Below are 115,343 nucleotides of genomic sequence, written 5' to 3'. Positions count from 1 at the left end.
ATTTGTATGGCAGGGTCTGGTATTTTCGTCAAATCTATGGTATAGTTTCTGTACATGCTACTATGGCTCTCTTTCCTTCTCCGAGAAAAGAGCATTGCCAGTGCGGGAGCAGCGTTGCTCAATGGCGATGATGCGAGTGATTGTGATTCCGTATCGCCGTGGCTGTTCCACGAAAGCCCGCCCGGATACGAGAATCCCCCTGAGTGCTGTCAATTTCACCTGTGTTTGAACAGTTCCGCTGGTCAGCACAAAAAAGGAGGATACCTCATGCAGTTTAACGAGTTTCGCCGTCCAGTCTCTGTTGATTTTGCCCCAAGCGGCAGCCGTTGCGAGTGGTGCGGGAAGCCCGCGGAGAGGCAGCTGACGGCTATCGGAGGAACCTACCATAACGAGAGCGGAACCTTTTGTCGCTCGTGTGGGGAGCAATTCGCTCAGGCTGTAATCAATTCAATTGCGATGACAACCATCACACCCGGACTGGAAAACTTCTAATTTTATTCTTTCCCTTCCTGAACCCTGTCTAGCGAACAGGGGAATGGTCTCTGTTGAGCCGCTGCGCCTCGAAAAGCCAGATACTCAATGCTGAAAAACAAAAGGCCAGCACTCACCCGAATGAGGCTGGCCTTTCTTGTTCTGCGTCTTGTATTTCTTTAGCTGCTATGCAAAACGCTGGATATATTGCTCAACGTCGAACTCTTTCGCTTTCTCAACCAGCTGTTGCGCTGCCTGGTCCATCGTCGGACGCTCTTCACGGTAGAGGAGACCAATAAATGGCTTTTCTGTTTCCATTGCCAGGGCCATTGCCTTTGCACGGTCGCTCGGGTCATGGTCTTCTGGTACAGGGGTAACAGCGGCATCCCAGGCATCAAAGGTATGGTAGAACGTCGGGCAGGGGCTAAGCGCATGGATGAAGGAGAAGCCCTTGTGCTGAATACCCTGCTCGATCAATGCTGCCAGCTCTTTGGGCTTGGCGGAATAGCCGCGAGCCACAAAGCTCACGTTGAGCGAGAGTGCGGTGAGCAGCGGATTGAACTGCGAGGCCATCAGGCCGTATGGCGTCGATTTGGTCACATGGCCATGCGGCGACGTCGGAGAGGTTTGCCCTTTGGTCAGGCCGTAGATCTCGTTATCCATCACGACGACTGTGATGTCAATGTTGCGGAGGGCGGCGTGAACCAGATGACCAGCGCCAATGCTGAAGAAGTCTCCATCACCGCCAACGGCAACAACCGTGAGATCCGGGCGCGCCATTTTCAATCCCTGAGCGACAGGCAGGGCACGACCGTGGACGCTGTGAAAGCCGAAGGTCTTCATGAAGTGCGGGAAGCGACTTGAGCAGCCGATACCGGAAACCACTACGGTCTGATCTGGAGCAAGTTTCATGCCAGAAATACCGCGCAGGGTTGCGTTCAGCACACCAAAGTCTCCACATCCCGGACACCATGTCGGTTTAACCGTGCTTTTATAGTCCTTCGGGGTGGGATTTATGATCGTTTGCGTCATTGTTTAACAAACCTCCTCAATGGCCCGGAGAATTTCGCCAGCGGTGAAGGGGATACCACCGAACTTATTCACGCGGGTCGCCTGAAGACCGTACTTTGCACCGAGCAGATTCGCCAATTGACCGGAGTAGTTACACTCGGGCACAATCACCTTCTGAACCGAATGGATGAACTCTTTGATCGTGCGGTCAGGCAATGGTGACAGAATCTTGAGATGCAGAGATGCCACTTTATATCCCTTAGCACGTGCGCGATCCACTGCCTCCTGAATGGTGCCCTCGGTTGAGCCCCACCCGATCAGTCCAATGGTTGCATCTGCATCGCCATAGCGTACGGGTTTGGGCAGCTCCTCGGCGGCAGTCAGCAGCTTGCGGAAGCGCTTTTCCATCATGGCTGTATGGTCTTCTGGTTCGTAGTCAGGGTGCCCATACTCATCGTGCTCCAGACCGGTCGCGACATAGGGGGCGGCTCCGGCTCCGGGCGCGGTCATCGGTGAAACACCGCTGGCAGTATAGGCAAAGCGGGCAAAGCCAGGGGCGCCAACAGGGGTCTTTTCCTCTGTCTCCTCGGTGGCTTCAGGTTTGAGGCGCTCCCAGATCTCTCCGGGTTTAAAGATATGTCTATCAACGCTCTCAACGCGGGCCGTTAGAGACTGGTCAGTCAGGAAAATGACGGGCATCTGATAGCGCTCTGCCATATTAAAGGCCAGGATCATCAGTTCATAGCAGTCGGCAACATCGGCCGGTGCCACGATCATGCGCGGGGTATCGCCGTGGCCTGCATGCAGGGCAAAGCTCAGGTCTGATTGCTCCATTTTTGTGGGCATGCCGGTACTTGGACCAGCCCGCTGGGCGTCGACGATGACGGCGGGAAGCTCGGCCATTGAGGAAAGGCCGATCAACTCGGTCATCAGCGAGAAACCAGGGCCGGAGGTCGCTGTCATGGCGCGTGCGCCACCGAATGAGGCTCCAAGCACCGCGGCCAGCGCGGCCATCTCGTCTTCTGCCTGAAGGAAGGTCCCTCCGACAAGGGGAAGCTCTTTTGCCATCGCTTCCATGATATCGCTGGCGGGTGTGATTGGATAACCTGCGAAGAAGCGGCATCTGGCGGCAAGTGCGCCCGCGACAACTGCCTGATTTCCGTTGAGCACGACTCGATCTGCCTTCTCGACTGCGCCTAGCAGATAAGGGTCATGTTTGGAAATGTTTTCCCGCACGTATTTCTGCGCAATGTCCAGTGCCAGCATGTTCTTTTCCATCAGAACCGGGTTGGCTTTGCGCGACTTAGACAGCTTGGATTGTACCACCTGGGTAATCGCTTCAATCGGAGGCCCGAACAGCGTCGCGATCGCTCCAAGCATGACGACGTTCTTGGTCTGGAAGAGCTGTACTTCCTTACGCGCAATCTGGTTGAACGGGATTGCGTAGGTGATGAAGTCGCCTGTCTCGGGAGTAAAATCTGCTGGATCATAGACCAGCACGCCACCGTGGCGCAGATCGCTCACATTGCGTTCATAGGCCTCTTTGTTCAAGCAGATGAGCACGTCGGCATAATCACCCATAGATTTTACCGGGTGATCGCTGATGCGCACCTGGAACATACAGGGGCCGCCGAGAATCTCGGCCGGGAACGTTCTGAAGGTATAGACATGGTATCCCCAGCGGGCGGCAGCCAATGCCAGGATGTCGCCTCCGGATATAACACCTTCACCCGATTCGCCTCCGATTCGGATTGTAACTTCGTTCTCCACTGAAAATCTCCCTCAGAAAAACGTTAGACCGCGCCCTATCCCGTGTAGCGCGGCTGAAAAAAGTGCTAGCGGGTTTCGCCTGTTTGGGGAGTTGACCTCAAGAGGCGGTTGTGTATAGTGCTTCACAACCAAAGAGGAAATTTGGCAGTGAGTCTTATGTTTGTTGCTACTTCCGGCTGAGCAGCAGTGAAACATGATGATGAGCCCGCTATCCTCCTCTGTTTCCGTTTCCTGTCTGCTTTTGTTTATAAACAAACATAATGCCTGATACAAAGAACATAAGGCTCTAAAAGTAGAACCTCACTTATGACTGTTTGTAATTATAGCATACTTGAGCAGAAGTGTCAGAGAATAGGGAAAAAACTCATCCTCCGGGAATGGTCTGGTTCTTTTGAGGTTCGTGGCCCTGCCCTACGCTCTCAGGTCGCGTGTGGAGCGTGATCAGCGGCTTGAGCACTGACGAAAGAGACAACCGGGCCCCGCTTGTCATAGCTCCATCTTTTTCCCCCTTTCCGACAAAAAATCTCTGCAATATCCTGGCTTCTGATCGGGTTGCACTGCTTCCTTGCTTTGATTGATTTCTTTTGCTTTTCTCTGTTTCAAGATATTCCATCAAATAGCATATTTTTGGGCGGCTGGTCACCTCTCCTTCCGGAGTTACGCCTGTTGCCTATAGGGCAGATGACCCATGTCAGAGCGCGTATGATCGAGTACACTGAGAGCGGTGCATATCGATGTCTATGAAAGGAGGGGCGGAATGATTCGGAATTTGTATCGTGTCTACCTCTATGCGGTCTATATTGCTTTATTGGATTATATCGTTTTTGCGACGTCGCGGTTTCTTGAAGCCCTTTTTCGCTTTGTGTTGCCTCATGAGGGGAATGTCTCCACGCAGTTCACACAGGCTACCATTTTCGCTGTTGTCTCCTGGGTGCTGGCTGGTGCGCTCATTGTGCTGCATGTCTGGCTGATTCGGCGAGATATCCAGAATCACCCGGAGGCACGAGGGAGCGCCATTCGACACTTCTTCTTGAATCTTGCTCAGGGAGCAAACGCGCTGACAGCCTTCTATACACTCCTCTTCGCGTTCCAGATCCTGACCTTGACGAACGGTGCAGGTGTACAGTGGTCGCTGGCGGCTGGAATCTCAACCCTGGCGCTCTGGGGCTGGCTGCAATGGGAGCGACAGCACTCGCTTCCTGCCACAAATGGCGCTCGTTTCTGGGAGCGTCTGCACCTCTTTGGGGTACAAGCAGTGCTTCTGCTCACGGTGGGCTGGCCGTGGGATAACGGAGTCCGTACCCTGATGGAGATGGGGATGCAGGGCAGTACTCGTCTCTGTTCTTATTATGGCAGTTACTCGTACTGTGAGACCTACCAGCTCTTCTGGGTCATTGTCAGTATGTTCTGGCCGCTTGCCTGCTGGTTCTTTTATGCCTGGCTGACCCGAAACGAGACGGGGAAAGTGGCACGTTTTCTGCTGCATGGTCTGGGCTTTGCCTGGGGGATAGTGCTGTTGCTCAACGGAGTGAATATGCTCGGGAATGTGCTGTTCTCGGCGCTATACGGGCACCCCTTGCCACTTAAGGAGATCTTTGGCAGAGAGGCAAATCATAACTTTCTGGTGTACCTTGTACTGGCGCTGATCGTGATGGGCGTTTATGTCTGGCTCTATGCGCGTGGAATGCGGCAAGGGCTGCTTGAGCGTCCTGTTGGGCGTCTGATCCTGGTGGCGATCGTGACAATTGTCAGTGCCGGGTCCTTCTGGGTTGGCTGTGGCCTGACTCTCTACAACGCGCTTCAGCTTGCCGATGTCAAAGCCTGGATCAATTGCCTTTCCATAATACTGGCGGGTCTGGCATTTGTGCCATTGGATCTCTACCTGCTGTGGCGAGTGCGACGCGATCCCCAGAACGCGCAGGGGCCACGGCGTGGTGTGGTGCTGTTCCTGCTTGGGGCGGGTATCCTGGCGGGCGTGATTGGCGCGGCTTCGGCGCTCTATGCCTTTGGCTCAAGTGTGCTTGGTTCCGCGTTGGAGAACGGAACGCAGGTCATGCATGCGGGCCTTTCCGCGTTTCTCATTGGCTTGATCCTTTTCTGCATCTACTTCCTGGCAGGATACCGCGAGCACTTATTGGTCTTCCACAAGGAGCCCGCGCCATCTGCACCGCAACTGACAACGCTTGAGGCGATCCTTGATGCGTTTCGGGCAGACCAGATCACGCGCGAGCAGGCGTTAACCGCTTTGAGAACCTATATGGAGATCCATCATCAGCAGGAGCCTGAAGTGCGGCCTCCGTCGGTGTCAGAAGAAGAGGCACGACCATCGAAGCCTGACGAAGAGCAATGACGAAGGGGAAACGGGCTGTTCAAATGAGCGGCCTGTTTCGGTATCTCGGGCAAATTCGCTTCCGTACCCTCTTCCCAAGTTGGGCTGAGTATGGTACAATGGCGAGGCAGAAGAGAGTGCGGGCCTATAGCTCAGCGGTTAGAGCAGTCGGCTCATAACCGATTGGTCGCAGGTTCGAATCCTGCTGGGCCCACCCGCAGCCGCGTTTCCTTCCTGAAAGAAAAGGAGACGCGGTTTTTTATTGCCCGCTTTCGCCTGAAATCCCCGAGATCACTTCCGGTACGCTGTCATCAGCAAGGCGCAATCATGCGTGACAGGTAGCAGCGGGGGTATATTTCCCCTGGCAGTAGTCGTAGACAATTCGTAGAGGTTCATGATGAAAGCGTTGCAAAGGAAAAGACCTCATGTCGTCATCGTCGGGGCTGGTTTTGGCGGTTTGCAGGCGGCTCGTGCGCTTGGTAAGGCACCAGTTGATGTGACGGTGATCGACCGCAATAATCATCATCTCTTCCAGCCTCTCCTGTATCAGGTGGCAACTGCGGTGCTTTCTCCGGCGGATATCTCGGCCCCGATCCGCGCGGTGGTCAGGCGTCAGCGAAACACCGAGGTGTTGATGGCGGAAGTTACGGGTGTTGATCTTGAACGTCAGGAAGTGATTACCCATGAGCGCCGCATTTCGTATGACTACCTGATTATCGCGACCGGGGCGGCGCATAGCTACTTTGGCCACGACGAATGGGGCGCGTACTCGTCCGGCCTGAAGACGATTGTGAATGCGACCTCCATTCGGCGCAGGCTGCTGCTGGCTTTTGAGGCGGCGGAGTTGGAACCCGACCCGGAGAAACGGCGGGCGCTGCTGACCTTTGTGCTGGTTGGCGGTGGACCGACCGGGGTCGAGATGGCGGGCGCGATTGCTGAGCTGGCGCACAAAGTCCTGGCAGGCGATTTCAGACATTTCGATCCCCGTGAGTCACGTATTCTCCTGCTTGAGGCGCTGCCGCGTATCCTGCCAGCTTTCCCCGAGCATCTGGCGCAGCGGGCCCAGGAGGCACTGACCCATCTGGGGGTAGAGGTCAGAACCAGCTCACCGGTCGAGAAGATCGACGAGGAAGGGGTGATTGCAGGCGGCGGGCGCATTCCTTCGCACAATGTGATCTGGACGGCTGGTGTCTCAGCCTCGCCTGCTGGCAAGTGGCTGAACGCTGAGGTAGACCGTGCCGGACGCGTCAAAGTGCTGGCGAACCTGACGCTCCCCGATTATCCGAATGTCTTTGTGATCGGCGATACGGCCTGTGCCTTGCAGAAGGGAAAACCGCTGCCGGGTGTCGCGCCAGTAGCGATGCAGCAGGGGCGCTATGTGGCCGACGTGATTCGGCGGAGAGTAACCGGACAGCGCTTTCCGGGCCCCTTCCGCTATCGGAACAAGGGAAGTCTGGCAACGGTCGGGCGCTCGTTTGGCATCGCGGATCTGGGGAAACTCCAGTTCGCGGGCTTTTCGGGCTGGCTGCTGTGGCTGATTGTGCATATCATTTATCTGATCGGATTTCGTAATCGGGTGCTGGTGCTCTTCCAGTGGGCCTGGGCTTTCCTGACCTTTGAGCGTGGGGCCCGACTGATTACCTTTGAATCAACGGCAAAATCTCCGGTTGATGAGCCAATCGAAGAACTCCTCTGAGGATCTGAATGGGGTGCGGAGCGAAACTTCCCGTAGCTGTGATTCGTGTTATTGATAGATGCGAGAGCAAGCAATGGGTGTTCGCTCCCGCGCTACCCTGTTACATCAACAACACTCCCACAGTTGCAATAAAGAGAAATACACAAAAAAGCGAAGAGTGAATTTTCTACATCTCATCACGACATGATGATGACTGTCAGGGATAGAAGGAGAGCAATTTATGGTTACTCGGACAAGGAATGTTGAAGCACAGCCCAAACTTCACCAGCGTTCATATGAGATCCAGCAGTTCGGACAGCTCCACGCGGTGCCGCTCGGTCTGCCAGAAAATGCGATCAAGGAGAACGTTGAACTGCTGAACAAGCTCGTGCTCGACTCGATCATGCTCTATAATATGTATAAGAAACATCACTGGCATATGGCCGGGCCGACCTTCTATCAGCTTCACCTCTTGCTGGATAAGCATGCCGAGCAGATCTTAGAGACCATCGACCTGATGGCCGAGCGCGTGCAGATGCTGGGTGGCGTTGCAGCGGGCATGCCGCATGATGTGGTGGAAAACACCCGGATCGAGCGTCCGCCGAAGGGCGAAGAGGCGGTACCTGCAATGATTGCGCGTCTGGTTGATGCCCATGCGACGATTATCAAGGCCCTGCGTGAGGCCATTGAGACGACCGAGAAGAACAAGGATTATGGCACAAACGATCTGCTTGTCTCGGATGTGCTGCGTATGCATGAGATGCAGGTTTGGTTCCTGTCTCAGCATCTGGTTGATACACCGCTGATTGGTGAAGAGACGAATAAATAAACCTCTGGTTTTCAGGCGTAGGGTCAATCTCCGAGACGGAAGAGTGTTTTGTCCGACACTCCTTCCGTCTTTTTTTTGTTGTTGCTTGATTGATAGATGAAAATGTACTGCTTTTTTCGCCTGCTATGGTGAAAGCAGAAAGCAATGCTGCTTGCGTAAGGTCTATTTTCAGTATCAAGCAGGAGTGGAAAAGAGAGTGAAACCGTCACAAACAACGACGACAATAACGGCTACGCCGAAATATGATCAGCGCTCTGTGATTATTCAGCGTGCCGATCAAGTGCATTCCATGCCTATCGGGCTCTCCGAGCAGGCCTGTAGTGAGAGCTGTAAGCAACTCAATCTCATTCTGGCCGACTCGATTATGCTCTACAACATGTATAAGAAACATCACTGGCAGATGTCGGGTCCGACCTTCTATCAACTGCACCTGTTGATGGACAAGCACGCCAATGAGATTCTCAAAACCATCGACCTGGTGGCAGAGCGTATTCAGACGCTTGGCGGTGTCTCCATTGGCATGCCGCATGATATTGTTGAGATCACGAATATCGAGCGCCCGCCAAAAGACGAGGAAGATGTCCCTGCTATGCTTTCCCGGCTGATCCGGGCACAGTCGACCGTCATTGATGACGTGCGCAAGGGCATCGAGATTACCGAGCGCAACAAGGATTATGGCACCAATGATATGTTAATGTCTGAGGTGCTGCGAACACATGAAATGCACATCTGGTTCGTCTCCGAACATCTGGTCGATACGCCACTGATCGGCGAAGAGAGCAACGGACAGCGAAAGTAAAGCGAGATTGCCTGTGAGGCCGACAGCATTTCTCCCCCTGGACTGTCGGTCTCTTTTTTCGTGTTGTCTTGACTTCGGGCCACCTATCCATTTTCTCTCTCCTGTGGTATACTCCCAATTGCGCTGCGGTATCATTTTTCTTTTTTTCAGAATAACTGGAACAACTGGGGATAGAACATGTTCTTCGACCATACAAAGATTTTTGTGAAAGCCGGTGATGGTGGAAATGGCTCTTCTCACTTCCGTCGTGAAAAGTTTGCTCCCTTCGGGGGCCCCGACGGTGGTGACGGTGGCAGAGGTGGCAGTGTCTACCTGGTTGCGACCGAGAGCATGAACACGCTGGTTGATTATCGTTACCGGCATCATTTCAAGGCCACTCCGGGCGAAGCCGGTATGCGCCAGAAAATGCATGGGGCAAAGGGGGAAGATGTCTACTTAAAGGTTCCCTGCGGCACTATTGTTCGCGACGCGGAGACCGGGGAGCTGATCGCTGATCTGGTGGAGCCCGGTCAGGAGGTCATGGTTGCGCGTGGTGGGCGTGGCGGCCTGGGGAACGTGCACTTTGCCACTGCGACCAATCAGGCACCGACAGAGGCCCAGAAGGGAGAGCCGGGCGAGGAACGCTGGATCACGCTAGAGCTGCGTCTGATTGCTGATGTGGGGCTGGTCGGGTACCCGAACGCCGGAAAGTCGACCCTGCTTTCTGTGGTCTCGGCGGCTCGTCCCAAGATTGCCGACTATCCCTTTACGACGCTCACGCCGAATCTGGGCGTAGTCGAGGTCGGGCAAATCAGCCGGGGCAGCGGGTTTAGCTTTGTGATCGCTGATATCCCTGGCCTGATTGAGGGAGCCTCTCAGGGCGTCGGCCTCGGTCATGAGTTCCTGCGGCACGTGCGGCGCACTCGCCTGCTGATCCATATGCTGGATGGGGCGGCCTTCGATCGGGAGCCCTGGGACGATTTTCAGACGATTAACGCCGAGCTTCGCGAGTATGATGAGCAACTGGCACAGCGCCCACAGGTTGTGGTGCTGAATAAGATTGATCTTCCCGAGGCTCGCGAGCACTGGGAGACGCTGAAGGCAAAAGCGGAGGAGGCTGGCTATCCGGTCTTCGCAATCTCGGCGGCGGCACGGCAGGGCGTCGATGATCTGATGCAGTATGTGGCGCAACGCCTGCAAGAGATTCAGCGCGAAGAGGCAGAGCGTGCGGCGCTGGCGGCTGCCGAGGTTGGTGGTACGGTGCTGCGCCCGCAACCTGAGGACTCCTTTACGGTGACGCAGGAGAGCAAGGGTGTGTTCGTGGTGCGTGGACGGCGCGTTGAGCGTATGGTTGGTATGACCGACATCGAGAATGACGAGGCAATGGCTCGCCTGGAGGCCTCGCTTGAGAAGATGGGCGTGACAAAGGCGCTGGAAGAGGCTGGCGTGCGTGTCGGTGATCTTGTCCGCTTTGGCAAGGTTGAGCTCTTGTGGGGTGAATAGCGCCTGGCTTCAGGCAGGTGTACAACTGATTTTTGCGCTTCTCGACCAATAGTGTCTTCACTGCAAGAGACTATTGGTCAGACGTTTTTTTGCGCAAAGCGCTCAGGAGAAGTGAATCTGTGCTATACTAGCGAGAGATGGGCCGAAATTGGTATCCTCCTGCTCTGTTTTTCTTATATCATGAGAGTTCTCCGTTAACAGTTTACAGTATGTAGAATGTGAGTGAAGTCGGGCACTAATGGGTGAAACACTGAATCTTCTGTTTCGGGCGCGTGGGGCGAACGCTATCGAGCTGGAGGTGCGGGATAGCTGGTCAGGGCGCGTTGTCCGTGGCAATTTTGTTCCTCCTTTTACGCCGAGACAATTAAGCAATGTACAGAAGAGACTGAATAAGCTTGAATGCAGTGATCAGGAGCTCCGCGACATTGGTCAGCGTCTCTATCGCGCTCTGTGTGGGGATGGAGCCGCCGAGGCAGCGGACCGAGCGGTAGGCGAGATGTTGCGCAGCGTGATTGTGCGAACGCTGAGGCGGCGCGGTACGGTCGCGATGACGCTCTGTTTCGATCAGGGGTGTGAAGCGTTTGCTCGCTATCCCTGGGAGCTGTTGCACAATGGCGACCATTTCCTGCTTGGGTCGGGAATCTTTACCCTGACGAGGGCACTGCTACAGCCTGATATGCCGTCGGGAATGGAGTTTCCGGTGCATCCACCGATGCGCGTCCTCTATATCGGCGCTTCCCCGCTGGACTGCGAGGTGCTGGAAACCGAGCTGAGCTTTCAGGCACTTGAACGGGGTCTGGCCCCCCTGATTGAGACGGGCCAGGTCTTTCTGGATCGGTTGGAGCCCCCAACATTTGACCAGCTTGTTCGCTATCTGACCTCCTATGGCGGCGTGGGCATCTTTAACGATAATGATACGACGATCCCCTGCTATATCGTGCATTTCGACGGGCATGGTACCTATGGACGGCTCTGTCCAAATGAGGAATGTGGCACGATCAATGAGGCAGATGCACGCAAGTGTGAGGCTTGCCAGCGCTCGTTGAACAGGGTGAAACCGCAGACATATCTCTGCTTCAGTGATAATGATGGATATAACCGCTTTATCGACACCCAGACGCTGCGAGATCTCTTTGTGAGCAGTGATGTGCGGCTGGCGGTCTTCTCGGCCTGTGAGACTGCGACCATGCATTCGGGCTCGCAACAACAGGAGGTTCAGCAACAGAGCGCCGTTGATTCCTCGCTGGCGGCTGCGCTGGTCACGGCTCAGGTTCCGGCTGTGGTCGCAATGCCATTCTCCTTGCAGGACGATCTGAGCCCGACCTTTACCTATCATTTCTATGAGGCGCTTGCCGAGGGGAAAACCCTGGAAGAGGGGTTAACGCGAGCCCGGCAGGCGCTCTTGCCGATGCAACAGCGCAGTTGGTTTATTCCTGTGCTCTATCGGCAGGTACAGGAGGGGAATGAGAGCCCGGCCCCGTTCCTGGTGAGCCGCGATGCCTCCCGGGAATCGGCTCATCCGCTGGCCCATCTCGGCGCCCCCTCCATTTTCGTTGGCCGGACGCGGGAGCTTGGCGACCTTGATGATCTGCTCTCGCACGCAAGCAGTGAGACAACCAATGAGCTGAGCCGCGCTCGTCCCCTGCAAGTGCAGCATATCGCCCTGACCGGAGCAGCCGGGATTGGAAAGAGCGCGCTGGCTTTTGAGGTGGTGCGCCGGAATCAACGCAAATTCCCGGGAGGGATTATCGGGATCTCACTACAAAGTGGCAAGTCTTTTGGGGATGCTCTGCTCGATATCATGCTACAACTGCGTATTCCGGCGAAGAGTGCGCCGAATGCTGATATTGTGCGGCGTGAGCGGCTGGTGCTGGGGGCGCTGCGTTCCAGAGCGAGCCGTGAGCTGCCCTGTCTGTTGATGCTGGATGGTTTCGAGGAGATCAAGGAGCGTGGGGAGGCTGAAGTCTGGCTTCGTTTTCTCTGTTCGTTGCCGCAAGAAGTGGCCGTGCTGGTCACATCGCGCTCGAATCCTGAGACGATGATGGCGCTTGGTGGGCCATATTGTCGCTGGTATGAGTATCGGGTGGGCAAGATGACGGAAGCCGACCTGCATCAGCTTTTTGTGGAACTGGCGGCAGCAAGCGGGCTTGACCAGCGTATTCACCTGGACGACCCGCGTCAGCAGCAGATTCTGCACGAGATCTGTACCTTGCTCGATGGCTATCCGCTCGGTGCGGAACTGATTTTCGGCACAGCGCGTACGATTGGCGGGCGAGTCTATACCCCGGAAGCAACCACGCGTTCGCTTGAAGAGGTGCGCGACGACCTCCGCTACAACCCGCTGGATGGCATTCTTGCCGTGCTGGAGGTTTCCTATCGGCGGTTAACTCCTCGGGCGCGGCTGCTGCTGTCGTATCTCTCGGTCTTCAAGCTCCCGTTTAACCGCGAACAGATCATTCTGCTGCTCACGCAGGAGACTTCCGGGGCGCAACCCGTTCGCCTGCTGCGTGAACAGGTGCGGGCGCAGGAGCGGATTGAGGCACACGAAGAGGTTTCATTTGCTGACCTGGCGACACACTGGCGGCAGGCGCGTGATGAGCTGGTGCAGGCGTCCTTTATTCAGTTTGATGGACACGTCTACACGATTCATCCGCAGATTCGCCACTTCGCGATCTCTCATCTTCCGCTGGACGAGCGGCGGCGCATTCATCGACTGGTTGCGGATTACTATGTGCAGCTTTCGCGTCCGGAGCCCGAGGAATGGTTTGCGGCATTTGAGCATCTGGAATATGCAGAGGATCTTCAGAGTGCGGTCGATGTCGCGGTCCGGACGGCGCAGGCGCTTGAGGGGCGTGGCTATGCCCGTGAGCTGCTCGGGATGTTGCAGCGTGCGGGAACGCATGCCTCCCGGCTTGGTGATCGTGCCTGTGAGAGCCGGGTACAATGTGCACTCGGCGCGGTGCTGCGGCTCCTCGGACGCTATACAGAAGCTGAGGCCTGCCTGCGGAGCAGCCTGGAATTCTTCCGGCAGCAGCATGCACCTGAAGAGTCTGGTTGGGCGCTCTATCAGCTTGCCCTGCTCTTCCGCGAAGAGGGAAACTTTGCACTGGCGGGCGGCTACGCAGAAGAGGCGCTGACGCTGTTTCAGGAGGCCAGGAACCCGCAAGGTGAGTGCTGGATGCGCGTTATTCTGGGCGAAGTGAAGCGGGGTTATGGGCTATATCAGGAGGCGCTGGAGCTGTTTGAGCGTTGCCTGCTCGATTTCCGACGTCTCAACGACCGTGAAGGGTATGCCTGGACCCTTCATGATCGAGCGCTGGTCTGTGAGGCGCTTGGCGAGTACACGCGAGCGTTGAACGATGGTGAGGAGGCGCGGCGCATCTTCGACGAGCTGCAATTGCTGTCCGGTAAGGCCTGGGCTCTGACCGATATTGCTCTGATCCATGTGCGGCGGGCGAAGTTCGAGCTGGCGGAACAGATAGCAAAGGAGGCGTTGACTACCTTCCAGGATCAGGAGATGCAGCGCGGCAAAGGATGGGCGCTCTGGCTGCTTGGTGAGACGGCTCGCAGGCGGCGCGAGTTCTCGCAGGCGCATAGCTGTTATGATGAGGCGCGTTCGATCTTTGCGTTGCTTGGCGATCGCGTGAATCTGGCACGAACGCTGAACTCGCTTGGCACGCTGGCCTTCTATGAGGAGGACTATCTGACGGCGCAAGATCTCTATGAGCAGGCGCAGGCGATTGCTCAGGAACAGGGAGCCAGACAGGTCTATGGGCGGGCGCTCTGTGGTCTGGGAGACGTGGCGCGTATTCTGCATCGCTTTACCGAGGCGAAACGCCTGTATCAGGAGGCGCAGGATGTGGTCACGGAGCGCTGGACCGTCCTGCTCCGGCTTGGGCTGCTTGCCATCGCGCAACAGCAGTACGAGGCGGCGCTTGAGTGCTGGGTTGAGGCGCTGGTACTTGATCGGCGTGTGGGGCACCCCGAGCGTGCGGACCTGCAGCACCAAATTGAGCGCATTGTTGCAGAGCATGAGTTACAGGACACCTATACCAGCCTGTGTCGCAAGTATGAGCTGAGCGGCTAAAAGCTACCAGACAAACAAAGAGGCCCGGGATAAGAGAAGATCCCGGGCCTCTTTCTTCTATGCAAGTTCTTACTCTTTGTTGCGCTGAGGGCGCAGACGCGAGATCCAGCCTGTGCGAGCGCCATTGTTGTTCGCAGAGTCCGATTGCGGAGATTGCTCGGTCGCTTTGCCATTGTGCCCGTTTGAGCGGGCTATGGTTGCCATCTCGTTGCGCAGCGGTGCCGTTCTGGTGTTCTCCTCGCCGTCGCCATTCTCGTTATTGATCGGGTACAGCTTGGACGATTTGATTGCCATCCAGGGGCCGGTATGGCCGTCCGTGGTCTCCTCGCTACGAATGGGCTCGTGCGGGTTCGGCAGATCTGCCGGGGCAAGGTTGCCGGTCAGGATCGGCTCGGCGGTCTGAAGGATCTGGTCGCGGCGCATGGGCTGCGTCTCCTGCTGCTCCAGCGACATGCGCTCGTCCAGCTCAACCAGCAGGCGGGCAATTTCTGGACGCAGCACGCGGTTGCGCTCGGGAATGCGGGTCCACTGTGCCAGCGCGGCGGGATAGTAGCCCGCGCGATAACAGTAGAGGCCAAGCATTGAACGGGCGTCGAAGATTGTCATGCGCTGGTAGAGTGCCAGTTCTTCGGCGGGCGTCTCAATCACATCTTCGCTTGCTTCAATGACTTCAACCAGATGGTAGAGGTTGATGCCGAAGAAGCGGTAGGGATAGCCGTAGAACAGCGCCAGACGGCTCCGGCGTGATGAGCGGTCGGGATAGGTGCCGACAAAGTAGCATTTTGTCCAGGTTCCGCTTGACCAGATAATGACGGCCAGAATCAGAATCAGAATACGAATGATATAACGCTGGAAAGATGAAGGAATCAGAGTCGATGCTACGCCGAGCAGGGCGAAACAGGCTCCAAGCGCCCAGGCACTGTAGACCAGCTTGCGGCGATCCCATCCGAGCAGGTCGAAATGGTGATGCAACGGAGTCGCGAGGAAGGGCAATGGGAACTCGGTATGCGGGATGAACTCCTTTGTGCCGCTGAAGCGCAGCATAGTCAGCTTGCGGCGGAAGAGACGCGTGAGCACGCGGGCCGAGATCACGACGGAAAGTCCTTCCATCACGAACGCGCCACCGATCATTAACAGGGTCCATTCGTTCCGCGAAAAGATAGCGATGATCGCGAGCATGCCGCCCAGACCAAGCGCTCCGCTATCGCCCATATAGACCTTCGCGCGACGTTTGGCGGTTCGGTGACGGGCGGCCCATGAGGAAGGCCAGTTCCACGGCAGGAAGCCAAGCACACCACCGGCACACAACAGAGCCAGCACCTCCAGGACGATACCACCGGAGTTCTCAGGGTTGACCAGACCCACAACGACGATTCCCAGGCCCAGGGAGGCGCTGAAGACCAGGCCGCCCGCCAGACCGTCGAGACCATCGCTGAAGTCAACTGACAACGAGGTCAGGCTTCCCACGACGGCGGTAATGCCAACGAAGAAGATAAACCAGGCGTAATAGGCGATCTCTCCCGGATGCACCTGACAGACGCTGACCTCCGGTTTGGCCGCCTTTGGATCGTTACAAAGGAGCTGATTGAGAATCGGTAGATCCTTGTAGAAGCTGTACGATTCCTGCCCGTTCGCAAGCAGGAAGAAGTACAGGACCGCAACCGTGACCGAGACCAGAAAGACCCCGGCGAATTTGGCGATCTCCGAGAGGCCCTCGTTACTGTAGACCTTTTTCCAGTCATCGACAAAGCCGACACAGGTATAGCCGAAGAGGGCTCCCAGGCCGATCAGCAACAACGTCCACTGATCGCGGGAAAACTGGAAGAGAAAACCGGCCCAGATACCTGTACCAATAATTGCCAGGGTCAGGGCAGGACCGCCTACGAGCGGTAATTCGATTGTTTTGATCTCTCGACCGCCTGCGGGCATATCCGGGCGGTGGGTGCCCGGTTTATGCTCACCGCTGCGAAATGTCGGAAACAGATTTTTGGCTATGCCACATAAGAGAAGGCTGGCAGCCGAGCATACCACAAAAATGACCAATAACCAGATAAGATTCATAGATACTCCCACGGCAAAATGACGGCCTGATACATAACTCTCAGTGAAACGTGTACGTGAACAGGGCACATTTCAGGAGATGGGTGTACAGGATGCTTTTTTGTCATTGAACTGTTGCAGTTGCTCTCTAGCTACACGTCTGTCATCCCAGGGAAGTTTTTCTCTTCCGATGATGATACTCTGCTCGTGTCCTTTCCCTGCCAGAAGGACCGTGTCGCCTGGTTCCGCGTGAGCAAATGCTGTGGCTATAGCCTCGGTGCGATCCGCGATACAGAGAAAGTCCGTGCCGCGCTTCTTGCCTGTTGACTCCGCGCCCGCGGCGATCTCTTCCAGAATCTTTTCTCGATCTTCTTCGCGTGGATCTTCATCTGTAATCACGAAAAAGTCGGTCATCTGGGCTGCAATCTTCCCCATAAGAGGCCGTTTTTGCAGGTCGCGTTCTCCGGCAGAACCGAAGACGACCATCAGCTTACCGCTGGTGAGAGGCCGCAGGATGGAGAGCACTTTTCCCAGGCTATCGGGGGTGTGTGCATAGTCAACGATGACGGTGAATGGCTGCCCCTCGTCGATATGTTCCATGCGTCCGGAGACCCCTTTGACCGTTTTCAAGGCCCGGGCGATCACTTCGGGTGCGATACCCTGACTGTAGGCGACCGCGATGGCTGCCAGGCAGTTGCTGACGTTAAAGCGCCCGATCAGCGGGGTCTCGATCATGATCTCACCATCAGGGAGCAGCACGCGGAAGGATGTGCCATTCGCTCGCAGGTCCAGATCAACGGCGCGGATGGCGGCGGGGGTGTCGATACCATAATCCAGAATAGGCACGCGACAGTAGGGCTTCAGGATCTCATAGCTGACATCGTCACGGTTGAGGACCGCAACGCTGCGGCAGCCAAGCCCCTTATCGCGCTCGGGGTCCAGCATCTCAAAGAGACGCGCTTTTGCCCGGCGATAGTTCTCAATTGTCTTATGAAAGTCCAGATGCTCGTGTGTGATATTGGTAACAACGCCGACATCAAACTGACAGCCGTGGACCCGTTTGAGCTCCAGGCCATGCGAGGTCGATTCGATCACAGCATGCGTGACCTGTGCCTCAAGCATGCGCTTCAGGAATTGTTGAATCTCCGGGGCTTCCAGCGTGCTCTGGCGTGTTGCGTTGTCCCATTCCTGCCCGGAGATTTTGAAGTTTGCTGTCGTCATCAGGCCGGAGCGCAGACCTGCTGTATCAAGGATGGCACTGATGAGATTGGAGACCGTCGTTTTGCCGTCGGTTCCCGTCACTCCGATGGTACAGAGTTTGCTTGCAGGGTAGTCATAGAAGGAGCAGGAGACATTCGCCAGCGCAGTCAGGACGTCGGCGACCTCGATATAGGGGAGCGGAAGGTCCTGCTTCTGCTCTTCGGTCAGGGGTGCTCCCAGGGCTGCGACGGCGCCTTTACGGGCAGCATCCTTCAAATAGAGACGGCCATCAGTGTGTGTTCCGGGAACGGCAATAAATAAACCGCCGCTGGTCAGCTTCCGGCTATCATATGCAATGGCGGTAATATCTGCATGTGTATTGAGCTGATCTGCTTTGTAAATATGTATCGGAGGCTGCTCAAGCGCAGCCAGTACATTTTCTAGTTGCATAGGTACCCTTTTTCATGCGTATTTTGCATTGGATTAGACGAGTGGCTTTTCCCTGGCCGAGAGAGAGACTGCCCCCTGAGCAGGGAGAATCAGCAGTCTCTTGAGAAACATCGGGGCTCAGTAGTATATGGTACGAGTACGATGATAGGGTTGCATACCTTCTGATTGTTGCCCCAGGAACCAGAGCCGTTGATCTATCTCTGCTGCTGTAATTATAAACCCACGCTGTAACAGAAATCTGCGGATTAATTCACATGCCCAGATGGTGGCGGCACGAATTTCAATCTCTTCAGGGCTTCCTGCCTCCAATAGAATGTGATGATCAACGCGCTCTGCCAGCTCAGGCGTATACTCCAGCACATGGTAGTAGCGGAGCACCTGCGGCAGCTTGTAATCCGCGAATGCAGTCAACTGATCCAGGTCGTGGAAGGCACCCCATTGTTTTCCACCGAAGGCGTGGTGCAGGTCTGCAACGCAGATTTGAGCGCGTTTCAGGAAGCGAACTTCCCGCTGGCGAAACGTCGCGATATCGCGAAATGATGGGAAGTGTTCCGCTAAGAGCAACGCGAGCTGAACCGCACTTCCCTGTGCTTGCTCGATGACACGCGAGAATTGCCCGTCGAAGCGCTCCAGAAGAACGCGCCCGACCTCTCGTGCATTGTGAAGTCGTTGCTCGATTAATGGGATTGTATGCGAACCGCGAAAAATATGGGATATCGTATCCAAATCTATAGTACTAAGGTACCTGGCATCCCAGAGCGGCAGCCCTTCTTCAACCGCACGCGTGAGCGCGGCAGCCTCTGCCCAGTAGCCATTGAGCGTTTCGCCTTGATAGGTGATCGTCCAGCGTGGTTGGCCTTTTTCGGCCCAGAAGCAGAAGTTCAGGGCATCGAGCAGGAGCATCCAGTTGACCGTGCGTTCGGTGCCATCAAAGAAGTGATACTGAAGGTACCACTGTGAATCATCCTCTGCCGTCTGCTTGCCCATTGCCTGTATCCACTGCTCACAGAGCGCTTCCAGTGGTTTCTGATTGATCCGAACATACGTGCTTTGCGCAACGACTGGCTCGGTACTGCTCAGCACGCCAAGCGGGTCGCGAGTTGAATTCTGACTCATCTCTTTGTACTCTGCTCCTGGTTCACAAGATTGTTCATGGCACGAGATCGGGCCCGACGCATTTGGGCCAGGTATGGTTATTAATGGGTAAGGAGCATCGGGCCGTGCTCTCAATGTTCTTAGATTCTACTAAGGGAAGGAAGCTCCCGTCAAATGAGCAAAACTTTAAGGTAGGGGGAACAGGGAGAAGTGGGGGGAAAAGAGAAAAGCTGCTGAGGTTGGGCTGATAGCAGCAGCTTTCAAACAATCGGGTATTAGTGGGCCTTTACATAGCCTCGCTCTTGCGCATATTGCCAGAGAGATTTCTGCAACTGGCGCCGTGCGCGTGAAATGCGGCTCATTACTGTACCGATAGGAATTTGAAGCGCCTCCGCGATTTCTTTATAGGAAAGCCCCTCAATATCGGCCAGAATGACCGGCATACGGAAGTTATAGGGAAGATCCATTAACGCCCGGTATACGTCTTCATCCAGATATTTCTCAAGTACTTCCTCTTCTGCCCCTTGTGTGAGATCCTGTCCGCTTAAATCCCGAATGTGGTTATAGAGGTAAAAGTCCTCGCCCTCCGGGAGCGAAGCGGGCGTTGGATGCGTTGCCAGCTTACGATAACGGTTAATTGCCGATGTATTCAGAATGCGGAAGAGCCATGCGCGTAGATTGGTGCCGGGCCGATAGGTGTTCGAGAAACGAAATGCTTTCAGCATAGTTTCCTGAACGAGGTCTTCGGCTTCCTGCTGATTATTAGTCATGCGCAAGGCTGTCCGATACAGGCTGTCGAGTTGCGCGAGCACGCCTGCAACGAAATCCTCCGATGGCTCCTGATTCGGTTCTTCCTGATTGACTGAAGTCTCTTTGGATGGCTGTTCGGTTTCTGTTGTTGGCGACGGCACTGGCGCATCTTCAAATGATGAAAAATCCGGCATCAAGCTCTCCTCTAGCGAGATACCCACGGGTATCTGTCAAAGTACTCATAGTATATCACATGGGGGTTTTTAAGGAAATTCGTGAGTCCGCTTCCTCATTGATTCCACGCCTCAGGTCGGGTCCGCGTTGCAGTCGGGTGCACTGCGTTGCGTACCGGAGTTGTGGTTCTCTATCCAATCATACAGGGAGAGAAAGCCCCTGATCCTCCTCCACACTCTGCACTTCCCTGCTGACGCAACCGGAACGGTGTACCTTTTATCCCCTATGTCCACTATCAAGACGCGCTACATCTGGTGAAATAAAAGCTGCAACGAGGTACAGCCTCCTTCTATTATAATCGCATATTTCTTTCCATTTCTGAAGGCTTGTCCCTCGCTGCTTTTTGGTTTCAGACGCTTCTGTTATCTATTGCCGGGCTGAGGTGGATAATTGCCCGGAGGCGGGTAATTGCCCGGCTGTTGTATATAGTTGCCCGGAGGCGGATAAGGCATATTCGCTTGCGGGTAGTTGCCCGGAGGCGGCGGGTAGTTGCCCGGAGGTGGATAATTGCCCGGCTGCTGTGTATAGTTGCCCGGAGGCGGATAGGGCATATTCGCTTGCGGGTAATTGCCAGGATATACATAGCCTGTAGGTGCGGCCTTGCGCTTCCGGGCCGCGATAACAAGGAAGGAAATATAGCCAATGGTGGCTGGCCAGAGCACGATTGCTGCAATGGTTGTCAGGGTCCTGGTCGTCTGCTGACTCTGGCGTTCCTCATCAAAGTCCTTTTCTTCAGTGTTGCCGTATTTGTCCTTGTGGACGCAGACATCGTGTTTCCCCATCTTTTCGCCACCACAGGTCAGGTTATCTGGATTGGTTGCGATAGCGGTGATGGTTGTTCCGATGCAGAGGATAATGAGGACGAGAAGCAATCTGATCTGTAAGCTGGCAGCTCTGCATCCTGTTCGCATAGAGTTGTTATTCTCCCTCTGAAAAGCGTAGCTAGAATATAGAGAAAAATACCTATACGTAGAACGGAATTGAAGGGAAGCGGTAACATGTTTGGCTTCTCAAGCACGAAGAGAGGATCTCAGCAACACGATGGTTGCAACAGGTTACCTGGGAGTGAGAATACTGCATGTACGAATGTCCCGGGAGTGAGATATTTTCTTTGTATGAAGCGTATTGAAAAGTGATTGATGCAGCTATCCACGTTTTTGCCGCTACCGCCCTGCGGGATGGACGCCTGTTGTCTGCCTGAGGTTATGGTATACACTATCTTTTCTGCGGAAAGAGGTAATCAACTGCTGCTGAGACTATTATAATAGTCTCTATGGAACGCATAGCCATATGCTTTGTCAAAAGATATGGGTCTCTTTTCATCTTATAGTACGACCTGTTGAGGGCGAGCGCTTCCTGTATGGAGAGGTTGCATCAAGGGAACAGACAGGCAGGCTTTTTGAGCAAGACTGAGAGGCAGGAAAGCCCGATATATCGCCGTTTTTGTGGGCTTGTGGAGCGCTCTTTCCGGCGGCTTATCCTGACAATGGGAATGAAAAGCCCGGCGGATTATGTTAGAATGAACAGATATAACGGCGAGCTAAAGCAGGAGATTGTTCAATGGATTGTTTGAATTGTTATGAGATTTCCGCTCGTCTCCATCTATATATAGATCGGGAGCTAAGTGCAGAAGAAATCGAAATCGTGCAGCAGCATCTCGAAGATTGCCCGAGCTGCCAGTGCCGCTTTCACTTTGATATGCGGCTCAAACGTTTAGTCCATGATTGTTGTAAGATACAGGGAGCGCCCGAGCATTTGCGTGAAGCCGTTTTGCGTATCGCTCGTACGCCTCGTGGCAAAACCGTCGAGATGGCTCCAGAGCTGCTCTCGGAGATACAGGCAGACATGGAGGGGTGTTAGAGCGGAAGTCCAAGTGTCTGTAGAAGCCAGAAGCGCCCCTGAGCCAGAAGAAGCATTTCTCCTATACTGAGCAGGCAGGCAATGCCCGCATAAGGGAGAAGTTCTTTATATCTGACAAAAGTTTCGCTGCGTTTTCTCACCAGCACAAGGAGCAGCAGATTCAGGCTGCCAAGCGCGGTAAGCAGGCCAGCGGTGCTGAGGAGCGCCAGCGGGTAGAGTGTCAGCGGATGCTGCGAAGCGGCGGCAAAGAAGGCAAGTATCAACAGTGGCAGCAGGCCAAAGAGAAAGCGCCACGATGGAATACTTGCACTACGATGATATGTAGACCAGAGCATCTGGTTCAGCACAGGAAGCAGAAACGATCCTATTGCCAGCCCCGCCAGCAGTCCCGTTGCAAGGCGCAACAGATTGTGCGGCGGGTAAAGATGAGGAAGCCTCAAATCAACTGCCAGTGAATTCAAGCCATCGGTTGCCATCAGGCAAAAGCCCCCTGCCAGCACAAGCGCAAGGGGAAGCGGTGGAATCTGTTGCGCCTTTCCTCGACCCGTGACCAGCAACGCGCACACAGTCAGCAACAGACCAAGATAGATCCCGGTATCACGAGCGCACAGCGGAAGTGCGATCCCGCCGGGATGCAGGGTGTGGCCCGGTTGTTGGGCACAGATTCCGCTATCCAACCAGCGTAGACGCTCAAGCAGTGGCTGTTCTGGTAGAAAGAGAAGTGCGGCCAGCAGGCCCAGATAGAGCATGGCCAGCAATAACATGAGCGTCGGTGAATCTGTCGGCGCTTTTTGTATGGGCTCGCGTTTGTGCGTCATTCTACTCAGGAAAGCCCGATATTGAAGAACGAGTTGAACAAGGTCAGCAGGTTGAAGAAGATCACAATTCCGGCCACGATCATCAGCACGCCTGTCGCGATCTCAATTTTTCCCAGATAAGGCTTCAGCCGCGTTAACAGCTTGCTCAGTTGATTGACTCCCAGCCCGAGGAGCAGGAACGGAATGCCCAGGCCGAGCGAGTAGAGCAGCAACAGAAAGATCCCCTGTCGTAATGTCTCCGCGTCGGCTGCCAGAACCAGAATAGCCCCAAGAATTGGCCCGATACAGGGAGACCAGCCTAACGCGAAAATAACGCCGATCAGGAAGGAGGCTGGATAGCTTGGACGTGAGGGCCGATAGGAGAACCGTTTCTGTGTATAGAGAAAGGGCAGACGCAGAAGGCCGGTCAGGTGCAGTCCGATCAGGCAGAGAATCACGCCGCCGATCTGCCGTAACAGAACCTGATGCTCTCGTAAGAAGCTTCCGAGCACGCTCGCTGTTGCCCCTAGCGCAATAAACATCAAGGTAAAGCCACCCACAAAGGAGGCTGCATGGAGAAAAGTGGTGAAGCGCTGTGACGCCTCTTGTTTCGCCTGATAAATACTCTGGCCGACCAACTGCCCCAGATAGATCGGGACAAGTGGAAGGACACAGGGAGAGAGAAAAGATGCCAGGCCTGCTACAAAAGCAAGACCAAAATGAAGCTGTGTCGGATTCATGCTGTACTGTTCTACGCTCCTCGTTTTCCTGTACTCTATTCCTGGTCATAGTATAGGAGCTTACACGAATCTATGCAACGTCAGGGGCGCTTTCTGGCGCGTTGCGTCTGCTTGAGATGTTCCTGTGCAGCCACCATCAGGGAATGGGGTTCGCCGCTTTCGCTCGGGCCCAGATAGGAAAGCTCATGTACGACCGCGTTGAAAAGCGGGTCATCGGTCGAGGTGAGCTGACAGAGCGAGTGGAATGCTGTTTGTGCCACATGCTCATCATGATCAAGGAGCGCCTGAATCAGCGCTGGAATGGCCCATCTTGCCCCGATATGGCCGCAAACAAAGGCCGCACAGGCTCGTACCCCGCTATCGGGATCATTGAGGAGCAGGCGCAAAATCTGGGCATGTGGCGTGATAAACATGGCATGCGGGTTCCAGAGCATCCCGAGCAGTTCGAGGGTGCGCTGACGAACCCAGGCGCTCGGGTCGTTGAGCAGTTCCAGGATGACCGGGTCCTGTGTGATAAGCTGGCTGATATCTTGCAGCGCCTTCTTCTTGCCTTGATTGCGAGCCAGATAGAGCAGGTAGGCCAGCGAGTCCAGAGCCGTGACCTGAATGTGCTCATCGTGTTGTTGCAATGGACCAAGCAGCCAGCGCACAATATGGCGGCGATTGGAGGCCCGTAACGCGCCATGCAGCAGCCGCATTCCCTCGATAGCCTCGACGTAGGCCGGGTGCTCGGGATGAAGCATAATCGTGCCAAAGACGGCCTTCACGTACTCTCCGCCACAGGCAGCCAGCGTATAGGCTGCTTGCCTTCGCACCTCGTCGACAGGTGATTTCAGCAGGCGTTGAATCTCCGTCGGGAGCGAGTAAGAGCGGATCATTCGCCGCATAGTGTCTTTTCTGGTGATCTCTTCCAGCGCTGTCAGGGCAACCAATTGCAGGCGGGGCCGGGGCGAGCGCAGCATCTCGCTCAACGGTGGGAGTACAGAGGGCGGCGAAATAATGCTGAGGGCGTGCGCGGCCTGAAGGGCGAGCTCCATATCTGTGTCATAGAGCGACTGCATCAGGCTGGTTGCCAGTTGTTCCCGCTGGTTGATCGAAAGATTGAGTGGCATTTCAGTTGCCAGAAGAAAGAGCGCGGCTTTGCGAACCTCGGGGGGCGTGTGGGGATGGAGCAACTGAAGCAGGGTCCCCAGGCCGGCATACTCGCGGCTGTTGAGCAGCGCATAGGCGGTAGTCAGGCGGACGGGAAAGGCCTCTTCCGGATGTTGATGGGTATAAAGCGCCTGAATCGTGGCGCGGTCCAGAGTGACATTGCGGGCGCGCGTGACCAGGGCCAGAGCCGCAGCATAGCGTACCGTTGTCCACGGCGTATTCAGCCCCTCACGAAAGAGCGACTCATAGCGCGGCTCTCCTTGAAGCTCAGCAGCCTCAATGACGCTGATCCAGAGTACAGGCCCGGGGGGGTGCTCGATGGCGGGATGCTGAAGCAGCGCTTCGAGTGGTAGAGCCGCTTTCTGGCTGAGATGCAGTAACAGACGGCTGCAATGCTCATATTGGGGTGGCCACCAGGGCCATTCGGGCTCGGTAATCTCTTCGTGAGCGCTGAGCGTCTGGAGGATAAGTGGCAGGGCATCGGGCCCATAGCGTGCCAGACGTCGGGAGGCGAGCAGACGGGTATGATAGTCCGTGTCTGGCGCGAGAAGCTGGACCAACGCCACACGAATTTGTTTTGCTTTCAAACCACTGCTATGTGTCTTGAGTGTTGTTTGTTGCTGATTGAATTGTGAATACTGACCAGACATACAGAGCAACTCTTTTCAGTTTGGATACTCTGTCTTAGTTATAGCCCTGGAGACCAAATTTTCGGCAGCGCTTATTCGGTTCGCTCGGTCGGATTAAAAATCCGCTGAAGCTGACTCCAGATTTTGCGGCGACCACGGGTTTTCTGGTCCAGATCATCCTCACCGGGATCAATCGGAGGCGGGGTAATCGGCATTTGTGTATTTATGCCTGATTGCGAGCCGCTCAGGTTGTGGAGCGAGGAGAGCGACTGAAACGACGATGACGGCTGCTCCCGAAATGTGGGGGCAGGCGGCAGGGCCAGATGATTGTTCAGCAAGCGCGACGACTCAGGGGTTCTCTGTGGAAGCTGCACGGTAATGCGATCCAGCGAGAGCGGCGGGAGCGGGCGCGTGATGGATGTGTTGGGAGCCTGAAGGCCCCGGAGCTCTTCGGCCATATCGGCGGCGCTGGCATAGCGTCTCTCCCGGTCGCGGGCCAGCGCGGTCAGGATGATGCGCTCAAGGGCCGGGGGAATCTCGGGATTATAGACGCGGGGCGGCTGGAAGATGCCCTGTACAATCGTCTGGGTCAGTTCGGGCATCGAGCGACCGGTAAACGGACGGCGTCCCGTGACCATTTCATAGAGTACCACGCCGAGCGCATAGATATCGCTGCGGTTATCCAGTTGATGACCCCAGATCTGTTCGGGTGATGAGTAGTAGATGCTGCCCACCAGCGTGCGCGCGACGGTGATCTGTTGGAGACCGGGAGCGCGTGCGAGGCCAAAGTCCATCACCTTCATCTTGCCCCATCGATTGAGCATCAGGTTTTCGGGCTTGATATCGCGATGGATCACATGGCGTTCTTTATAGGCGGCGTCGAGCGCCTCGGCGATCTGGGCGGCGTATTCGATAGCGAGGCGTTCGGGAATAATACCATCCATATGAATCAGGCTGGCGAGCGTTGGGCCCTGAACATATTCCATCGCAAAGTACAGCACCTGCTGATGCTGCCCTGCGTCATAGATATGCACAATATTTGGATGGTTGAGTCCGGCGACAATCTGGGCTTCACGAATAAAACGCGCAACGTAGGTTGAGTCGGTGGCAAGCGATGGGGGGAGAACCTTGATCGCCACTTCACGGTTCAGCGCGATTTGCTTTCCGCGATAGACAACGCCCATAGAGCCGCGCCCTATCTCCTCTTCCAGCAAATACCCTTTCAGGCTCCGGCCTGCCAGTTCGTTCATGTCAAACATCCCACCTCTTGGTGCGTCTCTGCCGGGAAAGCGGAAGGATGCGAGCGACAAAATGTATGCCTATCCGCGGATATATTCGTGCGGTCTGAAGGCGCTGTCCCGATGCAGAACGCTTGAGTATCACCCATAATGGAAATAGAAGCAGAGAACAGAGAAGATATGCATACATACCTCGATATTCTCTGCTTGTGCCCGTTTTCTAGTCCAGGTAATCTTTCAGAATGCGGCTGGCCTGCGGATGGCGCAACTTGCGAATCGCGCGTTCCTCGATCTGGCGCACGCGCTCACGGGTCACCTTTAGCTTTTTGCCAACCTCTTCCAGAGTATGATCATGGTCGTCAATCAGGCCGAAGCGCAATTCAATTACCTGTCGTTCGCGCAGAGTTAACTGTCCGAGCACTTTGCGAATCTCTTCGCGCAAAAGCTGTTGATCTGTGATTTCTGTTGGGCTGCGTTCGCGGCTATCTTCGATGATATCGCCGAGTGTGTTTTCTTCTTCATCGGAAAGTGGAGCGTCCAGCGAGAAGATCTTTTCGGCCCAGATGAGCAGTTCGCTGACACGATCGGCGGACATTCCCAGACGATCGCCAATGATCTCAGGAGTTGGTTCGCGTCCAAGTTCCTGATACAACTGGCGTGTGATGCGTTTGACCCGCATGACCTCTTCCATGATGTAGACAGGAAGACGGACAACGCGAGTGCCTTCCAGGATGGCACGAGTGATGGCCTGCTTGATCCACCATGTGGCGTAGGTAGAGAAGCGGAAGCCTTTGCGATAGTCAAACTTCGTGACAGCACGAATCAGGCCGATGTTGCCTTCACACACGAGATCTTCAAGTGAAAGCCCCTGACCGACGTACTTCTTGGCAATGCTTACTACCAGTCGCAGGTTCGCCTCAATCAGATGATTTCGAGCCTCCTTATCGCCTTTCTCGGCTAGTTCCGCAAGGCGAGCTTCGCTGGCGGCTGACAGCAACGGGATACGCGAGATCTCGCGAAGGTAGAGTCGTAAACTGTCACTTTGTGCCAGGTTACTGAACTCTGCTTCTTGCAGGTGTTCGCGTTCTGTCTCTACCGGCTTTTCGCGGTCATGTTCAGTGTCAAACATCACTTTTCGTTCCAAGTGCTTGCTCTTTTCTTCCTGCAAACTGTACATCACATTAGTTCAGTCTTGGTTATTGTATCATACATGTGGGTTATTGCAAGCGAAAGGCCTTCAGCCTTGCGTGAAAGTTCTTTTTTTCGCTTGTTCCGGCCCCTGTTTTTTCGCTGCACCATCTTCTGCGGATGCTGCAATTGGCTTTTGTTTTCGGTATAATGGATGTACATTACGCTGGAATCTCTCTCCCAAAACTGAATTTCTGGCTATCCTTTGTAACTCAGACTCCGTTGTAACGTACATAGTTTTGCACGTTCTATAATATAGAAGCTATCAAGATATGGGCTGTCATCGAAGCGATCTGTTGCCATGCTCTTGACGGCACTATTGATAACAATTATGTATACGTTTTTTCTTCTCGGTTTTTCTCTCTCTTTGAAGAGGCGCACATGAATATGAGCTTACCACTCGCCCTTGATCCCGGTACGGTGGTGGGCGGGCATTATATCATAGGGCCACTGATTAATAATGGTGGGTTTGGGGCGGTCTATCGTGGTTGTGATACGACCGAGGGAAATCGCCAGTGTGCGATTAAGGAGACATATGATGTGACTCCTGCCGCTCGGCGTCAGGCTCTCATGGAAGCGAGTGTCCTCTTTACCGTCAGAAGTAAACATCTTCCGGAGGTGTATGACGCTTTCGAGGACAAGGGACGCTTCTACCTTGTCATGCAATTGATCGAGGGGCGTAACCTGCTTGAGGTGCTCAAGAGCCGCGTCCCTGCCGGGACGGTCGGAACCGCCGAGCCGGGGCGTCAGCAGCATGGGCCTTGTACCGAACAGGAAGTGCTGTCCTGGCTGCTGCCTATTATCGAGGTGTTACAGCAGCTCCATAGCCGCCAGCCTGCGATTATTCACCGTGATATCAAGCCCGGCAATATTCTGCTGACCCCTGACGGCACGACCGTGCTGGTTGATTTTGGTCTGACCAAGATTGAAGATCCCAAACGGGCAACCCAGACGTTGATCAAGGCAGTAACCGAGGGATTTAGCCCCCTGGAACAATATACCGGCACCACGGGGCCGCGCTCGGATATCTATTCGATGGCCGCAACGATGTACCTGTTGCTGACCAATCGTCTGCCACCGCCGGCCTTGCAGCGCAGCTACCAGGATGATCTGGTCGCGCCGCGTCTGCTCAACCCGCAGATTTCGCCACAGGTAGAGATGGCGCTGCTGCGTGGGCTGGCGCTCTATGCCGACCAGCGCTTCAGCAGCATGAGCGAGTTCGCTGAGGCTTTGACGGGCTCCGACTATCACGAGCACGACGAACCGACCATCGCGGTGGCGCCACCCTCGCAGCATGGCTATAGCGGCACGCAGCAGCCGTTGAAGCTGCCCGCACCACCCGAACCGGATCCGCTGCCCTATCCCTACGTCCCCTATGGGCCGCAAATGCAGCAGATGCGCCCGCCTGTGCAGGTGCCCAAAGGCCGGGGCCAGCCAGCGCCCGGACCGGCGATCAAGCCGGGTTATGGCTATGTGCCGATGCGCCCGCTACCGAGCGCATCCAATCAGGGGTGTCTCTGGGGGATGTTACAGGGTGTGCTCGGGGCTTTGCTGCTGATCTCGCAGACAACGGCCACGAACTTTTATCTGGGAATCGGGCTCGGTTGTGTCTTCTATCTCCTCTCGGGGCTGGTGACGACCTGGCGCGGTGGTTCCTCCTTACGTGGTGGTCTGGCCGGGATCTGGGCCGGGGTGGTCAGTACTGTGACCTTCTGGATCATCTTTCTGGTCGCACTGGTGGTGCGTCTCTTTAACGTGCTTGCGGACTACGGCGGGATCACATCGCCCGAAGAGGTCGCCGCGGCCTGGGCGAAGGTCTATCCGCCCTTCCTGACGTTGCCCACGCAGGTGACAGGACAGGCACACCCACTGTTGGTCTTTCTGGGGGCCGGGCTGGTGGTGGCTTTTCTTTTTGGCTGGATCGGGGGGGTGCTCGGGAACGCGCGGTATAAGGCGAAGCGACAACAGAAATACCTACCCTGAAGTGCTATCGACAGATAGGAGCTTTTTCCTGAGAAGTATGGGAGGGCGGGCATCGTGTGATACGATCAGCTTGCAATTCCTATTTCTGAAAAAAGGGAAGGTAGTACAAATCTTTGGCTACGCAAGAAGGAACGAATCAAGCAACTCTTGAAGAAGCGCTTTCCGTTCACGATATAGCGGAGATGCTGAGTGTTGAATTGAGCGCTGAATGGAAGCTCAAAGCCGATCAGGTCGCTCGCACTATCACGCTGCTCGATGAAGGGAACACGATTCCGTTTATTGCTCGTTATCGGAAAGAAGTGACCGAAAGTCTGGATGAGGTCCAGATTCAACGGATTGCCGATAGAGCGGCTTCGCTGCGTGCGCTGCACGAGCGAAAGCTGGATGTCCGCCGCCTGATCGATACGCAAGGGAAATTGACGCCCGAACTCGAAGCCGCTATTCAGGCGGCAAGAACCTTGCAGGAGGTGGAGGATATCTACCTCCCTTATCGTCCCAAGCGCAAAACGCGGGCCAGTGTGGCGCGTGAAAAGGGTCTGGCCCCGCTTGCAGAGCTGATTTTGCAGCAGCCCGAGCTAGTCGGCGATCCCGAGGCCTTGCGTGAGGAGCACGCTCAACCCTTCCTTGATCCCGAAAAAGGGGTCGAGACCAGCATGGAAGCCTACGCAGGCGCGAGTGATATCGTGGCCGAAATCATCGCCGAGGATGCAACCGTCCGTGGCAATGTGCGTACGCAGTTCTTCCAGCGCTCGCAACTCAGCGCCCGGGTGGCCGACGAAGAGACGCTGAAAGAGAAAGATCCCAACGGCGTGTATCAGTTGTATTATGAGTTCAATCAGCGGATCACGCGGCTGGTGCCTCACCAGATTCTGGCGTTGAATCGGGCGGAGCGTGAGGGCGTCCTGCGTGTCAGCGTCGATCTCCCGTATGAACAAGCGCAGAACTCCATTACTGCCGTCTACCCTTCCAAATCAACCTCACCGTTTGCTTCGCTGCTTGAGGAGGCGATAGGGGACAGCTATAAACGCTTGTTGGCTCCCTCAATGGAGCGCGAGGTGCGCGTTGAGCTGACCAAAAAAGCCGAAGAGCACGCGATCAACATCTTTGCCGTCAACCTGCGTAATCTGCTGTTACAGCCACCGCTCCGCGGAAAGAAGGTCCTCGGCATTGACCCGGGTATTCGAACTGGCTGTAAGGTGGCGGTCGTCAACGAGTTTGGCAGCTTTATCACCTCCGATGTCATCTATCTGCACAGAGAGCAGCAGGCCAGAGAGACGCTGCGCTCTCTCATTCAAAAGTACGAGATCACGGTGATCGCCATTGGGAACGGCACCGCTTCCCGTGAGACAGAACAACTGGTTGCCTCCCTGATTCACGACCTTGAGCAGGAGAACGGGAAAGCCGAGCAGATCGGCTATGTGATCGTGAATGAGGCGGGCGCATCGGTCTACTCGGCCTCGGAGGCGGCACGCGAGGAGTTCCCCAACCTCGATGCCACACAGCGCGGCACGATCTCGATTGCTCGACGCCTGCAAGATCCGCTGGCCGAACTGGTCAAGATCGATCCGAAGGCTGTCGGTGTCGGGCTCTATCAGCATGATGTGGATCAGAAGGAGCTTGCCGCGATGCTTGACCGCGTGGTGGTCTCCTGTGTGAACTTTGCGGGTGTGGACGTGAATTCGGCCTCGGCGGCGCTGCTCAAGCGCGTTTCTGGGATCAATACCCGGGTGGCCAACGCCATTGTGAAGTATCGCGAGGCAAACGGTCCCTTCACTTCGCGCAATGACCTGCTGAAGGTTCCCGGTCTGGGTCCGGCCACGTTTGTGCAGGCGGCTGGCTTCCTCAAGATCGCGAACGGTACGGAGCCGCTGGACAATACCTTTATCCACCCTGAGAGCTATGATGCGGCCCGCGCCTTGCTCAAGATGCTCCCCGGCGATGAGACGCAAAAACCTTCTGAGCGTATCGCCCAGTTCAAGCAGTTACTCACGCTTCAGACGAAGTTCGGGCGCAGCATGCGCAATCGAGGCGGCGACAGCGAGCAGGAGGTATGGAGCGATATCGCGAAGAAGATCGGGGTCGGTCTGCCAACACTGCAAGATATCCTGGAAAACCTGGAGAAGCCGGGCCTTGACCCACGCGATGCGCTGCCCAGGCCAATTCTGCGCCATGATGTGCTGAAAATGGAGGATCTTCAGCCCGGGATGGTCTTACAGGGCACTGTGCGCAATGTCGTCGATTTCGGCGCCTTTGTGGATATCGGCGTGAAGCAGGATGGCCTTGTGCATATTTCCGAGATGTTTGAGCGCTTTGATCGTTCCGCTCCACGTGATCCTCTTAGCGTGGTGTCGGTCGGGCAGGTGATTCAGGTGCGCGTGCTGAAGGTGGATATGCAGCGCGGGCGCATTCAACTAAGCATGAAGGGAATCCATTGATCTCAGTTCGTCAATCACTCGAAATGGCTCTCTGCTTCCGGGCAGGGGGCCATTTTCGTGTGCTGTCTTTTCTGGCCAGGACTGGAAATCCTGACCTATAATATCAATATATTCCCTCTTATCGACATCCACAACTTTTTGAGAGGCTTTGCGCATGGTGAAAAGAACCTACGAGTTTGAGCGATATATGAATGTCCGCTCGGCGATGTTGCCGAGTTTTTCACCCGATGGAAGCCAGATGGCCTTCTTGACGGATATCACAGGCGTGCATGAGGTCTGGAGTGTCGCTGTTGAGAAGCAGGCGAAGCGCCCCGCCTGGCCAGAACAATTGACGTTCCGCAATGAACGTATGATGGAAGCTGTTTTCTCTCCTGTTGCCAATACCCTGATAGCGGTCGGCGATATGGGCGGCAATGAGCGGACGCAGCTCTATCTTCTCCATGCGGACGGCTCGGTCCTCAAAGGGCTGACCGAGAAGCCCGAGGTCATGCATCATTTTGGTGCCTGGTCTCCTGATGGTCGCCGGATCGTATATAGCAGCAATGAACGCGATCAGCGTTATTTCGATATCTATGAAATGGGGATTGAGAGTGGCGCGGCTCGCTTGCTGTATCAGCAGGACGGCTCGAATTATGCACGCCAGTACTCCCCGGATGGGCGCTCTGTCCTGATTTCCCGCTCGCTGACCACCACCCAGAATCAACTGCTCTTGCTGGATACGGTGACCAATGAGGTGCGCGAGCTGACCCCGGCCGTTCAGGAAGGGCCTGCCTGGCATGGGGCTGCGAGCTGGACCGCCGATCGCAAGGGGCTCTATCTGCTCTCCGATCGGGGGCGGGAGTTTATGTCGCTGGCCTATCTTGATCTGGAAACGACGGAGATGACCTTTCTCTATGAGCTGTCGTGGGATATCGAGCAACTGGCCCTGACAGAGGATGGCTCGGTGCTTGCGCTCAGTATAAACGAGGATGGCTGTTCGCGGCTGGAACTCTATGATGTGACGCAGGGGTGGGATGAACGCAAGCAGTTGATCGCTCCGACGCTTCCGAAGGGTGTGGTGCTCAGCCTGGGCTGGTCGAAGGAAGGAAACGAGCTGGCGATTACCCTGAGCGCCGCCGATGATACTACGGATATCTGGGTCTGGCATCTGGACGGTGGAACTGTGCAGCGCATGACCTACAGCTCGACCGGAGGTATTCCACGTGACACCTTTGTCTCTCCTCAGTTGTTGCGCTATCCCTCGTTTGACGAGCGTCAGATACCGGCTTTCCTGTACCTGCCTGAAGGGAAGCACGAAAACCTGCCCGTGATTATCAGCGTGCATGGCGGCCCCGAGAGTCAGGAGCGGCCTCGTTTTAACTGGCTCTATCAATATCTGGTCGCCTGCGGTTACGCGGTGCTGGCGCCAAATGTGCGCGGCAGTACCGGCTACGGCTATGAGTATCAGAGTCTCGATGACGTACGCAAGCGCATGGACTCGGTTGCTGACCTGAAATACGCGGTCAACTGGCTCTGTGAGCAGGGCATTGCTGACCCGAAACGGATCGCGGTCATGGGTGGCAGCTACGGCGGCTTTATGGTGCTTGCGGCGCTGACAACCTATCCCGAGCTCTGGGCGGCAGGCGTCGACATTGTGGGCATCGCCAATCTGGTAACCTTCCTGGAGAATACCGGCCCCTGGCGGCGTAAGCTGCGCGAGTCGGAGTATGGGAGTCTGGAACATGATCGCGAGTTTCTGGAACAGATCTCACCGATCAACCATGTTGAAAAGATCGTGGCGCCACTGTTCGTGATCCACGGTGCGAATGATCCCCGCGTGCCGGTCGGAGAGACGGAGCAGATTGTGAAGGCGCTTCAGGAGCGCAATGTTCCCGTCGAGTGTTTGATCTTTGCGGATGAAGGACACGGGATTGTGAAGCGTGCGAACCGCCTGCAAGCATATCCGGCGGTCGTCCGTTTTCTGGATCAGCATCTGCGCGGGGAGCACCGGTGAGAAGATGGTTGGCCCGGCGACAGCTTGCCGGGCCTTTTCTGGCTTAACGGGGAATAATGGGCAGAATGATCGCGGATGGATGCTCTGCATCGTGATAGATTCGCTGTTCTGCCACGGCCATCCCGGTTGTTTGTCCGAGGGGCGCCCCGGTGTTCAGGTTCCGGTCGTATTTGGGGAACGCGCTTGATGAGAGCATCAGGCAGATACGATGTCCCTGCTTGAAGACCTGACTGGTGTTCCAACAATCGATAGTGTACTGATAGACGCGGCCCGGTTCGATCAGCGATGGCTGCTCCATGCCCTCGCGGAAGCGGGCGCGAACCATGCCATCACAGAGGCGCTGCCGAAAGCCGTTCGGCCAGACGTCGATCAGCATGGCGTTGAAATCGGTGTCGGGCGCTGACGAGGCGGCGTAGAGCTCAACACGAATCGGGCCCACAACCTCGACGTCTTCGGTCAGCGGCTCGGTGGTATAGACAAGCACGTCATCACGGCGAAGAATGGCCGAGTAGTCATCCGGGCCGCCGATCTGCGAAGAGGTTGGCTCGGTCATAAAAGGGACCGGGCGAGCCGGATCATAGGTGTAGGTATCTTGCGGCTGGTTGTCGGCGGGCTTTTCTGGCGCGAGGACGCCATCACCGAAGCGGCTGTTTGCTTTGCCCTGACTGTGCAGATAGTAGGGGGTCCACCGGGTACGAGCGAGCGGCCATTCCTGCTCGTCGCGCCACACATTGTCTCCCATAATGAAGATGCGTACCGGAGCATCGTTATGCTCGATGCCCTTGAGCCAGCGATCAAACCAGCGCACCTGTTCCGCACGAAGATCGATAATCGCCTGACTGCCAAAATCGACCTCACCCAATTTTGACGCTCCATTGACGTTATGTCCCCAGGGTCCCATCAGGAGACGCTGTTTGTCGCGGGCTGCGGGCGCGCCCGTGGTGGTCATGCCAATGTAGTTCAGAGGTGTGCCAATCTGTTCATCATCATACCAACCTGAAATATGCAGTACAGGCAGATTGACCCTGTCGAACTTTTTCTGATAGCACAGCGGCTGCCAGTAGTCATCAAGCTGCGGGTGCGCGATCTCTGCCCGCCAGGCCTCAATAACGCGTCCTGTCTGCTCATCCATCGTAAGGAGCGGGAGGTGCTGATAGACCTCTTCCCAGTTGATGGTTTCCATTGGCTGATTGACGCGTCCGCTGACCAGGTGGAGCCAGCAAAGGTGCATCGGACTGGGCAGGCCTGTGGGCGTCTCGACGAAGGGATCAGAGGGTGCCACGGAGACGATCATTGTTTTGAGGTGTGGAGGCTGTTCCAGCGCCGCAAGCCACTGAATGCGTCCCGGATAGGAGCCGCCAATAGTGCCAACCTTGCCATCACTCCACGGCTGTGCGGCGCACCACTCAATCGTATCATAGCCGTCGGGGCCCTCGTTGCGATAGGGGGTGAATGTACCATCAGAATCGCCGCGGCCGCGTACGTCAACCGCCACAAAGACATAGCCATGGCGGTTAAAATCCATAGCCATGGCTGCTGTGGCATTGGAAGCTTTCTGATAGGGCGTGCGCATCAGAATAACGGGCCATTTCCCCTTTGCGGGCTCGGAGGGCAAATAGACATCTGCTGAAAGGGTAACGCCGTCTCTCAGTGGAACACGCTGGTTAAAGAGGATACGAGTCTCGCGAGATGCGAATAGTGACATGAAGCACGATCCTTTCCAAATTACGACATCAGATAGCAATCTGCCTGCTAGTAGTGTACCCCTTGTGTGGGGTGGGAAGCAAGCAAAAGGTGATTGTCCGCTTCCCTGTGCAGCGGTTTCATGCAGGGGCCCCAGAAGCAGTGGCAACAGTTCGTGTATGTATACATAGAGATAGCCAATAACGCCTGGAACTGACCTATGAAAGATCGCCGCTCGTTTGTTCTTGTTGAGAAAGATGAGCAGGCCTGCTGTGTTGTCTTGTGCCCGTTGGGGACCGTAAGAGCGCATCAGGGAAATCACAGATGTTTCATCGTTTTTATCTATATACCATTATGTGTTATTATAAAGAGAGATAGGGCACGACGGGACGAAGGGGTATCGCGTGGTGAAGAGGTGTGTTGAAGGAAGGGCTAGAGGCGCATCTAAGTTGTGAGGTCTTAACGTGATAGAAGTGGTGATATGGGAATTGGGGAAGGAAGGGCCTTCAATCTGCTGGTTGTGGTCAGTGAGGCTGCCTTCTGAGGGGAGGCGAAATGTGGATGAAAGCATATATAGATCTATTTCTATATATACGAATGGTTAAGAAGAAAGTACTGCATATAGTGATATTCCATTTATTTAGCTGTACACTGTCTGGTGCAACCTGAAACAAATTGCCTGAAGAAGCTGCATTCATTCAGCTTGATTATCGGACTTTTTCCTGTAGTTATTGCAGGACAAGGTTATTGTGACAGGTGTTTACTAAGAAATGGGGGCGTAACATCCCCGCATCTTTGCATCGTGTTTCAGGCAAAGAGTTCATTGTGTGGCAGGACGTAAGAAAGGAAATGGTGATCTGGCGACAGGCTATATCACCCGGTATGACGAGAAGGTTGCAGATCGACGGCGTGCAAATCGTCTGTTTGATCTTTGGCTTGGTGAGGTGAATTCAATGGATGATAAGGCAGGTCGTCGCAAGCGCTTGCTGATTGAGTCAGGGCGACGACTGAAGACAGCAAGAGATTATGGGCGGAGGGCCTGGAAGCAGGTACACACTCTGAGCAGCGGTGTGTGGACGTTTCTGTTATTGTCGGTACTGCTTGTACTGCTGTATGCGCTTTTCACTCAATTGCCTCCTCTGCCAGTCGGGAAGGGGGGCCCGAACGGTGAAGCTGTTGTTGCATATAGTGACTTTACCAATATGGTAACACAGGGGAAGATAGACGAGGTTGCGATCAGAGGAAATGAGATCAGCGCACACCTGAAAGAGCCATTGAAGCTTCAGGACGCGTCTTCCCCTGATGAAACATCGCCGTCTACGATGCCTCGCTATGCCTTTTCGACCAATCCAGCACAGCCGCAGCGGAACGTCGCTACAGAGGTCTTCACCCGCATGCCTCCCAGTGGCGATGATCAATTGCAGCCCCTGCTGAACAGGCACCAGGTCTCGGTTCGGGTCTATCCGGCGAACCAGGGTGCTGGCTGGTTCAGCTCTCTCTGGCACTTTATTCCGGTCATGCTGGCGCTGGCGGGTATCTGGTTCTTTCTGGCAATGCGCAATAATGGCAAAAGCATGCGCTCCATCGATGAGCGGATTTCTGAGATCGGGAAGAGTCGGGTGCGACGTTTTCAGCGCGAGAAAGAGGGAGGCGGCACGGCGGCAAGAAAAGGAAATGAGAAGCTGACCGAGGGCGTCGAGAGCGGTGTGGGCGCAAAGGCGAAATCGATACAGGTTGTTGAGCACACAGGCGTAACGTTCGCTGATGTGGCCGGAATCGACGAGGTGAGGCACGAGGTTGAGGAGATTGTGCAGTTCCTGCGGCATCCCGAGGCCTATAAGCGTCTGGGCGCGCGGATCCCACGAGGGGCGCTGCTGGTTGGCCCTCCGGGGACCGGTAAGACGCTGCTGGCGAAAGCCGTCGCGGGTGAGGCCGGGGTTCCTTTTTTCAGTATGAGTGCATCTGAGTTTGTCGAGATGTACGTTGGTGTTGGGGCCAGCCGGGTGCGAGATCTGTTTAATCAGGCGCGGAGGTCCGCACCATGCATCATCTTTATTGACGAACTGGACGCGGTCGGACGCAAACGCTCGATGCGCATTACGAATAATGATGAGCGCGATCAGACGTTGAACCAGTTGCTGGTAGAGCTGGACGGCTTTGATGGGCGTGAGTCGGTGATTGTGCTGGCGGCAACCAATCGTGTCGATATTCTGGACAAGGCGCTGCTACGTCCCGGGCGCTTCGATCGTCATATTACCGTTGCCGCGCCGACACGTTCCGGGCGTGAGGCGATTCTACGGGTCCACACGCGCAAGACGCCGCTTCATGACAATGTTGACCTCGATAAACTGGCCCGTCTGACCGTGGGCATGACGGGGGCTGATCTGGCGAATCTGGTGAATGAGGCGGCCTTAATTGCGGCCCGTCGCGACCTCGATTGCCTCGATGAGCAGTGTTTCGCGGAGGCGTTAGCGCGCGTCCAACTGGGGGCGCTGCGACCACTCTTGCTGGATGAGAAGGAACGGAAGATCATCGCGGTGCATGAGAGCGGGCATGCTCTGGTAGCACATTACCTGCCCGAGGCTGATCCGGTGAACTGTGTGACGATCCTGCCGCGTGGGCAGAGTCTTGGTGTCACGCAATTTGTGCCCGATGATGACCGTTACAATTATAGCCGTCAGATGTTGATGGCCCGGATCGCGGTCGGTCTGGGGGGACGTGTGGCGGAAGAACTCACCTTTGGCTCTGAGCAGGTGACTACGGGGGCCGAGAACGATTTTCAGGTTGTGACAGACCTTGCGCGCCGCATGGTGACACGCTGGGGCATGAGCCGGGAGCTTGGGCCTGTATTCGCGGAGCAGCAGGCGGAAGAGGCGTATGCAATGGCATTCAAGCGGTTTGAGCCAGAGAGCCGCACACTGGCACTGGATCAGCAGGGGCGACCGGTGCTCAATGGTGGGCTTCCTCGCGCGTATCAGAGTGCGGAGCCGACACCGGCACCAGTCTCCGGCGTTGCGCTAAAATCCGCGATTGATGCCGAAGTCCTGCGGATTCTCGACGACGGGCGGGCGCTGGCTCGCACCATTTTGAGTGAGCATGCTGCACAGCTTGAGAAGCTATCGGACGCCCTGCTCGAACATGAAATGCTGAGTCGTGAACAATTTCTGACTCTTCTGCAAGATTGACGGGCTGAACTGGCACGGGTCTTTCTGGCCCGTGTCAGGGAAGGGTGAGCGTTTGCCCTTCGCCCCACGCGGCAGACCACTCCCAGTGTTGCGATACCCGTTGTGGATCCAGTCCCAGTTCGGGGTGTACTGCCTCGTCTCGCGACGCTTCCAGACGGCAGGTGTAGCGCTCCTTCTCCTGCACATGCAACTCAAGCGAGAGCGTGTGCTTTCCCCACTGAATCGTGTGTACTCGATACTTTGCCCCGATCGTACGGAGATCCTGGGGGAGCATGGGCGCGACATGAAGCTGTCCGGCGCGGCGCTCCTGTAAGCCAAGCAGCACGTGCATGAACAGATAGATGCTGAGCGCTCCCCAGCCGTAGCCCTCAATACCGGCGTTCACGTAGTCGATTTCGCCCCATTTGCCCACCTCAATTGTGCGAAGGTACTCGCGGGTGATGCCGGGCAGCCCTTTATGCTCGTCGAGCGTGCGACGGTCAGTGCTACGCCACGAGGCGTCAATAAACGTCGAGGCGAAGCGGGTGGCCTCCTCTGGCATATGAGCGGCAAGGGCAGCCCCGACGAGGGTCAGCGTCACGGGCGGCCATGAGAGCGTATGCCAGCCGCTATGATAGGGAGGCTTCTGGATGGCCGGGCGAAGCTGCTCAAGCTGTTCTGGCGTGGCGACACCGCAGAAGACCGGCGCGAGGTGCATCGTGTCCTGCTGATTGGAGTGCTCGCCTGTGCCCGAGTCATAGTCTCTGAACCAGCCGTCATGCCACATCTGGAGCGTCTTCTTGCGGAACTCATCGGCAACCTGCTGCCATACTTTTGTCTCGGTCTGATAATCGATAGGGGGCAGATCGGGAAGCGGCGGCAGGTTCTCGGCCCGGGCGAGTTGAGCGGCCCAATCAGCCAGAATCGCGGCTCCCTGTGCCATGCTGGCTTGAAGATCCGAGGGGCGCACATGCTCGATAATGGTGCCGCCAGTCTGCTGAGTGCCGAAGCGACTCGAAACATCCTGCCCGCTTTCCCAGGAACAGGCATAGACCAGCCAGCCATCACGGTCTCGCCGATGCTCAAGCCACCAGCGTAGATAGGCTGCAACTCGCGGGTACAGGCGATGCAGCCAGAACAGGTCGCCACTGCGGCGGAACTGCTGATCAATACACCAGAGCGGGAAGCCCCATTCGGGAGCCGTGCCGCATATCTGCCCATCGTCGGCAACCATGTTATAGCTGCCATCCTCGCGCATACAGGGGAGGTTAGGCCGGGGCGCCTCCTCAAAGTGGCAGAGGAGCACTTCAGCGGCCAGTTCGGGATCAGCGTAACTGAGCAGGAGCGTATCTATCCCGGCCTCAGCCAGCACCGCGCGCGGAGCCTGTATCTGCATGCCATCGAAGAAGTGGGTCAGGACGCCGACTGATGGCCGAATCACCATGCGCAGTGTTTCCAGATCGTAGACCAGCCCGCGCCGCCAGTGGTCGGGCCAATCGCCCTCAAGCCGGGGGGCACGGTTCCAGAAGCGCTCATCATCTTCGCGATGCTCTGCCTCGGCGCGGGCGATCTCTTCAATACTGTCGTTCCAGCGCTCTATGACCTGGTCCTGGGAGATGCCGCGTGTCAGCACAGCGTTGATCGTGCGAGGAGCGCCATCAAGGATCAGGTGGCAGGGTTGAACCACGGTGCGGGCCTGCCAGCCGGTGCTTTCCTCATATTCGGTGACGCTCGGCTCGGCGACCGGGATCGAGTGGGCCAGCATCGCAGCATCTTCGGGGGCGATAACGGTGTGCATGGTGTCGAAGGTCAGCGGACCTCCATCCGCCGAGCGTGCGCCATGCAGAAACGCGTCTCCCTCGCTGGCAATGCCGAGCAGACAGGTGCCGGGATGTGGTCCAGTCATGGTGTAGATGCCATGCTCCCAGAGACGGCTGGTGTGTGGGTTATGAATGTGCTGATGCATCAGGTAGAGTGTGACGGGAAGCTGCTGTGCGGATGGCGCAGCCAGCGTGATGATGCAGCCAAGCGCATGTTCATTGATAAGGAAGTAGCGGGCCGTCAGTGTCAGGTGGATGGTAGGAACGATACAGGTATACTCAAAGCGGTTTTTGGTGTGGAGACGGCTGAAGATCTGGCACTTGTGGCGCTTGAAGTCTCCCGGGGTAATCAGCACCATTTTGCCGATTTTCAGCCCAGGAGCCAGATGTGCGCTGTATTGAAACTGGTTGCGGGCGTAGCTGCCAAAATTCGGCATATGCCAGCCCATTGCCAGCGGTTCCTTTGAGCGCAAGACACCACTTGGATTGAGCTTCCAGCTATGATACGGGTTATCCAGATAGCCGAAGGGCGTAAACTCGTCTTGCGGGATCATGGCGCGAACCTCCGTCCTGCCTCGCTTGCTATTCTCAATAGTTGCTTCTATTGTATGATACGAGCGCAACCGCAAGGCGTGGGAGAGCAACGCGGCCCTCCCGGGCTGCTTAACTTACCATGTCTTCGGTAAACCAGACCCACCCGCTCGGGTCAACATACACGCCGATGCCGATTTTATGCAGCGTGGTGCTGAACAGGTGGATAAAGTGCCAGCCGCTCGGACCCTCATCGACCATCGATTGCTGCACGGCTGCAACATTTGTCCACGGGGGCGTAGAGGGGCCTGCGCTGCCGATGTTCTCACCACAATCGGTGGCATTGGGGAAGCCTGCGGCCTTGATGCGCGTGCATTGGTCGCTGCCATCGGGGCAGGTATGACTGAAACCACAGTGATACATGTTCCAGCTATGAAGCCGGGCGATTCCTGCGAGCGTGTCGTCCCATTCAAAGGGGGGCAGGCCACGGGCGGCGCGGTCGCTGTTGATCTTCGCGAAAAGCTGTTGTGTCAGTTCAATCTCGACCGAAGTCAGTGCGGGTGGCGGACCATAGGGGGCCGCTCCTGAGCCAGTCTGTGGAATATCTGTCGGTGGGTTATTGGTCGGTGGTGGCGTCTGCGTGGGCGTAGGTGTGGGACTGGGGGTCAGGGTCGGGGTAGGGGTTGGCGTGGCCGTCTGTGTCGCGGTCGGCTTGGGTTTTGGCGTTGATGCCGGGGTCGGGTCCTGATGCCCGACAAACGTCACCTCATACGTTTTCCAGCTCTGTGATGTGTTCGGGCTTGTTTGTGTGGTCTCTGACTTGAATCCGCAGGCGCTTAAGAAAACGAGGCAAACAAGCGCCAGCAGAAGGCTCCTTTTCCTACCCAAAAGTGTTACCCTCCTCTCACGACGTTCAACATCCGGGCATGAAGGTGGTATGTGCGTCGTACTGTCTAGATCAGTGTAAGCTATATATAAGTCCCTGTGGAACGCAATAGATGCGTACACAAGAATTTCCTGTACGATCTGATGAGAACCAGACACGGGCCTCTAATAAGTAACGCATGGCGGAGGGAAAAAGGAGAAAAAGCACCGGTTGCATAGTGCTTTCTGGCTAGTGCTTTTTGCGTAGGGCCTATGCAACCGGCATGGACGGGTAGAAATGCTAGAAACGGCAGGTAATCACAATGGCGCTCATATCATCGGGCTTGGCGCGAATATTGATATTGCGTGGCTCATGCGAGCGTTCGATGGATTGTTCGACAAGGATACGGGCGGCAGCGTTGCGTGACGAGTTGCGCAGGACCGCTTCAATTTCCTTGTCGGTGAGGTTGTCGTGAATACCGTCAGTACAGAGCAGGAGGCGATCGCCGGGATAGATGGTGCACTCGCCCAGATGGACTGTCGGGGCAATAGGACCGCCAAGCGCCTGTGTGATCCCGCCCCGCAAGCGGAAGTAGCTGAATTCAACATCGCTGAGTTGTTCGGTGCTGCATGCCTGATCGATGTGCAGGGCGTCTTCGTTGTCAATCAATTGGTTCTCGACCAGCTTTCCAAGCAGGCCGTCATCGGTGGTCAGGCGTTTCAGGGATTCGTCGCTGCGGAGCAGGTAGATGCGACTGTCTCCAACGTGGGAAAAGAGTAGTTTATAGTGGCGTTGTCCCGGGATACGGCAAATGGCGGCAAGGGCGACGGTGGTGGCGAGATTGTCGGTTCCGGCTCGGCGGGCTCCCTCGGTGCGTACCTGTTCATCGGCGTTCAGAATCAGTCGTTCAAGGAGGGTGGGCAGGTGTGACCGCTCAGTATATTCGAGGAAGGTGTGCTTTTTACGCCCCTGCTGAAACTGCCTGACAATGCGCTTCCATTCCTGACGCGTGGCTTGTACCGCTGTTTGCGAGGCAACTTCTCCTGCTGCACTGCCGCCGACTCCATCGAAAACAGCAGCAAGGCCGGTTTCCTCCTCTAAAAGGATGCTATCCTCGTTGCGTGTCGGGTGGCGTTCACATGCAGTAGTTTTAAAAGCAAATGTGAAAGGTGGCAGGGCAATAGGTCCATAGTCGTTTGTCAGAATGGTGCTTTGAATATTGTTGTACTGCGGCATCTTGCTTGAATGCAGCCTTTCAAGGAATTCTATATTCATATCTTGCTCCGCACCTCTAGCGAGGGAAGCTACGGCATTGTACATACTATTCACCAATAATCTATAGTATTCTTCCTGTCAACCAGGAAATAGGAAGATAAATAGTAGCGGTCTCCGATGTGCCACCTCTTGAGCTAAGTATGTCCGTGCCTGAAAATGTATTGTATTATCTGCGAAAGCCTGTCAGGTATGCTGGTGTATGCTCGCCAGTCTTCCGACAATGTGTTATGAGTGCAAGTATAGCAGATAGAGGGAACAAATGAAAAGGGTCTACCGTTCATCCCAATTATTCCTGTAACAGATTACTGCTTTTCAGAAAGTTCTTAAATAGTATACGCGAATGCCTATGGAAAATAGGAAACCTCTCTCTCTGTTCCCTCTGCAATCGCTCCAATAGCGCGATCTCCTGCGCACTCCGAGGCCGTTGAACTGGTGCCTGAAGCCAGAGCTGAAGCATCTCAGGTGTTATCTCGATATGAAATTGTAGCCCATATGCACGTTTCCCAATACGAAACGCTTGATTACGGGCTGCCGGGCTGGTTGCCAGCAGGACCGCACCGGCTGGCAGCTCGAAAACATCTTCATGCCAGTGAAACACTGTGCAGGCATCAGTGAAACCGGCGAAGAGCGGGTCTACGCGTCCCTCTGGCGTTAGCTCGACATCATAGAAGCCTATTTCTGCCGTGTGGTGCCGACGCACGTGCCCGCCGAGGGCATCCGCTAACAACTGGCTCCCCAGACAAATGCCCAGATAGGGAATATCTTGCTCGACCAGGTGCCGTAAAAAAGGCGCCTCGGTGGCGAAATATGGGTGACGCTCCCTGTCATAGACGTGTTGCGTGCCTCCCAGGGCTATGACCGCTGCATAGGCTGTCGGGGCGGGGAGGGTCTCGGTTTCGACAAGAACAGGCTCAAATGAGACGCCATATTCTTCCAGGATCTCCCCTAGAAAGCCAATCGGATCTTCTTGTGCATGCTGAAGTACCAGTATTTGTTTCGCCATCGTCATCCTTCCCTTTGCGAAATCATGAGAGCCTGAATCCTTCTGGCTGGCTGCCTGTGCAATCAAGGCGAACGCGCCATACTCCCCCTGAATCTAGTACGACGGGCCAGAGGAATACGATGCACGTTCCCTGGTGGGTTCGCTCAAAGCCCGCCTCCGAACCAGTTACGGCATCAAGAGAGAAGCGCCAGAGCAGCGCTTTTTGACTGATGAGAAACCCGATATCCTGCTTGAGCCAGGTATTGCCGACGTGTAACGCCTGTACGTCTGCTACCTCTTCATTCTGATCCAGCAGCGCGGGCGCCTGGCCTTCAATCAAGCAATATGCCTGTTCGTTCTTGCCTCCGGCGAGTAGATGCAGGTTCCATTCGCAGGCGAAGCACGTTTGCAGGCGAGCCCGGCCCCGATTTTCCAGTGTATAGCTGATGCTCAGGCGCTCGGCCTCGCGAGCGATCACAAGCTGCTTGGTGAGCAAGACCGGCAGCGGTCCGAGGGCGCCAGCGCGTTTCACCTTGCCCTGGCGCGTCAGCGTGACAAGCAGACCCTGCTCGTCCTGCTCCACCTCGGTATGGTAGGGCTGCTCGATAAAGTCGCCCAGTTCCTCATAGCGATTCTGTAGAAAGGACGGGAAGGGGAGTCCGGCGGGCAGGAAGTGATCTTTCAGGCTGGTGCGGCGATGTCTATCGATGACAAGCAGGCGGTCAAGGTCTGGCTCTTTCGTGCGTACGGTGGTGTGGGGCGATTCCGGCTCAAGGGCTTGTGGCTCTGTGGCAGCCTGACGTGCCTTCTGCCGCCGCTCCTGTTCGTGCTCGCGCAAGACCTGATGGTAGCTTTCGGGGTGGCGGGCCATCACGCTGAGGATATTATGCGCGCTCTGGCGAAGATCCCATTCAAAGAGTGTGCCGCCTCGCTCTGGCGCGAGATAGAGATTCTGGGCGCTTCCCTCAATAATCAGCTCATTATGGGTATCGCGATCAAAGTCGGTGAACTCGTAGGATTGCCAGGGCTGATTCTGGTGCAAAACACGGTCGGCGAGATGCTCAGCGCGAATCAGGTGATGGTAGATGGCCGACCGCACGTGGCCCATATACGCCCCACCGAAGAGGCCGTGCCAGTAGGTGTCATTCGCCTGCGCCTTCCACAGGTGCCGGAGCGCCTCTGTCTCGCCGACCGCGTGAACCCGCTCATGCACGCGCAGCATCTTCTTATGCTGGTTGTTGACCTCGGGATAGCGAGCGAGGAAGTTGCGCCAGAAGCCGCCCCGGAAGAATTGCAGTATCTCGTTCTCCCGGTTCTCTTCCAGCTTATGTAGCAGGCGGCCAAACTGGTAGGCTTTGCGTGGCGGTAGCGACCACTCGGACATCTCGATGTAGGAGGTTGTTGGAATATAGATCCGACCGAGCGCGGGCGCGCTCCGTGCGTATTCGCCGAGTGGAATCGTGTGCAGCCAATCGCGTTCCTGTTCCAGTGCGCTCAGAAACGCGTCGACCCACCCGTCTTCTCCCCAACAATATGGGCCGGTCTCAGGCCAGCTCCCGAACTTCTCGCCATCATCGCCCATGACGGCGATCCGTTGCTGTCCGGGCTTTGCCAGCGAGCGCAGCCACTGGATCGTTTCGGCGACCGGTCGCCAGGGGACGGTGTAGCGGAGCTTCTTGCTGGTCGCGTAGACTTTGAGCACGCCGCTTTGATCCTCGGTCGCATAGTAGCCGTACAGGTCGTCATCGTCCAGGCCGGTTGCTTTCAGGTGCGTGTCATCAAGGATGGTCCATTGTATCCCGGCCTCTTCGAGATAGCGGGGAAGCGAGGGCTCCCAGACGCGTTCTGCCAGCCACATGCCGTCAGGGGTTGTGCCAAAGAGGGCGTGCAGTCGTTCGGAGAAGGCACGAATCTGGCCGATTTTGTCCCGATCTGGAATAGCGGGCAGGATCGGTTCGTAGTAGCCGCCGCCGACGATCTCAACCTGTCCACGCTGGATAAGAGCGGCGATGCGCTCCAGAAACTCGGGGTGCGTCGCTTCCAGCCAATCAAGCAAGGAGCCCGTGTAGTGTAGCGAGACCCTGACCCCGGGGTGACGCTCCAGCGCTTCGAGCATGGGCAGGTATGATTGCTCATAGACCTGCTGAATGACCGAGGGGAAATTCCCGACGGGCTGGTGATTGTGCAACAAGAGCCCGAGATAGATATGGCCTGTATCCATTGCAACTACCTGTTCACGCATTGCATCCTTTTCTTGATCTTTCGATCTTCTCTTTCTTAACGGGAAAAAGAGTGTTCTTAAAGCACTATCCTCTTCCACTATACCATATTCCTCCGGCGAATCGAAATCATTTTCGCTTATGAGTTTGTCGGGATGCGCATCGGTACGGTCCCGAGTGCGGCTCTGGTGGGTCTCGAAGACTGGGTATCTCACCGAAAAACTGCTATACTTTCAGGTTAGAGATATGCGTTGCAAGAGAGTTGTTTTGAGGCTAACGGATGGCTGCGAAAATAAAAGTATTCCTGGTAGATGATCACGGGCCGTTACGGAAGGCGCTTCACGAGGGCCTGGAAGCGACCGACGAGGTGCAGGTTGTGGGCGAGGCCGCGACCGGACGCGAGGCGGTGGCAAAGGCGCTTGAGCTGGACATGGATGTGATTCTCATGGATGTGCAGTTACAAGATCCGCAGATGGGGAGAAGTGCCATGAGCGGTGTCGGTGCGGCTGTGGCGATCCGCCGCGAGCGCCCACGTATGCCCGTTGTCTTCTATTCAATTCAGGATGATGACGAGTACTATCGGGAGTTCCGCGCTTCCGGTATTCTGACGCACTACGCCTATGTACGCAAGAGTAACTATCTCCTGCCCAGTATGCTGGTGCCGTTACTGCGTGACGCCGTCAACGGGCGCAGTCTGGTCGATCCCGAGATTGAGGACCGGGTGCAGGAGGTACGCGATCTGGACGAGCAATCACCGCGCGCTCTTCTGGAGCCGAACGAGCTGCGGGTAGCCGAACTGATGGCGAGAGGTATGACAAATGAGCAGATTGCGGCTCGTCTGAAATTGCATGATAAGCGAGCAGTCAGCCGCACCAATGGTCGGATTTATGCCGCCTGGGGGTTGAGCGACAACGCGGTTGATGACAAGGTTGCTCGTGTGCGGGCAACGCTGATTTATATGCACAATCGCCTGATGATCTGGGATGAGAACGGGGCTGCGCTGGTGCAGGATCGTCGGGGCGAGTGGGTTCCTTTTTTTGAAGATGAGTAGTTCATGAGTATGACCGTATTCTCCGAGCAAAGCGTGCTTCTGGTTGCCCACACGCTGGCTGTTGCTTTATCAATTTTCAACGTGGTGGCGTTTCTCTGGCTGGCCTGTACTGTCTGGTTGAATGGTGATCGTCGTAGTATGATTGCCAGGGTGGGGGTGGTAGGGCTCGGGCTCTCCGCGCTTTTCTTCTTTGTGCATGCCTTACTGACTGCCAGTCCATTCGCGCATAATAGTGGGCTGGTGACGGCAGATTTTCTCTGGCGTTTAAGCTGGCTGCCCGGATTGGGTGCTCCCTATATCTGGTTTGTGATCGGGCTGCATTATGCCTCTTTGATGAACGAAAAATGGCGGCGCCGGCGCCCCTGGTTGCTGCTCGGGAGTGGCCTGCTTGGCTGTATCGTGCTGCTGATTCTGATCCTGAACCGCAACGTCTTTACCTTTATGGGGACGATTCGCCTGCTGGCATATAGCGCGTTGCCCACCCGGGCGCAGACTGACTTCCTGCCTGTGGTGATTTCGCTCCCGATTCTCTTCCTCTGCTACCTGACCTTCTGCGCTATTGGCCCCTGGTTTACGCCGAATCGCGTCCGGCGGGCGTTGCTGGTGCTCTGTCGAGCGCTCGTGAAGCGGCGTTCGTTTGCCTCATTGCGGCAGGCGCTGATTGATGCCTTCTCCGACGATCATGCGCGGGCCGCGCTGCTTGAGGAGCCGGTCTTTTCCTGGCATCTGGCCCGGCCGATTCTGCTGGTTGCGGCGCTGGTGATGGTTGGGCTGACCACGACGCTTGGCGTGATCGGGGTCTGGTCCACGCTGAACTGGTTCGATACCGCGATTGTGCCGCCGCCCGAGCTACCCGCGCATGCGCTCGGGGCGATACCCTTACATCTGATGCTGATTGATATTGTGGGCACAGGGGCGGTTGCGGTCATCCTGCTGCTGATTGGCTATTCGATTGTGCAGCATGGTATCCTGATCGAGCGTCCGCTAGCCCGGCGCGGCTTTTTTGAGCAATGGCGCGGGATTGTGATTGTGGCGACCGTGATTGCTATCTTCATCGCGGTCTTTGTGGCTGTAACGCACAGCAATCTCAGCGGCCTGCTGCTGATTACCTGCGTCACGACCGGCATCTATGCGCTTTTTACCTGGAGCAACTACACGGCCCATGATCGCTATATTGCGATGCTTGGCCCCTTTTTGCGCAGCTCGAACGTGCATCACTGGCTCAAAACCGACCTGCAAAAGACAGAACAGAACATGGAGGCGCTCTTTTTTCACCTCTGCCGGGATGTGCTTGATATTCAGTATGCGCGACTCGATGTGCTGGCCGGGCCGATCAAGCCGAGCTTTACCTATCTCTGGTCGATGAAGGCACAGGTTGAGGAGCATACGCAGCAGGTGCTGCGCCGGCGTGTGCATGCCTATCGTATCCGCGTGACCATGCATGGCATGCGCTCTATTTGTTGGGTCCTACCGATTTACGATGAGCTTGGACTTGTGGCAAAATTATATCTGGGACCGCGAGCGGGCGGCGCCGGTCTGACTGATGAAGATATGGAGATCGCTCAGGCCTGTGGTCAGCGGATTCTGGATACCTTACGCGATCATGAGGCCATGCAGGCGGTTGCGGGCCTGTTGCGGCGGCGTATTGTTGATGTCAAGTTACTTGGCGGACAGCAGCGGCGTATCCTGCATGATGAGATTTTGCCGCAGATGCATCTTGCCCTGTTGCGGCTGGAAACGCTGCGCCTCTTTGTGCGCGGGAAACAGGACCCGGCACAGGCCAGCAGCGCCCTCGGAGACGCGATTGAAATGATCAGCGACTCGCATCGGCGCCTGGCCTCGATGATGCGTGAGATGGCAACGGGCGCACCCTATCGCCTTGAGCGAGAGGGACTGATGCAGGCGATTCAGACCATGATCGAGCACGATTTTCATCAGGCGTTTGATGCGGTCCACTGGGAAGTTTCGGAGGAGACGGCGCTGCGGATAGATGAACTGGTGCCTCCCGCGATTGCCGAGTTGCTCTTTGCGGCGGTACAGGAGGCGCTGCGGAATGCTGCTCGCCACGGACGCGGCACCGACGTGCATCGGCGGCTCTGCCTGACACTTTCTGCATCGTGTAATCCAGATCTCGAAATAGTGGTGCATGATGACGGCGTGGGCATGAAGCCTGCCGGTCCGACTTCTGGAACCGGTGGCGGTCTGATGACGCATAGCGCCCTGTTGACGATTGCGGGCGGGAATTTGGTGATCAAAAGCGCCCCGGACGAAGGGGTGACGGTGCATATTCAGCTTCCCGAAAAGGCGCTGCGTTGATCCCTACCAGGGGCGTGCTCCATTCGCTATACTATGAGAAGAGAGCTCCCTGTTGTGGAGCGCGAGCTGATAGTCTGGAAAGCGAGAACAGAAGCTATGATACTCGTGACCGGTGCTACGGGATTTATCGGGAGTCATCTTGTCAGACGACTTGTAGAGCAGGGCGAGCGTCCACGCTGTTTAGTGCGTGATGTCGAGCGCGCGCGGAGTCTTCTCCCCGGGACTGAACTGGTACAGGGGGATACGACACGGCCCGAAACGCTACCGGAGGCCGTTCAGGGCGTGGATACGATTGTGCATTGTGCGTTTGTAACCGCAGATCGCAAGCAGACGGCTGCCACACGCTATTACGCCACAAACGTCGAGGGAACAGATAATCTGATTAAGGCGGCGAAGGAGGCGGGCGTGCGGCGCATGATTGAACTGAGCGGCCTGGGGACAAAGCCGGATAAGCCCGGGAGCTATATGCAGGGGCGCTATCTGGCCGAACAGGCGCTGACAACGAGCGGGCTGGACTGGACCATTGTGCGTCCCTCGGTGGTGTTTGGCAAGGGCGCACCCTTTATCAGCGGGCTGGTGAATCTGATTCGGACTTCTCCGGTGCTTCCCTTGCTCGGTGGCGGGAAGATCATGTTTCAGCCTATTTTTGTAGAAGATGTCGTCTCTGTGGTGCTCTTTCTTCTGGAGCATCCCGAGCAGACGAGTGGAAGGATCTACACCATCGGTGGTCCCGAGTACTATTCTTTTGAACAGATACTCGACTTGCTCACGCGAACGATGGGCAAGAAGCGCCTGAAGGTGCCCGCGCCGTTGCCATTCGTCGCCCTCGGGGCTGCCGTTCTGGAAGCGGTGTTACCGAAACCACCACTGACCAGAGAGGCCGTATCTCTCTTTACCTTTGATAACACGACGGCGCTCGATAGTGTTGAACGTGACTTTTTCTTTATCCCGGTTTCTTTTCGCGCATATCTTCAAGAGCAGGGCGTATGAGGTGTCAAGGAGCTTTCTGGGAGCGTTGTAGTATGATGTCATACCGGGACAGCAAAACAAGTGTGAAGAGCGAAACGCCGGAAATTCGTTCCCGCCGGGTAAGAAAAACTCATATCAGAGAGAGAGCCTGATAGAACGTTCTTTAAGAAGAGGTACCTCTGCATACCTGTACCTCTGTTGTGGAAGTGCTTTATGCTGATTGGAAGAAGGACAGGAGCAGAATCATCTCGCCGGATTAGCGTTGTTGTGCATAATGCTGGTAGTTGAGAGCTTGTACCGGAGCCCGCGCACGCTCCATTTTCTCAGTATTATTTGAACCGGGAGTAATTGAATTTGTGATAGTAACGCACTCAGTAATAGTGAGGGAGGGAGCCTTGTGACTCAGATAGGGAGAGTGGGCCAGGATCTGCGCGCTATTAGCGACGAATTGATGCGAATATCGCAATTGCTGCATCAGCATACGATGCGCCTGGAAACCGATGTTGAAGGAAAGTATGCTTCAGATACAGGTGATCCGCGGGTTGGCTTGCTGGTTGATGCCTTGAACATCGAGCGTCGCGCTGATATCGAGCTTGGACGTTTAAGCCATGCGCTTCAGCAGATCCTCCGCTCGATGCCGGGAACAGGTGGGCTCAGCAATGGCCAGAGTGGCGCGGTTGCCTTTGAACGAGAGCGGGCCGTGTTGCGGAGCAGCATTTCCACACTGAAGAAAGAGCGCGACGAGCAGGGAATTCTGGCCGATATCGCACGGACCCTCAATTCCACGCTTGAGCTGGATGAGGTCCTCAAGCTGGTGATGGATCGTGTCATTGAGTTTGTGGATGCGGAGCGTGGCTATTTGATGCTGGTGAGTCCCGAGAGCGGCGAGCCGGAGTTTACGATTGCTCGCGATAAAGAGAAGTATACCATTCCGGAGAGCGAGTTCGCGGAAGCGCAGATCAGCAAGGGAACGGTGATGCAGGTGATTCGGACGCGTGAGCCGCTGTTAGGGCGTGATGCCGCCCTGGATCAGCTCTCGCAGATTCATGAGAGCATCGTGTCTCTGGGGATTCGCTCGATTATGTGTGCGCCGCTGATCGTGCGAAACCATTGTATCGGCGCAGTCTATGTCGATAGCCGGATTACCGCGAACCTCTTCAGTGAGCGACACCTTGATCTCTTGCTGGCCTTCTGCAATCAGGCAGCCATTGCTATCGATAATGCCCGGCTATTCGCTGATTTAAACAAAGCCATACAGCAGGTCAAGAACGACAAGCAATACATGGATAATATTTTCCGTTCTATCGCGAATGGCGTCATCACCACGGATAAACAGGGATATATTACCACCTTCAATTCAGCGGCGGGCTACATTCTCAATATCAGCAGCAAGAATATGATCGGCAAGCATTATGGTGAGGCCTTTATGGCTCTGCCACGCCAGCTTGGCCTGATCCCCCTGTTTCGGAACGCGCTGGAAAACTATCATCTGCACGAACATGGTACCTTTGTTCCCAGTTCGGTTGAGTGTACGATTCCCGGGCGTCGACCGGAGCGCATCAGCCTGAACTTCTATATCTCCTCATTGCGCGATACCGAGGGCAAACATATCGGCGCGGCGCTGGTGATTGATGATCGGACCGAATTAAAGCGCTCCGAAGAGCAGCGCAAGCGCATTCGTCAGATGTTCGAGCGCTATGTGCATCCTAATGTCGTACAACAGTTGATCCAGAATCCTAACGCGCTCAAGCTCGGTGGCGAAACGAAAGAGATCTCGGTGCTGTTTGCGGATATTCGCGGCTTTACCCGGCTGAGTGAAGGTATGGCTCCCGATGACGTGATGAATATGTTGAACCGCTACCATAAGATCATGTGTGAATCAATCTGGGAGGAAGAGGGAACGCTGACCGCCTTTCTCGGTGATGCCCTGATGGCGATCTTTAATGCGCCGCTGCCCCAGAGCGATCACGCGTTGCGAGCGGTCCGTGCGGCCTGGAAAATGCGTCTTGCTGTGCAGCAATACCAGCAGGAGCACCCGCATGAGCGCAATGTGGCATTCGGAATCGGTGTCAATACGGGGCAGGCCACGGTGGGCAATGTGGGAGCGCAGGAGCGCTTGCAGAACTATACAGCGATTGGTGATGCGGTGAATGTGGCCTCACGTCTGCAAACCAACGCAACAGATAACAATATATTGATTAATGATACGACCTATGCGCAGGTCGCACCGTATGTCAATACGGGGCAGGCATTCGCTCTGGGAGTCAAGAACAAGTCGCATCCATTGATTGTGCGCTATCTGCTAGGGGTTCTCTAGCGACCTGCGGAGGACGAAGCCGGTTTGTGGCAGACGTGTAAAGCCGAACCACTCATAGAGGCGGTGCGCATGCACGTTCTGCTCCTCCGTATTGAGCATGATGCGGGTGGCCCCATGTCTCTCAAAAAAGCGAACGGCTTCAGTCATCAGGCGGGCGCCAATGCCCTGCCGTTCGGCGGAGGGATGAACCGCGATGCGGATCAGGTAGCCCATCTCGGCATCAAGGGCGTTAAATTGATAGCCAACGACGTGCCCCCGCTGCTCGGCAACGACAAAGTAGGGATGAGTGCGGGCAATATCGCGGAAAGCTGCCTCATCATAGCGCCAGAGCTCCTCGAAGCAGGCGTGCTCGATCGTTAGCAGTGCAGGCATATCGGTCGCGGGATTGACGGGACGAATCGTCACCTGCTGATTTCCCTGCGTCGGGACGGCATAGTCATACTTATCATAGGAGTAGAGGTAACGGTCTGGCTCAAACTGGCGGTGCATCAGGAGCGGGCGGAGCCAATCGAGCATCATGTCACTACCCGAATAGTAGAGATCCTGCACACCTGCTTTATGCAGGGGCTGCATCAGGGCCTCAAGCAGACGGTCAAGATGCTCGATATAGGACCGACTTTCCGTCCAACTGACGCCGAACCCGCCTATCCAGGCGACAGGCGGATTAACGGTCTGGACAAGGAGAAAACTGGTCAGCGTTGTCTGATTCGAGAAAACGCCCATGCACGGGTAGCGTTCCAGCAGGAGCGGAAGTTCTTCCAGCGTGAAACGCTGATAGATATATTCTGATGAGCGCAGCAAACGCTCGACAGCATGGACATCAGCGGGCGTCAGTTGCCGGACAGTATACATTCCACCTACTCTCAGGCTTTCTGTTTCTTCTCCGCGTTCGGGCCCAGAATCTCCCGCCGCAGCTTCTCAAGATCGGGTTTGGGCTTATTGCGCGGGCGATAGCCGGTCAGGCCGTGGATGCGGCGCAGCTCTGCAATCAGGACATCGGTATTCAGGCGATAGGGTGGAGTAGGCGCGGGTCCAAGATCGTCGACCGCAGCATCGCCGCCGAGAAGCTGGTTCAGGCTGGTCGCAACGCAGGACTCCATCGCGCTGACGCTATATCCGCCCTCCTGGACCATAATCACGCGGCCCTGACACAGGAATTCAGCCATCTCAAGGATAATTTTATTCAACTGGAAAAAGGCAGCCGTTGACAGATACATATCGCCAATCGGATCATTCCAGTGTGCGTCATAGCCAGCGGAGACCAGAATCAACTGTGGGTCAAAGCGATCAGCCGCCGAAGCGAGCACCTGCTTAAAGACCGCCTCATAGGTCGCATAGCTGGTCTGCGCGGGCAGGGGAACATTGATCGTTGTGCCTTCGCCTGCGCCCTCGCCGCGTTCGTCGTAGTTGCCGGTGCCGGGGAAGAACGGCGCCTGATGGACCGAGAAGTAGAGCACGCGTGGATCGTCGTAGAACATTTCCTGAGTGCCATTGCCATGATGCACGTCATAGTCGATAATCATGACGCGTTCGAGCCCATGAACATCGAGAGCATAGCGTGCTGCGACCGCCACATTATTGAAGATACAGAATCCCATCGCCGACTCAGCGACGGCGTGATGTCCGGGGGGGCGAACCAGACAATAGGCATTTTTGACCTCGCCCTTCATCACTGCATCGATTGCAGTTAGCGGGGCTCCTGCCGCTTTCAGTGCGGCCTCATAGGTTTTGGCTGATACGTAGGTATCGGTAGCGAAGAAGAAGGTTTTCTGTTTACCTGTTGCCGCCTTCTCCGCTGCTTGTTTGCTCGCTTCTGCAACCGACTCGATATACTCGCGCTCATGCACGGTTGCCAGCTCCTCAATAGTTGCGGCGCGTGGTGGGAGCAGGAGCAGGTCTTCGCGGTCAAGCCAGCCGAGGGCCTTAATGACCTGCATCGTCGATTCGAGCCGATCGGGCCGCTCAGGGTGTTTATCCGGTGTGATATGTTCAAGAAAAATCGGATCGTAGATAAGGGCCGTGGTCATGGGAAACATCCTTATGGCCGGGCCCCACAGGGGAGCCCGGCTTTGAGTTGTGTTGTTCGTGTTACTTGTTGAGAACCTTCTTCACCAGTTCGGGAACATCGAAGATGGTATCGGCAACCGGGACGCCAGCGGCCTCAAGGGCGGCGACTTTTCCCTGTGCGGTGCCGGTGTTGCCGGAGATGATCGCGCCTGCATGCCCCATACGTTTTCCTGGAGGTGCGGTTCGTCCAGAGATAAAGGCGACGACTGGCTTCTTCATCTTCGTCTTGATATATTCGGCTGCATCTTCCTCGTCGCTGCCACCGATCTCGCCGCACATCACCACGACCTCGGTCTGCGGATCCTCGTCGAAGCGTTTGAGATAATCGACGAAGGTAGAACCGATAATCGGGTCACCACCGATACCGATGCAGGTGGACTGACCGAAACCGGCCTCGGTGAGCAGAGAGACGACTTCATAGGTGAGCGTGCCGGAGCGGGAGATAAAGCCGACCGGTCCGGGTGTGAAGATGTCGTAGGGAATAATGCCGATTTTGCCTTTGCCGGGCGTGCAGAGTCCGGGGCAGTTCGGGCCGATCAGCGTCGCACCCTTCTCGCGCACAGTGATAATGGCGCGGGTCATATCCATCACAGGAATGCCCTCAGTGATACAGACGATCAGCTTGATGCCTGCATAGGCGGCCTCTTCGATGGCATCGGCAGCGCCGGGTGCGGGAACGAAGAGACAGGCTGCATTCGCGCCGGTTTTCTCGACGGCCTCAATGACGGTATCAAAAACGGGAATGCCGTCGACTTCCTGACCGCCTTTGCCCGGTGTTTTACCGGCGACAATCTTCGTGCCAGCTTTCACCATGTTGCGGGTGTGATAGAGGCCCTCGCGGCCCGTCATACCTACGACGACAACCCGTGTGTTTTCATCTAGCAGAATACTCATTGTCTTCTAAACCTCTATCCCTTCGAGCTTATAGCGGCAACGATCTTTTGCGCAGCGTCGCGCATATCTTTACCCCAGTCGAGGCCAGCATCCTTGAGCATAGCGCGACCTTCTTCTGCGCCTGTGCCGGAGAGACGAACGACAATAGGCATGCCTTTCGGAAGTTCGGCCTGAGCCATAATCACACCCTGGGCGACCTCTTCACCGCGTGTGATACCGCCGAAGATATTGACCAGAATGCCTTTCACCTGGGGATCACGGGCAACAAAGGTGAGGGCCTTGTGCATGACTTCTGCTTTTGCGCCTCCGCCGATATCGAGGAAATTCGCCGGTTTGCCGCCCACGCGTGCGACCATATCGAGGGTGGTCATCACGAGGCCAGCGCCATTCCCGATAATGCCGACGTCGCCATCAAGCTTCACATAGGTGAGCCCTTCCTGACGCGCCTCAAACTCAATTGGATTGGCCTCTTCGGGCTCGGCCCATTCCGCAATCTCTTTCTGGCGATAGAGGGCGTTGTCATCTATTAAAATCTTGGCATCGGCTGCCATTACTTTTCCATCAGTCGTCAGAGCCAGCGGGTTGATTTCCGCTAACTGGGCGTCGCTGCCAATGTAGGCCTTTGCCAGTGCTGTGAGGATGGCTGCCGCCTGACGCAATGCCTGTGAAGGGATACCCGCGCGCGAGACGATATTGAGCGCCTCAAAGGGGCGCAGACCCCAACGCATATCGATCGGGTACTTGATGATCTTCTCAGGGGTGGTCGCTGCAACCTCTTCAATGTCGATGCCGCCTTCTTTGGAGACCATCACAACCGGGGACTGTGTATTGCGATCAAAGACGATACCGAGGTAATATTCCTCTTTGATGTCGATCTTGGAGGTAACAAGAACCTTTTCGACGGTGAGGCCCTTGATATCCATACCCAGTACACGCTGTGCTGCTGCTTTGGCCTCGGCGGGGGTATCACCAAACTGGATACCGCCAGCTTTTCCACGACCGCCTACATACACCTGGGCTTTAATAACAACCGGCCCGCCAAGTTCGCGGGCGATAGCTTCGGCCTCTTCTGGCGTACGTGCGACCTTTCCAGGCTGCACTGGAATGCCATAGCGTGCCAGGACTTCTTTGGCCTGATATTCGTGTATCTTCAAAATAGTGCTCCTTAGTAGATATGGTGACATATTACATGCCCTGACGGGCCAGGAGTCGCGTTTTTCAACTGGATTTATGCTAGCACTAAGTGTTTGGAGTGTCAAGAAAACGCTGATGCTCTTGCGCGTGTTGCGAGAGCAGGAAAAGGAGCTATACGCTGTGCCGCATAGCTCCCGAATATTGTTGTCTTAGCTGCGTATGACCTCAAGCACTTCGTCGCGCTTCTGCTCCATCAGCTCCTTGCTGTTGGCCTCAACGTTCAGGCGCAGCAGGGGCTCGGTGTTGGATGGACGCACATTGAACCACCAGTCGCCGAAGTCGACGGTGAGCCCATCCAGCTTGTTGACGGATTTCGCGCCCTTGCTGAAGTGCTCTTCCACCTGTTGCAGCTTGGCCTGCGTATCCTTCACTGTGGTATTGATTTCACCACTGCGATAGTAGTGGTCAAGCGGCTTGATGAGCTCGGAGAACGGTTTGTTCTCTTCTGAGACGAGTTCGAGCATTATAAGGAATGCAATCAGTCCGGAGTCGGCGAACCAGTTATCGCGGAAGTAGAAGTGACCGGAGTGCTCGCCGCCGAAGATTGCGTTCTGTTTGCGCATCTCAGCTTTGATGAACGAGTGGCCGACGCGCGTTACGCCCGATTTGCCGCCCAGTTTGGCGACCAGTTCGGGCACGCCCTTTGAGACGATGATGTTATGCAGGATGGTTGAGCCGGGATGTTTCTTGAGCAGGCTGTTAGCAACCATCAGTGTGACCTGTGAGCCGTCGATCAGGTCGCCATGCTCGTCGACGGGGAACATGCGGTCCGCATCGCCGTCGAACGCAACGCCCATATCCGCATGAGTCTCGCGAACCTTCTTCTGGCAATCAACCATGTTTTCTGGCTCAATCGGGCTGGCGGGATGGTTCGGGAAGTTGCCGTCAAGCTCGAAGTAGAGCGGGACCAGTTCACAGGGCAGATGCTTGAACACGCGCGGAACAATCAGGCCTGCCATGCCATTTCCGGCATCAACAACGATTTTAAGCGGCTTGATTTTCTGGACATCGATGAATGACAGCACGTGCTTCACGTAGTCGTCGATGATGTCACGGCGGGTGACGGTACCTTTCTTCTCGGGCGTGGCGAAATTGCCGCTGACTGCCAGATCGCGCATATCGCTCAGGCCGGTCTCAAAGCTGATCGGGTAGGCTTCTGCGCGGCAGAACTTCATGCCGTTGTACTTGCCGGGATTGTGGGAGGCGGTAATCATCACGCCTGCCGGATAGTTGAATTTGCCGACCGCGAAATACAGCGCATCGGTTGTGACCAGATCCAGATCAACAACATCAACGCCCTGGTCGGTGATACCACGAATCAGGTTCTCCTTCAATTGCGGAGAGGAGAGACGCATATCCCGACCTACCGCGATGGTCGGGACGTTCAGATATTGGGCGGCGGCTCGACCGATGGCGTATGCTGTGTCATCGTTCAAGTTCTGCCCGTAAACCCCGCGAATGTCGTATGCCTTAAAGATGGATGGATCAACGGTAATCTTCTTTGTATCCATGCCCGGGTATGTAAGCAGCACGCCCCGTGTGAGGCGGTGCTTTGCTCCTTTCTCAATAGTTATGTCAGATATGTTGCCTGTGGTCGGCGAATTTCTAGCAACATCCACGGCTCACCGGCGCTGCGCGGGTCAAAGATCTGCCCGACTTCGGTGAAATTAGCTTTAGCGAAGGCGCGGCGGGCCGGATGGTTGGCAACCGCAGTTTCTGCGTAGACGCGAATGATGTGCGGCGAGGTAAACAGATAGCGCACGATGGTGCGTATCGCTTCGGGTCCATAGCCGCGGCCCCACTTGCTTTTATCTCCCAGACCAAGCCCGACCTCAACCTGTCCCAGACGGTAATCAAGGTTAAAGTAGGTGATGGTGCCAATGGGGGTATGCTTCTCATCCTCGATGATAAACCAGAATTGTCGACCGTTTCCGCGAACATAATTACGCTCGAAGTTTGGGAGAAAATCCGCCATACTGCGTGAATAGGGGCGATGAGGATCATAGCGCCAGACCTCATCATCGCGCTCCCAGTGAAAGACATAATGCGCGTCTTCCATACGTGGACGTCGCAGCGTTATGCGCTCTCCATGCAGCACCGGTCCCTGCATGTTCTCTTTCTTTTGTCCTTGTTCGATCTCCGTCATCAGAGCAATCCTACTGCTTGTGCAAAGCTGCTACCTGCTGCCAGGGGAGCTACCTGAAAGACCTCTGCCAGGGTTTGACCGAGGTCGGCGAAGCTGCCTCGTGTGCCCAGGTTGGTCGCCGGACGAATCGGCTGACCATACGCGAGAAGTGGAATGCGTTCGCGTGTATGATCGGTTCCGCGGAAGGTTGGATCAACCCCGTGATCGGCAACGATAAAGAGCGCATCGTCTGGCCGAAGCAGGCGTTGAACCTCGGGAAGCCAGTTATCCACATCGCGCAAGGCCTGTGCATAGCCCTGGCTATCGCGGCGGTGTCCCCACAACATATCAAATTCTACCAGATTCACGAAGAGGAGGCCTTCAAAGTCTCGTTCTAACCAGCGCAGTGCAGCGGCCATTCCTTCGCGGTTTGTCTCAGTGTGATCGCGCTCTGTCAGGCCACGTCCAGCAAAGAGGTCTTCAATCTTCCCGATGCCGATAACGGCTTTTCCGGCGTCTTTGAGCTCATCCAGTAGGGTGGTGCCTGTCGGCGCAAGGGCGAAGTCGCGGCGATGCTCTGTCCGCACGAACGAGCCAGGCTGACCGATAAATGGCCGGGCAATAACTCGACCAACGGCATTTTCTCCTGTAAGCATATCACGTGCGATCTGGCAAATGCGATACAGCTCATCCAGAGGAATGACATCTTGATGGGCCGCAATCTGAAAGACGCTGTCGGCGGAGGTATAGAGAATGGGCCGACCGGTACGCACATGTTCCTCGCCGAGTTCTTTGATGATCTCGGTGCCTGAGGCGACTTTGTTGCCGATAACCCGCCGCCCTATTGCCTGCTCGAACGCTGAAACGAGCTCGTCGGGGAAGCCATCGGGATAGGTAGGAAGTGGCTGTTGCAGGACAACGCCCATGAGCTCCCAGTGTCCTGCGACGCTGTCTTTGCCAGCGGCGGTCTCGATCATGCTGCCATAGGCGCCGAGGGGCTGCGGCTCGGGAGGCGTCCCCTGAATCGGGGTAATATTGCCCAGTCCTAGCTTGCCCAGATGGGGAAGTTCCAGCCCGCCAAGCGCCCGGGCGCAGTGCTCGATAGAACTCGCTCCTTCGTCTCCGTAGGCTGCTGCGTCGGGATTCTCGCCTACGCCGACACCATCCAGCACGACGACAATTGCTCGTTTCAACCTGCTCATTTCTGTACCACCTTTGTTCGATCTATGCGTGCGTACGGCTCGATGGGCTCACCGATAAGTGGCAACGCATAGTGATAGAAGGCCGATGTCACCATTGTTTTGCTGTCGTCCAGGAACTCGGGCGGAAGCAGGCGCTGCACATTGGCAACTTGTTCCAGCTCCACCAGTCCGGTCGTGCAGTGATATATTGGCTCATCGTGCCGGATCAGCGTTACCATTTTATCACTTTCGCCCTGCAATGCCGCATGTGTCGCCATTTTCCCGACCAGATAGGCTTCATCCCGATCTGTGGCAGAGATGTTTTGTGCGGACATGCGTTGCAGGTCGCCCGGTTTTTCAAAACGCGCACGTAATTGTAACTTCTGCTTTACTAATTCTACCAGAGTTTGCGCGGCTCCGCTAAGGAGTGGATGGTGAAAGGCGTCAACTCCCGCCTGCCCGACTGCTCCCAGGTACTGCCCTTGCTCGTCTTTAATCGCCTCTGAGGTCACGATGATGACATAGCCAAGCTTGCGATAAATAGCCTCGACACGGCTCAGGAAGCGGTCTGCATTGAAGGGCAGCTCTGGAACCAGCAAAATATGCGGCGCGTCGTCTTCATTGCGACGAGCCAGCGCGGTCCCGGCAGTCAACCAGCCGGCGTTACGGCCCATCGTTTCAATGATCTTGATCGGGTAGTGCCAGGGCATGGAGAGCGTGTTCATGGTTGAATCGAGTGTTGCCTGAGTGAGAAAACGAGCGGCACTGCCATAGCCGGGACAGTGGTCGGTGAAGGGGAGGTCGTTATCTATCGTCTTTGGTACGCTGATTGCGTAGAGCTCGTATTGTTCTGCCCGGGCTGCCTCTGCCAGCCTATGGGCTGTATCAGCGGAGTCGTTGCCGCCGATATAGAGAAAATAGCGGATCTCATAACGTCGCAGAATGTCGATCACGTGCGGAAGGTCGTCATCACGAAGTTTATAGCGGCAGGAACCGAGCGCGGCGGATGGCGTATGCAGGAGCTGTTGCCAGAGGCCGGGTGATTGCTGGCGAAGGTCGACGATCTGTTCTTTCAACAGACCCTCGATGCCGTGCAACATACCGTACACGCCTTGAATGCGTGCGTCTTGCAGGGCCGCCTCAACGGCTCCGACAAGGCTGGCGTTGATAACAGCGGTTGCACCGCCGGATTGACCGATAATCAGATTTCCTTTTTGAGAAGCAAACAAAGGAATGATACCCCCTTGCTTTGTATGCAAATTCTTTCGCTGAGGCCATTATAGCAAGGAGTGATGCGAGAGTCGAGCAAAAGCGCGGATTTTAACAGAGCTTTAACGTTATTGAATTTGCATCTAGTTATGCTTGAATGTTAGTATAAAGGTGCTTCTTTACGGGGCTTATTTGCTTTCTTCAGAGGGATATTTTGATGATACCACACAAGATTATTTTAGACTGCGATCCCGGTCATGATGATGCAGTTGCGATCCTGCTGGCGGCGCGCCATCCTGCGATTGAGCTGCTGGCGATTACAACGGTGGCTGGAAATCAGTCGGTTGAGAAGACGACTGCGAACGCATTGAAGGTATGTGCGCTGGCTGACATTCGGCATGTACCGATTGCGAAAGGCGCTGAGAAGCCACTTCGCGGGACACCGACATTCGCCGATAATATTCATGGAGAGTCAGGGATGGATGGCCCTACCTTACCCGAGGCAACTATGCAGGTGTCGCCTTTACATGCGGTTGATCTTATGATCTCTCTTCTATTACAGTCACAGGGTGATATCACGCTTGTTCTGACCGGGCCGTTTACGAACCTGGCGCTTGCAATGCAGCGTGAGCCCGCAATTGTGCCGAAGATCAAGCAGATCGTTGTGATGGGCGGCGCGATCGGCCTGGGGAATGTGACTCCGGGTGCGGAGTTTAATGTCTGGTTTGATCCTGAGGCGGCAGCGCAGGTGTTTGCCTGTGGTCGTCCGCTGCTGATGGTTCCATTGGAGGTGACACATCAGGCGCTTGCGACCGAGGAGATTCTGCAGCAGTTGCAGGCTTCAGGGCGACCTGTGCCGCGTTTTGTGGCCGATCTGCTGACCTATTTTGCCGGGACCTATCAGCGGGAGTTCGGTTTTCCTGCGGCTCCGGTGCATGACCCCTGTACAGTGGCGGCCCTGATTGATCCTGCGATCATTGAGACGCGGGAGATGCGGGTTGAGATCGAGACAGGTGGTGAGTGGTCGCGGGGGCGGACGGTGTGTGATGTGTATGGAAAACTGGGCAAAGCTCCCAACGCCCGTGTTGGATATCAACTGCATGCCGGGCGTTTCTGGGAGCTGGTGCTGACTACGCTTCTGGCGTATGCATAAGTGCTGCGGAACGGGTTAGATCTGGTAGTCCATCTCCCAATCTTGCTCGTTCCAGCCCTGAGTGAGCTCTTCGTGCTCTTTCAGGCGTTCGCCCTCTTTCATCAGGAGTTCTGCCGGTTTGGAGGCCACAACAGAATTAGGTGGAACTGATTCGAGAACGAGGGCCATTGCTCCGATTTTGCTGCCTCGACCAATGGTGATTGGGCCCAGAATGGCGGCTCCTACGCCGATGGTGACATCATCTTCAATGGTGGGGTGGCGCTTCTGTTTGCGTCCGGGACTGCGTCGCCACCAGCCTGTTGCACCGAGAGTGACCTGATGATACAACATGACGTTGTTGCCGATAACGGTTGTCTCGCCGATGACGACACCCGCTCCGTGGTCGATAAAGAAGCGTTTCCCAATCTGTGCGCCGGGGTGTATTTCGATTCCTCCTGTGACCACGCGGGCAAATTGCGAGATCAGGCGAGGGATGAATGGAACGCCAGCTTTATAGAGCGCGTGGGCGATACGGTGGAAGATCAGCGCCCATAGACTAGGATACGTAAGTGCTTCAAAGATGTTGCGACAGGCAGGGTCTTTTTCAAAAATGACATCTATTGCGTCGGGCCAGGGGGTGCGCCGTCGTGGCGTCTTGCCTGGTGCCGGAATCGAAATCCCGGGCGGGAGTTCAGGAAGTTGTGAGATGTCTGTTTCGTCTCGCTCGGCCTGAATATGCTCAGTATCCGATGAGAGGCCTCTTGGTCCCTGCGTCATTTTGCTGTTTGTACCCTTTTCTTCTCTGATAGCTACGCTGAAGGGGAGAGAACGATTGCTCCCTGTTTGGAGTGTATGGCAGGAGATGGAACTTGTCAAGGGGAAAAGCTGGCAGATGGTTCCTGTAGTCATAAAGATGAATATAGCTGTGCGTTCCATCTTTCTTTATTCCTGAAGCAAAGAACCGCCATAAAGAGAGGGAACAGGGAAACAAAAAGCGCGGAGACAGAATGAATGCCTGCGTCTGTCATCATATTTTGAGAAGTCCGACATGCTGGGAAAAAACGCTTGACAATCTCGACAGAGTATGCGAGAATACGTCTCGCCATGACAGAGGTTGGACAAGAGTTCCAGTAAAAAGTTTTGAGAAAAATGATGATGAACCCTTGACAACTGAAAATGAATGTGGCATATTAATAGATGCGCCGGTGAGGCGGCAGTTGGGTTGATTGGTTGGGGTTTGTGCCACGGTAATGTGGCTCTCCGAAAGAACATTTCCCGTAAGAAGGCTGAGCTAACAGGGATTAGTCTGCCCTTCAACGCGAAAGAAATTTCGGAAAGTTGGTAAAAATCCCGCTCAAAAAAGGCTTGACAAAGCGAGGCCGAACTGCTACAATACCGGAGCAATCGAGAAGAGCGCGAAAGCAAAAGAAATGATGCTTATGCGCGTTATGCGAGTACCTTGACAATTGAAGAGTGGAAAACAGAACCGCATGGACGGAGGCTCCTTCCTCCAAGAAGGAGCGCAATGTCAGTTCCTGTTGATTCTGTGATCTGTTCCATTGAGCAGATCAAACAACAACAACCAAGCATGATCGCGTATCCTGTGAGGATATGTCGAGATAGAAATAACGCTTGAATGGCGAGTTTGATCCTGGCTCAGGACGAACGCTGGCGGCGTGCCTAACACATGCAAGTCGAACGCCCTTCCCTCGTGGAAGGGAGTGGCGGACGGGTGAGTAACACGTGGGTACCTACCCTGAAGTGAGGAATACCGGCGAGAAATCGCCGACAATACCGCATACGCTCCCTCGGGAGCAAAGCTCGCAAGGGCGCTTTGGGATGGGCCTGCGGCCGATTAGCTAGCTGGTGAGGTAAGAGCTTACCAGGGCGACGATCGGTAGCTGGTCTGAGAGGACGATCAGCCACACTGGGATTGAGAACGGCCCAGACTCCTACGGGGGGCAGCAGTGAGGAATTTTCGGCAATGGGGGCAACCCTGACCGAGCAACGCCGCGTGCAGGAAGACGGCCTTCGGGTTGTAAACTGCTTTTCTGTGGGACGAGCAAGGACGGTACCACAGGAAGAAGCCCCGGCTAACTACGTGCCAGCAGCCGCGGTAATACGTAGGGGGCGAGCGTTGTCCGGAGTTACTGGGCGTAAAGCGCATGCAGGCGGTCGGGTAAGTTTGCACTGACAGTCATCGGCTTAACTGATGAAGGCGTGCGAAAACTGTCCGACTTGAGGGCTCTAGAGGGGTGCGGAATTCCGAGTGGAGCGGTGAAATGCGTAGAGATTCGGAGGAACACCAAAGGCGAAGGCAGCGCCCTGGAGAGTACCTGACGCTCAGATGCGAAAGCTAGGGGAGCGAACGGGATTAGATACCCCGGTAGTCCTAGCCGTAAACGATGACCACTAGATGTCCGGAGTATCGACCCTTCGGGTATCGGAGCTAACGCGTTAAGTGGTCCGCCTGGGGAGTACGGTCGCAAGATTAAAACTCAAAGGAATTGACGGGGACCCGCACAAGCAGCGGAGCGTGTGGTTTAATTCGATGCAACGCGAAGAACCTTACCAGGTCTTGACATCACACTGACAGCCCTAGAGATAGGGTCTTCCTTCGGGACAGTGTGACAGGTGCTGCATGGCTGTCGTCAGCTCGTGTCGTGAGATGTTGGGTTAAGTCCCGCAACGAGCGCAACCCTCGTCGCTAGTTGAATGTTCTAGCGAGACCGCCGTTACAAAGCGGAGGAAGGTGGGGATGACGTCAAGTCAGCACGGCCCTTACGACCTGGGCGACACACACGCTACAATGGCCGGGACAAAGGGCAGCCAACCCGCGAGGGGGAGCCAATCCCATCAAACCCGGTCTCAGTTCAGATTGCAGGCTGCAACCCGCCTGCATGAAGTCGGAGTTGCTAGTAACCGTAGGTCAGCACACTACGGTGAATACGTTCCCGGGTCTTGTACACACCGCCCGTCACACCACGAAAGTCGGCAACACCTGAAGCCGCTGGGCTAACCTCATTGAGGGGGCAGGCGTCGAGGGTGGGGTCGGTGATTGGGGTGAAGTCGTAACAAGGTAGCCGTACCGGAAGGTGCGGCTGGATCACCTCCTTTCTAGGGAGTACAGGATGAGAGATGCAAGAGACGGCATCACACAAGACTCATCCGATCCCAGGTCGAGCAGGAACCAAACAGACAGTACCGGCCAGCGGCTGGTTTCCACTCTTCAGCGGTGAAGGTCCTCGCACCAAGCACGTGAGGGAGGCATACCCCTCCTCACAGAGGATCATATCCCGTCGTACCTGAACAACTGAAGAAGAAAGCAAGCAAAAGAAGAGAATCCTTCAATTTTGCTGAAAAGGTCATCGGTCTGCATCCAGGAGGACGCAGTCCGAAGGACCACGAACACCTCATCATCAAGAGAGCACAGATTACACACAAGCGCAGAAGAGTACGAGGTGGATGCCCAGGTGCCAAACGCCGATGAAGGACGCGGAGACCGGCGAAACGTTCAGGGGGAGCTGCATCCAAGCGATGAGCCCTGAGAATCCGAATGGGGCAACCCATCCAGAGTGATGTCTGGATACCCCTTGCTGAACCCATAGGCAAGGTGGAGGGCAGTGGGTGAACTGAAACATCTCAGTAACCCGACGAAAAGAAATCAACCGAGATTCCCGTAGTAGTGGCGAGCGAACCGGGAAGAGCCCAAACCACTCGTTCTTCGGAACGGATGGGGTTGTAGGACCTGCACTCCCTTGCACAATCGCTACTCGAACAGGCTGGAACGCCTGACCAGAGCGGGTGAGAGTCCCGTAGAGAACGGCGGCTGTACAAGCGCAGGGATCCTGAGTACCACGAGGCACGTGAAACCTTGTGGGAAGCTGGGGGGACCACCCTCCAAGGCTAAACACGTTTGGCAACCGATAGTGAACCAGTACCGTGAGGGAAAGGTGAAAAGCACCCCGAGAGGGGGATGAAAGAGACCCTGAAACCACGTACTCACAAGCTGTCAGAGGTCACTGTCCTCAAGGAGGACCAAGGACTGATGGCGTGCCTTTTGTAGAATGATCCGGCGAGTGGTTCGTTGTCGCAGGTTAACCTTCGGTAAAGAAGGGGAGCCAGAGGGAAACCGAGTCTGAAGAGGGCGCAGAGTGTGGCAAGGAACCGACCCGAAACCGTGTGAGCTACCCATGAGCAGAGTGAAGCGAATGTGAAAGTTCGTCGAGGCTCGCACCCACCAGTGTTGCAAAACTGGGGGAGGACTTGTGGGTAGGGGTGAAATGCCAATCGAACACGGAGATAGCTGGTTCTCCCCGAAATGCATTGAGGTGCAGCCACAGGCAAGAACCCTCGTGGAGGTAGAGCACTGAATGGGCTAGGGGCCAAGTGCTGGTTACCAAACCCAATCAAACTCCGAATGCCACGAGTGCGTCCCTGTGAGTGAGACGGCGGGGGCTAAGCTTCGTCGTCAAAAGGGAAACAGCCCGGACCACCAGCTAAGGTCTCTAAAAGATGCTCAGTGTGAAAGGGAGTCAGTGCGCAATAACAGCCAGGATGTTGGCTTAGAAGCAGCCATCATTGAAAGAGTGCGTAATAGCTCACTGGTCGAGTGAACTGGCACCGACAACGTACCGAGGCTCAAGCATCTTACCGAAGCTGTGGATTGATCTCATATGAGATCAATGGTAGGGGAGCGTTCTTGACCAGAGAAGCCAGACCGTGAGGACTGGTGGAGGGAAAAGAAGTGAGAATGCCGGAATGAGTAGCGTTATATCTGTGAGAACCAGATACACCGAATGCCTGAGGGTTCCTGGGCAACGTCAATCGTCCCAGGGTTAGTCGGGACCTAAGCCGAGGGCGTTAAGCCGTAGGCGATGGAGAGCAGGTAGGACAGTCCTGCACCAGAGCAGATCGTTTGAGTGAAGGGGGGACGCGGTCAGGAAGGTGAGCCCGTCGAATGGACAGGACGGGTGCCCTGTCTGAAGCGCGTGGACGAGGAAAATCCCGGCCACAGGGAGCGTGACAGCAGGGCCGAGCGCCCGAAGAGGGTGCGGAAGTCATCGGCCCCCATGCCGCCAAGAAAAGCCTCTAGCGAGATCATGCTCTGCCCGTACCGCAAACCGACACAGGTAGGCAGGGAGACGTCTCTCCAGGTGATCGAGGGAGCCTCTGCTAAGGAACTCGGCAAAATGACCCCGTACCTTTGGAAGAAGGGGGGCCTGAGTAGCTTTCGTGCTGAGAGGCACGGGGGTGAGCAGGCTGCAAGAAATGGGCCCAACCGACTGTTTACCAAAAACACAGGTCTCTGCGAACGCGAAAGCGGAAGTATAGGGGCTGACTCCTGCCCAGTGCCGGAAGGTTACGAGGAGTGGTGAGCGTAGCCATGAATCTAAGCCCCGGTGAACGGCGGCCGTAACTATAACGGTCCTAAGGTAGCGAAATTCCTTGTCGGGTAAGTTCCGACCCGCACGAAAGGAGCAACGAGTTGGGCACTGTCTCGGCAGAGGACTCGGCGAAATTGAAGTACCCGTGAAGATGCGGGTTTCCCACGACAGGACAAAAAGACCCCGTGGAGCTTTACTACACCTTGGCCTGGAAACGAGGCAGGACGTGCGTAGGATAGGTGGGAGCCGGAGAGCCCTTCCTTGTGGGGGAGGGGGAGGCAGCAGTGAAATACCACTCTCGTTGTGTTTTGTTTCTCACGCGTGAGCCATAAGCTGGCATGCGGACAGGGTCAGGCGGGTAGTTTGACTGGGGCGGTCGCCTCCCAAAGGGTAACGGAGGCGTCCAAAGGTTCCCTCAGGGTGGATGGACATCACCCGAAGAGAGTGCAAAGGCAGAAGGGAGCTTGACTGCGAGGCAGACAGGCCGAGCAGGGACGAAAGTCGGGCTTAGTGATCCCACATTCCCGAGTGGAAGGAGTGTGGCTTAACGGATAAAAGCTACCCCGGGGATAACAGGCTGATCCTGCCCAAGAGTTCACATCGACGGCAGGGTTTGGCACCTCGATGTCGGCTCGTCGCATCCTGGGGCTGGAGTAGGTCCCAAGGGTTGGGCTGTTCGCCCATGAAAGCGGCACGCGAGCTGGGTTCAGAACGTCGCGAGACAGTTCGGTCTCTATCCGTCGTGGGCGCAGGAAGATTGAGGGGAGTCATCTTCAGTACGAGAGGACCGAGATGGCTTGACCGCTGGTGCGTCAGTTGGCCTGCCCGGGCCAGAGCTGAGTAGCTACGTCAAGAAAGGATAAGCGCTGAAAGCATCTAAGCGCGAAGCCGACCCCAAGAAGAGTCTTCCCGCTCTCTCTGAGAGGAGGGAGCCAAGACCCCAGAAAGAAGATCTGGTAGATAGACCGTGCGTGGACGTCTGGTAACAGGCGAAGCGGAACGGGACTAATGGTCGAACGGCTTGTTGAATCGTTGCCTCGGAGGTGAGGGGAAGTGGTGCAGAGGAAGGTGCCCGAGCGGGTGCAGCATCGATGACAGTTCGGCAAAATTGAATGATCGCTCTTTGAAACGTGCTTTCTCGTCTTCAGTGGACAGGAGAAAGAGGTTCGCCCCGGAAGCGGGGACGGGCCTTTTTGCATTTTTGGTCCGCCATCAGGCGAAAAGCGCTCCAGTGTAGCACTGAAGCGCTTTCTTTTCCTGTCATTATTTGTGCTTGTTATTCTTCTTGCGACGACGCAGGAAGAGAATGCCTGCAAGAACGCCAAGTCCCGCCCCAAGCAACAGCGCTGTACGCTTCTTCGTGCTCATTGTCTCTTTCTCTTCGAGTGCTGGCACCTCGGCATAGACTCCCGCGAGCCGGTATGCTTCATCCAGCAATTGGACGGGATGTACTACTGTCATAGGCAGGCCGCGCTGTCTGACTCCCATTGCGATCTGCATAATGCAGCCCGGATTGCCTGTCGCGACAATCTCCGCTTGTGTTTGCGCGACATTGTCCATTTTGCGCTGTAGCAGTTCCTGACCCATCTCTTGATTCGTCAGGTTGTAGATACCAGCACTCCCGCAACACCAATCAGACTCTTTCAGATCAACCAGCGTAAGGCCGGGAATTGACTGTAAGAGCTGCCGCGGCTGTCGCTTGATTTTCTGCCCATGAGCTAGGTGACAAGCGTCGTGATAGGTCACGGTGGCCATGAGAGGCTGCATTTCGGGATTCAGATCGATCTCGGTGAGGAATTCGCTAATATCTTTAACCTTCTTGCTAAATGCCTCGGCGCGTTCGGCGTACTGTGGGTCATTGCGTAACAGGTAGCCATACTCTTTCAACGTTGAGCCACAACCTGCTGAGTTAATAATGATCGCATCACAGTTGTATTGCTCAAATACGTCGATGTTGTGGCGGGCAAGCGCGCGACCGCGCTCACTCTCGCCTGCGTGGATATGAAGGGCTCCACAGCAGCCCTGTTGTGGTGGAGTAATTACCTCGCACCCATTGGCGGTAAGCACGCGAATGCTTGCATCATTGATATCACGAAATACCTGATCCATGATGCAGCCGCTGATAAAGCCTACCCGGTAGCGGCGTGTCCCGATGGCAGGCGTGATTTCGGGTAGTGGCGCGGGCAAAATATCGCCACTGACATTATCCATGAGCTCTTCAGGAAGCTTGAGCTTGCCCTGAAATGGCGTTGGGAGTCCGTTGGCGAGGTCCAGCATTCCGGTGCGTCGGACGAGATCCTGTAGCCCGGTTCGCTGATAGACTTTTAGGCCCCCGAAAACAAGTGATGTGACCAGACGAGAGGGAAGCATCACGTCAAAGAAGAAGCGACGTAGCAGGCGATTCGCGATGACTGTATTTCGCTCTTCCGGGATTGTGGGCTCTGGCTTCTGTTGTGCATCAAGCTGAATCTGCTCGCGAGCTGCCTCAATTAGCTTGCCATATTGAACACCAGACGGGCAGGCTGTCTCACAGGCGCGGCACCCGACACAACAATTCATATGTTCGATGAACTCGCTTGAGAGGTCAAGGCGCCCGTCCGCGACTGCTTGCATCTGGTAAATGCGTCCCCGTGGCGAGTCCATTTCCACTCCCAGAACGGCATATGTCGGGCAGGTAGGCAGACAGAAGCCACAGTGGATACATTGGCGAAGGAGCTCATACGTATCAGTATTTCTTCGCAAAGGTCCTTCCTGCGGTGGAATGATGCGAAGCGGTGTAGCATGTTTTTCGGTGGACTCCAGGGACATAGTGGCCTCCTCTATGCGTGTTTTATCGGTTGCGCCGCTACTGCTGTCACTTCCTGCCGGTTATGGAAGAGCTGATGTACTTGTACAAGCGCGTAACGACGGCGCAGCGTTTTGAGTGCCTCGTTCAGGGTTGCCTGCGGATCGATAGTGTCTGTTCGATGTGGCAACTTGAGAACGCTGATAATAAAGCCGTCCGGGCGCAGACAGCCAGCCGCTTTGTTTAAGAGCCTCGCGGCCTCGCGAGCGTCCATCCGCATATCATTGACAATAAGGTCGAAACGCGAGCGTCTCTGTATGGCCTCTTCCAGATAGCGTTCGGCATATCCCCGATAGTGGGTTAAGCCAGGCCGATTGACTCTCGGATCGAGATTTGCCGGATCTACAGCTACAACGCTCAGACCTGCATCGAGCAAAATATGGGTCCAGCCGCCCGGAGCTGCCCCGAGATCGAGCGCCTTTCCTCTTGCGGGAAGCGAGATCCCGAAATATTCGAGTGCTTCAAGGAGCTTGAATTCAGCGCGGCTGATCTGGTCAGGCGTCTGGGCATAGTGACGCGCTCCACCTGGCCAGGCGCTTAGATTCTCCTCCGCTTTGGAGATGCCGATATAGGCCGTCGTCATAGTGCAGAGAATAGAAACAATTACCTCAGGCTTTTTGATATCCTCGATCGCTCCTGTCTCTTCTGCAAAAGCCTCTGCAAGTGCCTGATTAAGCTGGCCGCCGCTGTAGGGACGTGGCCCTCTCTCCTTATCAATACGGGCAAAACGCGTCTGAACAGCGAAATGGATGCCTCTTTCAAGCAACCTGAAAGCGGGTAGCTCGGCGATGGCTAGCGCTATTTTCCCCATATCTTTCTCGCTATAGTTCAGCGAAACTGCTTCCTGAACCGGAGCGAGATGGCGTGTAAAGACAAGATGTGCGCTGGCTGCTCGCTGCATCAGTGCTGAGGCATCTGCTGCCATGCATAGGGTGATGCCTGCGGCCAGCTCGTCGATGCTCTCTACTTCTGGATCGAGGGCGCGTAGTTCTTCTATCGCTGGCTGAAGAAATTCAGGATGTGCCGTTACAATACAGAGATTATTGATACTCACAGTCCTCCCAAAAACCTACCTTTAACAAATGTTCCGTCCGGGTCAAGCTGCTGTTTGAGGCGTTGCATAAGCGCAAAATCTTTGTTCGTCGCGCCCCAGACATCGACCCTGTGTTTGAAGCTGGTCGGGCAACGTTCCACGATCAGGTGTCCCCTGAGCTCGCGAGCAGAAAGACGTAGTGCTTCTACCGCTTCTGCCAGGCGCTGCTGATCGTTATCGGACATCGGTTCAGCTATCCCCTCTATCTCAATGAAGAGAATCCCATTCCCGGCATGCGCGATTGTGGCCGTTTCAAGGTTGTGACGCTGACTGACCGCTTCTATGAGCTGGAAATACCGGGCAACATCCGCGATGGGCAGCGAAACCGCACAGGTGAACTTCTCTGACAAAAGCTGCCGAATGCTTTTCCAGAAAGCAAGCTGTTCCTTCTCTTCCAGTTCATCTCCTATTAAAGCATTGTATTGTCGTGCAAGCAAGTATGTGTCATGTATCTGGCGGTTGATTACCCGGATGTTTCCCTCATAGTGTACTGCCAGCGCGTAGCCTTGCGCAGGGAGTTGAAAACCGGCCCGCCTCAACAGCCTGTTCATGGCTCCTCTATCGAGCAATTCAATAGCGGTGGGACCAAGCGGGGAGCGAAGTAACGCGGAAACCGTTTGCATCGCCTCTTTCACCTCCGAGTAAGCCAGCAAAAGGGTGCGCTCGGCTGGTGGCAGGGGATGCAGCTTGAAATTTGCCTCGACGATGACACCCAATGTGCCAAAAGAGCCGATGTAGAGCTTGTTGAGATCATAGCCGGCGACATTTTTAACGACACGTCCACCGCTCTGGCTGATCTCCCCGTTTGGTTGAATAGTGCGGAGCCCGATGGCCAGATCGCGCGCCGTCCCATAACGCAGGCGCCTGGGACCACTGGCATTGGATGCAAGCAAGCCACCTATGGTCGTCTGCTCTTCATCGGGCGGATCAAGGGCCAGTTGCTGCCCCTTTTGGGCCAGTTGCCGCTGAAGCTCGGCGAGCGTTATGCCCGCTTCAACACGGCAGGTCAGGTCGGGTGCTTCATGTTCCAGGAGCCGAGAAAGACGGGTGGTATTCAGCACAATGTCAATATGTTGCGGCACTCCGCCCAGATGGAGCCGGGTGCCCCCACCTCTCGGGAGAAGCTGAAGGCCGTTCCGTCGCACTTCCGCAACTACATGAGCTGCTTCCTGAACAGAGGCCGGTGTTACCACCATGCGTGGCTCGACGCCATCGACTGCGCAGGCCTGTAATACCGCTTTGTCTGTCTGTACTTCTGTTTCCAGGGCCAGGTTTGACGCGAGATCATCCATATATTCGCTCTACCCTTTCCTGCTTGTTTGTTTGCTATCACAAGATGAGAGATGACGAATATCGGCACAGCGCCCGGGAAGAGGAAAGAGCTTTCCCGGATTGAATAACTCGTTCGGGTTCCAGGCAGCGCGCACCTGTTGCATGACGTGGAGATCAACATCACTGAAGATCAGCGCCATTTCGGCCTGCTTTTCAAGTCCTACGCCATGTTCTCCCGTGATCGAGCCTCCAACCTCGGCGCAGACTGCGAGGATCTCGTGACCTGCCTGACGGACGCGCTCTACTTCTCCCGGCTTCTGGGAGTCAAAGAGGATCAGCGGGTGTAAGTTTCCGTCGCCTGCGTGGAACACATTGCCGACCTTGAGATCATACCGGTCACAGATCTCTTGAATACGACGCAACACATAGGGCAGCTTCGTACGTGGAACGACGCCATCCTGTACATAAAACTCCGGGCTGATCCGTCCAACCGCGCCGAAGGCGTTCTTCCGCCCCGCCCAGAGAAGCTGACGCTCTGTTTCGTTAGCTGCGATACGAATCAGGCGTGCATGATGTTTTTTGCTGATCGCGACGATCTGTTCGACTTGCTCTGTTACGCTCTCCTTAAGCCCCTCGGCCTCGATCAGCAGAACGGCGGCGGCATCCATCGGGTAGCCAGCGTGGGTATCAGCTTCGACCGCTTGCAAGATCATGTGATCCATCATTTCGAGCGCTGCGGGAATGACACCGCTTGCAATGATCTCTGACACGGTATTAGATGCGTCGTCCATCGTGTTAAAGACTGCGATCATGGTCTTGACGCTTTCGGGCACCGGTACGATGCGTACGATGATTTTGGTCACGATACAGAGCGTGCCTTCAGAGCCAATCAGGAGCCCTGTGAGATCATAACCCGGGGTATCGCAGGTCGTGCCGCCGACCTCGATTACCTCGCCCTCTGCTGTGACGATTTCGAGCCCTGTGACATGGTTTGTGGTTACGCCATAGAGAAGTGTATGAGGGCCTCCGGCATTCTCGCCGACGTTGCCACCAAGCGTACAGGAACGCTGGCTACTTGGATCAGGGACGTAATAGAAGCCCTGAGGCAGAAGGGCATTACTGAGATGGAGATTGACCAGCCCGGGCTGAACAACCGCACGCAGATTAGGAATATCAATCTCAAGTATGCGGTTCATCCGGGCGAAAGAGATGACGATCCCCCCTTGAATCGGGACTGCACCTCCACTCAGGCCTGTTCCAGCCCCTCGGGGCACAACCGGAATCTGATAGCGCGCGGCAAGTCTGACAATTGCTGCAACCTCCTCTGTCGAAGAAGGCAACACAACAATATCGGGCTTACCGCGCTCTATCGAGGCGTCGTATTCGTACAGGGTAAGATCATACGGGGTAGAGAGAACGTTTCGTGCGCCAAGCAGGCCACGTAATTCCTGTACAACGCTGCCCTTTTGCGCTGTTGAAAGGCGTCTATCTGTTGTTACAGCCGTTTTTTCGATGATGCTCATGACCCTGCTCTTTCTGCCTTCTCTGTCAGAAATTGTCGGGGACGCTTTACGAGGCATACTCTATACCCTTGATATTACCATACTTTGATTTCCTGGCGGCCCGAGGTACGCTTCCCATTCGATAGACCATCCGAATGAAATTTTGCGTACCCCGGAACTGCTCTCTATGGGGTTGTTCTCTTCTGGCGGGTCCGTTTCAGCAGAAACCATACCCAGAAGAGACTGAGCGCCAGCGCAACGCTACACGCGGTCACAAGCGCCTGCCGGGGAATTGGTGGCGAGTTCTCAACGATCGCTTGTGGAAGCAAGGGCGGCAGCGATGGAGGGACCGCTACAGGCGGCGGCGTAGAATCCGGCTCCTGTAAGCTATTCCAGTCGGGCTGGACTCCATTCACGACTGTCTTTGGCGGGGTTTCCTTGTGTTGTCCCGGTGTTCTGGTAGGGCTGGAACCACCGCCCCCCTGCTTCTCGGTGGGCTTTTGAGGGCGCTGGGTGGCGATCGGGGTCACCGTTGGCGTTCGGGTGACTGTCGCTGTGGGAGGTGTCTCCTGGGTGGGGTTGGACTGACCGGGCGTTGGTTGTAAGGTGGATACCCAGTTCTTTTCCCCATCAGGAATACGGGCATAGGCGCTTCCGGCGGCCAATCCCGGCACCTTCACACTATCATAGAGTGTGTCGCCTATCAGGAGTTGCAGGGTGAATTCCTGCTGTGGTGAAAATGGAATCGCCTGATCAAAACTGATTGCGTAGAGGTAGAATGCGCCTCCTGTCACAGTTGTTTGCTGAAGAAAGGTCTCGCTGAGCGCTGCCGGGTTTTCTGCAAGCTGAAAACGAAGTCCTCCCAGATTGATAGGGCTATTCGCTCTGCTATAGAGCTCGATTTGCAGGCTTGCCAGTTGGGGGATACAGGCTTGCTCGGAAGCCGGCTCACCGGAAAGCGGAATGATCTCATTGATGAGAAGTAGACCCTGCACTGGCGCTGGATCAATACTGTCTGTTGGCGGTGAAGCAGGCGTACAATCGGCCATTGTTGTCAGCCGATGAGAAGGAAGCAAGAAAAACAGTGAGGAGAAAAAGAAGCAAAGAAGAAGAACATACCTCACAATACCACCTACCTTCTAAAAGATTTGAATGTTTCACATAAGCATATAGAAATGTAGAACGATGGTGAGTATAACATGGAATCAAAAGAAGGACAAGAATCTGCACGATGGAGAAGGACTTTATGGTAGCGGAGAAGCAGGCAGAAAAAAAGAACGATCGAGTTTCTCCAATGGAGGACTCGTCGTTCTATGCATTGGCCTGAACCGAAGTACAATTACTGGGAGAGATATTTGAAAGGTACCTGTGTTCTGCCAGGGATGCGCTCATTGATAATTCGGCGAATAGCCTCTATCCCGCTTTCACCAAGCGTAAAAGCGATGACAGAACCTATAACAATGCCACAGATACCGCCGAGGGCGATACCTTCAAGAAACATGCGGTTGCGAAAGAATGTCATCATTGTCACCTTTTCTTCTGTATTCTATTGCAGATACACAACCGTTTTCGCTTCGCTCCAGAGCCGTTCGAGCTGGTAGTACTCTCTTTCCTTTGGTGCAAGCACATGGACAATGACATCACCAAAGTCAAGCAGAATCCAACCAGTATCCGCTGTTCCTTCACGATGGAGCAGCGAGACTCCTTGCTTGCTCAACTCTTCATCAATTGATTCTGCAATAGTTAGGATTTGTCGAGGATTGCTGCCGCTACAGATGACAAAGTAGTCAGCATACATTGCAACCTCACGAATATCCAGTAACAGGATATCCGCTGCCTTTTTGTCGTATGCAATATCGACAGCCGCTTTTGCTATTTGTGCTGGATCCAGTAGAACTCCCTTCACAAGCGCTCCCATATTTCTAATAATGTATCTGTACTACGGATGAACCCACTGAATGGTTCTATCGAGACCTCTGTGGACTATAGATCTATCCCGATCAGGAGGATTGATGAGAAAAACATCTTCTCGTCCAGAGACGACCGGGAGGCCAATGCTACTTGATCCACATTGTACTGTATAGCAGCATTATAGCATGCAAGGCAAGTAATGTTAAGGGTTTTGGGGCTTGTAGCCTGCTTTTACTGTTTTCAATTCAATCCGTTTGGGATAGATGCGCACGCCCTCGGGCTTGCCGCCTGCTGTCAGGTCGTGCAAAAGCTCTCGGATGGTCTTCCCTGTTTCGGGGTCGATCTGCTCGGGCGCAATCTCGGCCAGGGGAACAAGCACAAAGCCTCGCTCCCGCATGCGTGGGTGCGGAATGCTCAGATGTTCCTGCTGAAGCCGCAGGTCATCATACAGTAGAATGTCGATGTCAAGCGGCCTCGGCCCATTGCGGAAGGTCGGTTGTCGGCCCAGTTCCTTTTCAATCGTTTTGGCCTGATGAAGCAGTTCTTCTGGCGTCAGCTCTGTTGTACCGGAGCAGACCATATTGAGAAAGTCGGGTTGGTCCAGGTACCCGACCGGTGTTGTTTCATACAGCGACGAGAGGGCGGTAATATCCATGATCCTGCTCAGTTGCTGTAAGGCAATTGTGAGATTATTGTGACGGTCGCCCAGATTTGATCCCAGAGCGAGGTAGATACAATGCCGTTGCATCGGAACCTCTTTTCGCGTAGCAATTTTTTGTGCTTCCATGATAAACCATTTCCCTGAAAATGGCTACTTCTGGAAGATCCAGAGATTCCGAAAGACTGCCTCGGCTCCGCTCCCGCTCTCCTGCCCGACCAGAAAGCCGACAAAGCCTCCCTGATAGGTTTCATCGGTGAAGGCCGAGAACAGCAGTTGTTGATTGACGTACAGGGTCAGGTGAGAGCCCTGCGCGATAATCAGAAAGGTGTTCAGTTTATCGTTGTCGTGCTCAATTGCGCTGGCGTGCTTCCAATCGATCAAGGTGAGCCAGTTGGCAATATTGCTGCCCTGCGCTCGAATCAGCCGGAACTCGCCCTCGTTGCTGAGTTCGACCGCGTAGAAGGCCTTGCTGTTTGGTTGGAGTCGAAAGATCAGTCCGTAAAAATCGCCACTGATCAGCCGGGCCTGTGCTGTGATGACAACGTTCGAGAATGTCTGCCTGCTTGAATAGCACCACGCGATACTATGGGCTGCGGTTGCGACATGGTAGCCATCCTGATCGAAGAAGCATTGACGGCCATCATTCAGCCATGCCGGATCGGTCGTGAGGAGATCATTGGAATAGAGCAGCGGTCCGGCTCCGATACGCGATGTGAGGCCCGCTGTTGCCTCGACACGCGCCTGTTTCGCCAGGAGATCCTGCTTCTGGGCGCGAGCCGTGGCTGTGGCATACTGCAACGCTTCATGGGCTGAAGGGGCTTTCGCCGGGGGCCGCTGCAAGGTCAACAGAAGCAGCAGAGGCAGCGCAATACTCAGAATGACCAGCCCAAAAGTGAGGACAAGGAACCAGGGGCGTTTGCGGTGCGGCCAGGGATGCGAGGAGAGCGAGGGGACCGATGGTGCATGCTCTCCCAACGGAAAGAGCGGTGTGGGCGCTTTCATATCCGAGGTATAGAGAAAATCAGGGGGCGGAGTCGTGGTGGCAACTGCTCCCTCGGCTTTCTGTACGCTGGCTGTGCTGATCTTGATCGTTTCGATCTCCTCCGCGCCCAGATGCCGCTGCTGTAATGCCTGCCAGTACGCCTGTGAAAATTGACGGGCATGCTGATAGCGCTCGTCGGGCGATTTCGCCAGGGCGCGTAGTATGACTGCCTCAATCGTAGGAGTAATCTCGTCGTTGAGCTGGCGCGGCGAGGTCGGTTGTGTTTGAATATGCTTAAGGGAAAGGATGACGGGTAACTCCGCCGTGAAGGGAAGGCTTCCGGTGAGCATCTGATACAGGATGATCCCAAGCGAGTAGATATCGCTACGGTGGTCATTCTGCCCATTTGTCTGCTCGGGGGCCATATATTCCGGGGTGCCGACGATCTGGCTGCCCGCCGAGGAGGTATCGCGCCGGGCACGGGCCAGGCCAAAATCTGCCAGATACGCATAGCCATCGGGCCGTAAGAGGATATTCGAGGGCTTGACGTCGTGGTGCACGATGCCGTTATCATGCGCATGCTGGAGTGCCGAGGCAATCTGATGGAGATAGCTCCCCGCCTCTTCCAGGGTCAGGCGTTCCCGTTTATACAGATAATCGCGCAGGGTGCCACCCTCAACAAAGGGCATAACCAGATAATACCAGGGATGTTGTGCGCCAAAGTCATAGAGAGGGAGAATATGGTTATGGGAGAGGGTGCCAATTGTGCGAGCTTCATGCTCGACACGGCGCACATAGGATTTATTGCTTGCATAGAGGACTTTTACCGCAACACGTCGTTTGACGCGTCGATCATATCCCAGATAGACCTGTGAGAGGCTGCCCTGAGCGATACAGCGGTGCAGCTCATAACGCCCTAGCGTTGTACCTTCCATTCCCTTCATCAATCCACACTCCTACTTTATCCCGATATGAAATTGTACTTTTTCAGGGCCTTTAAACAGCGATTACAACAAACTTTTTATCTACTCTATTTTCGAGTCATTAGCGAAAGAATGGGAAGACAGGCGAAGAACTGCGCCTGTCTCACAACGAAGAAAGAGTTTACATGCCTGCCTTGCGCTAGCGGCGATACGTCCAGGTCCAGTAACGCTCAAGATGGATCGTCTCGACCGGGCGAATGCTGTGCGTATAGTGCTGAATCTTGTCCAGCATCTCTTCTTTGCTGGCAAAATTGTTGTTGATCTGGGTAGCATAGGTCGCGCTGGCTTCCTTGCGCAGTTCCAGCATCTCCGACATCTCTACCAGGGTTGGTTCAAGCGGCAGTGAAAGCTCTTTCAGGCGTGCGTCAAGCAGACCTGGCCGCGTCACATAGGGGAAGTCCTCGTAGAAATAGACCGGAACGCCGTTTTGTGCCAGATGGTCCGCCGCCGAACAGACAATCTGATGATCGACGTGACGACCGATGGCAAGCGGGGCATACCAGACGGCGTCTGGAAGGCGCTCGTGCAGGGCCATCAGATCTTTTGCGAGCTGGCTGGCGATGGCTGCATCTGCCTGATGAACCTCTCCCCCGATCATGACTTTTTCCTCGGTATACAGAGGCGGGTTGCCACGATAGGGCGCATCATAATAATCCAGCCAGAGATGGTCGCACTGAAGCAATTCCATTGCCTTTGTGTCCTCTTCCTGCCGGATTTTCTGAATCTCCTGCGGGGGCGTCTGGGGGCCAAATCCCATGCTGCGCTGCACGGACTGGGCCAGCGGGCTCAAGGGCTGGCTGGCATCGGGTGCGCCTGCAAAAACGGTGATGACCAGCGGACGAAGGCCGCTACTGACCTGAACACCGAGAGTGCCGCCACAGGAGAAGACCACATCATCATAGTGTGGCGACAGGAAGATGTGGCGGTGATGTCGCTGTATATCATTCAAGCTGGTTAGTCGCAACTGCTCGTTCCTCCAAATATATCTGCGAGATTGCTAAGATTGAGTGCATGCATCAAAATAATGGGCTCAGGGTAAACATACCCCTTCCTCTGTCGCGTCCAGCAGGCCATCACGGGAAAGCCCATTGATAAGCCGCTGAAGCCAGGGGAAGTCCGCTTCGCTATAGTCTGGCTTGATCTTCGGTCCAAGTTCTGGAAGCGAGACGCGCTGACCGGTCGGGACAGAGCGGAGCAAGTCGATAATGCGCCCCCTGAAGTAGCGGTTCGTACTGGTAAACGGCTTGCTCTGATAGGTCGGCTTCTTCTCTGCCACTTTGCGAATCTGGCGCAGTACCGTCCCCGACGGGAACAAACTGTACTGGCTCATTTCCTCATAAGCTTTACAACATGACGTCAGGGGGCACTGCTGGCATTGCGGGTTATTACTGGTACAGATGGTCGCTCCCAGATCCATCAGCGCCTGATTCCAGTTATACGCTTCTCCTGCTGGCAGTACCTCTTCTGCAAGCGCAAGCATCTGCGCGTCATTCAGGCGTGTTTCATCATGCTCGACGCCGATAAACAAACGATGCAGGACGCGGCGAATGTTGGTATCAACCGTGGCGACCTGCTGGCGATAGGCAAAGCAGGCGATGGCGCCGGCGGTATAGCGTCCGATCCCTTTCAGGGTGAGCAGCTCATCAATGGTCGCGGGAATCTGCCCGTTATGTTCTGCTATCACCTGACGGGCAATGGCCTGTAGACGCACTGCACGCGAGTTATAGCCAAGCGGCACCCAGACTTTAATCACTTCTGCGGTTGGCGCGGCTGCCAGATCGGCCAGTGTCGGAAATGCCTCTAAAAACTGGTGATATTTTGGCAATACGCGATCAACCTGTGTCTGTTGTAGCATGATTTCAGACACAAGAATAGCATATGGATCGCTGGTCGAACGCCAGGGGAGATCTCGGTGTTCGGCAGCGTACCACTCCAATACCTGTTTCTGTACGTCTGCACTGTGCTCGGGCGCAGGCCGGAAGGGAAGCGATGACGAAGATTGCATGTATGTTGTGTACTGCTCGGGAATGAGTCAGCGCCTAGACGTTGCTCTTTTGCAGCGTCGATGGCTTCCCATTATTTTGTGCTGTCTGTTGTGACGCCCCTTCGCTGCGCTTGCGCCGGGACAGTGTAAAGATCGTATCTCCTCCCTCCTGCCAGCACTTTGCATCGGGTGCGGGCAGGTTCTCGCACAGAATCCAGTCGTTGGCATCTTTGAGAACGTGTCCCTTGATGCACTTTGCGTACATGATATGTTCATTTAAGTCAGGATCATCTGGCTTGATATTGGATGACGCAATTTTAGGTATGAAGAATCTACACCACGGCACGGCTTGGTACCTTCCTTGCATATTATTCAATGGATAAGGGCATACCTTTGCCACCAGTGCTTCTGGTCATTCTTACTATGGTGGCATTGCAATTATAGCGCATTCTGTTTAATTGAGTCCAGAGGACAACCCCCTTATCGGTCGATGGATGATGACGCCGCTTTGCGACACACAAGTGTCAGACGGCTATCCATACTTAAGGGACGCCCGTCCAGCCCTCCATAGGCCGCCTGAATCGGCAGGCCGACAAACGAGAGCATTTCTGAAAGCTCGGTGGGGGTGTAGATTCGCATTGACTGCTGGTGCTCCCGCCGCGCCCCATCAGGAAAGAGCAGGCTGATCTGCACATTGTAGCGGCTTTTGAGCAGGTCAATCTGCCGCTCTTCCAGCACAATCAGGTCGTCCTGATAGCGAATAATGCCATGCGGCGCGAAGGAGCGCAGGACGCGGGCCTGATGCACTGTTTCCAGTAGAAAGAGCCCCCCTGGCTTCAACGCCTTGTGCACCTGCTGTAAGACCTCTAAATCAGCCTCATCGTTCTCCAGATAGCCAAATGAGGTAAAGATATTGATCACGGCGTCAAATTCGTCGTGAAACGGGATGTGGCGCATCGAGCCATGCAGCCAGCGCACCTGAAGATCCTGTTCGCGAGCTGCGGCGCGGGCCTGCTGGAGAAAATAGTCATTGAGATCCAGCCCGGTCATGCGATATCCCTGCCGTGCCAGGGGGAGTGTGTGTCGCCCATAGCCACAGCACAGGTCGAGCACCTTGCTCCCGGGAGGTAACTGGAGCAGCTTGATAATCTGCTCGGCCTCCATCTGTGAACGTTCGGGTGGCAGGAACGGGGCGTAGATGCGCAGATAATCCTCGCCGAAGAATGATTCGTACCACGGTTTTTCGGCCATATGCTGAAAGCTCCCTCTTCTGTGAATAGATGATCAGTGGTGGTTCTATTACAACAAACGAGGAGTGAAAGGAAATTGTTGTGTAATAGGTGACAGAGGCAAACAGTGCCAGCATGTTTCTCTGCTCCGAGAGAGGGGCGGGAATCGGTACAATGCTTGTATGCTGTCAGGTTTTGCGGTAAACTGTGCCTCAAGAGAGATGCTCTCTCGGTGGAAGTTCTGACACATCAGGTGTCGTTGCAGGAGTAATTGGACAGTGTTCGCGGAAGAATTCGCTGTGCTTGACGGCGGCTCGGCCCTCTGGGAGGCACTCCGTCCTCTGGTTTCCGCTGCGTTGCGTCTGGAACGCGAGGGCGAAACTGCTACATGGCATGGCTGGAATAAGCAGCAGATCGACGTATTTCTACAGGCGCTTCCGGCCCATTGCGCGCTGATCGCGGGTGTGTGGGAGGCAGATCGCCTGGCGCTCGGGTGTGTCTGCGAGGTGGTTGCGGGCGAAGTGCGTTCGCTCCGAACGTTTGAGCAGCTAGACGAGACGCTCCAACTGGACGAGCTCGCGCCAGATTTCGAGCATGCCCGGGCAATTATGCGGGTCGTCAAGCGTGAGATTGCGCCCGTGGCCTGGGCCCTCTTTACCGATAAAGCGACGTGGGACGAGTGGGTTTTGTCCCCGGAGGCAGAAGCCGGGATGATTGATAAAGGGGCGCTGCTGGACTCTCTCGCTCGTCAGGGTCGCTGTGTGCTCCTGGGAAGTCAGGCGGCGCTGCGGCATCATCATCATTAGCTTGTAAGGATTGACTATGGAGCAGAAAACCCCGTTAATCTGGAATCCAATCTTGCGACAGTATCTTGTAAATGCTCCTCACCGCATGAATCGCCGCGAAGGGACGACCCAATGTCCGTTCTGCGCTGATATTATCGAGGGGCGTGTGGGGCCCGAAACGCAGGCCTGGCTGCATCCGAATGATTTCCCGATGTTGCAGCCTCCGGTGGGTGAAGCGTATGTGGTGATCTATAGTCGGGATCATGAGCGCACGTTCACGCAATTAACCATTGATGAGGTCTACACGGTCACGCGGCTCTGGCGCGATCTGTATACTGATCTGGCGCAGCGCTATCCCACGGTCATGATCTTCGAGAATAGCGGCACCGCCATCGGGCAGACGCAGTTTCATCCGCATGGGCAGGCCTTTGGCGTGTCGGTCATTCCGCCCACCCTTGAGCGCGAGCTTGAAACTGTTGTGATTGACGCCGCCGCGGGAAGGGGCTGCCCGTTCTGCCGGGTGCAGCAGGAGCTAACCGCAAGCGACTATGAGGTTGCTACAAACGAGAGCTGGCAGGTCTTTTTACCGCCATTTGTGCGCTATCCCTATGAGACCCATTTCTATCCCCGGCGCCATGTTGCCAATCTGGCGCAGATGGAGGACCAGGAGCTCCACGACCTTGCCGAGATGCTCTTGCGTGTCATCAAGGGCTATAATGCGCTGGCTGATGGGGAAATGGCCCCCATGCCCTATCTACTCGGGCTGCATCAGCTCGCTGACGAGCGCTTTCATTTCCATATCGAGATTCAGGCGATCGGGCGCGCTCCCGGGAAACTGAAATATGCCGCGTCTTCTGAAGGAATCTGGGGGATGTGGTCAAACGATTCGTCTCCAATGCAGAAGGCACAGGAATTGCGTCAGGCGATTCAGAACAAGGAGGTATCAAACACGTGAAGCAACCATTACCACAGCCTGCTGTTGAGGCTGCACAGCGGTTCCCCGCCGTTTTTCAGGACGATGGAGCGTATGCTAGCCCGCTCGGCGCTGCCTGGGCGTCGGGTCGCGTCAATATCATCGGTGAGCATACCGACTATAACGAGGGGCTGGTTCTGCCCGCAGCGGTGAGCCGTGTCGTTGCTTTTGCCGGTCGTCGGCGCAATGATCTGAACGTGCGTCTCTGGTCCGAGCAGTTTCAGGAGAGCGGCCAGTTCACGCTGGAAGGGCTGCCCGAGAACTTTGCGCAGCAGCGGGATGCCGCGCCCAAGTGGGTACGCTACGTGATGGGGGTCGCGTCCGAATTGATCCGCGCCGGAATCGAGCTCTGTGGCTTTGATGCCGTCGTGACCGGTGATGTTCCTCTGGGGGGCGGGATGAGCTCGTCCTCCGCGCTCGTCGTCGCCAGTGCGCAGGCCTACGCGCTCTTCTCCGATGGCAAGTTCACGATTGGTACCGAGCACGCAAAGCTGACCCCGATGCAGCTTGCTGATCTCTGTGCCGAGTCCGAGCGCCGTTCGGCTGGCCTTAATGGCGGCATTCTCGATCAGGCGGCGTCCTGTCTGGGACAACCCGGCAAAGCTGTGCTGATTGATTGCCGCTCGCTTGACTATCGCTATATTCCTTTTGACGCGCCCGACCTATCCATTGTCGTCATTGATACCAATAAGCGCCGTGAGCTGACCAATTCCGGGTATAACGATCGCACGCGTGAGTGCCGTGAAGCCTGGCAGACGATCAAGGCATTGATGCTGAAGCACGAGCCGGAGAACCCCGCCGGTGCCGCGATCTCGTCGCTGCGTGATGTCACCCCGGAGATCTTTGCGAAGTATCAGCACGAATTGCCCGAGGTGCAGCGCAAGCGTGCCGGTTATGTGATTGCCGAGAATGAGCGCGTCTTGCAGGTTGTCGCGCTGCTGGAAAAGGGCGATCATGTGGGCGTCGGTCAGCTTCTCTGGGAGGGCCATGCCGGGCTGCGCGATGAGTATGAGGTGAGCTGCAAAGAGCTCGATGTTGCCGTTGAGATCGCGCGTTCAGTGCCGGGTGTGCTCGGTGCGCGTATGATGGGTGGAGGCTTCGGCGGATGCACCATCAATATTGTGCGCAATGAGGCCGTAGAGGCGCTGCGTGAGGCCATTGAGCAGCACTATGAGCCACAAACCGGCCTGCGTGCGGGCTTCGATATCTGTAACACGGTGGGCGGCCCCGGCTATACCTTTCTCGCCTGATTTCTCAGTAGCAATTGCAGGGACGCGTACTCAATACGGCGGATACACACGTATGTCTCCTGGCGGTGCGCGTCTCTCCCTCAATATGTATGCTCCCTTGTTGTACAATGAAGGCCATAAAAAGGTGTACAGCGAGTATCATTCTTCAAAATGAGGAGATAGGCTATGAAGCTCTTTCTTTCAACCGATTTCGAGGGGACCAGCGGCGTTGTTGCCTGGGAACAGATCCTTGAGGGGAAGGTGGAATATGAACAGGGACGCAAGCTGCTGACCGCCGAAGTCAATGCAGTGATTGAGGGTGCTCTTCAGGCGGGAGCACGCGAGTTCGTGGTGAACGATGCCCATAGTAGCATGCGCAACCTGCACCCGCAGGATCTCAAGGGGCGAGCCACGCTGATTACCGGACGCCACAAACCGCTGTATATGATGGAAGGGCTCGACAGCTCGTTCGATGGCGTCTGTCTGGTGAGCTATCATGGCTCGATTGGCGCGGAAAAAGCGATTCTGTCGCACACCTATAACCCGGGGGCGATCTGGGAGGTGCGCATCAACGGCGAGATCGTGGGTGAATCCGGGCTGAATGCGCTTGTCGCCGCTCATTATGGGGTGCCGATTATTTTTGTGAGCGGTGATGACGCGACGGCTCAGGAGGCGGAAGGGATCGCACCGAAAGCCGAAAAGATCGTCGTCAAGCACTCGCTCGGGCGTTTCGCGGCGGTCAACCTGCATCCCGAGGTGGCCTGTGAGCTGCTCAAAGAGGGTGCGGAGCGGGCTGTTAAGCGCCTGGGCGAGATGGAGCCGCCTCATTTTCTGTTGCCGGTCACGGTTGAGATTACTTTCCTGGTCGCGGATATGGCGGACATGGCCCTCTGGATTCGGGGCGTGGAGCGTGTGGGAGCGCGAACGGTGAAGGTCGTGGGTGAAGACCTGCTTGAGCTCTATCGCACGTTTGTTACGATTGTGATGCTGACTCGTGGGTTGGTTGATCGCTAGCCGCTTTTGCGCGATTCGCTTTATTTGGCATTACCCCGCATTTTGTGGTTTAATGCCAGGAGACGGCAAGTGGCAGAGTGCGCTGCTTGCTGGTTCCATTTCGTGCGTACTACCTGTTGTCTGGAAGGAGTGATGATGAATCCTCGTATTTCCTTTATGGGGGCGAACTATGTAGCGCGTGCTGTGGGCTATCATATGGTCAAAGGCTGGGGAGAAGGCGACGAGGCCACAAATCGCCTGTTTCAGCCGCTTGAGACCTTCGCGGAGCGCTTCGAGCAGATCGTGAGTGACATTCATGCGCTCGGCTTTACAACAATGGATGTCTGGCTTGCACATCTGCACTGGTCCTGGGCAACTGAGGAGCATATCCGGCTGGCTCGTGAGATCTTGCGAAAATATTCGATGCGGGTAGCGAGTCTGGCCGGTTTTTTTGGTTCGACCCGGGAAGAGCTTGCGTCCTCCTGCCGTCTGGCACGAGCGCTTGAGACAACGGTGCTTGGCGGGACTTCATCCTTGCTGAAGACCGACCGCGCCTCGACGATTGCCATTCTCAAAGAGCACGGGGTGGTGCTTGGCATTGAAAACCACCCGGAGAAGACGCCGCAGGAGGTACTGGCGCAGATTGGCGATGATGGCGAGGGCGCGCTTGGCACTGCCCTGGATACCGGTTGGTTCGCGACGCAGGGCTATGACGCTGTCCGGGCGATTGAAGAGCTGTTTCCCACCATTGTTCACATGCATCTCAAGGATGTGTTGCAGGCGGGTGAGCACGAGACTTGCCGCTTTGGACGGGGGATCGTCGATGTCGAGCAGTGTGTCAGGACATTGAGGCGTCTCGGCTACAGCGGCTACTACAGTATAGAACATGAACCCGAGTTATATGACCCCACAGAAGATTGTCGTGTGATGTTAACGCAGGTCTCTGGCTGGCTGGCCGAGTAGAAAGCAGGACGCTATGGAGAAGAAACCACTGCATATCGCTATTGTTGGATGTGGCAATATTGCCGGAGCCTATGCCAGAACGTTTGCTCCCTATCCGCAGATCCGCCTGCTTGGGGCCACAGATATCGATTTTGCGCGGGCCGAAGCCTATGCTGCGGAGCATGGCGGCAAAGCGTATCCCTCGCTGGAAGCGCTGCTTGAAGATCCTGAGGTGGATGTAGTTGTCAACCTGAGCATTCACCATGCGCATGCCGCCGTGATCAGGCAATGTCTGGAGGCGGGTAAGGATGTCTATAGCGAGAAGCCGCTTGCGCTGAGCTCCGAGGAAGCATGGGCGCTGGTCAGGCTGGCGGAGGAGAAAGGGCGGCGGTTAAGCTGCGCGCCGATGACGATTCTCGGGGAGGCACAGCAGACGCTCTGGAAGGCGATTCGCGACGGTCTGGCTGGCGAGGTCCGGGTAGCCTATGCCGAGGTCAATTGGGGACGTATCGAGAGCTGGCATCCCGCGCCCGGGCCTTTCTACGAGGTTGGAGCGCTCTTTGACGCGGGCGTCTATCCCCTCACCATCCTGACGACGATCTTTGGCCCGGCCCGACGGGTTATCGGTTTCGGCAAGGTGCTCTATCCAGATCGCGTCACGCAAACCGGGGAGCCCTTCCATATCGAGACACCCGACTTTGTGACCGCCACGATTGAGTTCGCCAGCGGCGCGGTTGCTCGCCTGACTGCGAGCTTCTACGTGGGGCAGCACAGCAAGCAGAAGGGCATCGAGTTCCATGGGGATAAGGGCTCGCTCTTCATCGATTCGTGGCAGGAATTCGATGCGAAGGTTGAGTACGCGCGTTTTGGTGAGGCCTATCAGCCGCTCCCGTATCTCAGGGAGCCCTATCGCGGTATCGAGTGGGCGCGCGGCGTGCTGGATATCGCAAGCGCCATAGAGGAACAGCGCCCGCAGCGGATCACCGGCACACAGGCCGCACACGTGGTCGATATTCTCTGCGCGATTCGGCAGTCCTATGAGCAGGGAACGCCGGTCGAGCTTCAATCGGAATTTGTGCAGCCTGAGCCGATGGACTGGGCTCGCTAACGCTGCTGATAGATCAGGGTATAGCGCCCGATGGTGATGCGATCGCCAGGTTGGAGCCGATAGCCCTGGCCCGGCAGGAGCCGTTGCCCGTTGACAAACACCCCTTTTGCGCTTTGCTGATCGTAGAGCGTATAGTAACCGCTCTCTTTGCGTAGCACGGCATGGTGGCGCGAAGTCAGGTTATCGCGTTCGAGCAGAATAGTGCTGCTCCCGGCCCGCCCCACAGTCAGCAGATCGCCATGCAGCGGGATCTCATGCGACCCCTGATAGGGCGAGAGAACCAGCAAACTGGCCTGCTTCTTTGGCGGCTCTGCTGGTGGTGCCGGACTCGGCTCGGGAATATTTGGAGCGGCTGGCGGAACCGGGTGCGGTTCGGGAATGGTCGGTCTGGTTGGTGGGCCTGGCATCGGCTCAGGGACAACCGGCTCGGTTGGTGGAACCGGGATCGGCTCGGGAACGTCTGGCTGTGGCGGAAGGGGCGGCCTGACATCGGGCGGCTCCTCCGGCTCGGGCTGATAGGGCACCGTCGGTTCAGGAATTTGCGGGGGCGTTGGTTCCGGCGTTGGAATGGGCTCCGCAATATCGGGCTCAATACGTGGCTCCTGTTGGGGCTTCTCGCGCATCGCTGCAAGTAGATCCTCCAGCAGGGGGCGTTTGGGCGTGTTGCCGGTTGGCGGCGGAACAATTACCTTATGCACAAGTGTTTCCTCCATCATGATGTCTTCCTCCTCTGCTTCTTCCGTTTGCGTCAGAGCATGAAGCAGGGCATCAGTGAATTCACGTGTGGAAGGGTAGCGACGTTCCGGCGCTGCTTGCAGGGCGCGTGTCATCACGGCATCAAATGACCTCGGCACAGCGGGATTCAGCCGCGAGAGCGCGGTAAAGCGTATGTTGAGCTTGAATTGAAGCACCTCTTTCGGCATGCCAAAAAAAGGAGGGCGGCCCGAGAGCCAGAAATAAAACAAGGACGCAAGGGCATACTGATCGCTCTCGGGGAGGGTGTGCAGGCGATATTGCTCGGGTGCCGCGATAATCGGGAGTGGTGTGGACTGAGGCTGGCCGTACTTGCGCACAAACATGGCACACCATGCATCGGAGACGATCAGCGGCGTTTCGGCAGAGGCTGGTAGAACGAGAATATTGGAGAATGTCAGGGAGCCATGCGCGTAGCCCTGAGTGTGCAGGGCATCGAGCGTCTGGGCCAGTTGCGTGGTCAGGCGGACGGCATCGGCAACCGTGAGCGGCGGACGATACTGCGTACGTCCATATGGCCCGAGCAGCGAGCCAGCCTCAAGGTAGGGACGCGCGATATAGACATAGCCGTCCCGGTCTCCATAGTCGAGAATCGGCGTCAGCAGCGGGTGGGTGATGACGCTCAGGGCCTGGGCATCGCGAAAAAACTGACGGCGAGCTTGATCTGAGAGCGGGTACCAGGGATGAAGCAGCTTCAGCAGGACCATCCGTGCAATGCGCGTGTCTTCTGCAAGATAGCTTTTGCCTGCGGCTCCGCTCCCAAGCGACCGGTTGATACGATAATACGCGAATTTCTGTCCTTCTACCAGATCGTGCATACAGACACCTCTGTTCCGTTCCGTTGAGTCCCTTCTTTCAACGTATTGTAGCACAAATCGCACGTTCCCTCATAGATGGCGGACCACTGCTGATTTCGGATTTTGCGCGATTCTTGTCTTTAATCCAGGTATGGTGTTTCATGGTATGGCTGAGTTCCTCGCTTCGGGACGCGCAGCGCTTTCGCAGGCCAGAAATAGAGCGCGAGAAAGGCGAGCAGCGGCGGCACGAGATGATAGAGGAAATCCCATCCCTGCCAGTCACCAAAGGCGGGTGGGTGAAAGAGATAGAAATAGATCGAGTAGACCGAGGCCGAGAAGACCACTGACGCCCCCAGCAGTGCCCGCCCGAGTCGTTCATGCGCGACGGGAAGCGCGAGCGCGGCTATACCAATCGACCAGGTAAGATACCAGGGGAAGAACCAGGGCACCACAAAGAACAGGACAAACAGGAACAACAGGCTCATCTGCGTCCAGTTTCGCAGGGTGGGCGTGCGCCACAGCCGCACCGCTGTGTAGATCAGGGTTGGGCCGAGCACCAGCGCATTTATCACGCTCCATGTCGAATGTTCGGCGAGAGGCGGGAGCACTGTATGCAGCCAGCCAGTCGCCGGGATGCCGTTCTGTTTGACCAGGAGCACAATGCTGTACGAGATCGAGTGATAGAATGAGCCTGCCGAGGGAGGCGTTGAGAAGCTCGCCACAATCTCAGGGATGCTATGCCCGATCCAGAGCGGTACATAGCCGATCAATCCCAGAAGCAGGCAGAAGCCCGCCCCTGCCAGGAGCTTGAGCAGGACCAGACGCCAGCGTGCCCCGGGCGTCTGCGTGCGGTGTGCGTCGAAGAGCTGGCGAGCCATCAGCACAAAGAACAGCGCCAGCAGGGGAGCTGCCGAATATTTGATGAGCAGCGCCAGCGACACGCTGAAGAGCACGGGCAGGTAGAGTGAGAGGCGCGCCCGTTGTTCATGCGGCCGCTGCTCGATCCGTTGCCAGAGGAAAGCACCAAGCAGCAGGAATGTGATCATCATGATATCGTTGTGGGCGCTATGGGCGCTTTCCAGCAGCGTGAGCGGGTTCCAGGCATAAAGGAGTACTCCAAGCATCACTGTGCGCTCTGTGCAGCCCTGACGGCGCAAAATACGCAGAATCAGGTAGCTATTCACAAGGTGGGTCAGTGCGAGGAGCACACGATAGCTGTACAGATGTATCAGAGCATGTGGGCCGGCGTACAGGGCAATTGCCGCGCTGATATACTGCCAGAAGGGTCCGTAGGCTGACGTGGCGTAGCGCCAATCATGGTAGCGATTGATCGGGTCGGCATGATGGCCCATCAGCGCGAAATAGGGGCTTTCGTGATAGGTGACAATCTGGCGACCATTGCCCGCGTAGGCAAAGATATCATGCGAGATCATCGCCGGGCTAAAAATCGAGATCAGGCAGACAAGCAGCGTAGTCCCCAGGATCAGGCGCAAGATCAGGCGATAGTTCCCCGTTTCTGGCTGCTTGCTGAGACACCAGGCACAAAGCCCATAGATGCCGAAGAGCAGACCGTTCAAGAGCAGAAAAAGCAGTGCGTTTGCCGATACCGGGTCAAGTTGCCCGGCAAAAGGCGCGGGAAGCCAGGCCCCAGGTGCCGCCAGCGGGCCTGGTGGTGGCATAACCTCGTTATGGGGGGGGAGATAGGTGAGCCGATAGAGCGGCGTCACATAGAGCAGGTTACAGAGCAGAAAGGCGCAGGCACAGAGCAGCACACCCCGCGCCGACAGCCGGGCTGGTGGCCGTTCTGGCTGGACGCTGATGGGCTGCGGATCGACAAAGGTCTGTTTCATTCGTCTCCCTCTAGAGAATCATACCATCCAGGAATTCATGTAAAATATCATGCTGAGCGTCACGAGCAGGGCTGCAAAGAATACCTGTAACGCTTTGTCAAGGCGTGGATGCTCGATACAGAGAAAACCGAGCGTAATAAAGGCTGGAGCCTCCTCAAGCACAAGGCGCTGCATTGAAATCAGTGGGTCGGCGTGGGTCAGGCTCGGATTCACCAGACAGAATAGCAGCAGAATGAGATTATAGATGCTATAGCTCAGGCGAATGCGGCGCCAGCCAGCGAGAAGCAGCGCCAGAAAGCTGAGCGTCGCCCCCAGATCGAGTAGAATATGTGCCTGATAAAACGAGCCGAAGGGCTGTTCCCAGATCAGGTCATAGATCGCACTGGCGATGCCGGCCCACGGCCATGCGGAGCGCCGCGACCAGTTTTCCTGTACCGTAGCGAAAATGATCGGATCTCCGGTACTGTACCAGCAATAAAGCGAATAGAGCGCGGTGCCAAGCGGAATCAACAACATGGGGAGCAGGCAAAAGAACAGCGTTCGCTTGTTGATCGCGACCCGGTCTTTCTGTAACCAGAGCTCCACCAGAAAGGGGAAGACCAGCATCAGCCCGACCGAGCGCGTCAACGCCGCCAGACAGCCGAGCAGTCCTGCTGTCCACCAATGGTGACGCCGGAGCGCCAGCAACGTTCCCAGAGCAAAAAACAGAAACAGCGTCTCGTTGTACGCTGTGAAGAAATAGAACGAGGTCGGAAAGATACAGAAGAGCAGTTGTGCCTTACATGCTACTTTTTCGCCGCCAATGTCCGCAGCAAGCTGGTAGAGCAGCAGCAGCGTCCCGAACAGTGCCAGATTGCTGAGCACAAAACCAACCAGCCAGTAGCTCCACGGGCCAAGATACTGGCTGATCGAGGCAATCAGCAGCGGAAAGAAGGGAAAGAATGCGAAGTCTGTCGGGACCTGATAGCCATGTTGCGCGATCCGCAGAAAATTGAGCGCATCCCAGCGCGCCCAGACCATCAGCATATCTTCAAGCTTGACTGCTTGCGTGGAGTCTCTGGGCGTGTTGAGCAGAATATAGCCAACGTATGTTACGATGACGAGCAAAACCCGTGTCAGGACAAAAAGCCAGAGTGTCCTGAGTATGGCAGAAAATTTCATCAAAAACCACCACAAACACGACCGGCCCGTCAACAAAACGGCCAGGTCGCGCAATTTCCTCTTCTTCTAACGAAAAAGATGCGTGTCTGGAAACAAAAACCGCTGCTTCCCCCCATTTTATGGTGCACTCAAGGTTGAAGAATAAAGGTAATGCTGAAAAGTGCCAGAAAAACAGGAAAAATCAGGAAGAGCGATTGATGGAATCCAGGATGCTTTTTCCCCTGAAACGCGAGCGTGAGCAGCATAGGAAAAAGCAGAAGCAGCATGTGCTGATTGGGCTGCAAGACGTCGGGGCTCTCCTGTGCCGGAAACGAGAGCAGCACAAAGAGGACACCGAATGACCAGAGCGAGTACCGAAATGGAAGCCGAAACAGCCCCACAACCCACAGGACCAGAAAGAACAGGGTGATACAGAGATCGATAATCAGGTGTACCTGAAGCGACGAGCCGGCAGGGAGCGCATGCGGCCCGAAGAGCATGCTGAATGTCTGTATGATCCCTTCCCAGGGATAGGTGAACTCGCGTCCCGACTGCAACTCGACGGTCAGCAGGGCGAGACGGTCACCGGTCGCCAACCAGGCACAATAGTTAATAAAGAGAATACAAAAGGGAAACAGCAAAAGAGGTGTTATGCCATTCAGGAAAGCAAACACGCTCGAGAACAGGGCTCTCCGTTCGGCGATCAGCGTCGCCAGATAGGGAAGCAGCAACAACAGGCCAAACGGTGAGGTCAGGGAAGCCAGCATGCCAAACAGCCCGGCACGCCACCAGTAGCGCCGTTGCAGCGCCCAGAATGTCCCGACCGAAAAGAGCAACAGGAAAGACGTGTTATAGGCCGTAAAAAAATAAAAGGAGGTCGGAAAGATACAATAATAGAGAATCGTGTAATGGGCGACTTTTTCTTCGATAGAGAAAGCAATAATATGATAGAGGAAAATCAGCGCCGCCAGAAAAGCCAGATTACTCAGGATCATGCCAACAAGGAAATAGTTGTCAGTCAGGTTGCCCACTGCTCCCACGAGCAGCGGATAGAGCGGAAAATAGGCAAAATCACTCAGCGATTGATAGCCATACCGGGCAATACGAATATAGTCTGTCGACTCTCCCAGGTTCCAGGCAGAAAGCAGAGAAGGGACCGTCACAATTTTCGCCAGATAGGTCGGGGTCGTCAGCAGCAGATAGGCAAAATAGGTCACAGCAAAGAGGACAAGGCGCGTGACAATAAATAACCAGATAGTGTCACGGATCGGGGTTCTTTTAAGCGCAATATACTTATGATACAGCCTTTGAATACGCATGAAATAGATGACGACCTTCCTTACGCGTTTGTTGCGGGAGCAAAACCTGTTGATATACCTCTGCGGAGGGTCGTCATGTAGTATATGAACGAAGCTCGCCACTGTCAAGCGGGCGCGACTTCAGGGGCGTGCTGCGATCACACAATAGGTCGTCTGCCCACCTGTGAACACATAGATGATATGGTGAGCCCAGGGCGCGGGAAGCGGGGCGTTGCGCTGTTGCAGGTGGGCCGGCCAGATCAGGTAATCATAGCGCTGATAGACCTTCGCAGGCTGGTCCGGCGTGACCTCTTCCAGTTGAAAGCGGGCGGGGAGATCCCGGTTGAAAGCAAACCAGCTCAGGTCATCGATCTTTTTATCAAGCGTCTGGTCTCGGGCGACCAGGCCGACGCGGGCCGGTTTGTCGGTGTGCTGCGCCAGCCAGAGCACGGCGTCTCGATAGCCCGGATAGGCGACCTGAAGTGTCGTGTTCTCCCCCTGAAATGGCTCGCTGGTGTAGCCCTCAGCCGCGGGTACGGTAAGCAGACCAAGCAGGTGTGAGGTACAGGTTGCCAGCAGCGCAGGCACAAGCACATAAGCCGGATGAGGGCGCGGTATACGGGCCAGCCCCGCCTTGAGTACGGCAACGAGAGCGGCACAGCCAGTTAGCGCCACAGCGGGAGCCAGCGGCAGGTGATAGTGCGTCCCGACCACGATGTTGAGCAGGCAGAAGGTCAGTAACAGGCCGCCAAGCCAGCAGACGCCGAAAGCAAGCGCGCTGGCTCGCTCCAGCTCCATCGTGGGGCGCAGGTGGAAGCGAACAAGCTGAAATAGCCCGTAGAGCAGGAAAAGCCCCGCTGGAATGGTCAGGAACACGCTGAGTTTGACCAGCAGGATGTACAGCACGGTCCAGCGTGGGACATGCGTCATATAGTGTCCTGCCAGAAAGAAATCATGCCCGTTGATGGCGTGCTGAAGCTCGAAGAGAAAGCTGTGATAGAGCCGCTTCGGCGGGTTCGTCCAGATTGCGGGATCAGCCAGCAGAAAGACCAGCACGCCAATGCCAACCGCAAGCAAGCCATATTTCAGCGGAGGTCGTCGCCGCTCAAGCACGCAGAAGTGATAGAGGGTATAGAGGATCATGGGCGGTACTGCCAGGATCGCGGTATATTTGCTGGCGAAAGCAAGCGCGGCAAGGGCGGCTGCGACCGGATAGAGTCCCGGACGGGCATGTGCATGCCAGATCAGCAGGAAGGCCACCGTGATGAGCGTGGTCATGGGCATATCCAGATATGCCAGAGCGCTAAAATAGCTGAGCCACGGACTGAGCGCCAGGCTGAGCGCAGCGAGAAATGCCGCCTGAGCTCCGAACGGACGCCGCCCGAGGAGATAGATCGCCGGGAGCAGCAGGGTACCGCTGAGTAGCCCCGGGAGCCGCGCCGCCAGCAGGTCGGGCAGCGGGTGTCCGATGGTGTTGTTGAGGGCCAGCGCTGCCCCGATCAGCAGCTTGACCAGGGGTGGGTGCTCATAGTTGTAGCTCCACGCGGTTGACCAGAATTGCAGGTGGGTGACGAGTGGAAAATAGAGACGACCGGCCCGAAAATAGACGATCTCATCTGTCACCATATCGAGCCGGGTCGCCAGCAGGACACGGGGAACGAGCGCCACTGCGATCAAAAAAAGGGAGAGGGAAAGCGCGAGGAGGTGCGAAGTAGAGGAGTAGCGGGCTGCTTCTGTCTCTGTCGCACTTGAACGAGATGATACAAGCTCTCCCATGACTTCAGTATAGACCTCATCTGAATAGAAATAGAGCAAGCCAGTTGCGGTGTGCGCCGATAGGGACCGGTAGAATGTCGAGCGCATTATAACACAGGTCAAGCTCGTGCTCAAGCAGAAAAAAAGGGCACCACTCGGGTGCCCTGGAAGAGATAATACCGTGTTCAGACAACTCCTGTAGCGGGAGCTGCAGATACAATAAACAATGATAATTTATACGTGTAAATGTATCTTAAACGCACTCATGAAGCGCGTATTTGCTGGTAACGCCGCGCAGCTTGGTGAGCGCGACTACTTCGAGTTGTCGGACGCGTTCCCGGGAGATGCCTAGCTCTTTCCCGACTTCCAGGAGTGTGCGGCTGCGCCCATCTCCGATACCGTAGCGCAGCATGATGACCGAGCGCTCCCGTGGTGTCAGTACAGACAATGCGCGGTGGAGCTCCTCGCCGAGAAGATGCTGTGACGCGGTCTCCGACGGAGAGGGAGTTGTACTGTCCTCCAGCGTATCAGAAAGAGCATAACGAGTGTCGTCATCAACCGGCGCATCAAGCGAGACCGGCTGTTCGATGACGCCCAGCAGGTCTTTCACCTCATCAACGGCAAAGTTGCAGGCGGCAGCAATTTGCTCAGGCAATGGATCGAGGCCGTTTTCCTGCGAGAGCTGAGCGGCCACGCGGCGTACTTTGCGCAGGCGGGTAGCAACATGTTCCGGTAAATGGATCATGCGTGACTGTTCGCCCGCTGCTCGGCTGACTGCCTGTCGAATCCACCACGTGGCATAGGTGCCAAAGTGGCAGCCGCGCTGATAGTCGAACTTTTCGGCGGCGCGGATCAGTCCCAGATTCCCTTCTTGAATCAGATCGACAAGTGGGACCCCGGTGCTGGTGTAACGACGGGCAATAGAGATGACCAGACGTAAATTCGACTCAATCAGTTTTCGTTTCGCTCTTTCGTCTCCGGCGGCGGCGCGTTGTGCGAGGTCAATTTCCTCGGCATGTGAGAGCAGGCCGAGGCCGCGAATATCGCGGAGATAGCTCTGAAACGCGTCTTCCGAGCCGGAAGAGTGCTTTGTGCGAGTAATGCCATCACTACGAGAACGGGTAGGGTTTGTCGCGAACTCCTCTTCGTCCGTTTCAAGCTCATCTTCTGAGTAGAAGAGATCAGCCCCTACCTCAAGGTCATTGAGCTCAGAGAGGGAGTCAGTTTTCCGGTATCCCCTACGCTTGGGTACAGGAGTGTGTCCGATTTCCTCTTTGAAAACGGTATGTTCGTCGGTGTCTATTTCGTCTGGCGTTGCTGTATTCCAATCAAGCAATGCCCGACGTTCGTCGCGAACAGGGTCAATGATAGCCATGCTTCCACGCTCCCTTCAGGACAATAACCGACAGAATCAGCGTCGGCCCCCATGGCCTCGTGGTCAGTACGCACAAGCATGATGGCTTGATAGTGCTGAGTAGGTATGTGTCCGGATCTGTGTCACAAAATTAGATCTTGTTTGTCTGTATTGTATAAGACAAAATACAGAAATACATCGGGTAATTACCCTAAATAAGATAAGGTTCTAACCGTATATCGTATTCATTTTTTGTCGCTATTTTCAAAAAAGGTGCGGGTTCGAGGCGCGTTAAGTGGCGTATCAGGTATGGTGTATAGGGGGCTTTCCGCTGGCAAAAAAAGGCGCTCCCCCTCAGGAGAGCGCCGGGTCATCTTATGCCATTGGCGGTGGGCTATCGGGCAGGTGCCCCTGATCATATGTATAGCCAACTGGATCCGCCAGTTTCTCGCTCGGGCGAAGATCCCACTGCATCTCTTTCGCTTCGGCCTTGCTCACCAGCAGATAGACACGGTTCGCGTCCGCGTCGACCGAGGCGATTGCATCATATGGGATATATCGATCTTTGTGGAAGATGATGCCCTTCTGCACCTGAATGCAGTCATCGAAAATGTTCTCTATATGGCCGAGATCTTCGTCCGCGGAGGAATAGACTTCCATACCCTTCTTGAACTGTTCTTGCTTCCACTGACTCATAATGCAATACCCCTTCCTTCTGAACAATGTTCCATTCCTTACGCTTCTGTTTCTGTGCTGTTCACGTTTGGAAGCAAGAAAGAGTTTCAGACGGAACGGGACGCTTCAGCGAAAGAAAGATGCAGGCTTGTTTTTGGGGCCGGGGCGATGGTATACTATTGCTACTGTTTAATAAGGAAGAAGACGAAGAGCAGGCGGAGTAGGGGTTATCGGACTGCCAGAGAAGAGGAGTCACCGGGTGGAAGCTCCTTTCAGTTGCGAGCCGTGAACGTGGCCTGTGAGTCGAAGCTTCGAGATGCCGGCATGGCATGTCAGGGGTTTCCGGGGTCAGCCCGTTAACGCTGAAATGAGGATAGCTGGCCCAGGGTTGGGCGGGCCCGCTATTGAACTAAGGTGGTACCACGAGTCGCGCTGCCCTCGTCCTTATGTGACGGCGGCGCGGATAGATCACAAAGAAGGAGTACCATCTATGTTGCCCGACCGCTATCATTTTCTTACAGCGGAACCACATCTGATCCACTTCTGGGCCGAACAGGGCATCTATGCCTATGATCCACAGGGATCGGGCCCGACCTACACGATTGATACACCTCCTCCCACCGTTTCGGGTGAGCTGCATCTGGGACATTGCTTCTCATACACGCAGACAGATGTTATTGCTCGTTTTCATCGCATGCTCGGCGAACGGGTTCTGTACCCGATGGGCTTTGATGATAACGGCCTGCCTACCGAGCGCTTCGTTGAAAAGACGCTCAAGCGCAAGGCGACCGAGATGGAACCGGTTGAGTTTCTGCGTGCCTGTCGTGAGATCACGGAACAGGCGGAGGATCGCTTCGCGGCGCTCTGGCAGCGGCTTGGTCTGAGTGTTGATTGGCGCTATCGCTATAGCAGCAGTTCACCGGAGGCGCAGCGCATCTCGCAATGGTCGTTCCTTGAGCTCTACAGGCAGGGCCGCATCTACACGCAGCAGGCTCCCGTCCTCTGGTGTCCTGAGTGTCGCACCGCAATTGCTCAGGCTGAGGTCGACGATCTGACAGATACCACGCGCTTTACGACGATTGCGTTTTCGCTCGCTGATGGCGCGACGCTCCCCATCGCGACGACGCGCCCCGAGCTGCTTCCGGCCTGTGTCGCCATCTTTATTCATCCACAGGACAGCCGTTATGCTCATCTTGTCGGGCGGACTGCCTCGATTGCGAGCGCCGGTTTTTCGCCACAGGAGCAGATCACGGTTCCCCTGCTTGCCGATGAGCGCGTTGACCCGCAGAAGGGAACCGGTGCGGTTATGTGCTGCACCTTTGGCGACTCGACTGACATTTTCTGGTGGCGTACCCATAACCTGCCGCTTCGTCAGGCGATCGGGCGCGATGGCCGTATGACTGAGCTTGCCGGGCCGCTTGCCGGAATCTCGATCAAGCGGGCACGTGAACGCATTCTGGCATGGCTGGCCGCCGAGGGCTTGATTCTGCATCAGGAGCAGATTGAGCACACGCTAGGCACGCATGAGCGGTGTGGAACTCCGGTCGAGTATCTCCACACGCGTCAGTGGTTCGTTCGCGTTCTGGACCAGAAGGAGCGGCTGCTTGAGCTTGGACGCTCGCTTCGCTGGCAGCCCGCTCACATGCAGACGCGCTATGAGCACTGGGTTGAGAATCTGCAATGGGATTGGTGCATCTCGCGTCAGCGCTACTGGGGTATTCCGTTCCCGGCGTGGACCTGCCGCGCCTGTGGCACGCTGAAGCTGGCCCGCCCGGAGCAGTTGCCGCTCGATCCGCGCCAGGTGCTCCCTGATGAGCCGTGTGACTGTGGCGCTCTGGATTTCGAGCCCGAGCGTGATGTCATGGATACCTGGGCGACCTCGTCCTGCTCGCCGCTTTTGATCGGACGTCTGCTGGATGATCCTGATTGGTTCGCCCGTCACTATCCGGCGAGTTTGCGCCCGCAAGCGCACGATATCATTCGGACCTGGGCGTTTTATACGCTGGTCAAGGCGCTCTATCACACCGGTCGGGCGCCCTGGAAGGAAATCATGATCTCAGGCTTTGCGCTTGCTGAGAAGAGCGTCAAATTCTCGAAGTCGAAGGGGAATAGCCGCTACGAGCCCGGGCATCTGATCGAGCAGGAGTCGGCGGATGCATTGCGCTACTGGGCGACCGGCATTCGCACCGGGCTGGATACCTTCTACAATCAGGCGAGCGTCGCGACCGGGCGCCGTCTCGTCACCAAGCTCTGGAACGCGGCTCGCTTTGCCCAGCGGCATATCAGCGACCTGACCCGGGATGAGATCGCGCACCGTCCGGCGCTGTTGCTCCCGGTTGATCGCTGGCTGCTCTCGCGGCTGGCCCAGACGGTTGAGGTCGCGACTGCCGAACTTCGCAAAAATGAGTATGCGACGGCGCGGGCAGAGATAGAGCGCTTCTTCTGGAATGATCTCTGTGATAACTACCTGGAGCTGATCAAGGGACGGCTCTATCAGGCGGATGGCGCGGAACGTCTGGCGGCGCGCTGGACGCTCTATCAGGCGTTGCTGGCTGTTCTTAAGCTGTTCGCGCCCTACCTGCCCTTCGTCACCGAGCAGATCTATCAGGGGCTTTTCCGGGAGCGCTCGGGTGATGTCTCGCTGCATCGAGCGTCGTGGCCGCTGGAATGGTTGGAATGGCATGATCCCGAGGCGGAAGCGGTCGGCTCGGCACTGCTGGAGCTGCTTCAGCAGGTTCGACGCTATAAGGCGGCTCATGGTCTCTCGCTCGCCGCAGAGCTCGCCTGCCTGAGGATACGCGTTCGGCCAGCGCTCCAGCCCGCGTTACAGGCCACGCTGACCGATATTCAGAGCGCGACCCGGGCACGTGAGGTCCAGTTTGAGGCGCAGGCTGGCGAGCCGCTGACCATCTCCATCCAATAGCGCATACGAGCGGCGCTCTGGCTTTCGTGGGCGCCGCTCCTCAATATCCTCATTATAGACAGGCAATGAACATACAGAGAATTCCGTAGACAATGAGAAGTAATGGGTAGATATTGAGAGGGCTTCTGAGAAATAGCAGGTAGAGCGCCGCGAGTATGGTACAGCAGACGATCAGCAGCAGGCGCTGCCACCAGAGCAGGAGCGGCTTCCTGAATCTCCGTTCCGGTGATGGAATTCTGGTATTTTTAGGAAATAGAAAAAGTAATGGTATCAAAAATAGAATAAGGGCGAAAGGAGAGATATATATTACTTTCTCGCTGAGGCGCGTGAGTCCCGTCATGAAGATAGAAAAACCAAATATGTAGAACAGGAGTGAAAGGGCGGTGCTGAGCGGTGCGCGTATCTTCCCGGATGACTGGATCAGGATCTGCTGCTGTTGTTGTGCCGGTGCGAGGGCTTGTTGAGCGTACTCATAGGCCGGCAGTTGCTCAAAGGGCTTGCCACAGAAACCGCAATAGTGGAAATCGGGTGGACTGACGCGCTGGCAGTCCTGACATGTTTTTTCTTTCATAGGAGAAGCAATCCTTCTTAAATAGTTGCCAGAATAGTGACCAGTGTGCCATAGAGAAAGAGAAACGGCACCGTAAGGGCCAATTGTGTTCCCCCGACCTGTGTTGTTGCGAGCCATATCACAATCAGGATCAGCGGGAACAGGGCAAACAGCGACAGTACCACGCGGCGAACCGTCAGCAGATATGGGCGTTTATGGTAAATCAGCAGTAGAAGCAGGCGAACAACGCCGATAATCAGGACAAGCAGGCCCGCAACCGCTGCTCCCGCGCGTACGTTTGCATCAAAGTCTGGTGATGTCAGGAAGAGGGTGGCGCCGAACTGAATCATGGTTCCCCACGTATAGAGCAGCATGGTGACAATTGTTCCGAGCACGGTACGTTCGGCTCGCTCGGGAGACGTAAGCTGTACCGGTTTTGCCTGCACTTGCAGTTGTCCTCGGGATAGAGGCTCGACCTTTTCGGCGTAGCCATGTGTCTGAGGCTTGATGAGCTCGCTCCCACAGCGTTCACAGTGTTTGTACGTGCCTATGTTTGGATAGCCACAGGAGGCACACATATGTTTCATAGATGACCTTTTAGCAGTGTGTTTTATCTGATAACATGGAGAAAACTCTATTTGATCAAATTTGCAGGGTTTCCGTCCTTAGTATACTCTTTCAGCAGTGCCTTTGTATAGTGATATGGCTCGATCTTCCTGAAAATACGTCAAAAGAGGAGCCGCCACGTACATTGACGACTCCTGCATTTCTTCTCTCTACTCAGAACCAGGGAGGATATTAATATGTAGCAATGATTTCGTTCAGGATGCCGTAGAGCAGAAAAACAATCCCGAGTATGCGATAGGTAAATTGGTCGCCTCCGCCCACCGCTTCGGGAAGCCAGCCGACGCCAAGCAGCAGGGCAACAAAGCCGAGGAGCGCCACAGTGAGCACCGCGCCAAGCCTTTTGCTCATGGAAATACGGGCATGTCGATGATATTGCCGGATCAGAAGCAGGATACAGGCCGCCACACTGACAATGAGTCCGAGCGCCGCCGCCCCGACAATTGCCAGACTATTTTCGGTGAAGCTCATTACCAGCCCGCTGAGGCCGAACGCGCTACACAGCGTCCCCCAGAGCGCGACCACCGCGTTGATAAGCAGCTCGGCAAACGAATTGCGTGGCGGGGTAATCGTCATATCGAAGGCGGAGGCATGAGGCGTTGTGAGCGGTGGTGGCATATACAGTTCATCGGCCTGGGGCATCTCGTACGGGTCCTGCATCATCATTTCCTGCTGTTGTCTCTCGGGAGAGCCGTGGCGTTCGGCTTCTAGAGAGCATCCGCATCCCTCACAAAAGGAACTCCTTGCTGTATTCACATATCCACACAATGGACAGGGCTTCATGCTTTCTCCTCTCACTGTTCCGGCGCGTATCTGTATTATATCACCGGGGCTTCTATAAGGAGAAGAACGTATAGGGGCGCCTATGCACAAATAGGGAGGTCTTCCGGGATAGGTCACACCCGGAAGACCGTTGTGATACATAAATAGGGTAAGGGAAGCGCTGGCAGCCCATCCCATGCTTATCCATAGAAATAGTGAGAGATGCCTTACTGATTTTGGTTGAGTGCTTGCTTGATAAGCGCCAGAAGTTGATCACGAGATGGCTGAAGGAAGAAATGGTTCCCTGGCAGCATATGGGCGGCAAAGGCTCCTCGGGTATGATCGCGCCACGCCTGAAGCTGCTGGTAGCTGACACTGCTGTCCTGATGGCCTCCGAAGACGGTTATCGGGCAAGAAAGCGGCTCTTCATGCTGATACTGGTAGGTCTCGTAGAGCGTGAAATCAGCGCGGAAGATGGGAAGCAGAAGCTGCATCATTTCTTCGTTCTGTAGAATCTCTTCAGGGGTCCCATTAAAGCGGCGCAGATAATCAATCAGGCCCTCATCGGATAGGGTATGGACATCGGGCTCGGTGAGTGGCAGATGAGCGGCCCGGCAGCCTGAAAGAAAAAGATGCTCGGGGCTGCGCTGTGCATGCTTGCGCAGGTAACGGGTCAACTCAAAGCTGAGCAGTGCCCCCATGCTATGCCCGAAAATGGCGAAAGGGCGATCGAGTACGGGCAGGAGTGCTTCGGCCATTGCTTCGACTAATGAGGGGAGATGGGTGTACGCCTGCTCCTTGAGGCGCGTTTCGTGTCCCGGTAACTGCACCGCGCAAAGCTCAATCGTGTCTGGAAGCTGCTGTTGCCAGGAACGATAGGCCGACGCGCCACCCCCTGCGTATGGCAGGCAGAGGAGACGAAGCCTGGCTTGCTGCGCTGTTTGCGGGCATATCAGCCAGGGTGTAGCTATAGATAGTGCACTCATAATAAATTGCTACGTCCTTTCTTGTATCCTTTCTACAAAAGTGTGTAAGGGCCAAAGGGTTTCTCTGCCTTACATTATGCTTTCCCTCTGGTTTCGTCAATAGAGTGGCAGCGGCAGAAGCAGGAAAGTCGGAATAAAACGATATGGAATGAGAAAAAAGCACTACGTGAAACCGAGCAAGAAAGCAGGCGTTCTTTTTCTCGCTGGAACGTGGTACACTGCATGAGGAGCGGGTTGCTGTGGGAGCGAGGCGTCAGACATTCATTATTCTGATCGGTCAGGCCATATGAATCTACAAAATTTGCGTGTTTTCTTAAAAGTTGCCGAATTTGAACATGTAACGCGTGCCGCCGAGGAGCTGCATCTGAGTCAACCGGCTGTTACCAAGAGCGTGCAAAGCCTCGAACAGGAACTCGGGCTTGCACTGATCGAGCGGCAGGGGAGACGTATCGCGCTGACCCATGCCGGTCGGGTATTGCGGAGCTATGCGCGTCAGTTGTTTGAGCTTGAACGAGAGATGGAAGACGCAATAGAGGCGTTGCGAGATGTTGAGGGCGGAGAAGTCACGATGGCGGCGAATCGCTATTCGGGCGCGTATCTGCTGCCGCCGGTGGTCTCGCGGTTTCGTGCGCGTTATCCACAGGTGATATTGCATATTTCAATTCTTACCTCCTATGAAATCATGCAGAACGTTTTGAACTGGAAGCTTGATTTCGGGCTGGTTGAGGGCGAGCCGGGACAGCTCCCGCCGGGTATTGAAGTGACCGCCTCAACCTATGATGAAATGATTCTGATCGTCGCGCCCTCTCATCCGTGGAGCAAGCAGGGGGAGGTTCCAATCAGTGCACTGGGAGAAGTGGAGCTGATTATGCGCGAGCAGGGGAGTGTCGTGCGTGATATTATTGAACGGGAGTTGCGGAAACACGGGGTTGAGCTGCACTCGCTCTTCACCCTGACCGATAACGAAGCCGTCAAGCAGATGGTGATTAATGGCGTCGGTGCGGCGATTGTCTCATCACTTTCGGTGCAGCGGGAGCTCAGGCGCGGCGAGCTGGTTCAGGTGCCGGTTCTCGGATTGAACCTGCGCCCGCCGCTCAGCCTGATTCAGCGCGCTGACCGCCAGTTGTCGCGTGCCGCCGAAGCCTTCTGTGCGATGCTGAGAATGTCACTCCTGCGGCGGCAGACGCTCCCGGGGCGAACACCCGATGAGCTCGCGCGTGACGCCTGAGCAGCCAGTGCTCTCGTTCTAGAAGAGCGTCGGCGTTTCGACCTCTGGGGGTGGTGCTTTCCGTGGGGAGCCATCACGCCGCATGATGAACGGATTCAGGACGCCATCCTCGTCTCGTGGCGTTAACCCGGCCTCGGCGATGAAGCGCGAGGGAACGGCATCAGTGCCGCGATAGCGCGTGATCGTTGACAGGAACAACAACTGTTGCGCTCGGGTCAGGGCAACATAGGCAAGGCGGCGCTCCTCGGCGATCCCCGGAGGTGAGATCGGCCCCTCTTCGACCACCGTGTATGAGCGACGATGTGGAAAGATCCCCTCGGTCAGTCCCATGACGAAGACGGCGGGCGCTTCGAGTCCCTTTGATTTGTGCACCGTCATCAGGCTCACACAGTCGCGTTTATTCTTGCTGGTATTCTCCGCCTGCTCCTTGAGCTGCGCCATCGCATGGAGAAAATGGCGGATGCTTTGATGTCGTTGCGCGATCTCGGTCAGCTCCTCAAGCTCGTCATAGCGACCTTCCAGCCGGGTTTCTTCGCGTGGTGTGGGCGTTTCGGCGTCCTCGTCCTGATTCTCTTTGTGCTTGCTGTCATAGTGGCGCAAATGGGTATCGTAGGCATATTCGCGGATCAGGCGAATGGCCTCGGCTGGCTTGTTGCCGCACTTGCTCCACACGCTGCGGATCAGACCGACAAAGTCCTTGACCCCCAGTTGATGTTCTGAGGCGATGGTATAGGCCTGTTCCTCACAGAATTGCAGCAGGGGTTGTCCGCCCGCGAATGCGGTGAGTGACCCGAAGAAGGTCGGCGTGAAGCGGTGCGAAGTCTTGCCGGTTCGCGCGAAATACTGATTTGAAGGAATATTGGCGACGACGCGAAAGGCTGCGTTTTGCTCGCCACAATGCACGGGCGTGAAGACATCGTCGCGCTTGAGCGGGTTGGGCCCGTTGCGCGAGTTGAGGAACTCCTGATACACGCGCACCCCATCAATGAGCGTGAGATAGGCCAGAATGTCGCGCGTCGTCTTGCGTTTGAAGAAAGACGAGCCGCCAAGCGTTCGGTATGGGATGCGATGCCGGGCGAGCGCGATTTCCAGGTTCGCGAGGTGATGGTTGGTGCGAGCAAGCACAAAGATATCGCGATAGGAGAGGCTTTCGAGCTGCTCTTTCCAGGTGCGCACCAGCTTCTCGATGCGCATGGCGACCCCCTCGGCTTCGCTCTCCTGATCTTCATAGGCTGTGACCATTACCGGAGCGCCGTCGGCCTTTGTCGGGCGCAAGACCTTCTCGAAGCCGGGTGTCACCTCGTTATGGGCAATCAGGCGGTTCGCGGCCTCAAGGATCTGAGGTGTCGAGCGATAATTCTGCTCGATGCGATAGATCTTCCCTTTCGGATACATGGTCTTGAATGAGAGGATCGAGGCCTCGGGGCTGGCTCCACGGAACTCGTAAATTGCCTGATCCGGGTCGCCGACTACCACTACATTGTGCTTCGGCGAGGCGAGATACTGGATCAGCTTATATTGCGAAGGGTTGGTATCCTGCGTCTCATCAACCTGAAGATACTGGTACCGATTCTGCCAGGTTTTGCGGAATTTCGGGCTGCTTTCCAGCAACAGCAGCGGAATGTAGATCAGGTCGGAGAGATCGTAGAGCTTTTCTTTCTGCTTGGTCTCTTCGTAGCGGACAAAGAATTCCTGATAACGGGCAGCCAGCTCATATTCGATGCCCAGGTAGCGCCGGAAGAAATCAAGCGACTGCTCGGGCTTGATGAGTTCCTCCTTCGCACGGTCGACGGCTCCGAGCACATCGGCAATGTTGACTTCCCAGTTCATGCCGCGTGTGCGGTTGCTTCTCCACGGGCGCACGATATCTTCGGCGAGCCACTGGCGCGGGTCTCCACTGAGCAGGCGGCGATTGAGCTCCAGCGGCTTCATTTGAAGCTTTTCACGGAGCATCTGGTGTCCCAGACCGTGGAACGTGACAACGCGCAGTCCCTTGAGATCCTTTGCCGGGATGCCGCGTTCGCGCAGGGCCTTCGTGGCGCGTTTCTCCATTTCGTCGGCGGCTGCGCGCGTAAATGTGACACAGAGAAGCGCTTCCGGGGCAACGCCGACCTCCGCAATCAGGCGGACCAGACGTTGTACCAGAATCGCCGTTTTCCCGGTGCCAGCAGCGGCGATAAAGGCGGCTGGTCCTTCGGTGTGGGCAATTGCCGCGGCCTGTTGAGGGTTAGGAGTAAAAAGAGATGGAGTTTGCTTGTTTTTGCTACGCTGAGGTGCCATTCCTGAATCTCTTCCTCACTGTTTGAATCTAGCTCGGGTGAGCGCTCGTCAGCTTTCTTCACATAGAATTTTTGTATCATCACGGTGAGCTACTATAGCATGATGATACGGGCGTTGGCAACCAGGGAGTACCTGCTGAAGATGAGCGCTCTCCGCGAGCGGGTGAGGCGGATGGAAGGGCCCGCAGAGCGTTTGCAGACCCTTGCCATCTGAGGCTTAGAGCACGATCCGAAGCGTGCTGCTGCCCTGGCCGGCGCGGACTCGTTCGCGATAGGTTTGGTTGCCGATCAGCACAACGATTTCATATTCGCGATGGTGCGGGTTGTAGCGCTCGTGGTGCTCATCGATACGAATGGTGATGCTCTCACGATCCACCCGACAACTGACCGAGGTCAGGGCGTACTCTCCCTTTTGATAGGCAAGCGACCTACCGTCGTCCTCATAGAGTGTATAGGTTGCCAGTCCATCAACCGCCATATAGCAGGTGAAGGTCAGCGTCTCGCTCGGAAGCTGCTCAAGGTTCTGGACCAGCGGCATACTCGGAAGAATGCTGTTCGAGCGCACGAGGAGCGGCCAGCGGTCCAGCGGAGCCGGAATCGTGCTGACGCCGCGCCCGGGATACTCCGTGCCGTCCCAGTAGTCGAACCAGCGCCCTTCAGGCAGGTAGACTTCGCGCTCGGTTGCTCCTTCGGTGGTGACGGGGGCCGAGAGCAGCGTGTCCCCGATGAGAAAAGCGTCCTGATCCTCATAGGTGTGCTCGTCCTTCGGATAGTGGTAGAAGAGCGGGCGCAGGATCGGGCTGCCCGTGGTTGCGGCCTGATGGAAGAGGGTGTACAGGTACGGGAAGAGCCGATAGCGGGTCTCGATGGCCTTGCGGTAGGCGCTCTCGTATGGCTCGCCGAAGGCCCAGGGTTCCTGAGCGTGGGTGTCGCGGGCGTTGTGATTGCGGCTGAAGGGGAGGAACGCGCCAAGCTGTGCAAAGCGTGTGAGCAGTTCGCCCGTGCTGGATTTCCAGAACCCGCCGATGTCGGAGCCAACGAAGGGAACGCCGCTCATACTCATATTCAGGCACATGCGGATAGCAAGCGAGAGATGTTCCCATTTACTGGTATTATCGCCGGTCCAGATGGCGGCGTAGCGCTGAATGCCTGCCGTGCCTGCACGTGAGAGCACAAAGGGCCGCTCATCGGGGCGAAGCCGCTGGAGCCCTTCGCGGGTGGCACGAGCCATCTCCATGCCATAGGCGTTGTGGAAGAAGCGATGCGTGACGGGTGGGCCATCTTCTCCGGTTGGCTGCTCGCCTCCGGCCTGATGGAGGACCGCGCCATCCATTGTGTTCTCACCCTCGCGGAAGGGCTGCTCGCCCTCCAGAAGCTGATTCGTCAGGGCTGGCTCATTCATGTCGTTCCAGATGCCATCCACACCGATATCTAGCAGTTCTTTATAGAGATCTCCCCACCAGCGGCGCACCTCAGCCCGCGAGTAGTCGGGGAAGACGCAGCGTCCCGGCCAGACATTGCCCTCAAACGGTTTCCCATCGGGGTAGCGACATGCATACTGATTTGTATGTAGTTGCTGATAGACGTGATACTGCTCATCAATTTTGATGCCGGGATCGATAATTGTGACCATTTTAAAGCCCTGCTGATGCAGCGATTCGGCCAGTTGAGCGGGTTCGGGGAAGGTGTCGGTATTCCAGGTGAAGCAACGATAGCCGCGCATATAGTCGATATCGAGCCAGAGGGAGTCACCGGGATGATTGCGCTCGCGAAGCGTGCGGGCGATCTCGCTGATCTCCTGCGCCGACTGATAGCCCCAACGGCACTGATGGTGCCCGAGCGCCCAACGCGGTGGCATGGGCATACGCCCGGTGAGCTCGGTATACTGCTGCATGACCTGCTGGAGCGTCGGGCCCGAGAAGAAGTAGGCAACCAGGTGATCGCCCTCGATGGTGACTGCGGCGGCGTTCTCCTCGGTGCGTCCCATATCCATGTGCAGGTAGCCTGTATGGTCGATCAGGACGCCGTAGGCCTGTCCGCTGGTTGGTTGCAGGCCGATATAGAAGGGAATCGAGGTATACATACTGGGCAGGTCGGTTGCTTCGGCGCGTTCAGCGGGATCGATGTTCCAGACGGGGAAGCTCTGTCCCCGGTTATTCATTGGCCCGATACGTTCGCCCAGACCAAAAATACACTCGTCTGGCGTAAGGGGCCGTTTCAGGCGCAGCTTGTCGGCGGTCGCGGCGAAGCCGGTCAGATAGGTGGCGAGCTGCTGCTGAAGAGATTCCGGGCTCATGCCGGGCGGTTGTGTCCATTGCTCGTCGCCCTTAACGACAATCCAGGAATGATAGGGCAGTGACCCGGGAGCGCCGTCTACAAGCTGATAGCGTGCGGTATCAAAGGTAGTCCCGCGAATGAGCCGCACCCGCACGATAGCGGTGCCAAGCGGGGCTGCTGCCAGAAAGCCTTCAAAGCCGCCCGCGCGGGCTTGCCAGATATGTTCATTCTGCTCTACATGGTCATAGGTCAACTCATGTATATCCGTAAATGTGTGCGAGAAATCGTGTGTTGTCATCGGGGCTTGCTCCTTTCTCTCCCATCCCAATGGTTGAGGTTCTATTTTCTCTCCTCTCTATCTTACCATTTTCACAAGCCTGACGGACCGGGAGGAGCGAGCCGACGGGCGGTCCGCTTCTCCCGGCTGATGACGCTGCGGAGGTGGAACATGAATGGCTGTTTGCTGTTTCTCTCTCGATAGCAGCCGCTAGGCCTCGCCTGGCTGCGTCAGGGTCAGCACTTTGCAGCTTCGGAGCATCTCTGTCTCGCGGAGCAGTTCTACCCAGCGGTCAACGCTAGCCTCGCGCTGATCCTGCAACATATCCAGTTGTTGCCGCAGGGAATCGGAGGTCAGCACGCGCTCGGTGAGCAGGCTATAGAGCCGGTTAATCAGGTCGGCGAACGCACCCGCAACACAGCTCGGGTTGGCGTCCAGCCGATCACTCTCGTAGATGGTGCGTTCTTCCAGCTTATCCAGCTCATAGCGGAAGAGATGCGCGATGCGTTTTTCGGTGCTTTGTGCCAGATTGCCGCAGATAACGTCCAGAATGGGGCCCATCAGTTGACGTGCCTGCTGCACGATATCTTCCGGTTTGCCCGGCGCCGAGATCAGGTGATAGAGGGCGCTGACAGCAGGATCATCCTTTGAGGGCGCATACTTCTCCTCATTCAGCAGCTCGCTCATGGTCACATACAGACAGACATCGCGGGCCTTCTCGCGGATGCCGCGTTTCAGCTTGTTGTAGGACTTCTGGATATCATCCAGCTCGCCGCCAAACTCGCCAAGCGCCACGCGGGTAATATCGAGCGTGCCATCAATCTCCTCCTTATGGGCGATCGGGATCAGGAAGGCTTCGGCCAGCGTGCGAGCGGGCTCGTTGAGCTCGCGTTCAAGGGCGGCGCTGAAGCTGAGGCGGAGCGCGCGAATCAGGCCCCACCCATCGATATCGACCCACCGTGTGCCGATCTCCATCGCCGGTGACGCCTCCTGTGAGCGGCTGCTTGACTTGATGAAGACGTCGAAATAGCCCTGCATGATTCGGATCTTAATGCGGCGCATCGCGCGTTCATGGGCGGTGGCAAGTGCTCGATGGAACGGGTTGTTATCGGTGCTGATGACCGTGTCGAACTGCTTGAGGGCGTCGGCCCAGGCGGTGTGCATCTCGTTGGTGCGCTTCTGGAGCAGCTCAAAGCGCGTCGCGCCCCGTTTCCGCTTGCGCGCATGCATTTCCTGTTCCAACTCTTGCAGGTCGCGGCTGTGGATGCCATTCTGATTCAGGTGTTCCCAGCAGAGATCCTCAAGATGTTGCAGCGCCATCGCCAGTTGCGTTTCTGCCTGTCGAAGCTGGACCTCATAGCGATTGTCGGTCAGGAAGGATTGCAGGTCGCGTGTCAGGGCGGGCAGGCCGCTAAAGCGCAGCATAGCCTCGTGCTGCTTCTGGCTGACACGGTGAAAGTCCTGGGCGTTGGCTGTCGAGGGGAGCGAAGGGTCAAGCTGGAGTAACTCGGGATACACGCTTAACACGCGCCCGACATATTCACGTCCCTCCTGTGCACGGTCGGGGTCGAGCTTCTGCTTTTCCAGCCCGAGCGTTGCCATCAGGGCATCAAGGCCTCGCAGCGGGTAGAAGAAGTAGTCGTTGTTCGGACCATGATGGTGATAGCTGGCGTAATCGGCGGGCAGGTCACGCAGGAGCGGGCGAAGGCTGCCGAGCGCCTTATCAAGGCTGGCGAACGAGTTGATCTCATCCCAGTGGGTGACGGCAAGGAAGACCATCCGTGCCGCGACCTCTGCCGAGCGCCCCTGCACGATCTTGCGCCGAACCAGCTCGAAGATGCGCTGTGTGCGGTCGTCGTCGCCGAAGCGGTTGTTCCCGATGACCAGAATAATCGCATCGACGTCGTTGAGCTCTTCGCGCATAATGGCATCGTGGCGGAGCTGGCCCGCGGAGCCGCCGGGGAGATCAACAAGGATACTGCCGGGTGGCAGCGCCGAGCGTGAGCCCGCATGGACCTTATACTCAACATAGTCTACAAGCCGGATGACGCGTGGCTCCTGACTGTCGCGGGCTGGCTCTTCAACGAAGCGGCTGCCCTCGTCTTTCCAGCGGCTCCGGGGCAGCGTCTCGATGTGTGGTTCGCTGCGCAGGTAGATCTCGCCGTAGGTTTCGCCTGCCTTGACGAGGATCGCGAGTTCGTTCGAGAGCGCTTCTCTGGCTCGTGGATTGCTGGTGTTCTGAAGCGCTTGCTGTGTTTGCTTGACCAGCTCATCATAGGTGGCCCGGGTCATAAAGTGGACGCGCATTTCCTCGGGCTCCTGCTCGCCACAGAGGCGAATGCGCGTGCGTACTCCGGTGACGGCTCCGCCGGCCAGACGAGGGAAGATATCCTGTCCGATGAGCGCGGCCAGCAGGGTACTTTTGCCCGCGCCGGCATGGCCGATGACCTTCACGGTATATTCGCGCGTGAAATCGAGGGCGCGGGCGGCCTCCGACAGGTGGTAGCGCAGTTTGAACGCCTGCTGGGGGTCAACCTGAAGCATTTGCGGGAGCTCAAAAAGCTCGGCGCAGGCGCGGGCGCGCTGAAGCTGCTTCCGCCAGGCCGAAAGCTTTTCCGCTTTGTCGGGCAGGTCTGCCGGGAAGTATTTTTCCATCTGGCCCGACTGCTCAATGAGATGCTGTAACTGATTGATGATTTCCGCCGGGGGAGCAGGGATGTGCTGGTGAGGGATTGCATCCTCTCGCGTGAAGAGATCCTCGTCCACGTCATCCACGTACTCCTCAACCTGTTCTTCGATTGGCTCTGTTAGCGGCGCGGGTGGCATAACTGACGCGGGGATCTGTGTCTGAGGCAACTGAGTTTGTGGTGTTGCCTGCGCCGTTTTGCTGTTCGATCCCTTGAGCCGTTTTCCACAGATATTGCAGAATTCCGCATCCAACCGCACGACGTTATCACACTGTGGGCATGTGGTAACCTGTTGTTTTTGCCTGATGAATTGCATGAGGCTATGTATCCCCCTTTACCGTTGCGGTAAAATATATAGTTCGATCATAGCACATGCGCAACTCAACTTCAATAAAACATGACCTATTGTTTTCTATTTGTCATTTCTGCTTACTTCTTTAAAGTGATATATATCTATTTATATATCTTTATCCTGTCCTGCTCGACTGATTGCTTTATGCTGGTTACCACTCGGCCGAAATCAATTTGTGCTGAATCGCAAAGCGCACGACCTGGGTAATGTCCGCAAGGCCGAGCTTCTCCATCATATTGGCACGATGGGCCTGCACCGTCTTGATGCTGATTACCAGCCGGTCGGCGATCTGCTGATTGGTCAGGCCCTCGGCGACCAGCGTCAGCACTTCCAGCTCGCGGGCGGTGAGCCGTTTGAGCGGGTTGGGGCGATCTTGCGCGTTTGGTTCGGGGAGCGTTCGGGATGTTTCCGGCGAGAGGTACTCGCGAATCAGCGCTTTAGCCAGCCCGGGATACAGAAATGCGCCGCCGTGGGCGATGGTGCGCACGGCATTGCAGAGGTCGGCGGGCGCGGCCTTTTTCACGATATAACCCGCGGCGCCCATGCGAAGCGCCTGGAGAAAGTATTCCTCGCTTTCGTGCATGGTAAGGATCAGCACCTGTGTTGCGGGAAGCAGGGCCCGAATGCGCTGGCAGGCTTCCATTCCATCCATCTTACTCATGCTGATGTCCAGCACAACAACATCTGGATGCAGGCGTGTCGCTTGCTCGACCGCCTCGATGCCGTTGCGAGCCTCGCCAACAACTGTCATATCCGGTTGTGCCTTGAGCAGGAGCGTCAGGCCCTGGCGCAAGATATCATGATCGTCTGCCAGTAAGACGCGAATCGATTTCGCCTCGGTTGTCATAGTCTTCCTCTTGTTTCAATGTGCTTGTCGCCGTCTGAAGCGGGGCGAGCGGCAGTTCCGCGAGAACCTCGGTTCCCTCTCCGGGCGCAGAACGGATCGTGAGCGTGCCTTTCAGCAGGGTGGCGCGCTCACGCATGCCCACAATGCCGGAGCTGGTGCGTTGGGTTGAGGGATCATAGCCGCATCCCCGGTCGATCACGCGAACACAGACCTGTTCAGCGGTACGCCAGAGCTCTACGCTGGCTTCAGTGGTGCCTGCATGACGTGCGATATTGGTCAGGCATTCCTGTGCGATACGGAAGAGCGTCGTTTCATACAGCGGTGGGAGCGGGCGGATCTCTCGATCATCGAAGCCGCGAATGGAGAGCTGGACCGACAGTTGCAGCGAGCGGCGGCTGTCTTCCACAAGCCAGCGAAACGCCGGAATAAGGCCAAGATCATCAAGGACGCTCGGGCGCAACTGTTGCGAGAGGACACGAATATTTTCCAGGGTGTGTTCAGCAAGCCGGGTAAGCTGCTGTAGCCCGTCAGCAAGCTGTGCGCGTGTCTCTGGCGTGAGCGGCTCCTGAAGGTGTTGCTGCAACAGTTCAGTATGGATCAGCAGCGCCGTGAGATTCTGCCCTGCCTCGTCATGGAGCTCCAGCGCGATGCGGCGGCGTTCGTCCTCCTGCGCCTGAAGAATCAGGTATGAGCGCTCGCGGCGCACCGTTTCCAGCGTGTCGAGCATGCCGTTAAAGGCTCCTGCCAGCTCATCGATCTCGGTATCACTGGAACGGATGGAGGCGCGAGCATCCGTTTTCCCCAGGCTCACTTCACGAA

At 56.0% G+C, this 115,343-nt stretch carries 81 protein-coding genes, 1 tRNA gene and 2 rRNA genes (1 of these 84 running past the window's edge); 28 read left to right on the top strand and 56 right to left on the bottom strand.

Annotation, left to right across the window (positions count from 1 at the left end; genetic code table 11):
- Nucleotides 1–267: 267 nt before the first annotated feature.
- Nucleotides 268–492 carry a hypothetical protein gene (locus KTH_RS15390; RefSeq protein ID WP_137686078.1) on the top strand — a complete coding sequence of 75 codons (225 nt, stop codon included), beginning with the start codon at nt 268–270 and terminating at the stop codon, nt 490–492.
- A gap of 165 nt (nt 493–657) precedes the next feature.
- Here KTH_RS15390 and KTH_RS15385 read toward each other — a convergent pair whose 3' ends face one another.
- Together KTH_RS15385 and KTH_RS15380 are read right to left on the bottom strand one after the other, a co-directional pair.
- A complete protein-coding gene (locus KTH_RS15385) occupies nt 658–1,503 on the bottom strand; it encodes a 2-oxoacid:ferredoxin oxidoreductase subunit beta (RefSeq protein WP_111317514.1) in 846 nt (281 codons plus the stop codon).
- A gap of 3 nt (nt 1,504–1,506) precedes the next feature.
- Nucleotides 1,507–3,252, bottom strand: coding sequence for a 2-oxoacid:acceptor oxidoreductase subunit alpha (locus KTH_RS15380; RefSeq protein ID WP_111317513.1), 1,746 nt, complete (start codon nt 3,250–3,252; stop codon nt 1,507–1,509).
- Between the two features lie 757 nt (nt 3,253–4,009).
- Here KTH_RS15380 and KTH_RS15375 point away from each other — a divergent pair.
- The 7 genes from KTH_RS15375 (at nt 4,010) to KTH_RS15345 (ending at nt 14,453) form a co-directional block, all read left to right on the top strand.
- Nucleotides 4,010–5,602 carry a DUF5671 domain-containing protein gene (locus KTH_RS15375; protein WP_111317511.1) on the top strand — a complete coding sequence of 531 codons (1,593 nt, stop codon included), beginning with the start codon at nt 4,010–4,012 and terminating at the stop codon, nt 5,600–5,602.
- A gap of 120 nt (nt 5,603–5,722) precedes the next feature.
- Nucleotides 5,723–5,795: transfer RNA gene (locus KTH_RS15370), tRNA-Ile, on the top strand.
- A gap of 192 nt (nt 5,796–5,987) precedes the next feature.
- Complete coding sequence (locus KTH_RS15365) at nt 5,988–7,277, top strand: NAD(P)/FAD-dependent oxidoreductase (RefSeq protein ID WP_249033437.1); 1,290 nt, start codon at nt 5,988–5,990, stop codon at nt 7,275–7,277.
- Nucleotides 7,278–7,497: 220 nt separating this feature from the next.
- Nucleotides 7,498–8,085: a Dps family protein gene (locus KTH_RS15360; protein WP_497619804.1), complete on the top strand. Its 588-nt coding sequence runs from the start codon at nt 7,498–7,500 to the stop codon at nt 8,083–8,085.
- Between the two features lie 196 nt (nt 8,086–8,281).
- Nucleotides 8,282–8,884 (top strand): Dps family protein, encoded by a 603-nt coding sequence (locus KTH_RS15355; RefSeq protein WP_246046296.1) that lies wholly within the window; start codon nt 8,282–8,284, stop codon nt 8,882–8,884.
- Nucleotides 8,885–9,061: 177 nt separating this feature from the next.
- Entirely contained in the window at nt 9,062–10,366 is a 1,305-nt protein-coding gene (gene obgE, locus KTH_RS15350; RefSeq protein WP_497619802.1) for a GTPase ObgE, read from the top strand.
- Nucleotides 10,367–10,604: 238 nt separating this feature from the next.
- Nucleotides 10,605–14,453 carry a tetratricopeptide repeat protein gene (locus KTH_RS15345; RefSeq protein WP_497619800.1) on the top strand — a complete coding sequence of 1,283 codons (3,849 nt, stop codon included), beginning with the start codon at nt 10,605–10,607 and terminating at the stop codon, nt 14,451–14,453.
- A gap of 69 nt (nt 14,454–14,522) precedes the next feature.
- Here KTH_RS15345 and KTH_RS15340 read toward each other — a convergent pair whose 3' ends face one another.
- The 5 genes from KTH_RS15340 to KTH_RS15320 form a co-directional block, all read right to left on the bottom strand.
- The gene (locus KTH_RS15340) at nt 14,523–16,514 is read right to left on the bottom strand and encodes an MraY family glycosyltransferase (RefSeq protein WP_111317506.1); all 1,992 of its coding nucleotides are present in this window, start codon (nt 16,512–16,514) and stop codon (nt 14,523–14,525) included.
- A gap of 72 nt (nt 16,515–16,586) precedes the next feature.
- The gene (locus KTH_RS15335; RefSeq protein WP_497619797.1) at nt 16,587–18,143 is read right to left on the bottom strand and encodes a UDP-N-acetylmuramoyl-L-alanyl-D-glutamate--2,6-diaminopimelate ligase; all 1,557 of its coding nucleotides are present in this window, start codon (nt 18,141–18,143) and stop codon (nt 16,587–16,589) included.
- 117 nt (nt 18,144–18,260) lie between these two features.
- Nucleotides 18,261–19,259 carry a queuosine 5'-phosphate N-glycosylase/hydrolase gene (locus KTH_RS15330; RefSeq protein ID WP_497619795.1) on the bottom strand — a complete coding sequence of 333 codons (999 nt, stop codon included), beginning with the start codon at nt 19,257–19,259 and terminating at the stop codon, nt 18,261–18,263.
- Nucleotides 19,260–19,513: 254 nt separating this feature from the next.
- The gene (locus tag KTH_RS15325) at nt 19,514–20,182 is read right to left on the bottom strand and encodes a sigma-70 family RNA polymerase sigma factor (protein ID WP_497619793.1); all 669 of its coding nucleotides are present in this window, start codon (nt 20,180–20,182) and stop codon (nt 19,514–19,516) included.
- Between the two features lie 402 nt (nt 20,183–20,584).
- A complete protein-coding gene (locus KTH_RS15320) occupies nt 20,585–21,133 on the bottom strand; it encodes a hypothetical protein (RefSeq protein ID WP_497619791.1) in 549 nt (182 codons plus the stop codon).
- A 649-nt stretch (nt 21,134–21,782) separates the two neighbouring features.
- Here KTH_RS15320 and KTH_RS15315 point away from each other — a divergent pair.
- On the top strand, nt 21,783–22,082 hold the full coding sequence (locus KTH_RS15315) for an anti-sigma factor family protein (protein ID WP_497619789.1): 300 nt from the start codon (nt 21,783–21,785) through the stop codon (nt 22,080–22,082).
- Here the strand turns inward: KTH_RS15315 and KTH_RS15310 are convergent.
- The 5 genes from KTH_RS15310 to KTH_RS15290 form a co-directional block, all read right to left on the bottom strand.
- A complete protein-coding gene (locus tag KTH_RS15310; RefSeq protein WP_497619787.1) occupies nt 22,079–22,846 on the bottom strand; it encodes a DUF2085 domain-containing protein in 768 nt (255 codons plus the stop codon). The genes KTH_RS15315 and KTH_RS15310 overlap by 4 nt on opposite strands.
- 59 nt (nt 22,847–22,905) lie before the next feature.
- A complete protein-coding gene (locus KTH_RS15305) occupies nt 22,906–23,619 on the bottom strand; it encodes a cytochrome c biogenesis CcdA family protein (protein ID WP_111317500.1) in 714 nt (237 codons plus the stop codon).
- Between the two features lie 80 nt (nt 23,620–23,699).
- Nucleotides 23,700–25,421 (bottom strand): HEAT repeat domain-containing protein, encoded by a 1,722-nt coding sequence (locus KTH_RS15300; protein WP_497619784.1) that lies wholly within the window; start codon nt 25,419–25,421, stop codon nt 23,700–23,702.
- A 71-nt stretch (nt 25,422–25,492) separates the two neighbouring features.
- The gene (locus KTH_RS15295; RefSeq protein WP_497619782.1) at nt 25,493–26,650 is read right to left on the bottom strand and encodes a protein kinase domain-containing protein; all 1,158 of its coding nucleotides are present in this window, start codon (nt 26,648–26,650) and stop codon (nt 25,493–25,495) included.
- A 208-nt stretch (nt 26,651–26,858) separates the two neighbouring features.
- A complete protein-coding gene (locus tag KTH_RS15290) occupies nt 26,859–27,767 on the bottom strand; it encodes a sigma-70 family RNA polymerase sigma factor (RefSeq protein ID WP_249033436.1) in 909 nt (302 codons plus the stop codon).
- Nucleotides 27,768–28,213: 446 nt separating this feature from the next.
- On the opposite strand from KTH_RS15290, the gene KTH_RS15285 reads away from it, so the two are divergent.
- The 3 genes from KTH_RS15285 to KTH_RS15275 all read left to right on the top strand — a co-directional run bounded on the left by KTH_RS15285 (nt 28,214) and on the right by KTH_RS15275 (nt 34,237).
- A complete protein-coding gene (locus KTH_RS15285; RefSeq protein ID WP_497619780.1) occupies nt 28,214–29,809 on the top strand; it encodes a serine/threonine protein kinase in 1,596 nt (531 codons plus the stop codon).
- Nucleotides 29,810–29,991: 182 nt separating this feature from the next.
- The gene (locus tag KTH_RS15280; RefSeq protein ID WP_497623247.1) at nt 29,992–32,244 is read left to right on the top strand and encodes a Tex family protein; all 2,253 of its coding nucleotides are present in this window, start codon (nt 29,992–29,994) and stop codon (nt 32,242–32,244) included.
- A 187-nt stretch (nt 32,245–32,431) separates the two neighbouring features.
- The gene (locus KTH_RS15275) at nt 32,432–34,237 is read left to right on the top strand and encodes a S9 family peptidase (RefSeq protein WP_497619778.1); all 1,806 of its coding nucleotides are present in this window, start codon (nt 32,432–32,434) and stop codon (nt 34,235–34,237) included.
- Nucleotides 34,238–34,280: 43 nt separating this feature from the next.
- Here the strand turns inward: KTH_RS15275 and KTH_RS15270 are convergent, their stop codons facing one another.
- Nucleotides 34,281–35,942 (bottom strand): CocE/NonD family hydrolase, encoded by a 1,662-nt coding sequence (locus KTH_RS15270; RefSeq protein ID WP_497619776.1) that lies wholly within the window; start codon nt 35,940–35,942, stop codon nt 34,281–34,283.
- An 805-nt stretch (nt 35,943–36,747) separates the two neighbouring features.
- Between KTH_RS15270 and ftsH the strand changes: the two genes are divergently transcribed.
- Nucleotides 36,748–39,105, top strand: coding sequence for an ATP-dependent zinc metalloprotease FtsH (gene ftsH, locus KTH_RS15265; RefSeq protein WP_497619774.1), 2,358 nt, complete (start codon nt 36,748–36,750; stop codon nt 39,103–39,105).
- Nucleotides 39,106–39,139: 34 nt separating this feature from the next.
- Here ftsH and KTH_RS15260 read toward each other — a convergent pair whose 3' ends face one another.
- The 5 genes from KTH_RS15260 to KTH_RS15240 form a co-directional block, all read right to left on the bottom strand.
- Nucleotides 39,140–41,458: an MGH1-like glycoside hydrolase domain-containing protein gene (locus KTH_RS15260; RefSeq protein WP_497619772.1), complete on the bottom strand. Its 2,319-nt coding sequence runs from the start codon at nt 41,456–41,458 to the stop codon at nt 39,140–39,142.
- 109 nt (nt 41,459–41,567) lie between these two features.
- Nucleotides 41,568–42,200: a CAP domain-containing protein gene (locus KTH_RS15255; protein ID WP_497619770.1), complete on the bottom strand. Its 633-nt coding sequence runs from the start codon at nt 42,198–42,200 to the stop codon at nt 41,568–41,570.
- A gap of 400 nt (nt 42,201–42,600) precedes the next feature.
- Nucleotides 42,601–43,536 (bottom strand): PP2C family protein-serine/threonine phosphatase, encoded by a 936-nt coding sequence (locus KTH_RS15250; protein WP_497619768.1) that lies wholly within the window; start codon nt 43,534–43,536, stop codon nt 42,601–42,603.
- Nucleotides 43,537–43,861: 325 nt separating this feature from the next.
- A complete protein-coding gene (locus tag KTH_RS15245) occupies nt 43,862–44,578 on the bottom strand; it encodes a type 1 glutamine amidotransferase (RefSeq protein WP_497619766.1) in 717 nt (238 codons plus the stop codon).
- Between the two features lie 22 nt (nt 44,579–44,600).
- The gene (locus tag KTH_RS15240) at nt 44,601–46,799 is read right to left on the bottom strand and encodes an alpha-amylase/4-alpha-glucanotransferase domain-containing protein (RefSeq protein WP_497619763.1); all 2,199 of its coding nucleotides are present in this window, start codon (nt 46,797–46,799) and stop codon (nt 44,601–44,603) included.
- Between the two features lie 257 nt (nt 46,800–47,056).
- Between KTH_RS15240 and KTH_RS15235 the strand changes: the two genes are divergently transcribed.
- From KTH_RS15235 to KTH_RS15220, 4 genes are all read left to right on the top strand, one after another.
- Nucleotides 47,057–47,827, top strand: a complete 771-nt coding sequence (locus tag KTH_RS15235) for a response regulator (RefSeq protein ID WP_497619761.1) — start codon at nt 47,057–47,059, stop codon at nt 47,825–47,827.
- Between the two features lie 3 nt (nt 47,828–47,830).
- A complete protein-coding gene (locus KTH_RS15230; protein ID WP_111317486.1) occupies nt 47,831–50,143 on the top strand; it encodes a sensor histidine kinase in 2,313 nt (770 codons plus the stop codon).
- Nucleotides 50,144–50,239: 96 nt separating this feature from the next.
- Nucleotides 50,240–51,133 carry a complex I NDUFA9 subunit family protein gene (locus KTH_RS15225; protein WP_170211503.1) on the top strand — a complete coding sequence of 298 codons (894 nt, stop codon included), beginning with the start codon at nt 50,240–50,242 and terminating at the stop codon, nt 51,131–51,133.
- Nucleotides 51,134–51,509: 376 nt separating this feature from the next.
- Nucleotides 51,510–53,429, top strand: a complete 1,920-nt coding sequence (locus KTH_RS15220) for an adenylate/guanylate cyclase domain-containing protein (RefSeq protein WP_497619759.1) — start codon at nt 51,510–51,512, stop codon at nt 53,427–53,429.
- On the opposite strand, the gene KTH_RS15215 is transcribed toward KTH_RS15220, so the two are convergent.
- The 8 genes from KTH_RS15215 to KTH_RS15180 form a co-directional block, all read right to left on the bottom strand.
- Entirely contained in the window at nt 53,415–54,281 is an 867-nt protein-coding gene (locus KTH_RS15215; protein ID WP_497619757.1) for a GNAT family N-acetyltransferase, read from the bottom strand. The two genes, KTH_RS15220 and KTH_RS15215, sit on opposite strands and share 15 nt — an antisense overlap.
- Before the next feature lie 11 nt (nt 54,282–54,292).
- Nucleotides 54,293–55,456 carry a histone deacetylase family protein gene (locus tag KTH_RS15210; protein ID WP_170142241.1) on the bottom strand — a complete coding sequence of 388 codons (1,164 nt, stop codon included), beginning with the start codon at nt 55,454–55,456 and terminating at the stop codon, nt 54,293–54,295.
- 61 nt (nt 55,457–55,517) lie between these two features.
- The gene (gene sucD / locus KTH_RS15205) at nt 55,518–56,390 is read right to left on the bottom strand and encodes a succinate--CoA ligase subunit alpha (RefSeq protein WP_111317481.1); all 873 of its coding nucleotides are present in this window, start codon (nt 56,388–56,390) and stop codon (nt 55,518–55,520) included.
- 14 nt (nt 56,391–56,404) lie between these two features.
- Entirely contained in the window at nt 56,405–57,544 is a 1,140-nt protein-coding gene (sucC, locus tag KTH_RS15200; protein WP_111317480.1) for an ADP-forming succinate--CoA ligase subunit beta, read from the bottom strand.
- Nucleotides 57,545–57,733: 189 nt separating this feature from the next.
- Nucleotides 57,734–59,095: a phosphohexomutase domain-containing protein gene (locus KTH_RS15195; RefSeq protein ID WP_497623245.1), complete on the bottom strand. Its 1,362-nt coding sequence runs from the start codon at nt 59,093–59,095 to the stop codon at nt 57,734–57,736.
- A gap of 59 nt (nt 59,096–59,154) precedes the next feature.
- Nucleotides 59,155–59,730, bottom strand: a complete 576-nt coding sequence (locus KTH_RS15190) for a GNAT family N-acetyltransferase (protein ID WP_111317479.1) — start codon at nt 59,728–59,730, stop codon at nt 59,155–59,157.
- Nucleotides 59,730–60,911, bottom strand: coding sequence for a phosphopentomutase (locus KTH_RS15185; protein WP_497619754.1), 1,182 nt, complete (start codon nt 60,909–60,911; stop codon nt 59,730–59,732). The genes KTH_RS15190 and KTH_RS15185 overlap by 1 nt, the downstream gene beginning before the upstream one ends.
- Complete coding sequence (locus KTH_RS15180) at nt 60,908–62,119, bottom strand: 6-phosphofructokinase (protein ID WP_497619752.1); 1,212 nt, start codon at nt 62,117–62,119, stop codon at nt 60,908–60,910. Before KTH_RS15180 ends, KTH_RS15185 begins: the two co-directional genes overlap by 4 nt.
- Before the next feature lie 197 nt (nt 62,120–62,316).
- Here KTH_RS15180 and KTH_RS15175 point away from each other — a divergent pair, with 197 nt between their 5' ends.
- Nucleotides 62,317–63,252, top strand: coding sequence for a nucleoside hydrolase (locus KTH_RS15175; RefSeq protein ID WP_246046292.1), 936 nt, complete (start codon nt 62,317–62,319; stop codon nt 63,250–63,252).
- 15 nt (nt 63,253–63,267) lie between these two features.
- On the opposite strand, the gene epsC is transcribed toward KTH_RS15175, so the two are convergent.
- The gene (gene epsC, locus KTH_RS15170) at nt 63,268–64,008 is read right to left on the bottom strand and encodes a serine O-acetyltransferase EpsC (RefSeq protein ID WP_111319487.1); all 741 of its coding nucleotides are present in this window, start codon (nt 64,006–64,008) and stop codon (nt 63,268–63,270) included.
- Between the two features lie 856 nt (nt 64,009–64,864).
- Here epsC and KTH_RS15165 point away from each other — a divergent pair.
- Both KTH_RS15165 and KTH_RS15160 read left to right on the top strand, forming a co-directional pair.
- Nucleotides 64,865–66,348: ribosomal RNA gene (locus KTH_RS15165) — 16S ribosomal RNA — on the top strand.
- A 321-nt stretch (nt 66,349–66,669) separates the two neighbouring features.
- Nucleotides 66,670–69,647: ribosomal RNA gene (locus tag KTH_RS15160) — 23S ribosomal RNA — on the top strand.
- The 16S and 23S rRNA genes sit together here, the layout of an rRNA operon.
- Before the next feature lie 234 nt (nt 69,648–69,881).
- On the opposite strand, the gene KTH_RS15155 is transcribed toward KTH_RS15160, so the two are convergent.
- The 13 genes from KTH_RS15155 to KTH_RS15095 form a co-directional block, all read right to left on the bottom strand.
- Nucleotides 69,882–71,426 carry a (Fe-S)-binding protein gene (locus KTH_RS15155; RefSeq protein WP_111324750.1) on the bottom strand — a complete coding sequence of 515 codons (1,545 nt, stop codon included), beginning with the start codon at nt 71,424–71,426 and terminating at the stop codon, nt 69,882–69,884.
- Nucleotides 71,427–71,437: 11 nt separating this feature from the next.
- A complete protein-coding gene (locus KTH_RS15150; protein WP_111324751.1) occupies nt 71,438–72,517 on the bottom strand; it encodes an SAM-dependent methyltransferase in 1,080 nt (359 codons plus the stop codon).
- The gene (locus tag KTH_RS15145) at nt 72,514–73,848 is read right to left on the bottom strand and encodes an FAD-binding oxidoreductase (RefSeq protein WP_497619749.1); all 1,335 of its coding nucleotides are present in this window, start codon (nt 73,846–73,848) and stop codon (nt 72,514–72,516) included. Before KTH_RS15145 ends, KTH_RS15150 begins: the two co-directional genes overlap by 4 nt.
- Nucleotides 73,849–73,857: 9 nt before the next feature.
- Nucleotides 73,858–75,351 (bottom strand): FAD-binding oxidoreductase, encoded by a 1,494-nt coding sequence (locus tag KTH_RS15140; protein ID WP_497619747.1) that lies wholly within the window; start codon nt 75,349–75,351, stop codon nt 73,858–73,860.
- A 164-nt stretch (nt 75,352–75,515) separates the two neighbouring features.
- Nucleotides 75,516–76,379, bottom strand: coding sequence for a hypothetical protein (locus KTH_RS15135; protein ID WP_497619745.1), 864 nt, complete (start codon nt 76,377–76,379; stop codon nt 75,516–75,518).
- Nucleotides 76,380–76,669: 290 nt separating this feature from the next.
- A complete protein-coding gene (locus tag KTH_RS15130; RefSeq protein ID WP_111324755.1) occupies nt 76,670–76,855 on the bottom strand; it encodes a hypothetical protein in 186 nt (61 codons plus the stop codon).
- Between the two features lie 21 nt (nt 76,856–76,876).
- Nucleotides 76,877–77,248 carry a ribosome silencing factor gene (gene rsfS / locus KTH_RS15125; RefSeq protein WP_111324756.1) on the bottom strand — a complete coding sequence of 124 codons (372 nt, stop codon included), beginning with the start codon at nt 77,246–77,248 and terminating at the stop codon, nt 76,877–76,879.
- Nucleotides 77,249–77,443: 195 nt separating this feature from the next.
- Nucleotides 77,444–78,028, bottom strand: coding sequence for a 2-amino-4-hydroxy-6-hydroxymethyldihydropteridine diphosphokinase (folK, locus tag KTH_RS15120; RefSeq protein ID WP_211326306.1), 585 nt, complete (start codon nt 78,026–78,028; stop codon nt 77,444–77,446).
- A gap of 24 nt (nt 78,029–78,052) precedes the next feature.
- On the bottom strand, nt 78,053–79,828 hold the full coding sequence (locus KTH_RS15115) for a serine/threonine protein kinase (protein ID WP_111324757.1): 1,776 nt from the start codon (nt 79,826–79,828) through the stop codon (nt 78,053–78,055).
- A 178-nt stretch (nt 79,829–80,006) separates the two neighbouring features.
- Nucleotides 80,007–80,831 (bottom strand): PIG-L deacetylase family protein, encoded by an 825-nt coding sequence (locus KTH_RS15110; protein WP_170142818.1) that lies wholly within the window; start codon nt 80,829–80,831, stop codon nt 80,007–80,009.
- A gap of 66 nt (nt 80,832–80,897) precedes the next feature.
- Nucleotides 80,898–81,872 carry an A/G-specific adenine glycosylase gene (locus tag KTH_RS15105; protein ID WP_111324759.1) on the bottom strand — a complete coding sequence of 325 codons (975 nt, stop codon included), beginning with the start codon at nt 81,870–81,872 and terminating at the stop codon, nt 80,898–80,900.
- Nucleotides 81,873–81,906: 34 nt separating this feature from the next.
- The gene (locus KTH_RS15100; RefSeq protein ID WP_137686076.1) at nt 81,907–82,116 is read right to left on the bottom strand and encodes a hypothetical protein; all 210 of its coding nucleotides are present in this window, start codon (nt 82,114–82,116) and stop codon (nt 81,907–81,909) included.
- 215 nt (nt 82,117–82,331) lie between these two features.
- Nucleotides 82,332–83,102, bottom strand: coding sequence for a class I SAM-dependent methyltransferase (locus KTH_RS15095; protein WP_111324761.1), 771 nt, complete (start codon nt 83,100–83,102; stop codon nt 82,332–82,334).
- Nucleotides 83,103–83,358: 256 nt separating this feature from the next.
- Between KTH_RS15095 and KTH_RS15090 the strand changes: the two genes are divergently transcribed.
- From KTH_RS15090 to KTH_RS15065, 6 genes are all read left to right on the top strand, one after another.
- Entirely contained in the window at nt 83,359–83,886 is a 528-nt protein-coding gene (locus tag KTH_RS15090; protein WP_111324762.1) for a hypothetical protein, read from the top strand.
- A 16-nt stretch (nt 83,887–83,902) separates the two neighbouring features.
- Nucleotides 83,903–84,820: a galactose-1-phosphate uridylyltransferase gene (gene galT / locus KTH_RS15085; RefSeq protein ID WP_111324763.1), complete on the top strand. Its 918-nt coding sequence runs from the start codon at nt 83,903–83,905 to the stop codon at nt 84,818–84,820.
- A complete protein-coding gene (gene galK / locus KTH_RS15080) occupies nt 84,817–86,088 on the top strand; it encodes a galactokinase (RefSeq protein WP_170142819.1) in 1,272 nt (423 codons plus the stop codon). Before galT ends, galK begins: the two co-directional genes overlap by 4 nt.
- A 165-nt stretch (nt 86,089–86,253) precedes the next feature.
- A complete protein-coding gene (locus KTH_RS15075) occupies nt 86,254–87,081 on the top strand; it encodes a M55 family metallopeptidase (RefSeq protein ID WP_497619739.1) in 828 nt (275 codons plus the stop codon).
- 132 nt (nt 87,082–87,213) lie between these two features.
- Nucleotides 87,214–88,023: a sugar phosphate isomerase/epimerase family protein gene (locus KTH_RS15070; RefSeq protein WP_111324766.1), complete on the top strand. Its 810-nt coding sequence runs from the start codon at nt 87,214–87,216 to the stop codon at nt 88,021–88,023.
- A gap of 13 nt (nt 88,024–88,036) precedes the next feature.
- Nucleotides 88,037–89,110: a Gfo/Idh/MocA family protein gene (locus KTH_RS15065; protein WP_497619738.1), complete on the top strand. Its 1,074-nt coding sequence runs from the start codon at nt 88,037–88,039 to the stop codon at nt 89,108–89,110.
- Here the strand turns inward: KTH_RS15065 and KTH_RS15060 are convergent.
- The 7 genes from KTH_RS15060 to KTH_RS15030 form a co-directional block, all read right to left on the bottom strand.
- Nucleotides 89,107–90,681 carry an FHA domain-containing protein gene (locus KTH_RS15060; protein ID WP_497619736.1) on the bottom strand — a complete coding sequence of 525 codons (1,575 nt, stop codon included), beginning with the start codon at nt 90,679–90,681 and terminating at the stop codon, nt 89,107–89,109. The genes KTH_RS15065 and KTH_RS15060 overlap by 4 nt on opposite strands.
- Nucleotides 90,682–90,800: 119 nt before the next feature.
- Nucleotides 90,801–92,510 (bottom strand): MptA/MptB family glycosyltransferase, encoded by a 1,710-nt coding sequence (locus KTH_RS15055; protein ID WP_497619735.1) that lies wholly within the window; start codon nt 92,508–92,510, stop codon nt 90,801–90,803.
- A gap of 18 nt (nt 92,511–92,528) precedes the next feature.
- On the bottom strand, nt 92,529–93,671 hold the full coding sequence (locus KTH_RS15050) for a mannosyltransferase family protein (RefSeq protein ID WP_497619733.1): 1,143 nt from the start codon (nt 93,669–93,671) through the stop codon (nt 92,529–92,531).
- 128 nt (nt 93,672–93,799) lie between these two features.
- Entirely contained in the window at nt 93,800–94,969 is a 1,170-nt protein-coding gene (locus KTH_RS15045; protein WP_497619731.1) for a putative hexosyltransferase, read from the bottom strand.
- A gap of 120 nt (nt 94,970–95,089) precedes the next feature.
- Nucleotides 95,090–96,811: a glycosyltransferase family 39 protein gene (locus KTH_RS15040; protein ID WP_497619729.1), complete on the bottom strand. Its 1,722-nt coding sequence runs from the start codon at nt 96,809–96,811 to the stop codon at nt 95,090–95,092.
- Between the two features lie 145 nt (nt 96,812–96,956).
- Nucleotides 96,957–98,078, bottom strand: coding sequence for a sigma-70 family RNA polymerase sigma factor (locus KTH_RS15035; protein ID WP_111324773.1), 1,122 nt, complete (start codon nt 98,076–98,078; stop codon nt 96,957–96,959).
- Nucleotides 98,079–98,432: 354 nt separating this feature from the next.
- A complete protein-coding gene (locus tag KTH_RS15030; protein WP_111324774.1) occupies nt 98,433–98,753 on the bottom strand; it encodes a DUF2171 domain-containing protein in 321 nt (106 codons plus the stop codon).
- A 469-nt stretch (nt 98,754–99,222) separates the two neighbouring features.
- On the opposite strand from KTH_RS15030, the gene KTH_RS15025 reads away from it, so the two are divergent.
- On the top strand, nt 99,223–101,655 hold the full coding sequence (locus KTH_RS15025) for a valine--tRNA ligase (protein ID WP_497619727.1): 2,433 nt from the start codon (nt 99,223–99,225) through the stop codon (nt 101,653–101,655).
- A gap of 52 nt (nt 101,656–101,707) precedes the next feature.
- Here KTH_RS15025 and KTH_RS15020 read toward each other — a convergent pair whose 3' ends face one another.
- The 4 genes from KTH_RS15020 to KTH_RS15005 all read right to left on the bottom strand — a co-directional run bounded on the left by KTH_RS15020 (nt 101,708) and on the right by KTH_RS15005 (nt 104,577).
- Entirely contained in the window at nt 101,708–102,226 is a 519-nt protein-coding gene (locus tag KTH_RS15020; RefSeq protein ID WP_497619725.1) for a hypothetical protein, read from the bottom strand.
- Between the two features lie 17 nt (nt 102,227–102,243).
- Nucleotides 102,244–102,792: a hypothetical protein gene (locus KTH_RS15015; RefSeq protein ID WP_497619723.1), complete on the bottom strand. Its 549-nt coding sequence runs from the start codon at nt 102,790–102,792 to the stop codon at nt 102,244–102,246.
- Nucleotides 102,793–103,003: 211 nt separating this feature from the next.
- Nucleotides 103,004–103,495, bottom strand: a complete 492-nt coding sequence (locus KTH_RS15010) for a hypothetical protein (protein ID WP_497619721.1) — start codon at nt 103,493–103,495, stop codon at nt 103,004–103,006.
- 323 nt (nt 103,496–103,818) lie between these two features.
- The gene (locus tag KTH_RS15005) at nt 103,819–104,577 is read right to left on the bottom strand and encodes a thioesterase II family protein (RefSeq protein ID WP_497619719.1); all 759 of its coding nucleotides are present in this window, start codon (nt 104,575–104,577) and stop codon (nt 103,819–103,821) included.
- 286 nt (nt 104,578–104,863) lie between these two features.
- Between KTH_RS15005 and KTH_RS15000 the strand changes: the two genes are divergently transcribed.
- Nucleotides 104,864–105,805 carry a LysR substrate-binding domain-containing protein gene (locus KTH_RS15000; RefSeq protein WP_111324780.1) on the top strand — a complete coding sequence of 314 codons (942 nt, stop codon included), beginning with the start codon at nt 104,864–104,866 and terminating at the stop codon, nt 105,803–105,805.
- 18 nt (nt 105,806–105,823) lie between these two features.
- Here the strand turns inward: KTH_RS15000 and KTH_RS14995 are convergent, their stop codons facing one another.
- The 5 genes from KTH_RS14995 to KTH_RS14975 all read right to left on the bottom strand — a co-directional run.
- Complete coding sequence (locus KTH_RS14995; protein ID WP_111324781.1) at nt 105,824–108,085, bottom strand: ATP-dependent helicase; 2,262 nt, start codon at nt 108,083–108,085, stop codon at nt 105,824–105,826.
- Between the two features lie 216 nt (nt 108,086–108,301).
- Entirely contained in the window at nt 108,302–110,659 is a 2,358-nt protein-coding gene (locus tag KTH_RS14990; protein WP_111324782.1) for a glycoside hydrolase family 31 protein, read from the bottom strand.
- Nucleotides 110,660–110,848: 189 nt separating this feature from the next.
- Nucleotides 110,849–113,641 (bottom strand): dynamin family protein, encoded by a 2,793-nt coding sequence (locus KTH_RS14985; RefSeq protein WP_111324783.1) that lies wholly within the window; start codon nt 113,639–113,641, stop codon nt 110,849–110,851.
- A gap of 187 nt (nt 113,642–113,828) precedes the next feature.
- Nucleotides 113,829–114,524, bottom strand: coding sequence for a response regulator transcription factor (locus tag KTH_RS14980; RefSeq protein WP_111324784.1), 696 nt, complete (start codon nt 114,522–114,524; stop codon nt 113,829–113,831).
- Nucleotides 114,475–115,343 carry the 3' portion of a HAMP domain-containing sensor histidine kinase gene (locus tag KTH_RS14975; protein WP_111324785.1) on the bottom strand. The gene runs 259 nt beyond the window's last position, so only the last 869 of its 1,128 coding nucleotides appear in the window; the start codon falls outside the window, past its right edge; it ends in the stop codon at nt 114,475–114,477. The genes KTH_RS14980 and KTH_RS14975 overlap by 50 nt, the downstream gene beginning before the upstream one ends.

Source organism: Thermosporothrix sp. COM3, from assembly GCF_059696735.1.
This window is presented reverse-complemented; position numbering and strand designations above follow the sequence as displayed.

What these genes read in the sequence shown, in the direction of transcription:
- KTH_RS15250 (WP_497619768.1), bottom strand. Translation starts at nt 43,536, where the DNA reads ATGCCGCAGTACAACAATATTCAAAGCACCATTCTGACAAACGACTAT.
- KTH_RS15185 (WP_497619754.1), bottom strand. Translation starts at nt 60,911, where the DNA reads ATGAGCAGGTTGAAACGAGCAATTGTCGTCGTGCTGGATGGTGTCGGC.
- KTH_RS15010 (WP_497619721.1), bottom strand. Translation starts at nt 103,495, where the DNA reads ATGATGATGCAGGACCCGTACGAGATGCCCCAGGCCGATGAACTGTAT.
- KTH_RS15075 (WP_497619739.1), top strand. Translation starts at nt 86,254, where the DNA reads ATGAAGCTCTTTCTTTCAACCGATTTCGAGGGGACCAGCGGCGTTGTT.
- KTH_RS15070 (WP_111324766.1), top strand. Translation starts at nt 87,214, where the DNA reads ATGATGAATCCTCGTATTTCCTTTATGGGGGCGAACTATGTAGCGCGT.
- KTH_RS15240 (WP_497619763.1), bottom strand. Translation starts at nt 46,799, where the DNA reads ATGCGTGAACAGGTAGTTGCAATGGATACAGGCCATATCTATCTCGGG.
- KTH_RS15245 (WP_497619766.1), bottom strand. Translation starts at nt 44,578, where the DNA reads ATGGCGAAACAAATACTGGTACTTCAGCATGCACAAGAAGATCCGATT.
- KTH_RS15095 (WP_111324761.1), bottom strand. Translation starts at nt 83,102, where the DNA reads ATGGCCGAAAAACCGTGGTACGAATCATTCTTCGGCGAGGATTATCTG.
- KTH_RS14985 (WP_111324783.1), bottom strand. Translation starts at nt 113,641, where the DNA reads ATGCAATTCATCAGGCAAAAACAACAGGTTACCACATGCCCACAGTGT.
- KTH_RS15190 (WP_111317479.1), bottom strand. Translation starts at nt 59,730, where the DNA reads ATGACGGAGATCGAACAAGGACAAAAGAAAGAGAACATGCAGGGACCG.
- KTH_RS15235 (WP_497619761.1), top strand. Translation starts at nt 47,057, where the DNA reads ATGGCTGCGAAAATAAAAGTATTCCTGGTAGATGATCACGGGCCGTTA.
- KTH_RS15025 (WP_497619727.1), top strand. Translation starts at nt 99,223, where the DNA reads ATGTTGCCCGACCGCTATCATTTTCTTACAGCGGAACCACATCTGATC.
- sucD (WP_111317481.1), bottom strand. Translation starts at nt 56,390, where the DNA reads ATGAGTATTCTGCTAGATGAAAACACACGGGTTGTCGTCGTAGGTATG.
- KTH_RS15060 (WP_497619736.1), bottom strand. Translation starts at nt 90,681, where the DNA reads ATGCACGATCTGGTAGAAGGACAGAAATTCGCGTATTATCGTATCAAC.
- KTH_RS15065 (WP_497619738.1), top strand. Translation starts at nt 88,037, where the DNA reads ATGGAGAAGAAACCACTGCATATCGCTATTGTTGGATGTGGCAATATT.
- KTH_RS15300 (WP_497619784.1), bottom strand. Translation starts at nt 25,421, where the DNA reads ATGTCTGGTCAGTATTCACAATTCAATCAGCAACAAACAACACTCAAG.
- KTH_RS15375 (WP_111317511.1), top strand. Translation starts at nt 4,010, where the DNA reads ATGATTCGGAATTTGTATCGTGTCTACCTCTATGCGGTCTATATTGCT.
- KTH_RS15270 (WP_497619776.1), bottom strand. Translation starts at nt 35,942, where the DNA reads ATGTCACTATTCGCATCTCGCGAGACTCGTATCCTCTTTAACCAGCGT.
- KTH_RS15040 (WP_497619729.1), bottom strand. Translation starts at nt 96,811, where the DNA reads ATGCGCTCGACATTCTACCGGTCCCTATCGGCGCACACCGCAACTGGC.
- KTH_RS14990 (WP_111324782.1), bottom strand. Translation starts at nt 110,659, where the DNA reads ATGACAACACACGATTTCTCGCACACATTTACGGATATACATGAGTTG.
- KTH_RS15155 (WP_111324750.1), bottom strand. Translation starts at nt 71,426, where the DNA reads ATGTCCCTGGAGTCCACCGAAAAACATGCTACACCGCTTCGCATCATT.
- KTH_RS15005 (WP_497619719.1), bottom strand. Translation starts at nt 104,577, where the DNA reads ATGAGTGCACTATCTATAGCTACACCCTGGCTGATATGCCCGCAAACA.
- KTH_RS15145 (WP_497619749.1), bottom strand. Translation starts at nt 73,848, where the DNA reads ATGGATGATCTCGCGTCAAACCTGGCCCTGGAAACAGAAGTACAGACA.
- KTH_RS15290 (WP_249033436.1), bottom strand. Translation starts at nt 27,767, where the DNA reads ATGTTTGACACTGAACATGACCGCGAAAAGCCGGTAGAGACAGAACGC.
- KTH_RS15030 (WP_111324774.1), bottom strand. Translation starts at nt 98,753, where the DNA reads ATGAGTCAGTGGAAGCAAGAACAGTTCAAGAAGGGTATGGAAGTCTAT.
- KTH_RS15320 (WP_497619791.1), bottom strand. Translation starts at nt 21,133, where the DNA reads ATGCGAACAGGATGCAGAGCTGCCAGCTTACAGATCAGATTGCTTCTC.
- KTH_RS15045 (WP_497619731.1), bottom strand. Translation starts at nt 94,969, where the DNA reads ATGCGTATTCAAAGGCTGTATCATAAGTATATTGCGCTTAAAAGAACC.
- KTH_RS15035 (WP_111324773.1), bottom strand. Translation starts at nt 98,078, where the DNA reads ATGGCTATCATTGACCCTGTTCGCGACGAACGTCGGGCATTGCTTGAT.
- KTH_RS15140 (WP_497619747.1), bottom strand. Translation starts at nt 75,351, where the DNA reads ATGAGCATCATCGAAAAAACGGCTGTAACAACAGATAGACGCCTTTCA.
- KTH_RS15390 (WP_137686078.1), top strand. Translation starts at nt 268, where the DNA reads ATGCAGTTTAACGAGTTTCGCCGTCCAGTCTCTGTTGATTTTGCCCCA.
- KTH_RS15135 (WP_497619745.1), bottom strand. Translation starts at nt 76,379, where the DNA reads ATGGCCGATTGTACGCCTGCTTCACCGCCAACAGACAGTATTGATCCA.
- KTH_RS15175 (WP_246046292.1), top strand. Translation starts at nt 62,317, where the DNA reads ATGATACCACACAAGATTATTTTAGACTGCGATCCCGGTCATGATGAT.
- KTH_RS15360 (WP_497619804.1), top strand. Translation starts at nt 7,498, where the DNA reads ATGGTTACTCGGACAAGGAATGTTGAAGCACAGCCCAAACTTCACCAG.
- KTH_RS15000 (WP_111324780.1), top strand. Translation starts at nt 104,864, where the DNA reads ATGAATCTACAAAATTTGCGTGTTTTCTTAAAAGTTGCCGAATTTGAA.
- KTH_RS15260 (WP_497619772.1), bottom strand. Translation starts at nt 41,458, where the DNA reads ATGATCCCGCAAGACGAGTTTACGCCCTTCGGCTATCTGGATAACCCG.
- KTH_RS15130 (WP_111324755.1), bottom strand. Translation starts at nt 76,855, where the DNA reads ATGATGACATTCTTTCGCAACCGCATGTTTCTTGAAGGTATCGCCCTC.
- KTH_RS15305 (WP_111317500.1), bottom strand. Translation starts at nt 23,619, where the DNA reads ATGAATCCGACACAGCTTCATTTTGGTCTTGCTTTTGTAGCAGGCCTG.
- KTH_RS15335 (WP_497619797.1), bottom strand. Translation starts at nt 18,143, where the DNA reads ATGCAACTAGAAAATGTACTGGCTGCGCTTGAGCAGCCTCCGATACAT.
- KTH_RS15225 (WP_170211503.1), top strand. Translation starts at nt 50,240, where the DNA reads ATGATACTCGTGACCGGTGCTACGGGATTTATCGGGAGTCATCTTGTC.
- KTH_RS15100 (WP_137686076.1), bottom strand. Translation starts at nt 82,116, where the DNA reads ATGTACGCAAAGTGCATCAAGGGACACGTTCTCAAAGATGCCAACGAC.
- KTH_RS15280 (WP_497623247.1), top strand. Translation starts at nt 29,992, where the DNA reads ATGCTGAGTGTTGAATTGAGCGCTGAATGGAAGCTCAAAGCCGATCAG.
- folK (WP_211326306.1), bottom strand. Translation starts at nt 78,028, where the DNA reads ATGGAAGCACAAAAAATTGCTACGCGAAAAGAGGTTCCGATGCAACGG.
- KTH_RS15385 (WP_111317514.1), bottom strand. Translation starts at nt 1,503, where the DNA reads ATGACGCAAACGATCATAAATCCCACCCCGAAGGACTATAAAAGCACG.
- KTH_RS15055 (WP_497619735.1), bottom strand. Translation starts at nt 92,510, where the DNA reads ATGAAACAGACCTTTGTCGATCCGCAGCCCATCAGCGTCCAGCCAGAA.
- KTH_RS15115 (WP_111324757.1), bottom strand. Translation starts at nt 79,828, where the DNA reads ATGAAGGGAATGGAAGGTACAACGCTAGGGCGTTATGAGCTGCACCGC.
- KTH_RS15340 (WP_111317506.1), bottom strand. Translation starts at nt 16,514, where the DNA reads ATGAATCTTATCTGGTTATTGGTCATTTTTGTGGTATGCTCGGCTGCC.
- KTH_RS15310 (WP_497619787.1), bottom strand. Translation starts at nt 22,846, where the DNA reads ATGTTATTGCTGGCCATGCTCTATCTGGGCCTGCTGGCCGCACTTCTC.
- KTH_RS15285 (WP_497619780.1), top strand. Translation starts at nt 28,214, where the DNA reads ATGAGCTTACCACTCGCCCTTGATCCCGGTACGGTGGTGGGCGGGCAT.
- KTH_RS15275 (WP_497619778.1), top strand. Translation starts at nt 32,432, where the DNA reads ATGAATGTCCGCTCGGCGATGTTGCCGAGTTTTTCACCCGATGGAAGC.
- KTH_RS15050 (WP_497619733.1), bottom strand. Translation starts at nt 93,671, where the DNA reads ATGAAATTTTCTGCCATACTCAGGACACTCTGGCTTTTTGTCCTGACA.
- KTH_RS15215 (WP_497619757.1), bottom strand. Translation starts at nt 54,281, where the DNA reads ATGTATACTGTCCGGCAACTGACGCCCGCTGATGTCCATGCTGTCGAG.
- KTH_RS15105 (WP_111324759.1), bottom strand. Translation starts at nt 81,872, where the DNA reads ATGCAATCTTCGTCATCGCTTCCCTTCCGGCCTGCGCCCGAGCACAGT.
- KTH_RS15015 (WP_497619723.1), bottom strand. Translation starts at nt 102,792, where the DNA reads ATGAAACATATGTGTGCCTCCTGTGGCTATCCAAACATAGGCACGTAC.
- KTH_RS15210 (WP_170142241.1), bottom strand. Translation starts at nt 55,456, where the DNA reads ATGACCACGGCCCTTATCTACGATCCGATTTTTCTTGAACATATCACA.
- epsC (WP_111319487.1), bottom strand. Translation starts at nt 64,008, where the DNA reads ATGACGCAGGGACCAAGAGGCCTCTCATCGGATACTGAGCATATTCAG.
- KTH_RS15325 (WP_497619793.1), bottom strand. Translation starts at nt 20,182, where the DNA reads ATGCCGGATTTTTCATCATTTGAAGATGCGCCAGTGCCGTCGCCAACA.
- rsfS (WP_111324756.1), bottom strand. Translation starts at nt 77,248, where the DNA reads ATGGGAGCGCTTGTGAAGGGAGTTCTACTGGATCCAGCACAAATAGCA.
- KTH_RS15345 (WP_497619800.1), top strand. Translation starts at nt 10,605, where the DNA reads ATGGGTGAAACACTGAATCTTCTGTTTCGGGCGCGTGGGGCGAACGCT.
- obgE (WP_497619802.1), top strand. Translation starts at nt 9,062, where the DNA reads ATGTTCTTCGACCATACAAAGATTTTTGTGAAAGCCGGTGATGGTGGA.
- KTH_RS14995 (WP_111324781.1), bottom strand. Translation starts at nt 108,085, where the DNA reads ATGGCACCTCAGCGTAGCAAAAACAAGCAAACTCCATCTCTTTTTACT.
- galT (WP_111324763.1), top strand. Translation starts at nt 83,903, where the DNA reads ATGGAGCAGAAAACCCCGTTAATCTGGAATCCAATCTTGCGACAGTAT.
- KTH_RS15295 (WP_497619782.1), bottom strand. Translation starts at nt 26,650, where the DNA reads ATGAACGAACTGGCAGGCCGGAGCCTGAAAGGGTATTTGCTGGAAGAG.
- KTH_RS15230 (WP_111317486.1), top strand. Translation starts at nt 47,831, where the DNA reads ATGAGTATGACCGTATTCTCCGAGCAAAGCGTGCTTCTGGTTGCCCAC.
- KTH_RS15020 (WP_497619725.1), bottom strand. Translation starts at nt 102,226, where the DNA reads ATGAAAGAAAAAACATGTCAGGACTGCCAGCGCGTCAGTCCACCCGAT.
- KTH_RS14980 (WP_111324784.1), bottom strand. Translation starts at nt 114,524, where the DNA reads ATGACAACCGAGGCGAAATCGATTCGCGTCTTACTGGCAGACGATCAT.
- KTH_RS15315 (WP_497619789.1), top strand. Translation starts at nt 21,783, where the DNA reads ATGGATTGTTTGAATTGTTATGAGATTTCCGCTCGTCTCCATCTATAT.
- KTH_RS15330 (WP_497619795.1), bottom strand. Translation starts at nt 19,259, where the DNA reads ATGAGTCAGAATTCAACTCGCGACCCGCTTGGCGTGCTGAGCAGTACC.
- KTH_RS15195 (WP_497623245.1), bottom strand. Translation starts at nt 59,095, where the DNA reads ATGGATACAAAGAAGATTACCGTTGATCCATCCATCTTTAAGGCATAC.